Origin of the sequence: Leifsonia sp. Root4, from assembly GCF_001425085.1 — a bacterium.
GTDB lineage: Bacteria > Actinomycetota > Actinomycetes > Actinomycetales > Microbacteriaceae > Microterricola.
The window spans coordinates 1,080,931-1,195,527 of the sequence record NZ_LMDN01000001.1 but is presented as its reverse complement, the minus strand read 5'-3'; the positions used below and the strand labels follow the sequence as shown (position 1 = coordinate 1,195,527).

Here is a 114,597-nt window from a genome sequence, read left to right as displayed (position 1 = left end):
GGGCCGAATCCCGGCACAACGAAGGAGCACGATGGTTCACTCACACGCCGGTCTCGCACTCGCGGGGCGCCCGACCCGCACGCGCCGATCGGGGGCGCTGCTCGCCGCAGCACTGCTCGCCGTGGCCGCGCTGCTCGTGCTGAGCGGCTGCTCAAGCAAGCCGGCCGTCGTGGCCTCCGCCGAGGCGGCATCCGTGGATGTCGCGGCCACCGTCACCGTCAAGGACATGACGTTCACGCCGGCGTCGGTCACCGTGAAGCCCGGCCAGGCCGTGACGTGGATCTTCGATGACGGCGTCGTCGAGCACGACGTGGTTGCGGCCGACGGCAGCTTCGTGAGCGAGATGATGACGCAGGGCAGCTACACACACGTCTTCACCGAGGCCGGCACCTTCGACTACAGCTGCAGCCCGCACCCCCGCATGGGCGGGGTCGTGATCGTCGAGTAGCGCGACGCGCAGCGTCGCGAAAGTCGGCGGCCATCACCTAGGCAACCTCGACATCTGCGCACGGTGCTGGCTCTGGAAGGCCGCCGACTGCGCCGCGCCTACTCGACGTCCCCGGTGTCGACCGTGTGCGCGATGTGCGCCCGTTCGCCATCGTGGCTGAGAATCGCCAGGATCTCGACCGCTGCGCCGTGCGCGCCGATCGCGTGCGGGATCATCGTGGAGAACTCGGCCGCGCTTCCGGCCTCGACCAGGATCAGGCGCTCGCCGAGGCGCAGTTCTGCGGTACCGGAGAGCACCGTGAACCAGTCGCGGCCCGGGTGCACGGCGAGATCCCCCGTCGGCGGTGCCGGCTTCGTCATCCGCATCTTCGCGACCGTCATCTCGTGCGGACTGCGCTCGCGGGCGAGGGTCCACACGGTGGTGCCGCGCTGTTCGTGCACGTGCGGACGGATGACGACGTCGTCGTCGTTCGGCGATTCGACGAGCTGATCGAGCGTGGTGTCGAGGGCGCGGGCGATCGGCACGAGCTGGTCGAGGGCGATCCGGCGCTGCCCCGTCTCGATCCGGCTGAGGTTCGATGGGCTGAGGAAGCTGCGCTCGGCGAGGGTGTCGAGCGACCAGCCCTTGGCGAGGCGGAGCGCCCGGATCCGGCGGCGGATGAGCGCGTCGATGTCGACCTCGGCCCCAGTCGTGGGGTCGGAGTCGTGGTTGTGCGCATCTTGCTGCATAGGCAAGAGTCTATGTCGGAGCCGCAGGGCGCGCCTAGGCTGATTGCATGACCGCGCCCCACTCGCACACCCACGCCCACGACGATGCGTCCATCGCCGAGATCCTCGATCTGGACGCGGTCGTACTGACGAGCACCCTCGGCGACATCACCACGTGGGTGGGCGAGCGCGTGCGCTCGCCGCAGCGGATCCTCGACGTCGGAGCGGGCAGCGGCGCAGGCACGGTCGCCCTCGCCGAGCGGTTCCCGACCGCCCAGCTGCTCGCGGCCGACCGATCCGCCGGCATGCTCGATCGCGTGCGGGGTGCGGCGGCCGCTGCCGGAGTGGCAGGGCGGGTGTCGACCGTGCGGATGGACTTCGACGGCGCGTGGCCGGAGCTCGGTGCCGTCGACCTGGCCTGGGCGTCGGCCTCCCTACACGAGCTCGCCGATGCGGCGCGGGCGTTTGGGGTGCTCGCTGGGGTGCTGAGCCCGGGCGGCCTGCTCGTCGTCGTCGAGATGGACGGCCCCCCGCGCTTTCTCAGCGGTGGCGAGAGCACAAACGGGAGCACAAACGCGGGCACAAGCGCGGCGGAGAGCGGCGATGGTGCGGCGGAGCTCGAGGCTCACATCCACGAGCTGCTCGCCGAGAAGCGCTCGCCGGCTCACGACCACCCGGACTGGAGCGACGGCATCGAGCGGGCCGGTTTCACCCGCATCGAGAAGGCATCGTTCGTCGTCGACCTGCCGCTCGAGCCGGATGCCGTGGGCGGCCGCTACGCACAGGCTTATCTGCGCCGGCTGGCGCCCGTCGCGGTGCCGCGGATGACGGCATCCGAGCGCGCCCTGTTCGAGCAGCTCATCGCCGACGACGGTCCGCTGAGCCTGCGCCGCCGCGGCGATCTGCGGCTGCGCACCGGCCGCACGGTCTGGGCCGCGCGGAGGCCCTAGCGGCGCCGGCCTGCAGCCCGCCGCGAGCAACGCAATGGCCCGTGTTCGGCGCGGTGGCCCATGCGCGAACGCGGGCCACTGCGCCCAACATGGGCCATGGTCGAGCGGGCTGCTAGCTCCAGCCGCCGGGAGGGCCGGCGATGAGCAGCACGGTCATGATGCCGGCAATGCCGATGACGAAGATGCCGACGAGCGCGGCCGTGTGGTTGAGGAACCAGCGCATGGTGCTGTCGATCCAGTGCTTGTCGCGCGGGTCGTCGCTGGTCTCCTTGCGCCACGGGCCGTCGAGGCGCCCGGTGCGGTCGGCCCAGATGTCGAACGGCACGGTGGCGTACGGCACGATCGCCGTGATCACGCCGAGGATGATGAGCGGGATCGACCAGCGCTGGTTCACGCCGACGAGCACGGCGGTGAATGCGTAGGTCAGGAACACGAGGCCGTGCAGCGAGCCGGCAATCAGCACGGGCAGTCCGCCGGCATCGAAGCCGTACTTCAGGATCATCGCGGTGATCAGACCCGTCCAGGTGATCGCTTCGGCAATGGCGAGTGTGCGGTAGAACAGGCGTGGTGACACGGCGGATGGCTCCAAAGATCGGGGGATGCTCCCATCATCGCAGCCGCGGCTGGGCGATCGCATGCGTCGAAAGTTCGAATCGGGCTGTGTGAATGCTGTGCGGGCCACCGCCGTTGTCTTGACTGAATCAAAACAACTGCTACGGTGGAGTCATGACGTCGGATGCCGCAACCACGAGCCCAGAGGAGCGTCTGCGCTCCGCCGGGCTCAAGGTCACGGCCCCCCGCCTCGCGGTGCTCGACGTCGTGCAGCACCCTGGCCACCGCAGCGCCGAGGACATCTTCGGCGCCATCGGCACCGCGCTGCCGAACAGCTCGATGCAGGCCGTCTACGGCGTGCTCGCCGCGCTCGAAGGCGCTGGCCTCCTGCGCAAGATCGAGCCGGCAGGCTCGCCGGCGCTGTACGAGAACCGCATCGGCGACAACCACCACCACCTCGTCTGCACCGGCTGCCAGGCCGTGCAAGACGTGGACTGCGTCATCGGTGAGGCGCCGTGCCTCACCCCGCACAGCACGCACGGCTTCGAGATCCAGACGGCCGAGGTCACCTTCTGGGGCCTCTGCGCCGACTGCCAGGCCGCCCGCGCCGCAGCAGAAGCAGCAGAAGCGCGAACAGAGCCGCAGTAGCGCGGCATCCGCACCCGCAGCACCGCCCCGTCACCGGGGCAGTATTCGGCGCGCCAGCGCGCCCCACGAACGTATCCGCCCTACCGAACACCACACAGAACCGAAACAGAGTAAGGAAGCCATGTCGGAATTCACGACCACGCAAACCGGAACCCCCGTCGCCAGCGACGAGCACTCGCTCACCGCCGGCCCGAACGGCGCGACCGCGCTGCATGACCGTTACCTCGTCGAGAAGCTCGCCCAGTTCGCCCGGGAGCGCGTGCCGGAGCGTGTCGTCCACGCCAAGGGTGGCGGAGCATTCGGCACCTTCGAGGTGACGGAGGACGTCTCGGCGTTCACCCGTGCCGCCGTGTTCCAGCCGGGTGCGAGCACCGAGACGCTGCAGCGCTTCTCGAGCGTCGCCGGCGAACAGGGTTCGCCAGACACCTGGCGCGACGTGCGCGGCTTCTCGGTGAAGTTCTACACGACGGAGGGCAACTACGACATCGTCGGCAATAACACCCCCGTCTTCTTCATTCGCGACGGTATCAAGTTCCCCGACTTCATCCACTCGCAGAAGCGCATGCCGGGCTCCGGCCTCCGCAACTCCGACATGCAGTGGGACTTCTGGGGCCTCTCGCCCGAGTCCGCCCACCAGGTCACCTACCTCATGGGCGACCGCGGCCTCCCGCGCTCGTGGCGCGAGATGCCCGGCTTCGGCTCGCACACCTACCAGTGGATCAACGCAGCCGGCGAGCGCTTCTGGGTCAAGTACCACTTCACCTCGAACCAGGGCAACGTCGAGATCGACGCGGCTGAGGCCGAGCTCATCGCCGGCGCGGATGCCGACTACTACCGTCGCGACCTCTACGAGGCGATCGAGGCCGGCAACTTCCCGTCGTGGGATCTGCACGTGCAGGTCATGCCCTACGACGACGCGAAGCACTACCGCTTCAACCCCTTCGACCTCACCAAGGTCTGGCCGCACGCCGACTACCCGCTGATCAAGGTCGGCACGCACACGCTCAACCGCAACCCGCAGAACTTCTTCGCCGAGATCGAGCAGGCCGCCTTCTCGCCGGCGAACACGGTTCCCGGCATCGACATCAGCCCCGACAAGATGCTGATGGCCCGCGTCTTCAGCTACCCGGACGCCCAGCGTTACCGCGTCGGCACCAACTACAACCAGATCCCGGTGAACGCGCCGCACGCGGCCCCGGTCCACAACTACTCGCAGGACGGCGCGCAGCGTCACGGCTTCAACGCGCCGACCGTTCCCGTGTACGCGCCGAACAGCGTCGGTGGCCCGGCCGCGGACGCCGCAGCCGCCGGTGCCGGCAGCTGGGAGAGCGACGGCGAGCTCGTGCGCACCGCCGCCACCCTGCACTCGGAGGATGACGACTTCGGCCAGGCCGGAACGCTCTACCGCGAGGTCTTCGACGACGCCGCCAAGGCGCGTTTCGTCGACACCCTCACCGGTCAGGGCAGCTCGATCACGGTCGAGGACATCCGCGAGCGCTTCTTCCAGTACTGGACGAACGTCGACGCCGAGCTCGGCGCCACGCTGCGCGTGACCGTCGCCGCGGTCCTCGCCCTCTAAGCACCACCCCGCACCACCCAGCACCACCCCGTGTCACCGTCGTGGTGACGCATGGGGCATCCGGTCGTCTTCGCGACGGCCGGATGCCCCGCCACCCACGCCGTCCAATGGAGCTCTGCGTTCACTCGAAGCCACCAGCACCTCGCGGGTGGAAAGGAGCAGCACATGAACTCGAACATCACCGATCCCGGTACGCCCGCGGCATCCGACGGACTCGACATGCAGCAGCGCGCGATGGGCAGCGCCGGCCAGGTCGCCGCGCTCCTCGATGAGCCGTACCGCGGCGACGCCCAGCAGATCGCGATGGGCTCGGCCGGCCAGAGTCTGCTCGCCGCCGTGCGGCGCGACGTCGGCGGCTACGTGTCGGGCGCGACGGCGGGCGCCGCGCAGCCCGGCGGCTACGTCAGCTCAGACACCGCTCGCCTCGTCATCGCGAACAGCTACGTGAACGCCGCCCCCGCTGTGGTCGGCGCCTACGTCACCACCTCTGCCGTCTAGTCACGCCCCGCGCTACGCCGGCTTCCTGCACGTTGGGCTCGAGCGAGCGGCGTCTCTCTGCACGATGGCTTGAGCGAGCGGCGCAGCGACGAAGGAGCAGCGACGCCCGCGAAGCCCTGAGCGGATGCGTGAACCCTCGCTTCGCCATCCGTGTCTGGCGGTGTCAGGGCTTCGGGCGCGGCCTCGTTCCTCGGCTGCTCCCTCGAGCCAGCGTGCGGATGCCGGCCGCTCGACCTTCTTCGCGCCGATTCCGGCCGCTCGGCGTCTCTCTGCACGATGGCTTGAGCGAGCGGCGCAGCGACGAAGGAGCAGCGACGCCCGCGAAGCCCTGAGCGGATGCGTGAAACCGTCGCTCGGGCATCTGTTCCTGGCGGTGTCAGGGCTTCGGGGGCGGCCCCGTTCCTCGGCTGCTCCCTCGAGCCAGCGGGGTTGCCCTGCCCGGAAGCGCCAACACGATGCGCGCTCGGCCGGAGTTTCGGGTGGCGCGCCGCATCCATCGCCCGCAACTACGGAGTGTCGACCGAAACACCGGCCGAGCGCACACGCCGGCGGTGCCGACGGATGCCGGAGCTGGGCCGGAACGCAACAGCGCCCGACCCCTGAGGAGCCGGGCGCTGCGTGACGCTGGTGGTGCGAACGCCTAGGCGTTGACGAGAGCCTGCTTGATCACCGAGGTGAAGAAGCCGAGGCCGTCGATGCCGGAGCGCATGGCCACATCGGTGTCTGGACCGAAGCCGGCCTCGACCGCGTGCTCGGGGTGCGGCATCAGGCCGACCACGTTGCCGCGGGCGTTGCGCACGCCGGCGATGTCGTTCAGGGAACCGTTGGGGTTCACGTCGACGTAGCGGAACATGACCTGGCCCTCGCCCTCGAGGCGCGCGAGCGTCTCGGCGTCGGCGATGAATCCGCCCTCGCCGTTCTTCAGCGGGATGGTGATCTCCTGGCCGACCGCGAAGTCGCTGGTCCAGGCGGAGTCGGTGTTCTCGACGCGCAGCTTCTGGTCGCGGCAGATGAAGTTGCCGTGGTCGTTGCGGATCAGGCCGCCGTCGACGAGGTGCGCCTCTGCGAGCATCTGGAAGCCGTTGCAGATGCCGAGTACGGGCATGCCCTTGTTCGCGGCGTCGATGACCTCGGTCATGATCGGCGAGAGGCTGGCGATCGCGCCGCAGCGCAGGTAGTCGCCGTAGCTGAAGCCACCGGGAAGCACGAGGGCGTCGACGCCCTCGAGGCTGTGCGAACCGTGCCAGAGGGCGACGGGCTCCGCGCCGGCGAGACGCACGGCGCGCTGGGCGTCGCGGTCATCGAGCGAGCCCGGGAAGGTGACGACGCCGATCTTCATCAGTGCGTCTCTCCGGCCGGCGTCTCGTAGTGGATGCCGACGACGTCTTCGATCACCGAGTTCGAGAGGATGTCGTTGGCGATCGCCTCGACCTCCGCGCGCACGGCGTCGGTGACGGGGCCGTCAACGGTGATCTCGAAGCGCTTGCCGATGCGCACCGAGCTGAATCCGTCCTTGCCGATTCGGGCGAGGGCGCCGGCTACGGCCTTGCCCTGCGGGTCCAGCAGTTCGGCCTTCGGCATTACTTCGACGACGATCGTGGGCACCGTGATTCTCCATCCGGAGTCGAGAGGGGTGGGGTCAGGCCAATTCTAGCCGCTGCCGGCGCGACGCGAAGCGTCGCGAAAGGCGGCAGCCCTGTCCAAGGAAGCCCGCGAACCAGTGACCGATGCTTGTCGGTGTCGTACAGAAGCCCTTGATCACATCGCGGAGCACGACTACCGTACACAAGGTGAGTTTTATTCAGGCTAATGGGCTTGTGAAGATTTACACGCCCAAGGGCTCAGACCCCGTGCACGCACTCGATGGTGTCGACCTCTCCGTGCGGCAGGGCACCGTGCGCGCGCTGCTCGGCCCGAACGGCGCTGGCAAGACGACCATGGTCAAGGTGCTCACCACGCTGATCAAGCCGGATGCCGGCAACGCGAGCATCGACGGAATCGACGTCGTCCGCGACGCCCACCGCATCCGCCCCATCATCGGCGTCTCCGGCCAGTACGCGGCCGTCGACGAGAACCTCACCGGGCTGGAGAACCTCGACATGGTCGGCCGGCTCTACCATCTGGGCGCGAGGGCCACCAGGCGCCGGGCGAAGGAGCTGATCGAGTCCTTCGAGCTGACCGAGGCGCAGAACCGCCCGGTCAAGGGCTTCTCCGGCGGCATGCGGCGGCGCATCGACCTCGCCGGCGCCATCTTCTCCCGGCCACGGGTGCTCTTCCTCGACGAGCCGACGACGGGCCTCGACCCGCGCAGCCGGCTCGGCATGTGGGATGTCATCACCGGCCTGGTCGGCGAGGGCACGACCGTGTTCCTGACCACCCAGTACCTCGAGGAGGCCGACCGGCTGGCCGACGACATCTCGGTGATCGACGGCGGCAAGCTCATCGCAGAGGGAACGGCCGACGAGCTGAAGGCCCGCATCGGCGGGCAGCAGATCGAGCTGACCCTCGTCGACGCCGGTGACCGCGATTCCGCCGCCCGGGTGTTGCAGCACCACGGGGCCTCCGATGTGCGCGAGGACGGTGACGGCCGCAGCCTCTCCGTCGCCGTGCGCGAGGGGCCGCTCGCGCTCGAGCTCGTGCTGCGCGAGCTGAACGCCGCCGGCATCCGCCTGCACGATGCCGGCATGCGCAGGCCGACCCTCGACGACGTCTTCCTGAAGCTCACCGGACATATGGCGAGCACGGAGGCCGACGCCGACGGCGATGAAGTCGACGGCGGGAAGTCGAAGAAGACGCGGCAGGAGAAAGCCCAGAAGGAGAAGCCCCGGCAGGAGAAGTCGCAGAAGGCGGGTGTGCCGTGACAACCGCAGTGCGTGGGACAACGACCCTGCCGGATGCCTCTGGCATTCCGTCATCGATCGGAACGTGGTTCAACGACGGCTGGATCACCACGCGGCGCAACCTGATCAAGGTCAAGCGCGTGCCGGACATCCTCGTGTTCACGACGCTGCAGCCGATCATGTTCGTTCTGCTCTTCACCTACGTGTACGAGGGCGTCATCAACATTCCGGGAATCAGCTACACCGAATTCATCATGGCCGGGATCTTCGCCCAGACGGTGGTGTTCGGCTCCACCTGGTCGGGCTCGGCGATGGCGCAGGACCTGAAGGATGGCATCATCGACCGCTTCCGCACCCTGCCGATGAGCCCCAGTGCCGTGCTGGTCGGCCGCACCAACGGCGACCTCTTCATCAACGGCCTGTCGATGGCCGTGATGATGCTTACCGGGCTCATCGTGGGCTGGCGGATCAACTCGAGCTTCTGGGAGGGAGTCGCCGGCGTCGCCCTGCTGCTCCTGTTCGCCTACTCCTTCTCCTGGGTGATGGCGTTCGTGGGCATGAGCGTGCGAAGCCCAGAGGTGGTCAACAACGTCTCATTCCTGATCCTGTTCCCGCTGACTTTCATCTCGAATGCCTTCGTGCCGGCCGAGACCCTTCCGCCGGTTCTGCAGACGATCGCCCAATACAACCCGGTGTCGGCCCTGGTGCAGTCTGCGCGCGAGCTCTTCGGCAATGTGCCGCCAGGCACCCCGGTCGGCGACGCCTGGACCCAGCAGAACCCGATCGCGACCACCCTGATCGGCGTCTTCGTGATGCTCGTGGTCTTCGTGCCGCTCTGCATCCGCAAGTTCGTGAGCATCAGCTCGCGCTGACCCTGCTGAGGGCGCGTAAACCGCACCAGCATCGGTCGCGGTACCCGGGATTGCCTGATTGTGGGCTGCCGCCTTTCGCGAGTGAACGCAATGCTTCGCATCGCGTTCACTCGCGCGTAACCGATGAGCGACCGTGGGTTGGTTCTGGCTCCTTAGCGTGATCGATGTCCGCCGGCACCGTCACAGCATTCGCACCAGCCGGAATCCTGAAAGGTCACATCCGTGTCACTGCTTTCCAAGCCGACCAACGGCTCGTTCACCCTTCCGCGTCTGCTCGCCGTCGGTGCAGCACTCGCACTGACCGTCGGGCTGGCGGCCTGCGCTCCTGCTGCCGGAACCACCGACGACGCAGCCGGCGCCGCCGCGGGCGACGCGAACGCCGAGACCGTGAGCTTCGCCAAGGATGACGCCACGCTCGTCTTCGGCGTCGTGCCAGACACCGTCGACACGCAGACCAACTACCAGCCGCTGATGGACTACATCGCCGAGATCACCGGCAAGGAGGTCGAGTACCACGAGTCGACCGACTACGCCGCGCTCATCGAGGCCGCCGTCGCCGGCAAGATCGACGTCGCCAGCTTCTCCGGCTTCACCTACGTCACCGCCACCAACAACGGCGCCAAGATCACCCCGTTCGCCTCGATCATCACCCAAGAGGGCGAAGAGCCCGGCTACTACTCCGAGGCCATCGTGCCAGAGGGCAGCAGCATCACCTCGATCGACGGCTTCAAGGGCAAGAAGGTCTGCTTCGTCGACCCGAGCTCCACCTCCGGCTACCTGTTCCCGAGCTACAACCTGCTCGAGGCCGGCATCGACCCGGAGAAGGACGTCACCCCGGTCTTCGCGGGCAAGCACGACGTGTCTGCGCTCAAGACCTCCGAGGGTGTCGAGTGTGAGGCCGGCTTCGCCGAGGACTCCGTCGCCGAGAACCAGGCCGGCGTGAAGATCATCGCCAAGACCAAGGTCCCCGGCGCCCCGATGGTCGTCTCCGACAGCCTGCCGGCCGAGCTCAAGACCACGATCGTCGAGGGCCTGAGCAACATCACCATCACCGACATCCAGGATGCCGGCATCAAGAACGCCGACTCCGAGGGCTTCATCAACACCTTCTACGCTCTCGCCCCGGTCGACGACGAGTACTACGACCTGATCCGCGACATCTGCGAGGCGACCAACGCCAAGCAGTGCCAGTAGCCGGCACCGTCTGATCGGGTTCCGGATGCCGCGCGCCCGCGGCATCCGGAACCCGCTCGCACACCCGGCACCAGACCACCGAACCAGCACCGAAGGAACCCAGCCATGACCGAGCTCGTGCCCGCGCCGATGACTGCACACGCGGCGTCAGCGCCGACCGCCGCTGCAACACCGGCATCCGACACCGACACCGTTGTGCGCATGAGCGGGCTCGGCAAGCGCTTCGGCGATCTGGCCGCGCTCAACGACGTGAACCTCGAGGTCAAGCGCGGCGAGGTCGTTGTGCTGCTCGGGCTCTCCGGCTCCGGAAAGTCCACGCTGCTGCGCCACGTCGACGGCCTCGAGCAGCCGAGCTTCGGCGAGATCAGCGTGCTCGGCCAGGACCTGGCCCAGCTCACGGGCCGAGAGCTGCGCCGGCTGCGCAGCCGCATCGGCTTCGTGTTCCAGCAATTCGAGCTCGTCGGCTCGCTCAGCGTGCTCGAGAACGTGCTCACCGGGGCGCTCGCCGCCCTCCGCGGACCGCGCCTCGGGCTCATCAGCTACCCGCGGGATCTCAAGCGCGCGGCCCTCGGCCACCTCGACCGTGTCGGCCTGCTCTCCGCCGCGTACCAGCGGGCAGACACCCTCTCGGGCGGCCAGCAGCAGCGCGTCGCCATCGCCAGGGCGCTCATGCAGAACCCGGAGGTGCTGCTCGCCGACGAACCCGTCGCCTCGCTCGACCCCGAGTCGAGCGAACAGGTCATGAACCTCATCCGCGAGATCGCCGTCGACAACGGGCTCACCGTGCTGTGCAGCCTGCACCAGGTCGACCTCGCCCTCGGCTGGGGCGACCGCATCGTCGGGCTCCGCCACGGCCAGGTCGTGCTCGACACCCCTACCGCGGGTCTCAGCAAGTCCGAGGTGATGGAGATCTACGGTCGCGTCGCCACGACGACCAGCGAGTTCCGCGCCATCAGCGAACTCGAGTTGCAGTTCGCCGCTCCGGCCTCCGACGACGACTCGTCGACGGCGCCCGGCAGCAGCGGTCCGGCACCCCGATGAGCACAGCGACGCTCAGCCAGCCGCGGGGCCTCGTCGCCCCGGTTCGGCCGCGCACCTCGCCGGAGCGGATCGCGGCGATCGTCGCCATCCTGCTGGTGCTCGCCGCCGCCGCGTGGTCATTCGCCGCCGTCGGCATCTCGCTGCCGGACATCATCGCCAGCTGGGGCAACGCCGAGAACTTCCTCTCGCGCGCGCTGCCGCTCGAGTTCCCGCCGCTCGGCGAGCTGCTCTGGTCGACCGCACTCACCCTCGGCATCGTCATCATCGGAACGCTGCTCGCCGCGGTGCTCTCGCTCCCGGTGGCCTATCTGGCCGCCGGCAACACCACTCCGGGGCGCGGCTGGCGCGTTGCCGGCCGTTCCATCGGCGTCGTGACCAGGGCGATCCCCGACGTGGTGATCGCGATGATCCTCGCCGGCATGTTCACGCTCGGTGCGCTGCCCGGCATCATCGCCATTGGCATCCACTCGATCGGCATGATCTCCAAGCTCTTCGCCGACGCCATCGAGCAGATCGACGAGGGCCCCCGCCGGGCGATCCGTGCGGCGGGCGGCAGCACCGCTCAGCAGTTCTTCAGTGGGGTGATGCCCCAGGTCGCGCCGTCCTTCGTCGCCACCATCCTGCACCGCAACGACATCAACCTGCGCGGCTCCGTCATCCTCGGCTACGTCGGTGTCGTCGGCCTCGGCCACGACCTCGCCTTCGCGTTGCAGTCGCTCGACTACGCGCTGGCGATGGGTCTCGCTCTCGTGATCTTCCTGCTCTGCGTCGGCATGGAGATCGTCTCCTCTGCCGTGCGCACCTCGCTGCTCGGCGTCGCCCCCAGCGGGCGCGGCCTTGGGGACCGCACGGTGCGCGCCGCCGCCAGGGCCGGCCGCGGCGTGACGGGGCGCTTCGCCGCGCGCACCGAACAGACCCTGCTCGCGCCGCACGGCGTTGCCGGCTTCGCCGACGTCGACGCGGCCATGCGCCGCCCGTGGACGGCCAGCCGCCGCACGAACGCCGTGTGGTCGGCGATCGCCGCCGCGGTGGTCGTCGGTGCGCTCTGGGTCTGCGACATCCAGTGGGGCGATCTGCTCACCTTCTGGAAATACGTGCCTGCGATGCTCGCCAAGCTGTGGCCGCCGAGTTTCGGCAACTACTCGGCGGAGCAGATGTTCGGTGCGATGGCCGAGACGATCCAGATCGCGCTCGCCGCCACGCTGCTCAGCCTGCTGCTCTCGCTCGTGGTCGGCTCGCTCGCCGCCCGCAACATCGCCCCGAACCGGGCCACCAGAGTCGGAGCGCGGCTCTCGCTCGTCGTCGTGCGCGGCATCCCGGAGCTGATCCTCGCGATCGTGCTCATCGTGATCACCGGCTTCGGCCCGCAGGCCGGAGTCCTCGCCCTCGGCTTCTGCGGAATCGGGTTGCTCGGCAAGCTCTTCGCCGACAGCTTCGAGGAGGTTGCACCGGGGCCGGAACGCGCACTGCGCGCGGCGGGGGCGAGCCGCATGCAGGTGTACGCTGCCGCGACCGTTCCGCCGTCGAGCAAGGCCATCATCGGCCACAGCTTCTACATGCTCGACACCAATCTGCGCGCGGCCACCATCCTCGGCATTGTCGGCGGTGGCGGGATCGGCTTCTACCTCAACAACGCCGGACGTATCTCGGCCTACGACGAGGTGATGGCGATCGTCCTCATGATGACCGCGACGGTTCTCATCGTCGAGGGTCTCGCCAGCTGGATCAGAAAGGCACTGCACTGATGGTCTCCGCCCGTTCAAGCGCCCACCCCGCCGTTCGACAGACCGGCACATTCGAAGAGTTCGACGTCGCCATCGTCGGGGCCGGCGTCGTCGGACTCGGGCATGCGCTCGCCGCGATCGACCGCGGGCTCTCCGTCGTCGTCGTCGACAGGGCCGCCGACATCAGCGGAGCCTCGATCCGCAACTTCGGACACGCCTGCGTGAGCGCGCAGACCGGGCAGGCCCGCGCCTACGCGGAGCGCAGCCGAGAACTCTGGCTGAGGATCTCCGCCGAGACGGGAATGTGGCTGCGAACGAGCGGGGCATGGCTGGTCGCGCGAGCGGATGACGAGGCGGCCGTGCTGGCCGACTTCGCCTCCGCACAGAACACCCCGCAGAACACCGGGCGGAACGCTGCGCAGCGCTATGCCGAGCAGCCGCCCGCCGACGTGCCGCCCGTCGAACTGCTGAGCGCCGCCCAGATGCGCGCCGCCGTCCCCGCCCTCGGCCCCGACGTCGTCGGAGGCGCCTGGATGCGCGACGACCTACAGCTGAACCCGCGCGAGGCCGTTCCGGCGCTGGCCCGCTGGCTGGCCACCCGCGGTGTGCAGTTCCGCTGGCAGAGTGCCGTGCGGTCCGTGAAGTCCGGCGTGCTCTCCACCAGCCGCGGCCACATCGCCGCCGACACGATCATCGTGGCCGTCAACCACGACATCGATCAGCTCTTCGGCGAGGTCGCGCAGGCCGTCGGCATCCGTCGCTGCGGCCTCGACATGATGCGGGTACGCGTCGAGCTGCCCGGCGCCGGGCCAGAGACTCCGGCATTCGCCCTGCCCGGCCCGCTGCTCACCGGCTGGTCGATGCTGCGCTACTCCGCCTTCGCCGCGTCACCGGCGACGGCCGCCCTGCGCGAACGGCTGGAGCGGCGGCATCCGCAACTCATGGCGCTCGACCTCAACCAGATGTACACGCAGCTGCCCGACGGCAGCCTGATCGTCGGAGACACCCACTATCGCGGGCAGTCGGTGACGCCGTTCCAACAAGAGGGGGCGTTCGACGCCCTCGCCGCCATCACGAGTGAGCTGTTCGGCGGGGCGCGCCTGCAGGTGCTCGAACGCTGGCAGGGCGTCTACGCCTCTGGGCCGAACGAGTTCCTCGTCGAGTCGCCGCTGCCCGGCGTGCACATCGTGGCCGCGACCACCGGCATCGGCATGACGTGCGGCCTCGGCCTCGCCGACAGCGTGATCGCCGAGCTTTTCGAACCCGCCCGCGCCTAGCGGGCCCGCCCCGCACCGCCGCCCACTTCCTCCCACCGGCTCACCAGAAAGACAGGCTGATCATGACCGAGACCGCTCCAATCACCGCCACCGACATCACCGACGTCCCAGCCGCGGACGCCACCGACATCGACGCCATCGAGCTCGAACTCGACGACGCGCTCGATTCCTTCTACGACGACGAGGAGCTCGAGGAGTTCGAGCTTGAGGAGTTCGAGCTTGAGGAGTACGAGGTGGCGATCGAGCTCGTCGTGCTCGACATGGCCGGAACGACCGTCGCCGACGACGGCACCGTCGAGCGCGCCTTCGGCCGCGTCGCCGAGCGGCAGAACATCGGCGCGACGCCCGAGGAGCGCGAGGCGGCCCTCGAGTACGTGCGCGTCACGATGGGGCAGTCCAAGATCGAGGTGTTCCGCGCCATCACCGGCGACGAGGAGCGCGCCCAGGCCGCGAACGCCGCGTTCGAGGCGGCCTACGCCGAGATCGTCGCCGAGGAGGGTGTGACCGAGATCCCCGGCGCCCGCCTCGCCATCGAACAGCTGCAGGAGGCCGGCATCACCGTGGCGCTCACCACGGGTTTTGCCCGGCCGACCGTCAACGCGATCCTCGACGCGCTCGACTGGCGCGACCTCGCAGACATCGTGCTGACCCCGGCGGATGCCGGCCGGGGCCGCCCGCATCCCGACATGCCCCTCACAGCGCTGCTGCGCACCGAGACCAGCGCGGTGGAGGCCATGATCGTCGTCGGCGACACCGTCTCCGACATGCAGAGCGGAACCCGGGCCGGAGCCGGCCTCGTGATCGGCGTGCTGAGCGGTGCCCACGGCGAGGAGCAGCTGTTGGCCGCCGGCGCCGACGACGTGATCAGCTCCATCGCCGAACTGCCTGAGCTGCTCGGCCTGTTCGACGACGAGGACGCCGAATTCGACGAGAACGAGGACGACGCAGACGACGCTGACGATGTGGACGGCGAGGACGATGTGGACGGCGAGGACGATTCTGACGCCGGCGCCGACGCCGGCGCCGCGCCCGCTTCCGACGTTCAGGCGTAGGCCGGTCCATGCCCGGAACAGCGCTCGCATCGCCGCGAACCGAATCGCTTGACCTCGATCTGACCCCGGCCGCCCTCGCGATGGTGTGGCCGGGAGTCGGCCGCGCCCACGAGGCGCTCGCCGTTCCCGGCATCCGGCTGGCCCACGGCGACGCCCTGGTCTCGGTGGAGCTGGCGACCGTGTGCGGATCCGATGTGCACACCATCTCCGGCCACCGGCCGGGGCCGGTGCCATCGGTGCTCGGCCACGAACAGGTGGGCAGGGTGCTCGCGACCGCCGGCCCGGTGCGCGCCGTAGACGGCCGACGCCTCGAGGCGGGCATGCGGGTGATCTGGTCGGTCGTCGTGTCGTGCGGGCGCTGCGCGCGCTGCCGGCGCGGGCTCTCGAACAAGTGCAGCTCGGCGGCGAAGTACGGCCACGAGGCCGTGCACCACGAGTGGGAGCTGAGCGGCGGCTTTGCCTCTGCCGTGCACCTGAAGCGCGGCACCGGCATCGTGATCGTCGACGACGAGACCCCGGCCGGGGTTCTCGCGCCGGCGTCGTGCGCCACCGCCACGGTCGTCGCCGCGATCGAGGCGGCCGAGCAGATCACGCCGCTGACCGGCCGCACCGTGCTCGTGACGGGTGCCGGGATGCTTGGTCTCACGGCGACGGCGATGGCGACGGATGCCGGGGCGCGCGTGATCGTCAGTGACCCGAGCGCCGAGCGGCGTGCGGCCGCGCTGCGCTTCGGTGCGGCGGCCGTCGCCGATCCGTCGCTTCCGAGCGCAGCGACCGGAAGCCTCGCGAGGGTGCTCGCCGCGCAGACAAGGGGGCGCGGGCTCTGCGATGTTGCGCTGGAGCTCTCCGGGGCCGTGCCCGCTGTGGCATCCGCCATCGCCTCCCTCGACACCGGCGGCGTGCTCGTGCTCGTTGGCAGCGTCTCACCGAGTGCGCCGGTGCAGCTGGACCCGGAGCGCGTCGTGCGCCAGCTGCTGACCGTGCGCGGCGTGCACAACTACACGCCGGTCCAGCTGCAGCGGGCCGCCGACTACCTGGCGACGGCATGGCGGCGGCGCCCGTTCGAGCAGCTGCTCGGCGAGGTGTTCCCGCTCGAGCAGATCGACGCGGCCTTTGCCGCGGCGCGTGCGCTCGGCGGCCCGGCACCGGCTGCGTCCACGGCGCCGGCGACCGCCCCCGCGTCCTCGCCCTCCTCGCCAGCGGGGATCTCGCCCACCGCCCTGTTCCGCCCGCCCGCGCCGGACTCCGAGGCGGTGCGCCCGGCCGCCGTGGCGCCGGTCGCCGCCCGCATCGGCCTGGCGCCGAGCGCGGTTCCGCACGCCGTGCCGCACCCGTACCCGGACCGCGATCGCACCGGTCGCCGCATCCACCCCGCCGACTAGTCGCAGTTCCACTGAGAGCGGTCAAATGGCCGCTTCAGGGGGTCGAAAGTGGCCATTTGACCGCTCTCAACGGACTCGCGGATTGACGGGGTGCGGCATCCGGGGTCTAATAGTCCGGTTGGACTAATCGGAACGGAATACTGTGGTCGCGCTCACGCCCCTCGGCATCGCGGCACTCGCGCTGCTCGCGGAGCGACCCATGCACCCCTACGAGATGTACCAACTGCTGATCCAGCGCCGTGAGGACCGGGTCGTCAAGGTGCGCCGTGGCTCGCTCTACCACGCGGTCGATCGGCTGCTCGAACAGGGCCTCGCCGCCGTGCGCGGCACCGAACGGGCGGGCAATCGGCCGGAGCGGACGAGCTACGAGATCACGGATGCCGGGCGCGAGCGCCTGGGCGGCACGATCGCCGAACTCCTCGCCACCCCCGTCAACGAGTACCCACGCTTCCCGCTGGCACTCGGAGAGTCCCACAACCTCCCGCGGCACGAGGTGACCGAGCTCCTCGGCGCCCGCGTCGCGCTCCTCCAGGCCGAGCTCGCCGAGATCGAGCAGCTCATGGCCGGCGCAGCCGCCCGGGGCGTCCCGCGCCTGTACTGGGTCGACGTCGACTACCGGGCGACGCTGCTCCGCACCGAGATCAGCTGGCTCACCGCCACCGTCGCCGACATCGCGAGCGGCGACCTGCCGTGGCTCGAGACCGGCGCCGCCCCTTTCCCGCACTCCCCGAATTAAGGACAACGTCCATGGAAATCGTCACCCGGCCCTGGCCGGCCCTCTGGGCACTCGTGCTCGGATTCTTCATGATCCTGGTCGACTCCACGATCGTCTCGGTCGCGAACCCGTCGATCATGACCGGGCTCGACGCCGACATCAACAGCGTGATCTGGGTGACGAGCGCCTATCTGCTCGCCTACGCCGTGCCGCTGCTGATCACCGGCCGCCTCGGCGACCGCTTCGGCCCGAAGAGGCTCTACCTCATCGGCCTGGTCGTCTTCACCGCGGCATCCGCTTGGTGTGGCTTCTCCGGCGACATCAACTCGCTGATCATGGCCCGCGTCTTCCAAGGCTTCGGCGCGGCCATGATGACGCCGCAGACGATGGCCGTGATCACCCGCATCTTCCCGCCGGACCGGCGCGGCCAGGCCATGGGACTCTGGGGCGCCGTCGCCGGCGTCGCGACGCTCGTCGGCCCGATCCTCGGTGGCGTGTTGGTGGATGCCGCCGGCTGGGAGTGGATCTTCTTCGTCAACGTGCCCGTCGGCATCGTCGCCTTCATCCTGGCGTGGCGGCTCGTGCCGACGCTGGCCACGCACAAGCACCGCTTCGACATCCCCGGCGTCATCCTCAGCGCGCTCGGCCTGTTCCTGATCGTGTTCGGCATCCAGGAGGGCGAGAGCTACGACTGGGGCGTGATCTGGGGACCGATCACGGTGTGGGGCCTCATCATCACCGGCATCGTGATCTTCGCCGCGTTCATCGGCTGGCAGGCGATCAACAAGGGGGAGCCGCTGCTGCCGCTCGGCCTGTTCCGCGACCGCAACTTCGCGCTCTCCAACGTCGCCATCACGACCGTCGGATTCGCGATCACCGCGATGGCGCTGCCGCTGATGTTCTACACGCAGACGGTGCGCGGCCTCACGCCGACTCAGTCAGCGCTGCTGCTCATTCCGATGGCCCTGATCTCGGGTGGGCTCGCGCCCGTCGTCGGCAAGCTCGTCGACCGGGTGAACCCCAAGTACATCGCCGGCTTCGGCCTGCTCTGCCTCGCCGGTTCCCTCGCCTGGCTCGGCAGCATCCTCACGGCTGATGTGCCGCTCTGGCAGCTGCTGTTCCCGATCGCGCTGCTCGGCCTCGCCAACGCCGGCATCTGGGCGCCGCTGGCGACCTCGGCCACCCGCAACCTGCCGCCGCGCCTGGCCGGCGCCGGCTCCGGCGTCTACAACACGACGCGTCAGATGGGTGCCGTGCTCGGAAGCGCCGGCATCGCAGCCCTCATGCAGTCGCGCCTCGCGGCCGAGCTGCCCGGTTTCACCGAGGGCGGCGGGGCGGGCGAGGGCGCGGGCTCCGGCAACACCGTGCTGCCCGAGGCGTTGCAGGCCGGCTTCAGCACCGCGATGGGGCAGTCGCTGCTGCTGCCGGCGGTCGTCGCCGTGCTCGGGGCGCTCGCCGTGGCGTTCTTCGCCGCACCCAAGAAGGTGCACGGCTGGACCACGCCGCAGCAAGACGCGGATGCCGAGGCGGCCGAGACCGGCCCGACGCCGGTCGCCGCCGACTGACCGCCTCCGCAGCCCGTCGCGAAAACAGGCAGTGCCGGCGCAATTGCGCCGGCACCGCCTGTTTCCGCGTACACCGGAGCGCTGCTGCCTGTTTTCGCGACCGTGCGTGCGGGACGCGCAGCGTCGCGAAAGGCGGCAGCCTTCAGCCAGGCAAACTCAGGAACAGCGACCGCTGCTGGCTCGGTTTCGACAAGCTCAGCCGGCGGGGCCGGCGAGCACCGACGCGAGGGTGTCGCGGGCGGCACCCATGCCGCGGTAGACCTCGTCGAAGCTGGTCGAGAGCGGCGCGAGCCCGATCCGCAGTCCGCCCGGATCGCGGTAGTCGGGGATGACGTCCTGCTCCCACAGCCTGGCATTCACCTCGCGCATGGCCGGGTGGTGCACGGTCACGTGCCCGCCGCGCTCCTCCGGGTCACCCGGCGTTGCAAGCGTGACGCCGAGCGGGGCGAGCCACTCCTCGAACAGACGGATCGCGAAGGCGGTCAGTGCGCGGGACTTCTCCCGGATCGCGCCCATGCCCGCCTCCTCGATCATCTCGATCGTGTCCTGCATGGCGAGCATGCCGACGATGGAGGCCGTTCCGCTGACGAAGCGCTGCATGCCGGGGGCCGGCTCGTAGTTCGGGCCCATCGCGAACATGTCGCTCGTGCCCCACCAGCCCTGGATCGGCTGGGCGAGCTCGGCCTGCAGCCCCTCACGCACATAGGCGAAGGCCGGCGAGCCCGGCCCGCCATTGAGGTACTTGTAGGTGCAGCCGACGGCCAGGTCGAAGCCCCAGGCGTCGGCCTCGACGGGCACGGCGCCGGCGGAGTGGCAGAGGTCCCAGAGGATCAACGCCCCCGCATCGTGGGCGATGCGGGTGAGTTCCGGCGCATCGGCAAGGTGGGCCGACCGGTAGGCGACGTGCGAGATGACGACGAGCGCCGTCTGCGGCCCGACGACGCCTGCCAGTTGCTCCGGCGTGACGCCGGCGCTCGTGTCGACCTCGATCCAGCGCAGGGTCAGCCCGCGCTCCTTCGCAATGCCGTCGAGGATGTAGCGGTCGGTCGGGAAGTTGTCGGTGTCGACGACGATCTCGACGCGGGCCGGATCGCGGGCGATCTGCGCGTCGACGGCGGCGCGCGCCAGCTTGTACAGCAGCACCGTCGTGGAGTCGCCGATCACCGTCTGACCGGCGGCCGCGCCGATCACCGATGCGCCGATGCGATCGCCGATCTCATAGGGCAGGCGCAACCAGGACTCGTCCCAGCCGCGGATCAGCCGGCCGGCCCACTCCTCGCGAAGGAAGCGCTCGACCCGCTCGATCGCGGATAGCGGCGGCCGCCCGAGGGAGTTGCCGTCGAAGTACACGAGCTCGCTCTCCGCGCCGGCGAAACGTTCGCGGAAGTAGGCGAGCGGGTCTGCCGCATCGAGTCGCGCCGCCTCGGCGCGCAGCGAGTCAGCTGCGGAGTCAGCTGCGGAGGCGACCGCGTGGTCGAGCGCGGACTCGCGTGCGGGGCCGGCGGTTGCCGCCGCGGCATCCGAGATCGTGGTGCGGTCATCGCTCATGGCAGGGTCTCCTCGAGGTAGTCAAGCGTTGTTCCGCGGGCTCCGGCGAGCCAGCGGGCGGTCTGTTCGGCGATGTCGGTCGTGTCTGTCTCCTCGCCGGCTGCGAAGGCGATCTCGCTCGGCGGATCGCCGGGAACCCAGGCGACGCGCGGGCCGATGCGCAGATTCGAGCCGTCTCCGGCGATCGAGGTGACGAGTCCGTTCGCGCTCAGCCCGGCCTCGGCGAGGGCGAGGAGTTCGCGCTCGTTCACGCCGACCGGCAGCGGCCCGTTGCCGAGGTCGGTGCCGTAGAGCACCTTGCCACCGAGCTGCACGAAGTGGCGCACATTCTCGATGGCGATGGAACGGGCCGGTGTCTTCTCGCCCCAGCCGTGGATGTCGATCGTCGAGACCCACTGCATGCCCATGAGTGTCATCTCCTCGAGCAGTTGCCGGCTCAGCACCTCGCTGAACGGGGCGTGGGCGAGGAGGTCGGCGCCGACGTCGACGGCCAGCTGGGCGCTGCCGATGCCCTCGGCGTGGGCGATGAGCGGGATCTTCTTGCGTCTGGCCCGCTCGTAGACGCCGATCTGCGCGTGCAGCTCCGGCAGTGGGCCGGCGTCGCTGTTCAGCATGAGCTTGATCGCCCTGGCGCCGAGCTCCGCCTGGGCGTCGACGGCCGCCTGTGCCTCCTCGAAGGTGTTCAGCTCGATGATCGAGCCGGGTGGGGCCCACCCGCTCCGGCCGGGGTAGCCGCCCGGCGCGGTGAGGAAGGCACCGACGAAGTAGGTTTCCGGCAGCTCGGAGCCCATCTGCGCCGAGTCGATCGCCCAGAGCGCGATCTCCTCGGGAATCCAGCCGAGGTCGAGCGCGTGGGTGATGCCGCCGGGCAGCAGTGCCTCGCGATCGATCAGCCCCATGTGCACATGCCGGTCGAAGAGCACGGGGAAGAGGGTGCCGGGGATCTCCAGCTCCGCCGGGCGGGCGCGCGCCGCCCGCTGTGCGGCGGTGTCGGTCAGCGACGGCTCCGGGTCGGGGTGCAGGTGGCCGGAGTGGTAGGTGAAGACCGTCGGCCCCCGCCACTCGCCGGCCCACCAGTTGCGCACGCTGATCCGCGTGCCCTCGGTGATCACGGCGTTCTCACGGCGTGCGGCCGATCTCGGTGCGCACCGCGTACAGCTCGGGGAAGAAGGTGAGCTCGAGGGCCTTCTGCAGGAAGGACGCGCCGGTCGAGCCGCCGGTTCCCGTCTTCATGCCGATCGTGCGCTGCACGGTCTTCAAGTGCCGGAAGCGCCAGAGCTGGAAGTTCTCCTCGAGGTCGACGAACTCCTCGCAGGCCTCGTAGGCCGACCAGTTCTCGCTCGCGTTCTCGTAGATGTGCCGGAACACGGGCACCAACTCGGGGTCGAGCACCCACGCCTCGGTCACGTCGCGCTCCAGCACCGACTGCGGCACCGCGTGCCCGGCACGGTGCAGGTAGCGCAGGAACTCGTCGTAGATGCTCGGGGCCTCGAGCAGTTCGCCGAGCAGGGCGGATGCCGCGGCATCCGACTCGAAGACGCTCAGCATGCGGCGATTCTTGTTGCCGAGCACGAACTCGACGGCGCGGTACTGCCAGGACTGGAAGCCGCTGGAGTTGCCGAGGAAGCCGCGGAACTCGGCGTACTCGGTGGGGGTGAGCGTGGCGAGAACCGACCACTGCTCCGTCAGCGTGCGCTGGATGTGCTTGACCCTGGCGATGCGTTTGAGCGCGGGGGCGAGCTGGTCGGCGCGCAGCAGATCGCGGGCGCTCGCCAACTCGTGCAGCACGAGCTTGAGCCAGAGTTCCGTCGTCTGGTGCTGCACGATGAAGAGCAGCTCGTCGTGGTGCTCCGGCACGCTCACCGGCAGCTGGGCCGAGAGCAGCGTGTCGAGCTGCAGGTAGCCGCCGTAGCTCATCCGGTCAGTGAAATCCGTCACAATGTCCGGGTCGAACTCGCGGGTGTTCTTCTCGACCGACACTGGTGCTCCTCGCTTGATGCCATGCGCAACTCCATGGTTGCTCCAAGCATCATCGCTGCCAGCGGGGGCCGAGCGCAACGCGGCTCGGCGCGCCCCCGAGGCACTCTGCGCTCAGGTCAGCGCCGCAGCAGCGGGGCGTCGTAAAGCGGAGGCTGACCTCGGTATATTTTCCAGGCGAGGCGTACACTGGGAGCATGAGTTCTACGGGCGATTCGGCAGTCAGCGTCGGCTCCGGCGCCGAGCCGATCCGGCGTCGTAAAGACGCCCAACGCAACTACGATCGACTGCTCAGCGAGGCCCGCGCCGTCGTGGCCGAACGGGGCAGCGATGCGTCACTGGAGGAGATCGCGCGCCGTGCCGAGGTGGGGATCGCGACGCTCTACCGGCACTTCCCGAACCGCACAGAGTTGATCAGGGCGCTCTACGAGCAGTCGCTGGCGGCGCTCATGGCCTCGGCATCCGACATCTTCTCCGCGCCCAGCGCATGGGAGGGCGTCTCGCTCTACGTCGAACGCGTCGCGGAGTGGCTGATCGAGGACCCCGGCCTGCCATCGATCATCGTCTACATGGGCACCGCGGATGCCGACTACCGACCCGGTGCGGCGATCGAGGCGCCCCTCGCCGCCCTCATCGCACGCGCTCAGGCCGACGGCGAACTCCGCCCAGATGTCAACGGGGTCGACGTGTCGATCCTCGTCACGATGCTCGGCGTGCTCTCCACCTACAACCGACCGGGCCAGCCGGCCACGATCGACTGGCGCCGCCAGCTCGGCATCGTGCTCGACGGTCTGCGGGCAGAGAATGTGCGCACCGAACTGCCCGGCACGCCGCTCGACGCCGACGGCTTCCACCACGCGGTGCACAAGAACTGAGCCGCCGCGGCATCTGTGCGCCGGATTCGCGCAGCCGGTTCGCGGATGCGTTGGCCGAAACGGGCGGTTCCGCCCCGAACCAGCGGCGTGTCGCCTGCCGCATCCGCGGACCGGCTCCGCCGTGCGCCCGGCAGCGCTAGACGTCGGCGCGGTGCTGCCTACGCAGTGCGCACCTGGATGAGGTTCGCCCACGGGTCGTCGAAGCGCAGCGTGTGGCCGTCGTCGCGCACGCCGACGCCGTAGTGCGTCATCCGCTCCTGCAACGAGCCGAGCGCATCGGCATCCGGAACCAGGATGTCGACCTGCCCGAGCCCGAGGGCGAGGCGGCGCTGGCCGGCCCCGCGGCTGTTCCAGGTGTTCATCGCCATGTGGTGGTGGTAGCCGCCGGCCGAGACGAACAGCGCGCTGCCGCCCATCTCCGCGGTGGTCTCGAAGCCGAGCTTGTCGACGTAGAAATCGCGGGCGCTGGCGACGTCGCCGACCGAGAGGTGCACGTGGCCGACCACGGCGCCGCCGATCACGGGGTCGGCGATGCCGGCCTCGGTGAGGTGCGTCTGCAGGTAGTCATTGGGATCGAGGGCGAGAGTCGCCATGTCGATCGTGCCGTGGGTCCAGCTCCACTCGGTGCGGGTGCGGTCCCAGTAGAGCTCGATGCCGTTGCCCTCGGGGTCGGTGAAGTAGAAGGCCTCGCTCACGATGTGGTCGGCGCTGCCCGTGAAGGTTCCGGGGTGCTGCCTGGCCACCGAGTACACGGCGGCGGCGAGAGCTGCCTGTGTCTCGAACAGGATGGCCGTGTGGAAGAGCCCTGCGGCGCGAGGCTCCGGGCTGGCCAGCTCCGGCGCATGCTGCAGGATGACGATCGGGGTGGTGCCGCGGCCAAGCACGGCGGTTCCGCCCTCGTGACTCAGCAGCCGCAGTGTCACGGCGTCGCGGTAGTAGGCGATCATCGCGTCGAGGTTGCCGACGCGCAGCGTCACCGCGCCCATTCCGGTGTCGGGGGCCAGCAGTTCGCTGGCGCTACGCGTGGACGGTGGCTGCTCGGTCATGCTGAGTGCAACGGATGCCGCGGCGCCCGTATTCCGGCGCGGGGCCTTACAGCGCGGTGAGGCGGCCCAGCAGTTCGCGGTAGCGGGCTGCTGTCTGCTCGACGATCTCGGCCGGGAGCTCGGGCGGCGTGCCCTGCTGGTCCCAGTTGGCGGCCAGCCAGTCGCGCACGATCTGCTTGTCGAAGCTGGCCATGCGCGCCTCGGGCGTGCTGCCGGCGGCATAGGCTGCGGCATCCCAGTAGCGGCTGGAGTCGCTCGTGAGCACCTCGTCGCCGAGGCGGGTGACGCCGTTCTCGCGGTCCGCGCCGAACTCGAACTTGGTGTCGGCGAGGATCAGGCCGTGCGCCTCGGCGATGGCCGAGGCGTCGGCGAAGATCTGCAGCGAGAGTGCGCGGAGCTCGGCCGCGACATCCGCCCCGACCAGCTCGACGGTGCGCTCGTAGCTGATGTTCTCGTCGTGCTCGCCGAGCGGGGCCTTCCACGCGGGGGTGTAGATCGGCTCGGGCAGGCGGTCGCCGTTCTGCAGGCCGGCGGGCAGCGGGATGCCGCAAACGGTCTGTGACGCCTGGTATTCCTTCCAGCCACTGCCGGTGAGGTAGCCGCGCACGACGCACTCGACCGGGTACATGTCCAGGGTCCGCACGAGCATGCTGCGCCCGGCGACGGCGGCCGGGATGCGGCTGGCGCCGTCGAGACCGTGGTCGGCGATCAGGTGGTTGGGCACCTGCAGCTGGTCGAACCACCACAGGCTGAGGGTGGTGAGTAGCTCGCCCTTGCCCGGGATGCCGGGCTCGAGAACGTGGTCGAATGCGCTCACGCGGTCGCTGGCCACGACGAGAACCTCGGGGCTGGTGGCGAGCGGGTCGCCGGTCCAGCTGTCGTCGTCGGTCATCGTCGCGCTCGGCACGTAGAGGTCGCGCACCTTGCCCGAGTACACGTGGGTCCAGCCGGAGAGTTCTGCAGTCACCGCACCAGTCTACGGGCGCGGCGCGGCGCGCGCGGCCCCGCCAGTGGATGCCTGTCGACGGTGCCAGACGGCATCCGGCGTGCGCGCCCGCAAGAATGTTTACGCTAACTGTTTACGTTGACATTTTGGTGAGTGCGCGCCTAGCATGGCGGTGTCAGGCACCCGAACCGGCGTTGTCTTTCGACGCTCGGCGGTGCGCGAAAGTCAACAGAGAGGTTCGCAAATGCAACGTCGCACCGTGCGACTCATCGTCGCGATCACGACAGCTGCCCTGGCAGTGTCGATCGCGACTCCCGTGTATGCAGATACGAGCACCACGCCGCCACCGATTCCCGTTCTCACGGGGGCCGAGCTCTCCGCTTCCTGGGCGGCACCGCTCAGCACGCGGGGCCGCTACGTCGTCGACGCCAACGGCAACCGTTTCAAGCTGAAGTCGGCGAACTGGGATGGAGCCCAGGGCCACTGGAACGGCACGCAGCCGAAGAGCGATCCCGCCAACTACAACAGCGGCGTGAGCTATGACATCCCGATGGGGCTCGACCGTGTGCCGCTGAACACGCTCATGGCCGACTTCCACCAGGTTGGCATCAACAGCATCCGCCTGCCGTTCTCCAACGAGATGCTGAGCATGACGGCGCCTGTTCCGGATGCCGCCGTGCTGGCGAACCCGCAGCTCATGGGCAAGACGCCGCTGCAGATCTTCGACGCCGCGGTCGCCGCGCTCACTGCGGACGGTTTCGCCGTCATCCTGAACAACCACAGCACGACCTCGCGCTGGTGCTGTGGAGAGAACGACGGTAACTCCAAGCCGCACAGCAGCCAGACCCTCGACAAGTTCGTCAGCGACTGGGCGTTCCTCGCCGCGCGCTACGTGAACAACCCGCGCGTGGTGGGCATGGACCTGCGCAACGAGGTGCGTCGTGACATCACGGACGACCCGAACTGGGGCATGGGCGACGCCAATGACCTCTACAAGGCGTACCAGCTCGCGGCGGTCGCCATCCAGAAAGTGAACCCGAACACGCTGATCGTGATGGAGGGCATCAACTGGCAGGGCATTCCGATCGACGGCTTCTTCCACGAGCGGCCCAACCTTCGACCGGTCGCGACGACGTCGAACACTATCCTGTTCCCGGACAAGCTCGTCTACTCCTCACACGTCTACGGCTTCACCGGCCCGAACCACACCGGGGCAACGGGGCTCGGCGAGACCCACGACCCGCGCTACCGCGATATGACGGCCGCCGAGCTCTCCGCCGCGGTGACCGCCGAGTCGCTGTACGTGACGACGCCCGGCCAGCACTACACGGCCCCGGTCTGGCTGAGCGAGTTCGGCACCACCGGCGCCGGGCAGGACAACCCCAAGGAGATCGCCTGGTGGGGCAACTTCATCGACGTGCTCGTCGCAAACGACACCGACTTCGCGGTCTGGCCGCTGGTGACCCACGCCACCGAAGCGGGTGTGTTCAGCGACAAGTTCGCGTTGATCGGCTACTCGCCCACCGGCACCAAGTTCAGCATCGCGGATGACTGGCGCTACCCGGCCTGGTCGAAGCTCGTCACCGCGCCGGGCAAGAGCGGACCCGTCGCCGCCCCGCCGCGCTGGAACATGCTCGGCAGCGGCGCGACGTCACCCGACAACAACTCCTCGCTGCGTGCGCAGGGGACAGACTGGGATTCGGGCCAGTGGAAGGGCAACTGCGCTGACTCCGAGCGCCTGATCGGACTCTCCCGCAGCTCCAACCGTGCTCTGTGCACGAACAACGCGCAGCCGGCGACGAGCAGCACGCACACGATCGTGAGCACCGAGGCGACCGTGACTCACGACTGGGCGGGCGGCTATACCAAGCTGCAGTGCCCGGCCGGCCAGATCGCCACCGGGTACAGCGTCAACCCTGGCGTGACGAACAAGTGGGCGATGTCGAAGCTGTACTGCTCGCAGAGCACCGACACCCTGCCGAACAGCCAGGGACGCACCCTGTGGTTCGACCAGGGCGACAACCGCCCGGCCGGCGGCGGCTCGACCGGCAGCGACTGGGCGCCGGGCAAGTACAAGGGGCAGTGCAACAACAACGAGTACATCGCCGGTGTCGCGTACACCTACCGCTGGAACAACGGCGGCGTGCCGAGCGGTCTGCTCTGCAAGCCGCTGGCCTAGCGGGGTCGGGGCGCGGCGCTTCGGCGCCCTGCTCCGACTCAGCCCGAGTCCAGGCGCCGCTCGGGCCGAGCCCGGCATGAAACAGTGAGGGCCGGGTCACCGTATGGTGGCCCGGCCCTCACGCGCGGTGTGCGGCTCGCGCCGTGGTTACTCCGCCACGCGGGCGGCGATGTCGCTGCGGAACTGCGCGCCCTCGAGCTGAATGAGGCCGAGCGCCTCGTAGGCGCGGGCGCGAGCGCCGGCGAAGTCCGGCGCGGTCGCGACGACGTTGAGCACGCGGCCACCGGTCGAGACGAGGCCGCCGTCGCGGCTGGCGGTCGCGGCGTGGGCGATGTGCACGCCGTCGACGGCGGCTGCGGCATCCAGCCCGGTGATCGGGCGGCCGGTCACGGGCGTCTCCGGGTAGTTCTCGCTGGCGAGCACAACGGTGACGCAGGCGTCGGCCGAGAACTCGGGGTTCGCGCGCTCGCCGAGTGCGCCGGTGGCTGCGTCGAAGAGCAGGCTCGAGAGCGGGGTGACGAGGCGGGGGAGCACGACCTGCGTCTCCGGGTCGCCGAAGCGGGCGTTGAACTCGATCACGCGGATGCCGCGTGAGGTCAGGATCAGGCCGCAGTAGAGCAGGCCGATGAACGGCGTCTGCTCGGCGGCGAGCCGGCGCACGGTCGGCAGCGCGATCGTGCGCTGCACCTCGTCGACGAAGGCGGCCTCGCTGCCGAACTCGGCGTCGAGCCAGGGCAGCGGCGAGTACGCGCCCATGCCGCCGGTGTTGGGGCCCGCGTCGCCGTCGGAGAGACGCTTGTAGTCCTGGGCGGGGGAGAGCGGCAGCACATTGTGGCCGTCGCTGAGGAAGAAGAGGGAGACCTCCTGGCCGTCGAGGAACTCCTCGATCAGCACGCTGCCGTGCTGCAGCCAGTGGCTGGCGTGGCCGATGGCGGCGTCGCGCGACTCGGTGACGAGCACGCCCTTGCCCGCTGCGAGGCCGTCAGCCTTGACGACGTACGGCGCACCGAACTCGTCGATGGCGGCGGTCGCCTCGGCGAGGCTGCCTGCGCGCACGGCGCGGCCGGTGGGAACGCCGGCCTCGTCCATGATGCGCTTGGCGAAGGTCTTCGATCCCTCGAGCTGGGCTGCGGCCTGGGCCGGCCCGAACACGGGGATGCCGCGGGTGCGGAGCGCGTCGGCGACGCCGGCGACCAGTGGGGCCTCCGGGCCGATCACAACGAGCTGCACGTTGTTGTCCATGGCGTAGTCGGCCACGGCGACGGGGTCGTTGGCGTCGAGGGCGACGGTGCTGATCGAGCCGGCGCGTTCGGCGCCGGCATCCGCGGCGATGCCGGCATTGCCGGGCGCGGAGATGATCTCGTGGGCGTCGCCGCCACGCTGCTCCTCTGCCAGGAGGGCGGTGATGATGGCGTGCTCGCGGGCACCGGAACCGAGGACCAGAATTCTCACCGGTTCAGGCTACCGGATGCCGCGTGCTCCCGCCCGCGCGGCCGGTCCGCCCTGATTTCGACAGGCTCAATCAACGGGGGTCCCGGCCCCGGGCCCCGCCGGTTGAGCCCCGCTCCGCTGGTTGAGCCCCACCCCGCTGGTTGAGCCTGTCGAAACCCGGCCAGCATCGCTCTCCGCCACGAGGCTTCCTTGGTGGGGGCTGCCGCCTTTCGCGACGCTGCGCGCCGCGCTGGTTGAGCCTGTCGAAACCCGGCCAGCATCGCTCTCCGTCACGAGGTTTCCTTGGTGTGGGCTGCCGCCTTTCGCGACGCTGCGCGCCGCGCTGGTTGAGCCTGTCGAAACCGCGGGCGGGTAGCGTTGGGGGCATGGCACGGGCACGCATCGATGACGCACAGGGGCGGGCGGCCGTCGCCGCCTGGCGAACCGATCGGGCAGAGGCGAGCCGCGACGTCCGGGCCCTCGCCGTGCGCTACACCCTGCAGCTGCTCGCCGAGCTGGCTCCCGGCAACACCCTCGAGGTGCGCGTTCCGCCGTTCGGCGCCGTGCAGTGCATCGAGGGGCCGAGGCACACACGAGGCACCCCGCCGAACGTGATCGAGACGGATGCCGCCACCTGGCTGGAACTCGCCACGGGCGAGCTGCCCTGGGCAGAGGCGCTCGGCTCGGGCACGGTGCACGCCTCCGGGCAGCGCGCCGACCTCGCCGAGCAGCTCCCGCTGCTGTAGCAGCCGCCATTCCGCTGGTTGAGTAGCGCGAGGCGCAGCGTCGCGAAAGGCGGCAGCCCACTCCTTGGCAGCCTCAAGAACCGTCACCGATGCTGCTGCGATTTCGCGCGGGCCTCGGTCTCGATACGGCCGTGGACGGCCTACTCGACCAGCGGAGTCTCGAGCAAGCGGGGTCTCTCGAGCAAGCGGAGTGCGCGGCGTCAGCGCAGCGGCAGGATCAGCGGAGTTCCCGTGCGCGGGTGCTCGAGCACCTCGACCGCCTGGCCGTAGACGGCGGCGATGCGCTCGGCGGTCAGCACCGCGCGCGGCTCCCCGCTGGCGACGACGCGGCCGCGCTGCAGCAGCGTGACCCTGTCGGCGTACGCGGCGGCCACGTTGAGGTCGTGCAGCACGACGATCACGGTGTCGCCGGATGCCGCGCGCTCCCGCGCCAGACGCATCACGTCTTCTTGGTGTTTCAGGTCGAGGGCGGCGGTCGGCTCGTCGAGCATCAGCGTCGACGCCCCCTGCGCCAGCACCCGCGCGAGCGCGGCCCTGGCGCGCTCGCCGCCGGAGAGTGACGGAACAGACCGTGAGGCGAGCGCCGTGATGTCGGTCAGCGCCATCGCCTCGGCGATCATCCGCTCGTCGTCATCCTCAGCGGCGGTTCCCCGCCAGGGCGCCCGGCCCATCTCGACGACCTCGCGCACGGTGAAGGGGAAGAACACCTCGTGCTGCTGCAACAGCACCGCGCGCACGCGGGCGAGTTCGCGCAGCTTCCATGTGGCGAGCGGGCGTCCGTCGAGACTCGCGGTGCCGGCACTCGGTGTCACGTCGCCGGCGAGGGCGCCGAGGAGCGTTGACTTGCCTGCACCGTTTGGGCCGAGCAGGGCGTGCAACTCGCCCGGGCGCGCCTCGAAGTCGACGTCGTCGAGCAGCCGGGCGCCGTCGATGGTGACGCTCAGGCCGCGGGCGGCCAGGCTCGGGGCAGGAGTGCTCGGCGCGGCGGGCGCCGCGGCATCCGGAACCTCGGTCAGTGACTCGCGGATGCTCATCCCCAGCCTCCAGAGCGGCGGCGCGTGCGACGGAGCAGCCAGAAGAAGAACGGCCCGCCGACGAGCGAGGTGAGCATGCCGATGGGCAGATCGGCCATCGGCACGGCGGTGCGCGCGACGAGGTCGGCGCTGGCCATGAGCAGCGCGCCGCCGAGTACGCTCGCGATCAGCAGCGGGCGGTGGGCCGGGCCGAGCACCATGCGCATGAGGTGGGGAACGACGAGGCCGACGAAGGCGATGATGCCGGCGAAGGCGACGGCGGCGGAGACCAGAACGGCCACGACGACGATCACGACGATGCGCACGAGCTCGACGTTGACGCCGAGGTGGCGTGCCCCGCGCTCGCCGAGCGAGAACAGGTCGAGGGTGCGGGCGAGGCTGAACGCGACGATCAGACCGATCAGCACGAGTGGCGCGATGATCGCGACCTGCTGCCAGCGCGCACCGTTCAGGCTGCCGAGCTGCCAGAAGATGATCTGCTCCCGCGATGCGCTGTCGCCGAGGAAGGTGAGCAAGGCCAGTGCGGCGCCGGCGAAGGCGTTGATCGCGATGCCGGTGAGCACGAGGGTGACGACCTCGGTCTTGCCGCGTGTGCGGCTGGCGAAGTAGACGAAGAGCGTCGTCGCCAGGCCGGCGATGAAGGCGGCCAGGGCCACGCTCCACTCGCCGAGGAAGGTCCAGCCGAAGACGATGGCGGTGGCCGCGCCGAGTGCCGCGCCGGAGGAGACACCGACGACGCTCGGCTCGGCCAGTGGGTTCGAGAACACGGCCTGCATGAGGGTGCCGGATGCCGCCAGGGCAGCGCCGATCAGCAGTGCGAGCACGATGCGCGGGAAGCGGATCGTCCAGAGGGCGACATCGCCGGTGGGGTTGGCGGCCGGGCCGACGTCGAGGCCGAGCGCCCGGAGCACGGAGCCGACGACCTCGCTCGGCGGGATCGTGAGCTGGCCGCTGCCGGCCGAGACGAGACAGACGAGCACGAGCGCGACGCTGAGCGCGCCGAACAGCACAGCACGCCTGCGACGGAGCCGCTTGATTTCGACAGGCTCAATCAGCGGGAGCCCGCTGGTTGAGCTTGGCCTGCCCTGAGCCTGTCGAAGGGTCGAAACCCGGCCAGCATCGCTCTCGGTGGGCAGGTTTCCTTGGTTTGGGCTGCCGCCTTTCGCGACGCTGCGCGTCTCGCTGATCGTCATTTGGCTGTGGCCTCGGCCGCGACCGGGCCGGACTGCTCCGGCGCGTAGACGGCGCGCGCCAGCGCTTCAAGCACCTGCGGCGTGCGCGGGCCGAAGCTCAGAATCTCGGTGTCGCTCATGTCGACGATCCGGCGGTTCACCCCGGCCGGCGTGCTCGCCAGCGCGGGGATGCTCTCGAGGAGGCCCTCGACGCCGTCGACCGACTCCAGACCCTTGGTCATCACCAGCACGAGGTCGGGCGCGGCCTCGACGAGCGCCTCGGCCGTCACCGGGCGCATGCCCTGCCAGCCGATCTCGCCGGCGACGTCGACGCCACCGATGCTCGTGATCAGCGCGTCGGCCCCCGACTCCTCGCCGAAGAGGTAGTAGACGCCGGCGCTGCCACGCACGTAGAGGAAGAGCATGCGCGGCCGGTCTGCGGCGTCCGCCGGGGCGATGCCCTCGATCTCGGCCGTGACGGCGGCCAGCTCGGCGTGCACGCGCTCGGTGAGCTCCGTGCCGGCATCCGGAACTCCCAACGCCGCGGCGACCTGCTCGATCACGGTGCCGATGGTGTCGATGCTGCGCTCTGAGGTGGTGATGACGACGGGGATGCCGGCATCGCGCAGCTGGGCGAGTACGGCGGGCGGGCCGAGCGTGGTGTCGGTGAGGATGACGGTGGGGGCGAGCTCGAGGATCGGCTCGGCCGAGAGCTGGTGGCCGCCCATGGTCACGACGGGCAGCTCGGCCGCCTCGGCGAAGCCGGTGGAGCTGTCGCGGCCGACGACCTGCTCGCCGAGGCCGAGCCCGAACACGGTCGCGGCGAGGGAGCCGGAGACGTCGAGCGCAAGAATGCGCGAGGCATCGGTCACCGTCACCTCGGTGCCCTTGTCGTCGATGACGGTCACGGGCAGTTGCGGCTCCGACGCGCTGTCGACGGCCGTGATGCCGGCGTCGGCCAGGCAGGCCGTCGAGGGGCCGACCCAGTCGCGCGGCGCATCCAGCACCGTCAACTCGGCGAGGGGGATCTCGGATGCCACGCACTCGCGCGGCGATTCCGCCGCGACCGTTGTGCTCGCACACCCGGTCAGCGCAAGCAGGATGACGGCCAGAGCGAGGGGTGCCCCGCCCCGCAGCGCACGGCGCACGGGGGAGTGGGGAACGGAGGAGATCATGATAACTAAGGATAGCCTAAGCTAAGAATTGACAGTTCGCTGTGAATCTGCAACGGTTAGGTAAGCCTTAGCTAACCATGCTCCGGCGTTTGATCCCACATCCAGCCCACGTGAACGAAGACCGTTCCTGCGTGGGCTCCTTCTTGCCTGGAGAAGCCGCGTCGTGAAGACACTGCAGCAGCACCGTGCCCGCCCACAGAGATGGCTAGCCACTCTCACGATCGCGCTCCTGGCGCTTGGTGCTCCGCTCGCCACGGCCGCGCCCGCGTTCGCAACCGCCGCGGTGCCCGGGATCGAGCAGCCCGCAGAGCAGCCCGCAGAGCAGCTCGCGGAGCAGCCGGCTGAGCAGGCTCCGGCTGAGGAGACGGCCCCTGCCGACGCGACGCCGACAGAGAGCGTCACCGATGAGCCGGCCGCCGATGCGCCGCAGGACGCGGCCGCTCCGGCCCCCGAGGCGGCTCCGCCGGCCGAGGAGACGCCCGACGCAGCCCCGCTCGTCGCCGACGTCGCCGCGCTCGCCGTCACGGTGGACTCGGCATCCGAGGAGGCCGGGCTCACCGTCCGGGTCGTCGGATCCGGCTTCGGCGCCACGACCGGCGCGTATGGTGCGCTGATCGAGAAGGGCACGGAGGCTGCCGTCGGCGCCTCCGGCGGCTACACGGCCTTCGGCTACTGGATGACGCCCGGCGCCATCGTCGACGGCGCATTCGACAAGTCACTCGTCGCGGCGACCACCGCCCTCGACCGCACCAAGCTGTACGAGGTCATCGTCTGGCAGGGCCACTCGGCCCCCAACGCCGACACGATCTACGCCCGCGCCGACGTCGCTCCGACGACCGAGCAGTGGGACGCGCTGTTCCCGCCCGCCGTCGCGCCGACGCCGGTGTCGAAGACGGATGGCCTGAACGCGGCCGGTGAGACGGTCACGGTGACCGGTACTGGTTTCGTTGCCGGTGACGCCACCTCGGGCACTCGCCCGCCGCTGGCCGGCAAGTTCGCCGGTTCCTACGTCGTGTTCGGTCGTTTCGCGGATGTGTGGAAGCCGTCCGAGTCTGCGCCGTCGGCGTCGCGCGTGGTCGCTGATCAGAAGTGGGCCGTTCCGGCCGCTGACATGGCATCGATCGGCGGCACGAACGCCGGTGCGATCGAGCTGAAGGCCGATGGCACCTTCGAGGCGACCTTGTCGGTTTCTGAGGAGTTCACGAAGAACCCCGGCACGGGCTACGGCATTTACACCTACTCGGGCAGCGGCGCCAAGGCGGCCCAGTTCGAGACGTTCACCCCGATCACCTTCGCGCCGAAGGTCGTCACCCCGACGATCACGGCATCCGTCGACTCCGCCTCGGCGGAGTCCGGGCTGGGCGTGCGCGTCGTCGGTTCTGGATTCGGCGCGACCACATCGGCCTACGCCGCGATCATCGAGAAGGGCACCGAGTCGTCGGTGACCGCCGGTTCTGGCTTCATCGCCATGGAGTACCTGCGGGGCGGGATCGTTGCGGGCGCGTTGGACAAGACGCTCGTCGCCCCGACCGCCAAGCTGGACCGCAGCAAGCAGTACGAGGTCGTGATCTGGAAGGAGCACACGCTCCCGAACGCCGACACGATCTACGCCCGCGCGGCCGTCACCCCGAGCAACGCCCAGTGGAACGCCGTGTTCCCGCCCGTCGTGGTTCCGTCCCCGAGCGTTGCGGCGACTGTCGCTGCGGCCTCAGAAGCGACCGGCCTGTCGGTGCGTCTCGTCGGATCGAGCTTCGGCGCGACCACATCGGCCTACGCGGCGATCATCGAGAAGGGCACCGAGTCGTCGGTGACCGCCGGTTCCGGCTTCGTCGCGATGGAGTACTGGCCCGCATCGATCGCCGGGGGTGCGTTCGACAAGACGCTCGTCGCTCCGACCGCCAAGCTGGATCGCTCCAAGCAGTACGAGGTCCTGATCTGGAAGCAGCACTCCCTCCCGAACGCCGACACGATCTACGCGCGGGCCGATATCGCCCCGTCGTCCGGTCAGTGGGATGCGGTGTTCCCGTCGGTCGTGGCTCCGTCCCCGAGCATTGCGACGACGGTGTCATCGGCCACGGCGGATTCCGGCCTCACGGTCCGGGTCGTCGGTTCGAGCTTCGGCACGACCACCGGCGCCTACGCGGCGCTGATCGAGAAGGGCACGGAGGCGAACGTTGACGCATCGGGCGGCTATGCCGCATTCGGTTTCTGGATGACGCCTGGCGCCATCATCGGCGGATCCTTCGACAAGACGCTCGTCGCCCCGACCACGGCCCTTGACCGCGGCAAGCAGTACGAGGTCATTGTCTGGAAGGGCCACACGGCCCCGAACGCCGATACGATCTACGCCCGCGCCGCGCTCACCCCGAGCGATGCCCAGTGGAACGCGCTGTTCCCGACCACGCCGGAGCCCGGCGCCGCAGCGACCAGCACCACGCTGAGCGTCGACAAGACCGCCGTCGTCACCGGCAGCACCGTCACGGCGACCGCCGTCATCGCGCCGGTGTCGGCATCCGGAACGGTCAGCTTCTTCAACGGCGTCAGCGTCATCGCGAAGGATGTCGCCGTCAAGAACGGCACCGCGACAGCCACCGTGAAGCTCACCGCGGTCGGATCGGCCTCGCTCACGGCCGTCTTCACCCCGGCCAAGCCGGCGCTCTTCACCGGCAGCACCTCCGCGGCCGTCGTCGTCGCCGTCGCTGCCAAGCCGGTCACGCCGCCCGTCGTGCAGAAGGGCGAACTGGCCTGGGGCGTCTACGGAGCCTTCCGCGACTACGTCACGGGGCCCATCGCCTCCGGTGCGATCACCCCGGTCGATGGGGCGAGCGCGGCCGGGTCAGCGTTCCTCTTCGCCCAGGCCGGCGGCACCGTCGACCTGCAGGCAGGCAAGGGAACAGCAGAGTACGCCGGCGGTGTGCGCTTCACCGGCCACCACGGTGCACTGGACCTGACGCTCAGCGCTCCGAAGCTCCGACTCGACAGCGCCAGCCGCGCGACGCTGAGCGTCGCCGTCAACGGCGCACGCGTCGACTTCGCGACCGTCAATCTCGCCGCAGCCGGAACGAGCACGGACAAGGGCACGACACTCGTCGTCGACGCCCCCGTCACCCTCAGTGCCGCCGGCGCGACCGCCTTCCAGGACTTCTACCCGGCAGGCACCCTCCTCGACCCGATCACCGTCGCCTTCAGCACCGGAACGACGGAGCCGGCCGAGACGATCGGGACCCGCACCGGCCTCGTCGTCGACACGAGCGCCGTCACCGTCGGTGCCACGGTCACGTTGAACGCGACCGTCACCCCGGCCACCGCTCAGGGCAGCGTCATCTTCGCCGCCAACGGCGAGCAGATCGGTGCCCCCGTTCGGCTCGCCGACGGGGCGGCCTCGGCCACCGCAGTGCTCCGCACCGTCGGCGACGTCGCGCTGACCGCGCGCTTCGTTCCGGATGCCGGCTTCGCCGCGAGCAGCTCGGCCGCGAGCACCGTCACCGTCACGAGCGGTGTCGTGCCGCCGGTGACCCCACCGATCACGCCCCCGACCACCCCGATCGTTCCTCCGATCGTCGCGCCGACGGTGCAGGGCGGCTCGCTCAGCTGGGGCGTCTCGGCCAGCTTCCGCGACTACCTCAGCAAGCCGGCGACGGGCGGCAGCATCACCGTCGACGGTGGCGCCACCTCCTCTGGCGGAGCATTCCAGTTCGGCCAGAGCGGCGGCAGCTTCGACCAGGGCAGCGGCACAGGAACGGCCGACTACGCCGGCAACGTGCGCTTCACCGGCCATGGCGGCATCCTCGACCTGACGTTCTCGAACCCGAGCCTCTCGGTGGCGGGACCATCCAGCGCGATCCTCTCGCTCTCGGTCAACGGCAGCCGGGTGGACTTCGCCACGGTCGACCTCGGTGCGGCCTCGCGGTCGACGCTGAACGGTGCCACGGTGTTCAGCGGTGCCCCGGTCACGCTGACCGCCGCGGGTTCGAGCGCGTTCCAGGGTTACTACCCTGCTGGCCGTGCCCTGGACCCTCTCACTGTCACGATCGGAGCCGCCGCCGCGGCCCCGGCCGGTTCGACGGGAACGGTGTCGACGGCATCCGTTCGCACCCCGGCAGCGAGCGACATCCCGGCAACCCCGCCGGCCACGACGGGCATCACGCTCGCTCCGGCCGTGCTCGCGGGCCTTGTGGCAGGCGGCCAGATCTCCTTCGAGGTCGACGGCTTCCAGCCGAACGAGACGGGCATCCGCGTCGTGATCTACTCGACCCCCACCGTGCTGGCCGAGAATCTCACGGCCGACGCGAACGGTGTCGTGCGCTGGAGCGGAACGCTTCCGGCCACGCTCACCGGTGAGCACACGCTGACCGTGCAGGGCTCGATCAGCAAGGGCATCGTGCTCACTATCCCCGAGCGCACGGTCGCCGGCTCCTGCGCTGTCTCCGGCGCAACGCTCGACTGGGGCTTCAAGGCGAGCTTCCTCGCCTACATCAGCAGCGGCATCGCCAACGGCGGCTGGGAGCTCTCCGGCGGCACCACCGAGGCCGACGGCCTGTTCCACTGGGCAGACGGCTCCGGCAGCATCGACGCCGAGACCGGCTCCGGCCTCGTGAACTACAGCGGCGGCATCCGCTTCACCGGCCACGATGGCGCCCTCGACACCACGATCGCGAACCCGCGCATCGAGCTCGTCAGCGCCACGGAGGGCTACCTCGTGCTCGACGTGACCGGCACCACCCAGCAGGGTGAGCCGATCGCCGCCCAGGCCGTGCGCTTCGGCAGCCTCGCCCTCGGCGACGGCAGCCTGCAGGTGACCGAGAGCGGCATCACCGGCACCGACATCGCCGCAGAGCTGACGGATGCCGGGGCAGCAGCCTTCGGCACCTACCCGGCCGGCGACGCCCTCGACCCGGTCAGCTTCACGCTGCCGACCGCCGACTGCGCCGTCGTGGCGGAGGAGGCCGTCGCGGCCGAGACCGGGGCAGGCGACACGGAGGCGACCGCCACCAGCGCGGACACCGCCGAGCAGGGTGTCGACTGGATCGTCTGGATCCTGGCGGCGGCTCTCGCCGCCGCCGTGGCTGTCATCGTCGTGCTGCTCGTCAAGCGGCGTCGAGCGGGGGCTGGCGCCTCGGCCGAGTAGCACGGCGATGCCACGAAGCAGGGCCCTCACCGAATACGGTGGGGGCCCTGCTCTTTTCGCGATGCGCGCCATGAACTCAGGATGGTGCGCGAGAATGGAGGGGTGAGTGAAACCGCAGCACCAGACCCCGCACCGCACACCCCCGGAGAGCCGGTGGAGACCGTCGTTGCACACGAGACGCTGACGGTGCGCCGTTCGCCGCGCTACATGCGCTTCCTCGCCCTCGGCGCCGGTGTCGGCATCGTCGCGGCCCTGGTGCTCACCCTCATCTTCCCCGAGAACGAAGACTACGACCGCGGTCAGGTCTTCGGCTTCCTGCTGCTGTTCCTGGGTGCGATCGGCCTCGCGCTCGGCGCGCTCGTGGCACTGATCCTCGACCGTCGCGCCGCGCGTCGAGCCGTCACCGTTGTGGCGGATAGAATTGACGCGCATTCGAGCGACAACTCACAGTAAGGGGTCTCGGCTTGGCCAGAGGCGACGGACTTCTCAATCACGATCTTCTTCAGGGCGAGAAGGGGCCGCAGGATGCCTGTGGCGTCTTCGGGGTCTGGGCGCCGGGCGAGGAAGTCGCCAAGCTCAGCTACTTCGGCCTCTACGCGCTGCAGCACCGCGGCCAGGAGTCTGCCGGCATCGCGACGAGCGATGGCGACAAGATCCTCATCTACAAGGACATGGGCCTTGTGTCGCAGGTCTTCAACGAGACCGCGCTCAACACGCTGACCGGCCACATCGCCGTCGGACACACGCGCTACTCGACCACGGGCGCCTCCAGCTGGCAGAACGCGCAGCCGACTCTCGGGCGCACCGCCACCGGCACCGTGGCCCTCGGCCACAACGGCAACCTCACCAACACGGCCGAGCTGCTCGAGCTCGTGCACGAGCGATACCCGGAGACCGACGGCGAGCTGCGTCGTGGCAACACCACAGACACCGCCGTCGTCACGGCGCTGCTGACGGGTGACCGCGAGCACACGCTCGAGCAGACCGCCCTCGAGGTGCTGCCCCGCCTCCGCGGCGCATACTGCCTCGTCTTCATGGACGAGCACACCCTCTACGCCGCCCGTGACCCGCAGGGCGTCCGCCCGCTGGTGCTCGGTCGCCTCGACCGTGGCTGGGTCGTGGCATCCGAAACCGCGGCACTCGACATCGTCGGCGCCGCCTTCGTGCGCGAGGTCGAGCCCGGCGAGCTCATCACGATCGACGAGGACGGCCTGCGCACCCAGCGTTTCGCCGAGTCCAAGCCGGCCGGCTGCGTCTTCGAGTACGTCTACCTGGCCCGCCCGGACACCACGATCGCCGGTCGCGGTGTGCACGAGGCGCGGGTCGAGATGGGCCGCCGCCTCGCGGCGGAACACCCCGTCGAGGCCGACCTCGTCATCCCGACCCCCGAGTCCGGAACGCCGGCCGCCATCGGCTACGCCCAGGCCAGCGGCATCCCCTTCGGTCAGGGGCTCGTCAAGAACTCCTACGTCGGCCGCACATTCATCCAGCCGTCGCAGACCATCCGCCAGCGCGGCATCAAGCTCAAGTTGAACCCGCTCAAGGCGGTCATCAAGGGCAAGCGTCTGATCGTCGTTGACGACTCGATCGTGCGCGGCAACACGCAGCGCGCCCTCGTGTCGATGCTGCGGGAGGCCGGCGCCGCCGAGGTGCACGTGCGCATCTCGAGCCCGCCCATCACGTGGCCCTGCTTCTACGGCATCGACTTCGCCACCAGGGCAGAGCTCGTCGCCACAGGCCTGGCCATCGACGAGGTCCGTCAGTCGATCGGTGCCGACTCGCTCGGCTACCTCTCGGAAGACGGCATGATCGAGGCAACGGAGCAGCCGCGCGAGCGCCTCTGCACGGCCTGCTTCACCGGCAAGTACCCGATCCCGCTGCCAGAGTCGCAGCACCTCGGCAAGAACCTGCTGGAGCGCCCCGCAGCATCCAACGGCTGCGACCCGGGGCCGGATGCCGAGTTCGAGAGCGTGCTCGAGACGAACATGCCCGTCGTGATCGGCGACCCGGGGCGGCAGGAATAACGCGCCAGCGTTATTGAAGGCGGCAGCCAGTCGCACGGAAACCTTGAGAACCGCAAGCGATGCTGGTGCGGTTCCGCGGGCCACAAGGGATCCGGCGAATCACCCCCGCTGGTTGAGCTTGTCGAAACCACGCCGCACGAGCTCGATTAACGGGACAGTCCCCGCTGGTTGAGCTTGTCGAAACCACGCCGCACGACAGATTTCGACAGGCTCAGCCGGCTTGGGAGGGCCTCAGGCGAGCTCGGCGATGATCGGGCGCAACGCCTCGGCGAAACCGGCGGGATCGCTCCGCAGTGTGTCGGTCATCGCGATCGTCGTCTGCCCGATCCACCACGCGCCGGATGCCGCGAGCGGCAGCAACTGCACGGTGAGCTCGAACACACGCGCCCGTCGGCCGTGCTCCCGTTCGTTCTCGGCGATCAGGCCGGCATAGGCGAGTTTCAGTGAGCCGCGCGGCTCGTGCTGATACTCGCTGAAACGGCGGGCGGCGGCATCCGACCAGGCGATCGCCGGATCGGCGAACGGCGTGATCATCTCGATCAACAGCTCGGCGCCGCTCTCGGGCAGGGCGATCAGATCGCCGAACGCCGGCACGAGGTCCAGCGGAACGGGCGAGGTGTTGCGCTCCGGCTCCACTGCGCTCCGCCACCAGGCCAGCCACTGGGTTTCGAGCATGCTCCGCTGTGGTTCCGGCATCAGCTCGAACGGCAACGGCTCGTTGGCCGGCTCGGGAACGGCGTCGCCCTGCCGGTGTTGGCCGGAGTGCCTCGGGAGGAGGTGGTGTTGCGGGTGCCGCAGTTCACGCAGCGCGGTGGCATCCGGAACGCCCTTCACACCGAGCAGCCGCGGCAGCTCGACCGGGGCCTCGAGGCCGAGTCGATCGCGCAGGTAGAGGGCGAGCAGCACCTGTCGATTCGCCTCTTCGCGAACCGACCACCATGCCGCGCCGGAGCCCCACATAGCGCCAGTGTATCCCTCGGCCAGCTGGCGCGGACCGGGTGATTCCGAGAAATATTCGCTCTCCGGGCGGTGCTCGCCGCCGCGGCGCCTGACGGCGGTTCGCGGCCCGGTACCCTAGAGGGGTGACCGAGAATTCTTACGCCGCTGCAGGCGTCGACACAGTAGCCGGTGACCTCGCGGTCGAACTCATGAAGGCGGCTGTCTCCAAGACGCACGGACCAAACGTCTTGGGCGGCGTCGGCGGCTTCGCCGGCCTCTTCGACGTGTCATTCCTGACGGCGTACAAGCGCCCGCTGCTGGCCACCTCGACCGACGGCGTCGGCACCAAGGTCGCCATCGCGCAGGCTCTCGACAAGCACGACACCATCGGTCAGGACCTCGTCGGCATGGTCGTCGACGACATCATCGTCGTGGGCGCGAAGCCGATCTTCATGACCGACTACATCGCATGCGGCAAGGTCGTCCCCGCGCGCATCGCCTCCATCGTCGAGGGCATCGCCAAGGCCTGCTCCGAGACGGGCACCGCCCTCGTCGGCGGCGAGACCGCAGAGCACCCCGGCCTGCTCGGCGCCGATGACTACGACGTGGCAGGCGCCGCCGTCGGCGTCGTCGAGGGTGACGCCGTGCTCGGTGCCGAGCGCGTGCAGCACGGTGACGTCGTCGTGGCGATGGCCTCCTCCGGCATCCACTCCAACGGCTTCTCTCTGGTTCGTCACATCCTCGCCAGCAACAACATCGGCTACACCGATCACTCCAACGAGTTCGGCGGCGTCGTCGGCGAGGTGCTGCTCGAACCGACCCGCCTCTACACGGGCCCGCTCGTTCGCCTGCTCGAAGACCCGGCCGTCGGCCCCAGCGTTCACTCGCTCAGCCACGTCACCGGCGGCGGCATCGCGGCGAACCTCGCGCGCGTGCTGCCCGTCGGCTCCTGGGTCGAGCTCGACCGTGCCAGCTGGTCGCCGAGCAGCGTGTTCCGCGTGCTCAGCGACCTCGCCGGCACCAGCCTCGAGAGCTCGGAGGGCACCTGGAACCTCGGTATCGGCATGTTCGCCGTCGTGTCCGCGGATGCCGCCTCGAGCGTCGTCGCCAAGCTCGAGGCCGAGGGCATCCACTCCTGGGTCGCCGGCCGCGTCTCGACCGCTCCCCGCGACTTCACCGGTTTCGAGCAGGGCGCAAAGGGCGTCGACGGCGGTGCCGTGCGCCTCGTCGGCAGCTACGCGGCGTAGCCCTTGTTCGAGGGCTCAGTCAGCACTTCCGCTGGCTGAGCCTGTCGAAACCGCACCACCGCTGGTTGAGCTTGTCGAAACCGCACCACCGCTGGTTGAGCTTGTCGAAACCGCACCACCGCTGGTTGAGCTTGTCGAAACCGCACCGCTGGTTGAGCTTGTCGAAACCGCACCAGCATCGCTTGCGGTGGTGGAGGTTGCCTTGGAATGGGCTGCCGCCTTTCGCGGCGCTGCGCGCCGCCCGCGCGGGTACACGAAAAGCCGTGAGCTCAGCGTCGAAACGCTGAGCTCACGGCATCCGGAATCGAAAGTGAACGCTAGGCGCGCTTCTGCTCGTCCTCGGTGGCGTAGGTGTCCTCGTACTGCGTGGCCTCATACTCAGGCCACTTGGCGAGGTCCTCGTCGAGACGATCCTCACCCGCGCGAACATCGCCGCTGTGGGTGAGTTCACGTTCGAGTGCACCATAGTTGGTGTCGGGGCTGAAATACTTCAGCTCACGGGCAACCTTGGTGTGCTTTGCTTTTTGACGGCCGCGCCCCATGCGAGACCCCCTTACGATGACAGGCCGGGTACCGATGTTGCACCCGGGATTTACCGATAAAAAGTATGAAAACTAACCGCCAGTTTAGCATGTAGGGTGCGCTGTGCCGGTGGCTGCTTCACAGGCCCAGATCTGAGATGAGGAGTGATGGATTCCGACCGTTCTGTACCGGTCGTCGTCATTGGCGCCGGACAGGCTGGACTCGCCGTCGCCTACTATCTGAGGCGCTTCGAACTGGTCGCAGGCCAGGACTTCGTCGTGCTCGACCGAGGTCCGGATGCCGGCGGCGCCTGGCAGCACCGCTGGCAGAGCCTGCGGCTCGGCTCCGCCCACCGCGTGCACGATCTGCCCGGCATGGCCGAGCTCGGCCTGAGCTTCGACACCGCGGAACGCGACGTGCCGGCGCGCGATGTCGTCGGCGACTACTACCGCCGCTACGAGCAGCACTTCCAGCTCGGCGTCGAGCGCCCGGTCACGGTCCGCTCCGTCGCCAACCACGGGGCCGACCTGCTCGTGCAGACCGACCGCGGCGCGATCGCGACACGATTCGTCGTGAACGCGACGGGCACATGGGGTGCCCCGTTCATCCCGCACTACCCGGGTACGCCGGGCTTCGCCGGGCGCCACCTGCACACCTCCGACTTCGTCTCGGCCGAGGAGTTCCGCGACAAGAACGTGATCGTGGTCGGCGGAGGCACCTCGGCGATCGGCTTCATGCTCGAGCTGGAGGGCGTCGCATCCGGCCTCACCTGGGTGTCGCGCCGCCCGATCGACTGGCTCGATAGCGAGCAGCTCGACATCGAGGATGCCGCCGCCGCGGTTGCCCAGCAAGACAAGGCCGCCAGGGCCGGGCGGGCCCTGCCCAGCATCGTCAGCGGGACCGGCGTTCCGAAGACACGCCGCATCGCCGCCGGCATCAATCGCGGGCTCCTCGTGGCCCGGCCGATGTTCGCGCGGCTCGAGACCGACGGCGCGCGCTGGGCCGACGGCAGCTTCGCCCCCGCTGATGCAATCATCTGGGCGACCGGATTCCGGCCGGAGCTGCGCCACCTCGCCCCGCTGAAGCTCCGCGAGCAGGCCGGCGGTGTCACGGTGGCCGCCGGTGCGTCCTGGACAGACCCGCGCATCTTCCTCGCCGGTTATGGGCCGCAGGCCTCGACCGTCGGGGCGAGCAGGGCCGGGCGCACAATCGCCCGCCAGATCATGGCGCTGCTCTAGCTCGTGCTCCGTGGCGCAGTCGAAACCCCCGCTGGTTGAGCCTGTCGAAACCCCGTCGGTTGAGCTTGTCGAAACCTTGATTTCGACAGGCTCAATCAGCGGATGGGGCGCCGCGTTCCGGCGGGCTTGGCTTCGGTCGCGGCCTCGTTCCTCGGCTGCTCCCTCGAGCCAGCGGGAGAATGCACGTTGGCTCGAGCGAGCGGCGCCCATCTGCACGTTGGCTCGAGCGAGCGGCGCCGCGACGAAGGAGCAGCGACGCACGCGAAGCCCTGAGCGTGTCCGCGGAGACGGTCGCCCCGCTGGTTGAGCCTGTCGAAACCCTGATTTCGACAGGCTCAATCGACGGGGTGTCGAAACCTTGATTTCGACAGGCTCAATCAGCGGATGCGGCTACTTGCGCTTCTTGCGGCGCGACGCCGAGGGGCGGGACGTCGTCGGAGCCGCACCCGGGTGCACGGCGGTGGCCGTCGAGCCGGTGCGCGGCTGCGGACGCCCATCGGCGACCGTCGCCGGTGCGATCGGCTTGCGCGGGACGGGGCGCACTGGCTCGCCGCGGCGGTCCTGGCCGGGGACGGGGCGCGAGCGGCGTCCGTAGATCAGCTCGCTGGAGTCCAGCAGCCAGGGCACGAGGGCGATCGTCACGCCGTGCACCATCATGAGCTTCTGGCGCACGCGGCGGGCCTTGTGGTTGTGCAGCAGCCCCTCCCACCAGTGCCCGACGATGTACTGCGGCATGTAAATGGTCGTCACCTCGGAGCCGTGCTCCTCGCGGCGGGACTTCACGTGCTGGATCAGTGGGAGGCTGAGGTCGCGGTACGGCGAGCTCAGCACGCGCAGCGGCACCTGGATGTTCATGCGCACCCAGTCCTTCTTCAGCTGCTTCGTCTGCGCGTCGTCGAGCGAGACGTGCACGGCCTCCAGCGATTCGTGGCGGGCCGCGATGGCGTAGTCGAGTGCCTTGAGCACGGGCTTCTGCATGTTGCCGACGAGCACGATGGCGTGGTCGCCCTGCGAGCCGAAGGTCGTGACCGGATCGACCTCGATCTCCGTCGCGACGTCGCGGTAGTAGCGGTTCACACCGAGCATCAGCAGGAACAGGATCGGCATCATCAGGAAGACCAGCCAGGCGCCGTGCGTGAACTTGGTGATGGTGACGACCAGCAGCACCACGGCCGTCATGGCCGCGCCGACGGCATTGATGCTGAGGCCCCGCCAGATGGCACCGCGGTCGGAGCCCGGCTTCTTCAGCTCGCGCAGCCAGTGCACGACCATGCCGGTCTGGCCGAGCGTGAAGGAGACGAAGACGCCGATGATGTAGAGCTGGATCAGCACGGTGAGGTTCGCCTGGAACACCGCGAGGATCACGACGGCGGCCAGGGCCAGCAGCAGCACGCCGTTCGAGTAGATCAGCCGGTCGCCGCGGGTGCTGAGCGACTTCGGCGCGTAGCCGTCCTTCGCGAGCACCGAGCCGAGCAGCGGGAAGCCGTTGAACGCGGTGTTGGCGGCGAGCAGCAGCACGAGCGCCGTCGCCGCCTGGATCACGAAGAACAGGATCGAGTTGTTGCCGAAGGTGGCGGCGGCGACCTGGGCGATGAGGCTGCGTTGCGGCTGGGTCTCGCAGTCGGCGAAGCCGATCAGGTGACAGGCGTCCTCCGCGTAGTGCACCTGCGAGATCAGCGCGAGCGCGGTGAGGCCGGCGAACAGCACGATGGCGATGCCGCCCATCAGCACCAGGGTGCGCTGGGCGTTCTTGACCTTGGGCATGCGGAACGCCGGCACGCCGTTGGAGATCGCCTCAACGCCGGTGAGCGCGCTGCATCCGCTGGCGAAGGAGCGCAGCAGCAGCAGGATGACGGCGGCCTGCGTCAGCTGTTCGGCCTGTACCCCGTGCGCGGCGGACTCGGCCACCGGGGCATCGCCGAAGACGGTGCGCACGAGGCCGGTGACGATCATGAGCGCGACGCTGCTGATGAACAGGTACGTCGGGATCGCGAAGGCCTTGCTCGACTCGCTGACCCCGCGGAGGTTGATCGCGGCGAGGATGATGACGAAGACGATCGCGAGTTCCACCCGGAAGGGGTTGAGCTCTGGGATGGCCGAGATGATGTTGTCAACGCCGGATGCCACAGAGACGACGACGGTCATCACGTAGTCCACGAGCAGGGCGGATGCCACGACGAGGCCGGCCTTCTCGCCGAGGTTACGGTGCGCCACCTCGTAGTCGCCGCCGCCGGAGGGGTAGGCCTTGATCAGTTGCCGATAGCTCGCGACGACCGTGACGAGGAGCACGATCACGGCAACGGCGACCCACGGGGCGAAGCTCAGGAAGGCGAGCCCGCCGATCATCAGGATCATCAGCAGTTCCTGCGGCGCGTACGCCACGGAGGAGAGGGGGTCGCTCGCGAAGATCGGGAGGGCGAGGTGCTTGGGCAGCAGCTGCCCCTCGAGCTTCTCGCTGGGAAGAGGTTCCCCGATGATCCAGTGTTTTGCCGAGCGCAGCTCTGCCGGTGCCTCAGGTGTGTCGTTCGTCACGGCTGGAGAGCCTACGCCCGAGAATGCCGAGCAGGGCGCGCCCTAACGGATTCCTAACGGCGCACATTCTCAGTGTGCGTTCAGGGCCCTCGCGGCGATGATCCGGCGGTACTCGTGGCCGCTCTCTTTGATGGTGCGTTGCTGGCTGTCGTAGTCGACGCGGACGATCCCGAAGCGCTTCTCGTAGCCCCAGGCCCACTCGAAGTTGTCGAGCAGCGACCAGTAGAAGTAGCCCTTCACGTCGACGCCCTCGTCGATGGCGTCGAGCACGGCGCCGAGGTGCTCGCGCAGGAACTCGGTGCGCCCCGGGTCGGGCACCGTGCCGTCATCCGCCACCACATCGTCGTAGGCCGCGCCGTTCTCGGTGACGTAGAGCTTGACGCGGGCCGGGCCGCTGTACTCGGCCTCCACCTCGACCAGGAGTTCGCGCAGGCCGTCGGGCTGCACCTCCCACTCCATGGCGGTCAGCGGTAGCCCCTGCGGGTGGTTGAAGACGCCGTCGGCGGCGGGGAACGGCGAGCGGGTCTGCCTTGTCGTCGGGGCGTCGCCGACGAGGGGGTGCGCGGCCGGCCGGTCGCTGACGAACTCGCCGTGGTAGTAGTTGACGCCGAGCGAGTCGATCGGCTGCGCGATCTGGGCGAGATCGCCCTCCTTGACGTACGTCTCCAGGCCGAGCCCGGTGACGTCCTCGAGGAAGTCCTCTGGGTAGCTGCCGCGGAAGATGGGGTCGAGGAAGACCCGGTTGAACTGGGCATCGATGCGGCGGGCGGCATCGAGATCGCCGGCGCTCGCCGGATCGACCGGCTTGGCCACGGTGAGGTTGAGGGTGATGCCGAGCTCGAGGGAGGCATCGCGCTCCCGCAGTGCCTCGATCGCGAGGCCGTGGGCGAGCAGGAGGTGGTGGGCGGCGGCGAGGCCCTGCTCCGGGCTCTGCCGGCCGGGGGCATGGGCGCCGGCGGTGTAGCTGAGGAAGCTCGAGCACCACGGCTCGTTGAGCGTCGTCCACACCGGCACGCGGTCGCCGAGGGCGTCGTGCATGCTGAGCGCGTAGTCGCGGAAGCGGTAGGCGGTGTCGCGGTTCGTCCAGCCGCCGTCCTCCTCGATGGCCTGCGGCAGATCCCAGTGGTAGAGCGTGAGCCAGGGGCGGATGCCGGCGCCGAGCAGTTCGTCGGTCAGCCGCGAGTAGAAGTCGACGCCCAGGGGGTTCACGGCGCCGCCGTCTGGACGCACCCGTGACCACGAGCTGGAGAAGCGGTAGGTCTGCAGGCCGAGCTCCTTCATCACGGCCACGTCCTCGCGATAGCGGTCGTAGTGCTCGCACGCGTCCTCGCCGGAGTCGCCGTTGATCACCGCGCCGGGCACGCGGCAGAATGCGTCCCAGATGGAGTCGGTGCGGCCGTCCCGGTGGGCGGCGCCCTCGATCTGGTAGGCCGCCGTCGCCGCACCGAAGAGGAACCCGGGCGGGAAGGGGCGGACGGTTCCCGCGGCGCGCGCGGTGTTGGCACTTGGGGCAGCCGTCCGTGCCGCTCGTGGTGCAGCCGGTGCGGCCTGTGCCGCCGCCGCGTCCGCACGGCGCTCGTCGCCAGAGTTCGTGCTCATGAGCCCATTGTTCGCCAGTCGGCGCGTTTCGTACACCGTCATCCTCCGATTGGCCCGGAATTCGTGCGGGGCCCCGAGTGCCCCGCCGCTCACCGAGAGTGCAGAAATTGCGCACATATCGTGCCGAAGAGCGCGATTTCTGCACTCTGGAACGATTCAGGCGGCGGACGCGGACGCGGCGCGGGCGCAGGCAGAGTCGCCTGGGCGCATCGGGTGATGCGCCTACTCGGCGCCGACCGCCTCGATCACGCGCGCCAGCGTCGCGCGCAGGGTCGCGAGCTCGTCGAGGCTCATGCCGAGACGCTTGATCACCTGCGGGGGGATCCCGAGCGCCTGCTCGCGCAGTGCGCGGCCGGCATCCGTGAGCGTGATGTCGAGGGCGCGCTCATCGTTGGCGTTGCGGGCCCGCGTGATGTACCCGGCCGCCTCGAGTCGCTTGAGCAGGGGGGAGAGGGTGGCTGGCTCCAGCTGCAGCGCCTCTCCGAGGTCGCGGACGGTGCGGGGGCTCGCCTGCCAGAGCGCGAGCATCACGAGGTACTGCGGGTGCGTGAGCCCGAGCGGTTCGAGGATCGGCCGGTAGGCGCCGATCACGCCGCGGGCGGCGACGGCGAGCCCGAAGCAGACCTGGCTCTCGAGTGCGAGCAGGTCGACGGTTCCCGCCTCGAGCGATGCCGGGTCGACGGATGCCGCGGCGCCCGCACCAGCGGGCCCACTCGTGGTGCCGTTCACCGTCTCGTTGATCATGTGGTTCATTGTGCCGTTCATTTGGAGCATGTGCCGTTCATCTGGAGCCGCCTCTGCCTCACCGCCGCCCTGGTTTGAGGGACGGCGACTTACTTAGTACACTAATCATTATGGCACGAAGCAAAGATGAAGGTACGGGCGGCAAGCTCGCGGGTCTCTTCGACAAACTGAACCGCAAGCTCGTGCCCTACATCGGCCCGCCCCCGCTGGGTCCGTACAACGAGACGCCGCCGGCCGTGCCGGCGCCGAAGCTCTGCCCGCTCTGCGGAGTGCCGATGTCCGAGCACGAGATCGACCGGTCCGGCGAGCGCACGCAGCTGTACTGCCCGCGCCCCAGCTGATCCTCTGCGCGAAGCCCAGCACGGCTTGATCGCGCCGGCCGTTTCCGGCCGTTTCCGGCCCTGTCCGGGCTTCGGGGGCTGCCTCGCTCCTCGGCTGCTCCCTCGAGCCAGCGTGAGAACCGGCGCCACCGCTTCGGGCGCGCGGCCCTACGCTGTGGGCGCCGCCGCGACGCTGCGCGTCACGGTGTTGAACGCAGCAGGCTGAGCATTTCGGCCTGCACTGCCTCGAGCCGCTGGCGCAGCAGAATCGCCGCCTCCGGCGATACCCGCGAGCGGGCCGCTTGGGTGCGGAGCTCCGTGCGGAGCACCTGGCGGAACTGCGTGATCGCCATCTCGGCATCGTGCACCGCGCGGTTCGAGTCGATGTGCTGCTGCTGGCTCGATCCGGCTGTGAACGCGCTCTTCGCCGACTCGGTCTTGCCTCCGCGCTTGGCGTCACGCGCGGCGCTCGCCAGGTCGGCGCGCAGGCTGCGCATGGCGTCATTGACGCCGGCGCGCACCTCGTCGGCGATGCGCCGCACCGAGTCGGTCATCGCGTCTTCGATCGAATCGAGCTCGCCGCGCCGTGCCTCAAGCTCGGCCCGGCCGGCATCCGTGATCGAGTACGTGGTCTTGCGGCCGTCGCTCTCCTTGGTCACCAGCCCCTCCTCCTCGAGCTTGGACAAGCGCGGGTAGATCGTGCCGGCGCTCGGGATGTAGCTGCCGCCGAAGCGGTCGCTCAATGCCTGGATCAGCTCGTAGCCGTGCCGCGGCTGCTCTGCCAGGAGCGAGAGCAGGTACAGGCGCAGGTTGCCGTGGGCGAAAACCGGCGGGGTCATGCCGATGCCTCGCCTTCGCTCGAGACCGTGAAGTCGACGGGGGCCGTGGCGCCGCGCCGCACGATCGAGATGTTGCCGGAGACCGAGTTGGCCTGCAGATCGAGCCAACTGCCGGAGAGTTCGCCGATCACGCGCTCGAAGCCCTTGCCGAGGGTTCCCTTGAATGTCGTGTCGTCGAGGAACACGGTTCCCGCGACGGTGTTGACGCGGTAGCGCTCGCCGGGGCCGGCGTCCAGGCGCACCGTGAGGTCGCCCGAGACGGTGTTCGTGTTGATCTCCGACGGCGTTCCAACGACGTCGAGGATCATGTTGCCCGAGACCCCGTCGGCGCTGAAGCGCGTGATGGACCCGCTGGCGACGACGTCACCCGAGACCGTGTTGACGTTGATGCGACCGGTGTGGTTGCCGACCGAGACCTCACCGTTGACCGTGTTCACGTCGAGGTCGCCGATCACGTGGTCGACGACGACGTCGCCGGTCACGGTGCTGAGCTTGGCGTCGCTCGCGAATCCAGAGACGAGGGCCTCCGCCGAGACGACACCGAGCTTGATCGCGACATCGCGCGGCACGAGCACGCTCACCTCGGCCTTTGCGCTACCGGTGAAGCCCTTGAACACGTCGAGGAAGTTGTCCCAGCGCAGCTGGGGGTGGTCGATCTCGAGGCGGTCGCCGTCGATCTCCACCTTGAGTTCCTTGCCGGTGACCGAGTGCACCTCGACGCGCGCGCTCGACTCGTCGTGTGCGATGACGTCGATCTTGCCGCCGATCATGCCCACCTTGAGGCTGCGCACGAACTCCAGGTCGATGACCTTGCTCTCGCCTGGCTGAATGAGCCATTTCTCGATTGCCATTAGTTGTCTCCTTGTATGTGGCGGATGCCGAAACCGATGCATACGCGATATATCGCGTTGTGCTGAGATTCACGATATATCGCGTCCCGCCGTTCGTCAAGGTTCCCCGCTGCAAAAAGCCTGAGCCCAGAATGCGCCGTGCACTTGACATTGACGCAACGTCAACTTCTACGGTTGTCAGTGGCGGCACACAGCGCGCAGGCGCACGGGCCGGAGAGGGAGACATGCACTGGTCGATTCAGGAGATCGCGAAGCTCGCCGGAACGACGAGCCGCACACTGCGCCACTACGACGAGACGGGCCTACTGCGGCCGAGCAGCATCGGCTCCAACGGCTATCGGCACTACGACGAGGCCGCGCTCGTGCGATTGCAGCGCATCTTGCTGCTGCGTCAACTCGGGTTGGGGTTGCCAGCGATCGCCGACGTGCTCGACAACGAGCGTGACGAGAGGCACGCCCTGCACGGCCACCTCGACTGGCTGCGGCAGGAGCAAGACCGACTGGCGCGGCAGATCGCGTCGGTGGAACTGACGATAGAGACCTTGGAGGGAGGTGAACAACTGATGGCAGAGAACATGTTCGATGGATTCGACCACACCCAGTACAAAGAGGAGGTCGAGCAGCGCTGGGGCGCGGATGCCTACGCGAAGAGTGACGCGTGGTGGCGCTCGATGACAGCAGAGCAGAAGGCCGGGTGGCAGGAGCGGCAACGGCAGCTCGCCGCCGACTGGAGCGCGGCCGCGACTAGCGGCGTCGCTGCGGACAGCGCGGAGGCGCAGGCCCTGGCGCGCCGCCACGTCGAGTGGCTGCGCGGCATTCCGGGCACCCCGGGCGGCGGAACGACCGGCGGCGCAAGCGGACCGCCCAAGGCCTATCTGCTCGGCCTGGCCGAGATGTATGTGGCCGACGAGCGCTTCGGCGCCAACTACGGCGGGCAATCCGGAGCCGAGTTCGTGCGCGACGCGCTGACCGTATTCGCGGAGCGCGAGCTCTAGGCAGAGCAGCGCCGGGCGAGAACGCTCGGGTTCCGGATGCCGCACGCCGCGGCATCCGGAACCCGAGCGCCTGTGTGTGGGGCAGCCCCAACCGTGCTTCGGGGGGAAGCCCCCGTGACAGCTGCCGCCCGGGTTACTACCGTCGTGAGTGTAGAACTTCGGCGCTCGATCGGGCGGCCACGACAGGGAGAACACTCATGCGCACCACCATCCGAACCGCAACTCGCATCAGTGGGGCCGTTGCCGGCCTCGCGATCGGCGCGACGATCCTGAGCGGATGCGCGCTGCTGCCGGCCCACGGCATGGGCGACGAGACGACCCTCAGCGACACCACCGTCACCAGCGTGCGCATCGACGATCCCACCGGGAGCGTCAGCATCAGCGGGGAGATGGCCGCAACCGGCATCCACATCGAGCGCGAGATCAAGTACTGGGGCGCCAAGCGCGATATCGGGACCACCTACGAGGTCAACGGCGATGAGCTGGTGCTCAGTGGATGCGGCCGCCGATGCACGGTCGAGTACTCGATCGAGCTCCCGGCAGGCGTGGATGTGAGCGGCCAAACCGAGAACGGCTCGATCGAACTCAGCGAGGTGAACAACGTCGAGGTGAGCACGAGCAATGGCCGCATCGAGTTGGAGGACGTGACCGGACGCGTGGAGGTCGGCACGAGCAATGGCCGCATCGAGGGCAGCGGCCTGAGCGGAGACGGCATCATCGCCAAGACGTCGAACGGCGCCATCGACCTGGAGCTCGCGACCCCTCAGGACGTGCGGGCCAACACCTCCAACGGAGCGATCATCCTGCGCGTTCCGGCCGGCGACTACGAGGTCGTCGCCGAGACGTCGAACGGCGGCAAGAACATCGACATCGCGAGCGATCCGAACGGCGAGTTCCTGCTCGACCTTGGCACGTCGAACGGGTCCATCACGGTCCGGGATCGCGCCAGCAGCAGCGACGACGACTAGCCCCGCGGGCCGTTCGAGCGATCGGGCGTTGCGCGGTATCCGTCGCGACGCGCGACGAGCACGGTGGCGAGGATTGCCCACGCGGCGAGAAGCGCGATGAGGCCGAGGAAGACGATCATGGGGTGGCTCCTTTCACATGCGGATGACGTCGGCTCGGTGCTCGGGCCGGCGCCGGTTTCAGTTCGCGGGTGAGTCCAGCTGCGGACTCGACGGGGTGGCGCTACCCTCGAGCTCGGCCTCCAGCACGGCCTCGACGTCACGCTCCCGCTCGGTCTCGGCGTCGGGGCCGGGCGGGACCGCTGCGGCATCCGTCGCCCGCGGTTTCACGGCGAAGAACGGAATCGCCCACTGGCAGAGCGGGCCGACGAGCAGCGCGAATGCCGCGGTGCCGAGGCCGACGTTGCCGCCGAGGATCCAGCCGAGGGTGACGACGGTGAGCTCGATGCCGGTGCGCACCTTCCAGATCGCCCAGCCGGTGCGGGCATTCAGGCCCGTCATCAGGCCGTCGCGGGGGCCGGGGCCGAAGTGCGCGCCGATGTAGAGGCCCGTGGCGATGGCGAGCACGAGCAGCCCGGCGACGAAGAGCAGGATGCGCGCCCAGAGGTCGAGTCCGCTGGGGATCAGCGCGAGGCCGATGTCGGCCGACGGCCCGACGAGCAGTGCGTTCAGCACGGTGCCGATGCCGGGCTTCTGTCGCAGCGGGATCCAGAGCAGCAACACCACGGCGCTGGTGAGCACCGTGATGAGGCCGAAGCTGAGCCCGGTGTGGATGCCGATGCCCTGCGTCAACACGTCCCAGGGGGCGGCGCCGATCTCGCCGCGCACGATCAGCGCGATGCCGATGCCATAGAGGAAGAGTCCGACGAAGAGCTGCACGAAGCGCCGGGGGAGACGCCCGGTCACGGGCACGAGGGGAGTAGTTGAAGGAGCCACTCTTATATCCAATTGCACAATTGGCCTTCCATCCAATAGCCAATTCGCCTAAAGTGGCCTCATGGTTGATGCTCAACTCAGCGCCCGCACCCTCACAGCCCTCCTCGGCGAGTGGCGCGAGGGCGGCTCCGCCTACACGGCGCTCGCCGATCGGATCCGTCTCCTCACCATCGACGGACGCATCCCCGTGGACACCCGCCTGCCCGCCGAGCGCGAGCTCGCCGAGCACCTCGGCCTCAGTCGCACCACCGTCACCGCGGCCTATCGGCAGCTGCGCGAGCTCGGCTTCCTGCAGAGCGTGCGCGGCTCGGGCAGTGTCGCCCGGCTGCAGGGCAGCCCGGCCATGCTGTCGGTGCCGGGAGACCGCGGCTACCTCGACCTCAGCAAAGCGGCGATGCCCGCCCTGCCGTGGCTCGTCGACGCGAGCCGACGCGGCGTCGAAGAACTGCCCCGCCACCTCGGCGGCGCCGGCTTCGACCCGATCGGCACGCCGGAGCTGCGCGCGGCCATCGCCGAGCGCTACACGGCCCGCGGCCTGCCGACCGCGCCGGAGCAGATCATGGTCACGATCGGTGCCCAGCACGCGATCGCGCTGCTCTCCCGCGCCCTCATCGGCCGCGGGGATCGCGCGCTGATCGAGCAGCCGACCTACCCGCACGCCTACGAGGCGCTACGCGCGGCCGGTGCCCGGCTCGTCCCTGTGAGCTCGATCCCCGAATCGAGGGGCCCGGATACCGCCTCGCCCGCGGCCGAGACCGCGGCCTTCGAGCAGGCGATCCGGCAGGCCAATCCGGCGATGGGCTACATCATGCCCGACTTCCACAATCCGACCGGGCGCTCGCTCGGCGCGGAGCAGCGCGAGCGCATTCTCGCCGCCGCAGCCAGGCAGGGCACCGTGATCGTGGCCGACGAGACGACGGCGGAGCTCGACATCGATCGGCTCGGCAGCCCGCTGCCGATGGCGGCGTACGGCGACGCGGTGCTCGTCGGCTCCGTCGGCAAGACGGTGTGGGGTGGGCTCCGCGTCGGTTGGATCCGTGCCGAGCGCCCCCTGATCCGCAAGCTCGTCGGGCTGCGCGCTCCCGGCGACCTCGGCACCCCGATCCTCGAGCAGCTCATCGTGACCGAGCTGCTGCCCGACATGCCGCGCATCCTCGAGCTCCGCAGGGAGCAGCTGCGCGCCGGGCGCGACCACATCGAGCAGCTGCTGGCCGGCCGCTTCCCCGAGTGGGAGGTGCCGCACGTGCACGGCGGCCTCGCGACCTGGGTCAACCTCGGCTCGCCCGTCAGCTCACAGCTCGCGCTCGCCGCCCGCAACCACGGCCTGCTCATCGCGGCCGGGCCGCGTTTCGGCATCGACGGTGCCTTCGAGCGCTTCCTGCGCCTGCCGATCAGCTACTCGGCCGAGGAGACGACGCGTGCCGTCGACGCCCTCGCCCTCGCCTGGGGCTCGCTGCTGCGGCATCCGGTGCCAGACACCGGCTACCTCGCCGACGTGGTGTAGTCGCACCCATCGTTCGAGTGCTGGGCTCAGGAGCGCGGCTGCGTCGGCAGAGTGAGTATCTCGGCTCCGTCATCGGTGATGGCGATTGTGTGCTCGCTGTGTGCGGTGCGGCAGCCTGTCGCGCTTCGGAGCGTCCACCCGTCGGGGTCGGTGATGAGCGTCGCGGTGTCTGTCATGACCCACGGCTCCAGGGCCAGGAGCAATCCCGGGCGCAGCGTGTAGCCACGGCCGCGCCGGCCGGTGTTCGACACGTGCGGATCCTGATGCATCGTCGACCCGATGCCGTGGCCGCCGAACTCCGTGTTGATCGGGTAGCCGGCGTCGCCCAGCACGGAGCCGATGGCGTGAGAGATGTCGCCGATGCGGGCGCCGGGTGTCGCTGCGGCGATCCCTGCGCTCAGCGCGCGCTCGGTCGCGGCGATCAGCGCGACCGATTCCGGGGGCTGCGCGTCACCCACGATGAAACTGATGGCGGAATCTGCGGCCACTCCGCCCAGGGAGACCGCGAGGTCGAGCGTCAGCAGATCGCCATCGGCGAGTGCGTAGTCATGCGGAAGACCGTGCAGCACGGCGTCGTTGACCGCCGTGCAGATGTAGTGGCCGAATGGTCCGCGCCCGAAGGACGGTGCGTAGTCGACGTAGCAGGACGCCGCACCGGCCTCGGCGATCATTGTCTGCGCCCAGCTGTCGATGTCGAGGAGGTTCGTGCCGACAGTGCTGCGGCTCTTCACCAGCTGCAGGATGTCGGCGACCACGGCGCCCGTCTCCCGTGCTCTGGCCAGTTGGGTGGGGCTCAAGATCTCGATCATGCGTTGCCTTTCGGAGGTGGTGGTCACGGTGGCCAATAACAATACCGGTAATGTTATCCCGGTACTACAATCGATGTCATGGTCCGATTGCCGCTCTCGCCCGCAGAGGTCGCGCGTGGAGTGCGCTTGGGCGCCCTCTTGCGTCGTGCCAGGGGGCAGCGTTCGATGCTCGAGACCGCGCTCGATGCCCGAGTCTCGCCCGAGACCCTGCGGAAGATTGAATCCGGTCGCGTCGCGACCCCCGCATTCCCGACCATTGCTGCGATCGCCGCGGTGCTCGGCCTCTCCCTCGATGAGGTGTGGGCAGAGATCAACAAGCCGGAATGCGATGTCGAGCCGTCCGGTTCTCGTCGCGCCACCCGTGAACGCTTGGCGTCGTAGGCCAGAGTCAGTGGAGTCCGACGGGTTGGGGTTTCGACAAGCTCAACCAGCGGGGCTCGACACGCTCGACCAGCGGGGCTCAACCCGCGGGGTCGCTGGCATCCGTGAGCAGATTCAGAGCTCGGTGAAACGCAACGCCTCGTAGCACTGAGAGAATGGCGCAATGCACCTTCTTGCTGCGCTCTCCATGAAGAACCGCGCGCTCATCGCCCTCGTCACCGTCGTCGTGATGATCTTCGGCGGTATCGCACTCACCAGCCTCAAGCAGGAGCTCGCGCCGTCGATCGCCTTCCCGCAGCTGGCGATCATGACGCAGTACCCCGGTGCATCGCCCGACGTGGTCAATGACGACGTCTCGACCCCGATCGAAACGGCCATCCAGGGCGTCACGGGCCTCGAGTCGACGTCGACGTCGAGCTCGACCGGCGTCTCGGTCGTCAGTGCGTCCTTCACCTACGGCACCGACATGGCCTTCGCCGAGCAGAAGCTGCTGAGCGCGGTCAATCGCATCTCGAGCACCCTGCCGAGTGACGTCGACCCGCAGGTGCTCGCACTCAGCCTCGACGACTTCCCCGTCATCCAGGTGGCCGTCACCGGCGTCGACGATGTCAGCGCGCTGTCCGACGAGATCTCGCGGACCACGCTCGGCGAGCTGCAAGACATCGACGGCGTGCGCGAAGCGACCATTGTCGGCAAGGTCGGCCAGCGCGTCACCATCACACCGAACGCAGACGAGCTCGCCGCCCGCGGCATCAGCGTGAGCGCCATCACCGATGCGCTGCAGCAGAACGGCGTGCTGCTGCCGGCCGGCACCATCACCGAGGAGGACAAGACCTTCTCGGTGCAGACCGGTTCGCGCATCACCACGCTCGATGAGCTCACCGCGCTGCCGGTGCTGGGTGCCACAGAGGCGGCCCCGGTCGACCCCGAAGCGCTGGCGGATGCCGCAGCGCAGGGCTTCGGCGCAGCCGGAGTCGGAGCCGCGGCCGCGGCACCCCGGGTGCCGCTGCCGACCACGATCGCCGATGTGGCAACCGTCGCGCTCGAGGACAACCCGGCCGCCAGCATCTCCCGCGTCGACGGCGAGCCGGCGCTCACCATCGCGATCACCAAGCTCCCGGCCGCCAACACCGTCGACGTGTCCAACGCCGTGCGCGACATGCTGCCGTCCCTGCAGAGCTCGCTCGATTCCACGAACCCGGGCGCCACCTTCACCGTCGTCTTCGACCAGGCGCCGTTCATCGAGCAGTCGATCGAGTCGCTCGCCGTCGAGGGCATGCTCGGCCTGTTCTTCGCGATCATGGTCATCCTGCTGTTCCTGCTCTCTGTGCGCGCCACCCTCGTCACCGCGATCTCGATCCCGACCTCGGTGATGATCACGTTCATCGGACTGCAGGCCGCCGACTACACCCTCAACATCCTGACCCTCGGCGCGCTCACCATCTCGATCGGTCGCGTCGTCGATGACTCCATCGTCGTGATCGAGAACATCAAGAGACACCTCGTCGCCGGGCAGGACAAGGCGGCGACGATCGTCAAGGCCGTCAAGGAGGTGGCCGGAGCGATCACCGCCTCGACCATCACAACGGTGGCCGTGTTCGTGCCGATCGCCATGGTCGAGGGGGTGACGGGCGAGCTGTTCCGGCCGTTCTCGCTCACCGTCACGATCGCGCTGCTCGCCTCGCTGCTCGTCTCGCTGACGATCGTCCCCGTGCTCGCCTACTGGTTCCTCAAGCCGTCGCAGGCGCACAAGCACGCCGACCTCTCGACCGAGGCGCTGGCGGATGAGACCGGAATCGATGAGCTCGAGCACCCGTCCCGCCTGCAGCAGGGCTACCTGCCGGTGATCCGCTGGACGCTGAACCACGGTGTCGCGACCCTGCTCGTCGCCGTGCTCGTGCTCGGCGCGACGATCGCCATGGTGCCGCTGATGAAGACGAACTTCCTCGGATCCTCCGGCCAGAACACCTTCCAGGTGAGCCAGGAGCTGCCGATCGGCACCAGCCTGGCCGCGCTCGACACCGCATCCACCGATGTCGAGCAGGTGTTGCGCGAGACCGAGGGCATCGAGATCGTGCAGACCTCGATCGGCGGCGGCAGCGGGCTCTCCGCGGCCTTCGGCGGTGGCGGCGGCTCGACGATCACCTACTCGATCACCACCGAGGACGGCGCAGACAACGAGGCCATCCAGGCCGAGGTGCGCACGGAGCTCGACGAGCTCTCGGATGTCGGCGAGATCACGATCGCCGCCTCAAGCGGCTTCGGCGCCTCCAGCGACATCGAGGTCGACATCACCGCGTCGAACGCCGCCGATCTGCAGCAGGCGACCGACGACATCAAGGGCGCTCTGGACGAGCTGGATTCGATCTCGCAGACCAGCACGAACCTCTCCGAGTCGCGGGCGTACATCGGCGTCGAGGTGAACCGTGACGAGGCCGCGGCCGCGGGCTACAGCGAGGTCGCACTCGGCAGCGTCGTCTCCCAGGCGATGCAGCCCCGGCAGTCCGGCTCGATCGTGATCGACGAGACGACGCTCACGATCTACATCGCCTCGGCCAACCCGCCGACGACCATCGAGGCGCTGTCCGCGCTCGAGATCCCGACGGTCACCGGACCGGTGCGCCTCGACACGCTGGCGACCGTGGCCGAGCTTGAGGGCCCGGCATCCATCACCACGGTGCAGGGGCTTCGCAGCGCGACGGTCACCGCAACCCCGAACGGCGACGACCTCGGCACGGCCAACAGTGAGGTCACCGCGGCGATCGCGACGGCCGACATCCCGGACGGAACGACGGCGACGCTCGGCGGCGTCACGGCCGACCAGAGCGACGCGTTCTCGCAGCTCGGGCTCGCGCTGCTCGTCGCGATCCTGATCGTCTACATCGTGATGGTGGCGACGTTCCGCTCGCTGCTGCAGCCGCTGCTACTGCTCGTCTCGGTGCCGTTCGCGGCGACCGGCGCCATCGCGCTGCAGGTGATCACCGGCATCCCGCTCGGCGTCGCATCGCTCATCGGTGTGCTCATGCTCATCGGAATCGTGGTGACGAACGCGATCGTGCTCGTCGACCTCGTGAACCAGTACCGCGATCGCGGCATGAAGGTGCGCGACGCCCTCGTGCACGGCTCGTCGAGGCGTCTGCGCCCGATCCTCATGACGGCACTCGCGACGATCTTCGCCTTGCTGCCGATGGCGCTCGGCATCACTGGCCACGGCGGCTTCATCTCGCAGCCGCTCGCGGTTGTCGTGATCGGCGGACTCGTGTCCTCGACCGTGCTCACCCTGATCGTGCTGCCGGTGCTGTACTCGCTCGTCGAGGGCGGCCGGGAGAAGCGCAAGCTCCGCAGGGCCGCTGCTGCCGAAGCGCAGCAGGAGCCCGAGGCCCCGGATGCCGTGGCTGCCGGCGCCCCGCTGACCGAGTAGCGTGCGTCCGCGGAACGCGGCGACCGGCGATCTGCGCCGGTTGCCGCGTTGCGCGCCGGACCTCCGGCGCACAGCGGGTCCCCGCTGGTTGAGCCGCCCCCGCTGGTTGAGCCGCCCCCGCTGGTTGAGCCTGTCGAAACCCGGAGCTGATTCCCGCCGAGTGACGTCCGAACCGCGCCAGCATCGCTTGTGGGTCCTGAGATTGCGTGGCTAGGGGCTGCCGCCTTTCGCGGCGCTGCGCGCCGCGCTTTCGGCAATACTGAGGGTATGACGCTCGCTCGCAGCACCAAGCTCACCATCGTCGGGGCCGGAAGTGTCGGCTCATCCCTCGCCTATGCCGCCCTGATCCGCGGTTCGGCCAGGGAGGTCGTGCTCTACGACATCGACACCGCGAAGGCCGAGGCGGAGGTGCTCGACCTCGCCCACGGCACCCCATTCACCGGGGCCTCGCGCATCACCGGCGGCAGCGACATCGAGCTGGTCGCCGATTCGGATGTCGTCGTCATCACCGCCGGCGCGAAGCAAGAACCCGGCCAGACCCGCCTCGAGCTGGCGGGCGTCAACGTGCGTATCCTCGAGGCGATGCTGCCGCAGCTCGTCGCGCTGGCGCCGAACGCCGTGTTCATCCTCGTGACGAACCCCTGTGACGTGCTCACCGCCGTCGCCGAACGCATCACCGAACTGCCGCCGGGGCGCATCTTCAGCTCCGGCACCGTGCTCGACTCCGCGCGGCTGCGCTGGCTCGTGGCCGAGGCCGCACAGATCGCCCCGCAGAGCGTGCACGCGCTCATCGTCGGCGAGCACGGCGACAGCGAGTTCCCGCTCTGGTCCTCGGCGACGATCGGGCAGACGCCGCTGGGTGCGTGGACCGATGACGCCGGCCGCGTGCTCTTCCCGCGCGAGCGCCTCGAGACGCTCACCCACGACGTCGTCAACGCGGCGTACAAGATCATCGCGGGCAAGGGTGCGACCAACTACGCGATCGGGCTCTCCGGTGCGCGGATCGTCGAGGCGGTGCTGCGCGATGAGCGCAGCATCCTGCCGGTCTCCAGCGTGCTGCACGGCTACCGCGGCATCGACGGCGTCGCGCTCAGCGTGCCGTCGATCGTCGGGGCCGGTGGCGTGCAGCGGGTGCTCGACATCTCGTTGGACGCGCGCGAGGAGGAGCTGTTGCAGGGCTCCGCCGACGCGCTCCGCTCCTCAATCGCGCTGTTCTCCTAGGCGCGGGCATGGCGACCCCGGACTTCGTGCTCACCCTGCGCGAGAAGATCGGCACCGCTCCGCTCTGGTTGAGCGGTGTGACCGCGGTCGTGCTGCGTGAACCAGCGCGGGCGACCGCCGAAGCGGGGCAGGACGCGGCATCCGGCACGGAGGTGCTGCTCGTCCGGCGAGCCGACACCGGCGCGTGGACGCCGGTGACCGGCATCATCGACCCCGGCGAAGAGCCCGCGGATGCCGCGGCACGCGAGGTGCTCGAGGAGGCCGACATCGTGGCCGCGGTCGAGCGGCTCGCCTGGGTGCAGACGCTGCCGGAGCGCGCATACGCGAACGGCGACAGGGCCGCCTACCTCGACCTCGTCTTCCGCTGCCGCTGGGTGAGCGGCGAACCGCACCCGGCCGACGGCGAGAACACGGCCGCCGGGTGGTTCGCGCTCGACGCGCTGCCGCCGATGTCAGCGAACATGCTCGAGCGGGTGCGCGCCGCGCTCAGCCCCGCCGGTGAGACCCGCTTCCAGCGCGGAAGCTGAGCGACCCGCCAGCGGTCCATCTCATACGGCCAATCCGTCGGCCAATTCACCGGCCGGCCCACCGGCCAGTCCGTGGCCCGTCGGCCGGCCCCGTACCGCCGGCCGGTGTTTCGGGCGACACGCTGCGAGTGCGGGCAGCGGCGCCGGAGTGTCACCCGAAAGTCCGGCCGGGCGCACGCTCGCAGAGAACAGGGCTGCCGAACAGCGAACGCCTCTGCTGAGATGGGCGCATGCAGATTCTGATTCTGGGTGGAACGGCCTGGCTCGGCCGAGAGATCGCCCGCGAGGCCCTGGCCCGTGGGCATGGGGTCACCGCCCTGGCGAGAGGGGAGTCCGGGCCGGTTCCGGATGCCGCGACGCTCGTCGTCGCCGACCGTACGCGCCCCGACGCCTACGCGGCCGTCGCCGACCGTGACTGGGACGCCGTGGTGGAGATCTCGTGGCAGCCGGCCTTCGTGCGGGAGGCGCTGGCGGCGCTCGGCGACCGGGCCGCGCACTGGACGCTGATCTCCTCGACCAGCGTCTACGCCTCGGCTGCCGACGTCGGCGCCGACGAGTCGGCCGCCACCTACCAACCGCTGCAGGCCAACCGGGCGGAGAAGTCGGAGTACGGCGAGGCCAAGGCGGCGGTCGAGCTGGCCTCCCGTGCCGCGCTCGTTGAGAAGCTGCTCATCCTGCGACCGGGAGTGATCGGCGGCCCCGGCGACCACACCGGGCGCAGCGGGGCCTGGGTCGCGCGCGCCGCGCGTGCGCCGGATGCCCCGCTCCTGGTGCCGGACGAGCCGGCCCTGCCGACCCAGGTCATCGACGTGCGTGATCTCGTCGCCTTCATCGTCGACTCCGCCGAACGCCGGCTGCACGGCACCGTCAACACCGTCGGACCGGTGGTGCCGCTGGGCGAGTGGATCGAGGAGAGCCGCCGGATCGGCGGCCATCGCGGCGATGCTGTTCTCGCGTCATCCGCCTGGCTCCTGGCCAACGGCGTCGAGGAGTTCATGGGGGAGGAGTCGCTGGCCTTGTGGCTCCCCGACCCGGACTTCGCCGGGTTCTCGGCCCGATCGGGGCGGGCCGCGGAGGCCGCAGGGCTCACGCACCGGCCGCGCGCCGAGCTGCTCAGCGATGTGCTCGAGTGGGAACGAAGCCGGGGCCTCGCCCGTGCGCGGCGAGCGGGCCTGAGCGCCGAGCGCGAAGCCGAGCTGCTGCGGCGTCTCGCCGCGGCACGCTGAGACCCGTCCTCCGGTGAGTTGGCGCAATCGGCCCCGTGGGCGCGCGCGAAGGGGCGGATTGCGCCAACTCGCGATTGCGGCATCAGGCGGGCGTGGGCGTCTGGGGGCGCAGACACGCGGCGACGCGGATGCCTGTCGCTGCGGCATCCGCATTGCTAACGTCGAGCTGTGACGACGCAGACACCCCACTCGCCCGCCCTCCCGCACGACCCGCTCTGGCCGCGAACCGGCGGCTGGCCGGCGCCGGACGCCCTCATGCCGGGCGCGCACGTCGACCTGGCCATGATCGGACTGCCGGCCTGGCGCACCTCGCTCTCCACCACCAACGCCGGCGAGACGCCCGACGCCATCCGCGCGGTGCTGCCCCGCTACTCTGACGCAATCATCGCCGACCGCGGCGTGCGCGAGGGCATCCGCTCGATCGCCGACCTCACCATCGTCGACTGTGGCAACGTGCACGAACCGGACGGGCCGGAGGGCGAGAAGCGCGCGCTGGCCGCGGTGGCGCGGGCCGCCGCCCTTGCCGACGTGGTCATAGCGCTTGGTGGTGACAACTCGGTGACCGTCGCCTCGGCTCTCGGAACCTGGGGCGACGCCTTGCCGAGCGCCGGCCTGGTGACACTCGACGCGCACTACGACCTGCGCGACGGGGTCAACAACGGCTCGCCCGTTCGCCGTCTCGTCGAGGCCGGCCTCGCCGGAACCCGGATCGTGCAGATCGGCATCGCCGACTTCGCGAACTCCCGTCGCTACGCCGAGCGCGCCCGCGACTTGGGCATCACCGTCGTGCACCGCGATGAGTTGCACCGCCGACCGATGAGCGACGTGATGGCCGAGGCGCTCGACATCGCCGGTGCCGGCGGCGGTCCGGTGCACGTCGACCTCGATGTCGACGTCTGCGACCGCTCCGTCGCCCCCGGCTGCCCCGCATCGGTTCCCGGCGGCATCTCCGCCTACGAGCTGCGCCTGGCCGCCCGCGCCGCCGGTGCCGACCGGCGCGTGCGCTCTGTCGACATCGCCGAGGTCGATTCCACCGCGGATGCCGAGGACGGCCGCACCGTTCGCCTCGCCGCGCTCTGCGTACTTGAGGTGGCGGCCGGGCTCGCGCTGCGCTGAGGCCAGGCCCCGGCTACACCTTTCCGACAGTCGGACGGCGGCGTAGCCTTGCCCTGTCGCGTCGACGCCGCGTCGACGGGCCCCGGTGCGGGGGCGGACACGATCGATGGGAGACGACTCATGCCCGATCACGTGAACACGGTGCCGGGAGCCCCCTGCTGGGTGGAGCTCGCCAGCTCGGACGTCGAACAGTCGCTCGCGTTCTACGTCGAGGTCTTCGACTGGGAAGCCGTCGCGGGAGACCACAGCGATGCCGACGGCTACATCACCTTCTACCGCTCGAACAAGAAACTCGCCGGGCTCATGAAGAACTCCGCCGGGGCGGCGGGCACGGACAACTGGATGACCTACATGTTGGCTCCGGATGCCGTGGCAGCGGCATCCGCAGTCGAGACGGCCGGTGGCAGCCTCGTGGCCCCGCCGATGGTGGTGCCGGAGATGGGCACGAGCGCAATCGCGGTCGATCCCGGCGGCGCAGCGTTCGGCCTCTGGCAGCCCGGCGAGCATGAGGGATTTGGGATGTTCGGGCGGCCCGGATCCGCGGTCTGGCACGAGCTGCACACACGCGAATACACGGAGTCCGTCGCCTTCTACGAGCGCGCGCTCGGCTGGACGATGGAATCAATGGGCGACAGCGACGACTTCCGGTACAGCCGCTTCGTGGCCGACGGCGTGCCGCGCGCCGGGATCATGGATGCGTCGCGGCATCTCCGCGATGGCGTCGCATCGAACTGGCAGGTGTACTTCGGAGTGCTGGACGTCGACGCCACCCTCGGCCGCATTCTGGCGCACGGCGGCGAGGTGATCGAGGCGCCGGAGGACACGCCATTCGGGCGGCTGGCCGGGGTCACCGACTCGACCGGCGCCTACTTCAAGCTGACCAGCGTCACGGACTGAACCGCTGTCGCGGATTCACCGCCTGACCAGGTCTCGATGCTCCTGCACCGCGATTGAGACGGTGGCCGATGCATCCTCGGGTGCCTCCTCGAGTCTCGGCGGCATGGCGAGATCGGTGACACGACGCTTCGCACGACCGATTGCGGCCAGCGACACGAGCCACTGCAGGCCGTAGCCGATCGCGAACACCAGCAGGGTGAATATCAGCGCCATCGCGGCGCCCTTGTCCGGGGCATAGATCTGCGCCGAGCGCGGGTTGATCATCGCGTACATGTACACCGAAATCGGCCGGGACTCCGGCGTCGCCATGAACGCCGGCAGTGTGAACTCGTTCGTTCCGAGGATGAACATCTGAATCCACACGGCGAAGACGGTCGGCATCAGCAGCGGGCCGACGATCCGCCGGAACCCCTCGAACCGGGTGGCGCCGCTCGTCATCGCGGCCTCCTCCAGCTCCATCTTGATCTGCATCGTGGCGCTGTACCCGCCGCGGTAGGCGATGGACACTCGATAGGAGTATGCGATGACCAGCGCGGCGACTGTGCCCGCCAGCGGGATCCATGGATTGATGACCATGAAGGTGAGGAACATGGCGAAGCCGGCGATCGTCGCCGGGATCGCCACCGAGGACGAGGCGAACAAGTCCATGGCCTTCGAGCGGAACGTCTTCTTGCCCCGTGCGATTCCGTAGGCGAGAACCGTCGCCGCGATGCACGCGATGGTCGCACTGCCACCGGCGATGATCAGTGTGCGGCCGAGTGATGCCCAGAACTCCGGGTCGCTGAACACCGCCCCGAATGAGGTGAACTGCGTCAGCTCGAACAGGGCAGAGAACGAGAAGCCGATCGGGTACGGGGTGATCGCGGCCCAGAGCAGGGCGAACAGCGGGATCACCGCGGTCAGCAGAATGAAGATGAAGATCGCCGTGAGCACGGGGGCGCGCCAGGCCCCGAGCTTCATCACCGTCGGCTTGAAGCCCTTGCCGGTCACGGATGCACGGCGCTCGGCGTTCCTGGTCGCCCTCAGATAGATCACGAAAGCGATCGTCGTGATCACCAGGAAGATGACACCCCAGGCGGCCGCGAGGCCATACTGCGGCAGCTGGCCTGCCCGTGAGCCGATGAGCGTCCACAGCTTGAGCGCGAAGATGTCCTTGCCCGATTCCTGTCCGAACAAGAGCGGGACTTCGAGGCTTCCGATCCCCAGGATGAAGGTCAGGACCATGACGCCGAGCAGGCCGGGCCACAGCATCGGCAGGGTGACTCGCCGGAGTGTCTGGGCCCAGGACGCACCGGACACCCGGGCGGATTCCTCGAGGGATCCATCCATGTTGGTCAGCAGGGGGACGATCATCAGGTACGGGAACGTCACGTTCGTGAGCGACTGGATGACGATCATCGTGGAGAAGGCATAGGGGTCGATCGGCACATCGCCGGTGAACGGCAGCAGGCGGAGCAGCTGATTGAGGATGCCGGTCTCCGGCGAGAGCATCAGCAGATACGCCTGGGCCTTGACGATGGGCGGGATGATGAACGGCACGATGACGAACACCGAGATGATCCGGCGCGCCGGAGCATCCGTGCGCACAGTGACCCAGGCAAGCCCGAAGGCCATGAGCAGTGAGAGCACCGTCGAGCCGCCCACGAAAGCCGCAGTGGAGCCCAGTACCGCCCAGAAGTCTTCGCGCAGGCTCCACAGGGTGACGAAGTTCTCCGTCGTCCACTCTGCGGAGGGCACTCCGAACGGTAGGAACGGACCACGGAACGCCGTGATGATCTGCACGATCAGCGGGATCGCGAGAACCAGGAAGATCACCGTTCCGGCAATGATCATCGCAACCGTCATCGTGGTCGGCCGAGAACGCGCGGCCTTCGTGGTCCGTCCTACCTGAAACATCTACTATCCGTTCAGTGCTTCGTCGGCTGCGCCGACCATGGCGATCCAGGCGTCTCGCTCGGCCTGCGTCTCTGTCCCTGCGCCCGTCTCGAGGCCCAGTAGCAGCGCCTCGGCGTTCGTCTTCATGAGTCCCGTGGACTGGTCGAAGAGCGACTGCGGGAGGCCCGCGTACGGCACCTGGGTGGTGGCGAATCGCTCGTCCGTCATGCGCAGCTCGAGCCAATCCGGGTCGTAGGAGTTCCAGAGAATCCACAGCATGGCTGCAGCCTTGTTCTTGGCATCGACATTCACGCCAGAGAACTGCGCCCAGACGCCGGCGTGTTCAAACGGAGCAACCTTCAGCGAGGGGTTCGGGTTGAACAGGGTCTGGTTCAGCGAGATCGGCACATCACCGCTGGAGAGCGGTGTGTTCTGATCCTCCATCAGCTGCATCGTGCCGGACGACTTCAGCTCGGTGATCAGGTCGACCATGGCCTCCTCGCCCTCGGCCATCCCATAGGCCTCGAAGACGACGGGGTTGTAGCCGGCGATGGAGACCTTGCCCTCGTACTTCGGATCGAGCAGGCCGTCCAGCGAGTCAGGCACCTCGATCTTGTCCGAGTTGTACTGCATGAGGGAGCCGTTGATGCTGTCGGGCACCATCTCGGGGGCACCGATGGTCAGGAACTCTTCCGGTACGCCGAACTCCGTCCAGTCGACCTTCTCCCAGTAGCCTTCGTCGTACATCGGGGCGGTCGTGACGATGGAGCCGGACACGATGTCGGTGTTGCGCTCTCCGGTCGCCTTCGCCGAGATGATCGCCGACGACAGGTTGTAGGTGAGCCCGCGGGACTCGATCGTGATGTCGGGGAAGCGCTTGTTGAACTCGGCAACCACCTCGGGAGACTGTTCGTACCAGTCCCAGATCACCAGGCGTCCGCCATCAGTGGCCTTCGCCGTTTCGTAGATGGTGTCCAACTGGGAGTCGATTCCCGGCCAGAAGTCCTCATAGAAGTTCTCGCACCGGGTGATGGCACCCAGCTGGGAGGCGTCGCAGGTGGCGTCCGATGCTCCGGCTCCGGTCGGGAGCGCCTCCGGAGTCGCTTCGGATGTTCCCGCGCAGGCGCTGAGGAACAGCAGCCCTACCGCCGCTGTCGCGACGAGTGTGTTGCGTTTGACCATGATCGAAAGTCCTCTCTGACTTGATCTGTTGCGTGTTGTGGGGTGGTGCGATCAGGCGGCCAGCACACGACAACTGTGTGGCGCGAGTTCGATGTAGATTTCGCTGCCCGTGGAGGGCGAGTTCAACGGAGCTCCGCGCGCGACGAGGCTGCCCACCACGGTCTGTCCGCTCAGGATCTCTACCTCGAACTCCACGATCTCGCCCAGGAACTCCACGCGCACCACTCGGGCCGGAACCACGTTCGGGAGATCGGGTGCGACGTCGTGCCAACGCACGCTCTCCGGCCTGAAGGTGATGGTCACCTCGCGGCCGGTCCCGACCTCGCTCGGGCAGGGCGTGATCAGCCGTGTGCCGAACGCCTCGACGAGTGCGTCTCCGTTCGCGCTCCGGCCGCGAACCACGGCCGAGATCATGTTCACCCGGCCGACGAAGTCGGCAACGAAGCGGTCAGCGGGCTTGAAATACAGATCCCGAGGCGTTGCCTCCTGCACGATGCGACCCTGATTCATCACCGCGACGCGGTCAGACATCGACAAGGCCTCGGATTGGTCGTGCGTGACGTAGAGCGCGGTGATCCCGAGGCGCTGTTGCAGGCTGCGGAGCTCGTTGCGCATGGTGTCGCGGAGCTTCGCATCAAGGTTGCTGAGCGGTTCGTCGAGCAGCAGCAGTCGGGGCCGGTGCACCAGCGCACGGGCGAGTGCGAGGCGCTGCTGCTGGCCGCCGGAGAGCGCTGTCGCCGGCCGCTGAGCGAACTCGTCGAGCTGCACGATCTCCAGCGCCTCCATCGCGCGCTTCGTGGCCTCCTTCTTCGGCAGCCTGCCCCGAGACACCTGGAGCGGGAAGACCGCGTTGGCGAGGACACTCATGTGCGGCCAGATCGCATAGTTTTGGAACACCATTCCCACGTCACGCTTGTCCGGCGACACGTGCTCGGTGCCGGTGGAGAGCACCCTGCCATCCAGCGAGATGCGTCCGCCATTGCTGTTCTCCAGGCCCGCAACGCAGCGCAGGGTGGTCGTCTTCCCGCATCCGGAGGGGCCGAGCAGGGAGTAGAACGTCCCGGGCTCGATGGTGAAGGTGACGCCCTTGACGACCGGGATCGCAGTGCCGTCGAGTTCGTACTGCTTCTCGAGACCTTCGACGACGAGACGACCGCCTCCATCACGCGTTGGCTTGGCCGCGCTCGCCACTCGCCGCTCGGTGACGGCGTGGACGGGGGCGCTCACGCCCGCGGTCTGCGGGCGTTCCTGGTGCGACGTCGACACTGACGGACTCCTCTAATTTTTGTATTCTGGATCCAGTTCGATCCGGGATGGGGGAAAGCAAAACACGGATCTCGGTTCAGGGCAATGGCCCACAGGCCCGCTGAGCGAATCGGCATCGGTCCGATCAGAAAAGCTATGGCTCAGCCCTCTGACCGCTCGTCGCTATCGCTCGGAACCGGCGGGAATCGACACGGGCGCAGCCGTCGCATCTTTCGGTGCATCGCCCCAGGCGACGGTGACCTTGGGCTTCGCGAAGAACAACACCACGAGCGCACAGAGTCCGAACGTGACCGCCGAGAGCAGGAGCGACTGCGACATCGCCGCCGAGTACCCCTCGGCGATCGAGGGGGGAAGCGTGCCTCCCGCAGCCGTGTCAACGTCGGGGAGTTCGGCCGCGAGGCGCGCATTCAGCAGCGATGCGATCGCCGCCGAACCGAGCACAGAGCCGAGCTGGCGGGTCATGGTGTAGACGCCGGATCCGGCGCCGGCCTGAGACCGTGGAAGGTTGCGGGTGGCGGTCGAGGCGAGCGGGGCGAAGATGCCCGAGATGCCGACGCCGAGCAGCGCGGAGGGCAGCAAGAGCACCCAGAGCGCGACATCCGGCGTGATGAGCACGACGTACAGGCCGAGAGCGAGCGTGACGATCGAGAAGCCGGAGAACGCGATCCACTTCGGATCCAGGCGATCGCTGAACCTGCCGACCAGCGGGGCCAGCACGCCCGAGATGAGGGCCATCGGAACGAGCATGAGCGCGGCCTGCGTCGGCTCGAGGCCGCGGGCGATCTGGAAGTAGAACGCGAGGGGCAGCGGCATCGCCGTGATGGCGAAACCCACAAGGGAGATCGCCACGTTCGAGAGCGAGAAGTTGCGGTCGGCGAACAGGCTGAGTGGCAGCAGCGGTTCGGCCGTGTTGAATCGCTGCCACAGCACGAAGGCCAGGAGAACGACGAGTCCCGAGATGATGAGGCCCCAGACGGTGATCGGGCCGACTATCGTGCCCCAGTCGTACCGTGCGCCCTCCTGGATGCCGAAGACGAGGAGGAACATACCGATGGCGCTGAGTGCGACGCCCAGCCAGTCGAAGCGGTGGGAGTGGGTCGGGAGGTTTGGCACGAGGCGCAAGGCCGCGATGAACGCGATGATTCCGACGGGCAGGTTGACGAAGAAGATCCATTCCCAGCCGAGGGAATCGACGAGCAGGCCGCCGAGGATCGGTCCGAGCAGTGTCGCGACACCGGCGACCGCTCCCCAGAGGCCCATGGCCGCACCGCGCTGAGTGGGCGGGAAGATCCGCGTGATGACCGCCATCGTCTGCGGAGTCATGAGCGCGGCTCCGAAACCCTGCATCGCGCGCGCCGCGATGAGCATGCCGATGTCGCCGGAGAGGCCGCACCAGAGCGAGGCGAGGGTGAAGACCACGAGGCCGACGAGATAGACGCGTTTGGGCCCGAATCGGTCGCCGAGACGGCCGGTGATGAGCAGCGGCACGGCGTAGGCGAGGAGGTACGCACTCGTCGCCCAGATGACCGCGGTGAGGTCGGCGTCGAGGTCGCGCATGATCGCGGGGTTCGCGATGGACACGATGGTCGAGTCGAGGAGGATCATGAAGAAGCCGATGACGAGCGCCCAGAGGGCGGGCCACGGTTTGGCGATCTGGTTCATAGACGGCTTTCTTGCTTGGGAGGCGCGAGTGCGCTCAACCGCGGCTGTGCGGCTCAGGCGACGCTTCTGAATGGGTGGATGCCGCGGCGGGTGCCTCGGCCACAGCCGGATCGTCGGGCCAGCTCAGTTCGCCGGAATCGAGCTCGCCGATCGTCTGCGCAATCCAGTGCGACTCGGCCTCGAGCATGGCGCGGGTGTAGTGCACATCGAGCACGAAGTAGCGGTCGAGCGCCTTCTCGGCGATGCGTTCAAGGGCGGCGTCCATGAATCGGATCGCCTCCCGGATCTCCGCAAGCCGGCCACGGAGTAGCCGCGCCACATCGGGTGCAGGCAGATTGCGCACCTCGCGGATGGCGACCGGGAACTGGGGGTACTCGTTGACGTGCGTGCTCAGCATCTCGGCGAGCGTTTCGCGCAGGGCCTCGCGGCCGGCATCCGTGATCGCGTAGACGGTTCGCTCGGGGCGGTGGCCTGCGCGTTCAATCCCATTGGCGGCGATGAGTCGGTCGGATGCGAGCCGCTCAACAGCCCGGTAGAGCGAGCCGGCGCTCACCTTGATCACGCGGTCCTCGCGGCGGCGGATCATCAGTTGGTACATCTCGTACGGATGCATCTCGCGCTCGGCGAGCAGCGCCAGGGTGGAGACTGCGAGCGGTGTGAGTCGCGCCATCGGCCATTCCTCGTCTCTTCGGCGGAAATTAATATTCCGCTCGGAATAATACGCATGGAACAACCGTGTGGCAAGGGTTGATTCTTCCGGCCGCTTCGGGGGTCCTTGAGCGGCGCCGCCGCGAAATCATCGCTGCGGCGGCACCGGTCGAGGGGCGTGGCGGGCTAGCCCGCGGCGGAGGAGCTGGCGGCAGGCAATCCGACGACCGGCTCGCCCAACAGGGGCGTCGAGACGGCGTAGATGCCGTGGTTGGCGAACACCCAGATCAGGTTTCGATCCCACTCCACGAAGATGCCGTGGACCGGCGCGGCGAGATCGTCATCGTCCTTCAGACCCATCGGTGGGACGAAGTATGCCCCGACCTTCGGGTCTTCTGGATCGCGCACATCGAAGATCTGGAGGCCAGCGGCATAGAACGCGTAGGGGATGACGCCGCCGTGCGGGGTGCCGGTGTTGATGAAATAGCCCGAGCGCTTCGGCCCGAAGGAGCCGCGGCGCTGCGCCCAGTCGGTGAATGGCGCTTCGGCCGGCGGCATGGGGCGGGGCAGGGTCCGGACCAATGTCGGCCGGGTCGGGTCGCTGACGTCGATCTGATAGATCTCCTTGGCGGGCTCGTAGCAGTCGGTGTTCATGGGGTACCCGGAGACGTAGACGTAGCCGGTCTCCTCCACCTGGGTCGTGTCGACGTTGTCGCCCTCCGTGCCAGCCACACTCGCCGGGAGGTCACACCATCCGACGTGCTGCATGTTCGCGGGATCGGACACGTCGAGGACGAAGAAGCCCTGGCCACCCTGCGCGGCGTAGCCGTAGTTCCACCCCGATTCGACCGACCGCGGCATGAAGATGCCCATCCTGGAGCCGAACCAGGACGTCTTGTTGTTCCAGCGCTCATTGTTCGCCAGATACGGCGAATCCGCCTCCTCCCCGGCGCGGCTGCCCGGCACCCACCAGGTGGAGAGGTGCACCGGGTTGGCCGGGTCTGAGACGTCGTATGCGGCGTGGCCGGCGGCCCACAGAGTGGTCTTGTACGGCTGGTTGGTGAAGGTGTTGTCCGGTGCGGTGGCCACGAACAGGTACTTGTCGCCGTAGTACACCGGCAGGTCCAAGACGCCGTTGCCTTCTTGGATCTCGTCCGGCCCGTGGTTCGGGTCGGTCGAGACCTCGGTGAGGAGCGTCCAGTCGCGCGGGGTCGGGCCGTTGACCTCGAACACTCGGAATCCGCGCAGGCCCTCCCAGTCGTGGAGCTGGCCCTCGACTGTTGGGTCGGTCCACTTGTTGGCGACGCGGCCGTTGAGGAAGTACCTCGGGGTCTCGTTGGCCTGGATGGCGATGTGCTTGCCGAGCTGTTCGTTCCACTGGATCGTCACCGCGCCGAAGCTCGGACCGGTCCACGGCAGAGTCTCCTCGTCGACGATGGTCAGCGCCCGCGGGTCGGTGATGTCGTAGACGTTCCAGCGATTTCCGCCGCCGTAGTGCAGCATGTAGCGACGGTCGTCCCAGTCGTAGATCGCCTGCCACGAATGGCTCGTGTTGACGACGATGGGGTAGAACGCTTCGGCGGTCGCGTTCAGCGCGTAGGTGGCTGGATCGCGGTAGGGGAGCTGCCCTGGCCAGTCGACGAAGACGTCGCGCGGCACAGAGGGCGTATGCGCCGGAGGCAGGAATGACCCGTCCGGCTGCATGCCCCAACTCGCGGGATCGGGATCGGCTGGCTCGCCAGCGACACGCTCGAAGTCCTTGGGGTCGTATTTCTTCGCGTCGGGCACGTACGGAGAGCCGGCCATGTCGCCTCCAGGTTTGGCTTGAAGTGAGAGTGCAATTGAGAGAAACTGTATCCAAAATCCAAAATCTGTCAACAGGGTGCCGTCAGATGCGCTGGCCGGATCAGCCCCGATGGGGGTCGAACGGAAGAGAATTGGGGACGATCGTGAAAATCGGCGTTATTGGGTTTGGGGCCATCGGGAAGCATGTGGTGGACCACATTTCGGCCACCGACGGCCTTGAGCTGTCATTCGTACTCACTCGCACGCCGATCCCCGACGCGCCGTGGCCGGACGGCGCAGCGATAGCGGCGCTCACGCCCGCTCACTTGAGAGCCACCGATCTCGTGATTGAGGCAGCCCATCCCGAGATCATCGCGAACCACGGCGCGCAGATTCTGGAGCACGCGGACCTCATGGTCGTGTCAGCCGGAGCTCTGGTCGATGACCGCCAGCGCGAGAATCTCATTGCCACCGCCCGGCGGCACGGAAGGCGTATCGTCGTCCCGTACGGCGCTCTCGCCGGCCTCGAGGCGCTCGCCGGCCGGCCGTCGACCTGGCGGAGCGCATCCATCACTTTCGTGAAGCCGCCGCATGCCTTCGAACCGCCCCCCGCCGATTCCACGGCGGTCTCGGTTCTCTACGACGGCGCGGTGCGCGGCATCGCTGCGCGGTATCCGCGCAATGTCAACGCGATGGTGACGTTCGCCCTGGCCACGGCCGGGCTCGATGCCAGCAGAGCCGTGCTCATCAGCGATCCGTCTCAGACATTCGCCACCCTCGAGTTCGAGGCGATCGGCGAGGACGGCGGCACGCTGCGAGTGACCAAGAGCCAGCCCATGCTTGGGGTGTCAGGCTCCGAGATGCCGGATGCGATCGTTCATTCGCTGATGATGCACGTGGGCGGCCGCCCTGGGCTCTGCTTCGGCTGACCGCGGCCGGTCGTCAGCGCTGAGCAGTCGCGGCCGCGAGCTCGGACTGCGCGATCTCGCGTTCGAGCTCGGCGAGCCGCGCTCCCTCTTCGCGTAGGTGCCCCAGCAGCGCCGCCGCCGCCGGTGATGGCGCGCGATCCTTGGGCAGCGTGACACCCACGGCGCGTCGAATGGAACTCAGCGGGGTCGGGAGGATGCCCAGCTCCCGGTCGTCGACCGCGATGAACATCGGCAATGCGGCGATGACGTCGGTTGACACCAGAAGATTGCGCAGGGTCAGCATCGAGGTGCACTCGACCCGGTCCGCAGGCAGGGGGAGCCCTTCGTGGAAGAACACGGCTTCGAGCTCGGCACGCAGGGCGGTCTGTGCGACCGGGAAGATCCACGGGAAGTCGACGAGATCGGCGAGGGAGATCTTCGAGCGACCGTGCACGGGATGCCCGACGCGCGCGACGAGCCGGATCGGCTCGTGGTGGAGTCGTTCCTGCACGAGCCGCACCGGCACGGTCGACGAGAGTCGGCCGACCGTGAGATCGAGGTCGCCGGCGAGCAGCAGCTGTTGGAGTGTGTCTGGCGTGCCCTCGCGCACGACCACGGTCAGCCGGGGGTGCTCGGCCTTGAGTCCGGCGATGGCGCGCGGCAGCAGCAGATTCGAGCCGGCGAGGTGGGTGCCGACGGTGACGGTGCCGAGCCGGCCAGACTGCAGCAGGCGCACCTCCTCGTCCGCAATGCGCAGTTCGGCGAGCACGGAGCGGGCGCGTGCGATGAACGAGTGCCCATACTGGGTCGGCGCGACGCCGCGTGGAAGTCGGTCGAAGAGCGGCACCCCGAGCAGCTCCTCGACTTCGCGCAAGCCGCGGGTGACGACCGGCTGGGTGATGTGAAGCGAGGCAGCCGCACGCACGAGCGTGCCCTCGTCGGCGATGGCGATGACGAGGACGAGGTGTCGGATCTTCAAGCGTCCGTCAAGGAGGCGGTCAGTGCTCACAGAATCGGACTATAGCCGAATAGGCATGGCAGCGCCAAGAGAGGGCATTTGTTGGCATGGACCCGGACTCCTAGCCTGAAGTCATGTCTCCCTCAGCGTCGACGCAGCCGCGCCAGATCCGCAACTTCATCGGCGGTGAGTTCGTTGACGGCGTGCGCACCTTCGACAAGTTCAACCCCATCGACGGCTCGCTCATCGGCGAGGTGCACGAAGCCGGCCCCGAGGAGGTCGCGCGTGCTGTCGCCGCGGCCCGCGCAGCGCTCGAAGGCCCGTGGGGGCGGATGTCGGTCGGGGAGCGCGCGCAGATCATGCGCCGGATCGCCGACACGATCGATCGCCGTTCCGCCGAACTCGTCGCGGCTGAGGTCGGTGACACCGGCAAGCCGGAGGCGCTCGCTCGCGACCTCGATGTCGCCAGGGCCGCTGCGAACTTCCGCTCCTTCGCCGACACCGTCTCGGCGGCGGGCCTCGACTCGTACCTGACCGAGCTTCCCGATGGGCGAAGCGCACTGAACTATGCCATTCGCAAGCCGCTCGGCGTGGTCGCGGTGATCGTCCCGTGGAACCTGCCGCTCCTGCTCCTCACCTGGAAGCTCGCCCCGGCGCTGGCCTCCGGCAACACCGTGGTGGTCAAACCGTCTGAGGAAACTCCGTCATCCGCGACGCTCCTCGCTGAGATTCTCAGCGAGGCCGGCGTCCCGCCCGGCGTGGTCAACGTCGTGCACGGCTTCGGCGAGGGCTCGGCCGGTGGGTACCTCACTGCGCATCCCGGAATCGACGGCGTCACCTTCACCGGCGAATCCTCGACCGGCTCCGCCATCATGCGGGCCGTGGCCCCGCGCGTGCGCCCCGTCTCGTTCGAGCTCGGCGGCAAGAACGCGGCCGTCGTCTTCGCCGATGCCAATCTCGACGCCGCCATCGCAGGGCTTGCCCGCTCGACGTTCCTGAACACCGGACAGGTGTGTCTGTGCACCGAGCGGATCTACGTCGAGCGGGCGGTCTTCGACGACGTGGCCGCCGGCCTTGCCGAACACGCCGGTCGCTTGCGCCTCGGCCGTCCAGGCGATCCGGCGACGACGACGGGTCCGCTGATCTCGCAGGCTCATCGCGAGAAGGTGCTCTCGTACTTCGAGCTCGCCAGGGCCGAGGGCGCCACGGTGCTCGCCGGTGGCGGCATCCCGACGCTCGGCGACGGCCTCGACTCCGGCTCCTGGATTCAGCCGACGCTGTGGACAGGGCTCGACAACTCGCACCGCGCGGTGCGTGAAGAGGTCTTCGGGCCGGTCGCCGCGCTGATCCCCTTTGACACTGAGGACGAGGCGATCGCGCTGGCCAACGACACCGAGTATGGTCTGGCCGCCGTGACCTGGACCAGCGATCTGGCCAGGGGCCACCGGGTCGCGCAGCGCATGCGGGTCGGGATGTCGTGGGTGAACACCTGGTACCTGCGTGACCTCCGCAGTCCCTTCGGCGGAACCGGTCTTTCTGGCATCGGGCGCGAAGGCGGTCAGCACTCGATCGAGTTCTACACCGAACCCACGAATGTGTGCGTGCAGCTGTGAACGCCGCAGCCAGCGAGCAGGCGGTGCAGCGCGCCGACGCTCGGCTGCGCGCCGTCCACGAGACCGGCGTGCCGTGCGCACCGGTGCGCGACCTCATCGGCGATGACCAAGACGCGGCCTACGCCGTGCAGTCGCTCGGTACTGCTCGCCGCCTGGCCGCTGGGCATCGCCTCGTCGGCCGCAAGATCGGCCTCACCTCGCCGGCGGTGCAAGCCCAGTTCGGGGTCTACACCCCGGACTACGGCGCGCTGTTCGATGACATGATCGCCGCAGATCGCGAGCTACTGGATCTCGGCCGCTTCCTCCAGCCCCGCGTCGAAGCCGAGGTCGCCTTCGTCCTCGGGCACGACCTCGATTCCCCCAGCTCGAACGTCGCCGATGTGTTGCGTGCGACCGAGTTCGTCCTCCCCGCGATCGAGGTCGTCGACTCGAGGATCGCCGGGTGGGACATCCGCATCGCCGACACGATCGCCGACAACGCCTCAAGCGGAGCGGTCGTACTCGGCACGACCCCGCGCACACTCGACGGATTCGATCTCACCGACATCGGCATGAGCCTCGACCACGCCGGCGAGGTGCTCTCGACGGGGTCGGGCGCGGCATGCCTCGGCAGCCCCGTCACCGCCGTGGCCTGGCTCGCTCGCACCGCAGCCAGACACGGCAGCCCGTTGCGTGCCGGCGAGGTCGTCCTCTCCGGTGCCCTCGGTCCCATGGTCGCCGTGAGCAAGCCGGGCGTGTTCCGCGCGCGGATCGATGGCCTCGGTGAGGTGCGCGCCGTGTTCGGCGCCGACACCGCCACGAAGCCCCGAAGCAAAGGAACGACAGCATGAGCACCGGAGTCGCCATCATCGGATCGGGCAACATCGGCACCGACCTCATGATCAAGGTCATTCGCCTCTCAGAGACGCTGCACGTCGCCGCGATGATCGGCATCGACGCCGAGTCCGACGGCCTCGCCCGTGCGCGCAGGCTCGGGATCGCAACCAGCCATCAGGGCGTTGAGGGGCTCGTGCTCATGCCCGAGTTCGCCGACATCGAGCTCGTATTCGACGCGACCTCGGCGGGCGCGCACGTGCACAATGACGCCGTCGTGCGATCGCACGGCCGAGTCATGGTCGACCTCACGCCGGCGGCGATCGGTCCCTACGTCATCCCTCCGGTCAATCTCGACGCACACCTCGACTCCGACAACGTCAACATGGTGACGTGCGGAGGCCAGGCAACGGTGCCGATGATTGCCGCGGTCTCGCGTGTCTGCCCCGTCGCCTACGGCGAGATCGTCGCATCGATCGCGTCGCGGTCGGCTGGGCCGGGCACGCGGGCGAACATCGATGAGTTCACCGAGACGACGGCGCGGGCGATCGAGGCCGTCGGGGGAGCAGAGCGCGGCAAGGCGATCATCGTCCTGAATCCCGCCGAGCCTCCGATCGTCATGCGTGACACCGTCGTCTGCCTGGTCGAGGGTGCGGTCGACGAGGCCGCCATCCGCGAATCGGTCGAGGCGATGGCGGCTGATGTCCGTGGCTACGTCGGGGGGTACCTCCTCAAACAGGAGGTGCAGTTCGACGCGGTCGATGAAGCATATGTGCCGGCGCTCGATCGGCCATTCCGTGGCACGAAGGTCTCGATCTTCCTCGAGGTCAAGGGGTCGGGCCACTACCTGCCCGAGTACGCCGGAAACCTCGACATCATGACGTCTGCCGCTCTGCGCACCGCCGAGCGGCTCGTCGCGCGGCGCCGAACCGTCGAGCGAACGGGAGCCTCCGCATGAGCAGCACAGATCGGTTCGCCGAGCAGTCCGCGACCCCGGCCGTGTACGTCCAGGACGTCACCCTCCGCGACGGCATGCACGCCGTCGGGCATCAGTACACCCTGGAGCAGGTGAGCGAGATCGCGGCCGCGCTCGATGCGGCGGGCGTCGATGCGATCGAGGTCTCCCATGGCGACGGACTCGGCGGTTCGAGCATCACCTACGGGCACGGAGCGAACACAGACGAGCGGTGGATCGAGGCGGCCGCTGCCGTCATCACCCGCGCCAAGCTCACCACGCTCATCCTTCCCGGCATCGGCACGATCGAACAGCTCCGACGCGCCCGCGACCTCGGCGTGCAGAGCGTCAGGGTTGCGACGCACTGCACTGAAGCTGATGTCGCGGCCCAGCACATCGCGTGGGCCCGCGACAATGGCATGGATGTCTCGGGGTTCCTCATGATGAGCCACCTCAATGATCCGCGCGCTCTGGCACAGCAGGCGAAGCTGATGGAATCCTTCGGTGCGCACTGTGTGTACGTGACCGATTCCGGAGGGCGACTCACGATGCAGGGCGTCGCCGACCGAGTCGACGCCTACCGCGAGGTGCTCGAGCCCGACACCCAGATCGGCATCCACGCGCACGAGAACCTCTCGCTCAGCAACGCGAACAGCATCACGGCGGTCGAGCACGGCGCCTACCGTGTGGACGCCTCGCTCGCCGGGCAGGGTGCCGGTGCGGGCAACACTCCGATCGAAGCGTTCGTGGCGGTTGCCAATCTGATGGGGTGGCAACACGGCTGCGAGCTGTTCGCCCTCCAGGATGCAGCGGAGGAGCTCATCCGCCCGCTGCAAAAACGCCCGGTGCGGGTCGACCGTGAGACCCTCACCCTCGGCTACGCCGGTGTGTACTCGAGCTTCCTGCTGCACGCCGAGCGTGCGGCTCTGCGTCACGGGCTCGATGCCCGCGACATCCTGATCGAACTCGGCCGCCGCAAGATGGTCGGAGGGCAGGAGGACATGATCGTCGATGTCGCCCTCGACCTCGTCGCCGCGCGCCTCGCTGCGTCCGGAGGCGCCGCGTGAGCGGGCTGGCCGCGGCGTCGACCCTCGCTGCATTCGCAGATGTTCTCGACGACGCGCAGCGCTCGGCGACGCCCGTCGAGCAGCTCTCGGCCCGAGGAGAACTCGGCTTGGCCAACGCCTATGCCGTGCAGCACGCGATCCTCGCACGCCGCCAGGGCCGCGGTGAGCGCATCGCCGGCGTGAAGCTCGGTTTCACGAGTCTCGCGAAGGCTCGGCAGATGGGGGTCGATGACGTCATCATCGGCACCATCACCGACGCGATGCGGGTCGATGACGGCGGCCGGTTCGACCGGCGCGCCTGCATCCATCCCCGCATCGAGCCCGAGGTGGCATATCTGCTCGGGGCAGATCTCGACGACACAGATCTCGACGACCCACATCTCGACGACACGAACCTCTCCGACGAACGCGCGCTCGCCGCTGTGATCGCGGGCGTCGCCCCGGCCCTGGAGATCATCGATTCGCGCTACCTGGACTTCCGCTTCTCGCTTGATGACGTGGTCGCCGACAACACCTCGGCCGCTGCCTTCGTGATCGGGCCCTGGGTCGACCCGGCACTCGCCGCCGACCTCGGCAATCGCGGGGTGGGCCTCGAGGTCAACGGTCACCTCGTCGAGACCGGCTCGACCGCGGCGGTGCTCGGCCATCCGCACCGGGCCATCGCTGCAGCCCGCCGCCTGGCATCCGCCCATGGCTTCGCCCTCCGCGCCGGGATGATCCTGCTCGCGGGCGCCGCGACCGCCGCCGTCCCTCTGCCGCGCCGCGGATTCGTCGAGGCGAGTATCGCCGGACTCGGCCGGGTCGCCGTGCACGTGGACGGCGGCAACGATCAGGAGGACGAGAGAGATGTCTGAACCCCGTGCCATCACCGTTGCCGGACGTGCGACCCCCCGCGGGCGGTTCCCACACGCACAGATCTCGGGCGATCTGGTATTCGTGTCCGGCACATCCAGCCGCCGCGCCGACAACAGCTTCGAGGGGGTCATCGTCGACGAATTCGGCACCACCCACCTCGACATCGAGGCGCAAACCCGTGCCGTGTTGGAGAACATCCGCGCGGTGCTCGCCGCGGCGGGCTGCAGACTCGAAGACCTCGTGCAGGTCACGAGCTATCTCGTCGACATGAACGACTTCGCCGGCTACAACGCCGTGTGGGCGGAATACTTTGACGAGACCGGCCCCGCCCGCACAACCGTCGCGGTACACGCCCTGCCCCACCCGCATCTGCGCATCGAGATCCAGGCAATCGCTCGGCTCGGCGTCCCGGGGGCCCAGACCACCCACCCCATCAGCACGACAATTCTCGAGGAGGAGAAATGAGCACCATCCCACCCGTCATCGACTTCCCTGCCTGGATCCGCGAGCACGAGCATCTGCTCAAGCCGCCCGTCAACAACAAGGCGGCCTGGGCGCCGATGGGCGACTTCATCGTGCAGGTCGTCGGCGGCCCGAACCAGCGTACCGACTACCACTTCGATCCCTACGAGGAGTGGTTCTACCAGTACCGCGGCAACATGCACGTCAACATCATGACCGAGGACGGTCCACAGCGGATCGACATCCGCGAGGGCGAGATGTGGCTGTTGCCCGGCAACGTCTACCACTCTCCGCAGCGCCCGGAGGCCGGCTCGATCGGCATCGTCATTGAGCGCATCCGCGAGGAGGGCACCTTCGAGAAGTTCGCCTGGTTCTGCCCGAACTGCACCACGAAAGTGCACGAGGTGGAGCTGCAGGTGCGCGACATCGTCGAAGACTTGCCGCCCGTGTTCCGCGCGTTCTACGAGAGTGAAGAGGGGCGCACCTGCCCCGAGTGCGGCAGCGTCCACCCCGGCAAAGGCTGACCCCAGTGGGCACCATCGACATCCACACGCACTATGTGCCGAGCGCCTGGCCTGACCTGTCTGCACGGGTCGGGCCGGGGCTTTGGCCGTCGTTGCGGGTCGACTCCGAGCGCGACGCGATGATCATGCTCGGTGAGACCGAGTTCCGTCCGATCGGTGCCGACTGCTGGGACGCCGAGGTGCGTCTGGCCGACATGGATGCCGACGGCGTCGAGCGTCAGGTCGTCTCGCCGACGCCACTCTTCTTCTCCTACGACAAGTCCGGAGACGAGGCCGTCAAGGTCGCGCGCATCTTCAATGACCTCGCCCTCGACATCTGCGCCCCGGCGCCGCACCGCCTGCTCCCGTTCGCGCAGGTTCCCCTCCAAGATCCCGACGCCGCCTGTGCGGAGGTCGATCGATGCATCGCCAACGGCCATCGCGGAGTGGAGATCGGCAACCATGTCGGCGACCGCGACCTCGACGACGAGGGGATCGTCGTCTTCCTGCAACACTGCGCCGAGCGCGGGATCCCTGTGTTCGTGCACCCCTGGGACATGCCGACCTCGCCGCGACTCGAGCGGTGGATGGCGAGATGGCTGACGGGGATGCCGGCTGAGACCCACCTGTCGATCATCTCGATGATCCTTGGCGGGACATTCGACCGGGTTCCCGAGTCACTCCGGATCGCGTTCGCCCACGGCGGCGGATCATTCGCATTCTGGCTCGGCCGACTCGAGAACGCGTGGCACCAACGTCCCGATCTCGTCGCAACGAGTGCGCTCCCGCCCTCCCACTACACGAAGCGCTTCAGTGTGGACTCGGTCGTGTTCGACCCGAACGCGCTGCGGCTCCTGGTCGAAACCCTCGGCGCCGATCAGGTCATGGTGGGAAGCGACTACCCGTATCCTCTCGGCGAGCGGCCCGTCGGCTCCGCCCTCGAGAGCGCCGACTTCCTGACCAGCGCCGAGAGGACCGCCATCCGGCGGGGCAATGCGCTGCGATTCCTCGCCCTCGATGCACCGTCTGTCAACGCCACGACCACCACCCTGGAGGAGACGTACCTCTCATGACCATCGACACGACCGACACGCTGACGACACGCCTCGCCTGCGAAACCCTCGACGCCGCCGACCCGCTCGCCGCGTTCCGCGACCGCTTCGAGCTGCCCGAGGGTGTGATCTACCTCGACGGCAACTCCCTGGGTGCGCTCCCGAAGGCGACGGCCGAACGCGTCCACGACGTCGTGACGCGGGAGTGGGGGGTTGGGCTCATCCGCAGTTGGAACGACGCCGGCTGGTTCGACAAGCCGCGCACTCTCGGCGAGCGGATCGCACCTCTCATCGGTGCCGGCCCGGGCGAAGTCGTCATAGGGGACTCGACATCGGCGAGCCTCTTCCAGGTCGCGATCGCCGCAGCCCGGCTGCGCCCGGGGCGCCGGGTCATCGTCTCCGAGCGCGACAACTTTCCAACAGACCTGTACATGCTGGAGAGCGTGCAGGAGCTGCTCGGCGACGCGAATGGTGCGCTCGAGCGCCGACTGATCCACGCCGACGGCCCCTCCCTCGACGAGGTGCTCGACCAGGACGTCGCCGTTGTCGTGCTGACCCACGTCAATTACCGCACGGGCCGCATGTACGACATGGCGGAGGTGACGCGCAAGGTCCACGAGGCCGGGGCGCTCATGGTCTGGGATCTCTGCCACAGCGTCGGTGCCGTCCCCGTCGACCTCAACGGCGCGCACGCCGACTTCGCGATCGGATGCACGTACAAATATCTCAACGGGGGCCCCGGCTCGCCGTCGTTCATCTGGGTCGCCGAGCGGCACCACGCCGCCGCGCACCCACCCCTCAGCGGTTGGCACGGGCACGCTCGCCCCTTCGACTTCGGCGTCGACTACGCGCCGTCCGCCGGCATCACGAGGTTTCGGGTCGGCACGCCCCAGCTGTTGTCGATGGCGGGCCTGGAGGCGAGCCTCGAGCTGTGGGACGAGGTCGACATGACACAGGTGCGGGCCAAGAGCCTCCGGCTCACCGATCTCTTCATCTCGCTCGTCGACAGCCGCCTGGCGCCCTGGGGCGTCGAGGTCGTGACTCCGCGCGAGCACGCCGTGCGCGGCAGCCAGGTCGCCCTGCGGGTCGACGACGGCTATCCGGTGATGCAGGCGCTGATCGAGCGTGGCGTCATCGGCGATTTCCGGGCGCCGGATCTCATGCGCTTCGGCTTCACGCCCCTCTACGTGTCGCACGCCGACGTGTGGGACGCGGTGGCCATCCTTGAGGACATCCTCGCAACTGAGAGCTGGCGTGCCGAGCGGTTCAGCCGCCGCGGCGCGGTCACCTGAGCTCGGGCGCACTCGAGCACCTCGCCCTGGGGTTTGGGTTGGGTTGGGGGTGACGGCGGGCGGCGTCATGTGTAGTCTCGGCGGTGAAAGCGGGGTCATCATGAAGACGCTCCTCCTCATCCGGCATGCGAAATCCAGCTGGGACGTGCCCGGCCTCGTCGACGAGGCCCGCCCACTGAACGAGCGCGGGAAACACGACGCGCCGAAAATGGGGAGGCGCCTGGCGCGGCGGGGCATCAAGCCCGACGTCCTCCTGAGCAGTCCGGCCGTACGGGCCCGCACAACGGCGGAGCTCATCGCGCGTGAACTCGACGCGGACGAGGCACTCGTCGTCGACCACCGGCTGTACGCGACGAGCGCAGACGGGCTGCTCGACGTGATCCGTGCACAGGATGACACCGTCGACTGCCTTGTCGTGGTCGGCCACAACCCCGAGATGGACACCCTGGCCAGGCGGTTCTCGCCATTGACACCGCCGATGTCCACCTGCGCGGTGCTCGAGCTGCACTTCGACGGGGACTCCTGGGAGGCCATCCAGTCCGGCGCGCTGCTCAACAAACGCTACGACGCCCCCAAACTCGCCGAGGTCTGAGCGGGTCGCTCACAGAAAAACAGGAGCAGAGGTCAGCCGGGGCTCCTGAAAGACCCCGCGACGCCGTGCTCCTCCTTTTTCTGCGGCTCTCAGCCGACGACGAGCGTGCCGTCCTTCCAGACTCGCTGCACCAGCGGGACACCGGGCCGGTAGGCCAGGTGCACGTAGCCGGGGGTCTTCAGCTGCACGAGGTCGGCGCGTGTGCCGGGCATGAGCCGGCCGACATCCGCGCGCTCAAGCGCGACGGCGCCACCGGCGGTCGCCGCCCACAGCGCCTCGGCGGGCGTCATCCCCATGTCGCGCACGGCGACGGCGATGCAGAACGGCATCGACGAGGTGAAGCTCGAGCCGGGGTTCGTGTCGCAGGCGATCGCCACCGTCACGCCGGCGTCGAGCAGGCGCCGCCCGCTCGGATACGGCTGCCTGGTCGAGAATTCGACGCCCGGCAGCAGGGTGGCGACGGTGCTCGAGGCGGCGAGGGCCGCCACATCCTCGTCGCTCAGGTAGGTGCAGTGGTCCACGGATGCCGCACCCAGCTCGATCGCGAGCCGCACCCCGTCGCCCGGGCCCAGCTGGCTCGCGTGCACCCGCGGCTTGAGGCCGGCCGCGATGCCGGCCTGCAGCACGCGTCGGCTCTGCTCCACGCTGAATGCACCCGTCTCGCAGAACACGTCGATCCACTTGGCGTGCGGGGCACAGGCCTCGAGCATCGGACCGGTGACGAGCTCGACGTACTCGTCTGCGCCGCCATCGCGCGGGGCGTACTCGGCCGGCACGACGTGGGCGCCGAGGAAGGTGACCTCGTCGGTGACCTCGGAGGCGAGCCGAACCAGGCGCTCCTCGCTCTCGACCGAGAGGCCGTAGCCGCTCTTGATCTCGAGCGTGGTCGTTCCCTGGGCGAGCATCTCGTCGACGAAACCGTAGAGCCGCGCCCGCAGCTCCGCGTCGCTCGCCGCGCGGGTGGCCGCGACCGTCGATCGGATGCCGCCGGCCTCGTACTTGCGCCCGGCCATGCGCGCCTCGAATTCGGCGGCGCGATCGCCGCCGAACACGACGTGGCTGTGGCTGTCGACGAAGCCGGGGATGACGCAGGCGCCGCCGGCGCTCTGCTTGTCGATCCCGGCGAGCGGGCCGAGGCCGAGCTCGGCGATGGCGGTCGCGGCGTCGACGGCCGCGCCGATCCACGCCACGCGGCCGCCGTCGATGATGACGGCGGCATCCGTCAGCTCACCGGTCGGGCCGGTTCCCAGCGTCGGGTCGTTCGTGACCAGTAGGCCGATGTCGGTGAGCAGCGTCGTCATCGTGCAATCCTCTCGTGATTTCTCTCCCCGCTGACTGAGGGAGGAACGACTGAAGCCCTGAGCGGTGTCGGGGCTTCAGTCGCTGGCGCTCCTTCAATCGACGTCGGGGAGCATCGGCACGCGGAGCCCGCGCTCCCGGGCGACCTCGACGGCGCGCGGGTAGCCGGCATCCACGTGGCGCATGACGCCGGTTCCCGGGTCGTTCACCAGCACGCGGGCGATCTTCTCCGCCGCGAGCCGGGTGCCGTCGGCCACGATCACCTGACCGGCGTGGATGGAGCGGCCGATGCCGACGCCGCCGCCGTGGTGGATCGAGACCCAGGTGGCCCCCGATGCCGTGTTGAGCAGCGCGTTCAGCAGCGGCCAGTCGGCGATCGCGTCGGAACCGTCGGCCATGGCCTCGGTCTCGCGGTACGGCGACGCAACGGAGCCGGAGTCGAGGTGGTCGCGCCCGATCGCGAGCGGCGCGCTGAGCTCGCCCGATGCGACCATCTCGTTGAACTTGAGCCCGGCGAGGTGGCGCTCCTTGTAGCCGAGCCAGCAGATGCGGGCGGGCAGCCCCTCGAAGTGCACCTTCTCGCCGGCCGCGGTGATCCAGCGGCGCAGGTGCTCGTCCTCGGGGAACAGCTCGAGGATCGCCTTGTCGGTCGCGGCGATGTCCGCCGGGTCGCCGGAGAGCGCCGCCCAGCGGAACGGGCCCTTGCCCTCTGCGAACAGCGGGCGGATGTAGGCGGGCACGAATCCGGGGAACTCGAATGCGCGCTCGTAGCCGCCGAGCTGCGCCTCGGCCCGGATGGAGTTGCCGTAGTCGAAGACCTCGGCCCCGGCATCCTGGAACTCGACCATGGCCTGCACCTGCTTGGCCATCGAGGCGCGGGCGCGCTCGGTGAAGCCCTCCGGGTCGGATGCCGCGAGCTCCCGCCACTGCTCGACGGAGACACCCTCCGGCAGGTACGCGAGCGGGTCGTGGGCGCTGGTCTGATCGGTGACGATGTCGATCGGCACCCGGCGGGCCAGCAGCTCGGGGAAGACCGTTGCCGCATTGCCGACGAGGCCGACGGAGAGCGCCCGGCCCTCGGCCTTGGCCGCGAGCACGCGGGCGATCGCGTCGTCGATGTCCTCGGTCATCTCGTCGAGGTAGCCCTTGGAGACGCGGCGGGCCAGGCGGGTGGCGTCGACGTCGACGATGAGCACGACGCCCTCATTCATGGTGACGGCCAGCGGCTGCGCGCCGCCCATGCCGCCGCAACCGCCGGTGAGGGTGAGGGTGCCGGCGAGGCTGGCGTTGGCGGCATCCGCTGCGCTCAGCCCGCTGGCCTCGGCCAGTTTGACGCCGATCGCGGCGAAGGTCTCGTAGGTGCCCTGCAGGATGCCCTGGGTGCCGATGTAGATCCAGCTTCCGGCCGTCATCTGGCCGTACATGGTGAGGCCGAGCGCCTCGAGCCGGCGGAACTCCGGCCAGTTCGCCCAGTCGCCGACGAGGTTCGAGTTGGCGATGAGCACGCGCGGAGCCCACTCGTGGGTGCGGAACACGCCGACCGGCTTGCCCGACTGCACGAGCAGGGTCTCGTCGCTCTCGAGGGTCTCCAGGGTGCGCACGATCGCGTCGTAGGCCTCCCAACTGCGGGCGGCCTTGCCGGTTCCGCCGTAGACGACGAGCTCGTCCGGGTGCTCAGCGACCTCGGGATCGAGGTTGTTCATGAGCATGCGCAGCGGTCCCTCTGTCTGCCAGCTCTTGGCGCTGAGGGTCGTTCCGCGGGCGGCGCGCACCGGGCGGGGGCCCGCGGCGGTGTCGGCGGTGTCTGGCTGTGACTGTGCTGGCGTCATCATGACTTCCTTGTGCTGGAGATGCGGTGTGCGGCGTCTGGTTCGCGGCACGGGGCGCGTGATTCGTCGCTGCTTCGATTTCAGCGTGAACGGATGCCGCGGGCAACGCGCGTCCCGTATCCTTTGTCTGGAATCACAGACGTGGCCGCCCGGTCGCGAGGACTGGCCGGGCGAATCGCTCACAGGGATCGGAGAGATGATGGCGTCCAACGGTGACGTGGGTCCAGGGCCGGCGGTGTCGAGCAAGGTGCCGGCCGCCGAGCACACGCTCCGGATCCTCTCGTTCCTCTCGACCCAGCGCGGCCCGGTGCCGGCCGCGACCATCGCGAGCGCCCTCGGCATCCCGCGCTCGACGGTCTACCACCTGCTCGTCGTGCTCGCCCAGCACGGCTTCGTGCTGCACCTGCCGGAGGCCAAGCGCTACGGGCTCGGCCCGGCCGCCTTCGAGCTGAGCGGTGGCTTCTCGCGGCAGGAGCCGCTCAGCCGCATCGGCCAACCGCTGCTCGCCGGGCTCGTCGACCGGGTCGGCGAGAGCGGCCACCTCGTCGTGCTGCACGGCCGCGATGTGCTCTACATCGCCGAGGAGCGTGCCCCGCGGCGGCCGCGCCTGGTCACCGACGTCGGCATCCGGCTGCCTGCCCACCTCACCGCGAGCGGCCGGGCGATGCTCGCGACGCTGCCCCCGGCCCAGCTCCGCGCGCTCTACCCGGACGCCGCGGCCTTCGTCGACCGCAACGGGCAGCCGCCGCACAACTACGCTCAGCTGAAGGCAGTCTTGCAGACAGTGCGCGAGCGCGGCTACGCCACGGAGGACAGCGCCGTGACGGCCGACTTCGCGTCGCTCGCCGTCGCGGTGCGCGACCACGTCGGCTGGCCGGCCGCCGGCATCGCGCTCACCTTCCCGCGGGACTCGGTCGCGCCGGAACGCTGGCCAGAGCTCGCCGCGCAGATCGGCGAGGTGGCCGCCGAGCTCGCCCGCCGCATTCGCGGTTCCGCGCTCTGACCGCGCCCGGCAACGTCCACTGAGAGCGGTCAAATGGCCGCTTTCCGGGCGCTGAAGCGGCCATATGACCGCTCTCAATGGAACCGGACGCGGGGGGCGGCGGGGTGGGGTCAGCCGATGGCGACGCCGCGGGCCGCGAGGAACGGCAGCGGGTCGGTGCGCACGCCGTCGAGTGCGACCTCGAAGTGCAGGTGGCATCCGGTGGAAACGCCCGTGCTGCCGGAGAGGGCGATCGCCTCGCCGGCCGCGACCACCTGACCGGGCGTCACGGCCAAACCGCCGTCGGCGATGTGGGCGTATGTCGTGGTGATTCCGGCACCGTGGTCGATGACGACGCGGTTGCCGAGGCCGCCGTACGGCCCACTCGCGCTGACCGTTCCGGCTGCAGCCGCCACGATCCAGGCATTGCAGCCGGTGCCGACGTCGAGGGCGTAGTGGAAGGGCCCTGCCCCGGCAGGCCGGTCGGGGCGCAGTCCGAATCCGTCGGTGATCGGTCCGGTTCCCGGTGCCGTCCAGGCCTGATCGCCGAGGCGGCCGTCATCCGTCGGCACCAGGGGAAGTGCCACGATCGACGTTGCTGCGGCGCCGGCCACTCGAAGCGAATCGAGCACAGCGGATGCCGCACTCACGGCCTGCTGGGCCGCGTCGAGTTCCGCCCGCGACTCGTCGAGGGGCAGATCCGTCGCGGCCGCCAACGCCTGCTCGGCATGGATGCGGGCGGCATCGGCCCGGAGGTTGTCGCGGTCGGCGCGATCGGCGAGGGTGTCGAGATCGGAGTTGAGGTTGTTCAGGCGGTCAACGGTGGAGAGTTCGTCGAGGAATGCTCCGTCGGAGCCTTCGCCGAAGAAGACGTCGATCGGGCTCACCCCCTGGCTCGGTGAACCGCTCGGTCGCATCGCCTGCACGAGCAGCCGTGTGGATGCCGCCGCCTGGACGTCCGCCGCGGTCGCGACGTCGGCCAGGGCGGATGCCGTCAGCATCTCGTCGTCGTACTGCGTCTTCACGAAGGTGTAGCGGTCTTCCGCCGTGCGGAGGGCCGCTCTGCTGTCACGCAGTGATGCCGCGGCCTTCGACAGGGCTGCACTCCGGCCGGTCGCTTCCAGGCGGGCGGCGGAGAGCGAGGAGTAGTCGAAGGTGCGCACCGTCAACCGTGGGGGCACTCCGGTGGTGCGCGGGCCGCTCGGCTGAGGCGCGGCGGGCGTGACCGTTGGTGGTGCGGGCGTGGGGCTCGCGCTGGGCGTCGGCGTCGCTGTCGGGGTGGGTGTCGCCGTCGGCGTGGGCGTAGCGGTCGGGGTGGGTGTGGGGGTGGGTGTGGGGGTGGCAGTCGGTGTCGGCGTGGGTATGGGCGTCAGCGTGTGACTCGGCGTCGGTTCCGGCGTCGGTTCCGGCGACGGTGTCGGGGTCGACGAGGGGACCGGTGTCGGTGAGGGCGTCGGCGTCGGTGTTGGTGTTGGTGTTGGAGTTGGCGTCGGCGTGGTCGTGGGCTCGAGTGGCGGCACCGGTTCCGGCGTCGGCGTTGGCGTAGCCCCCACCCCATCCACCGGCGTCGTCGCGTCGGGAGTCGTCTCGGGGGTAGCGTCGGTCGATTCCTCGGTGGGTCCGAGCAGCTCGGGCTCGAGCAGCTCGGGCGCGACAGGGCCCGGCGTCGAATCCGCGGTGGGCGCGGCATCCGTGGTGGCATCGCCGGCGGTGGCCGCAGAGGGGATGCCGGCGAAGGCGAGAGTGGCCGTGACCGCGATGGAGAGCGCCAGAGGGGGTCGGTGCCACCGCAGGGGGCGGCGCCGATCCAATCCAGGGTCGTTCGAGAATCGCAGGGTCATGACGAGTAACCATCCACATTCGGGTTATGGATAGCCGGCCAGTGGGTCAGCCCCGCCAGTCTGTCACTCTGCCCGGGCGCGCACAATGCTTTGCGCGGGGAATCCCACAGGGCACTGGCGCGCGGACGCGCCGCGAAATCAGGCCAGCTGGCCCGTTTCGGCGCTCGCCGCGGCCAACACGCGACCGCCCTGTACCAACTCGACGACGGCCTCGATCTCGGGGGAGAGGTAGCGGTCCTGGCCAGGGCCGCCCGATGCCTCGTTCACGATCCGCATCACGGCGCCCGTCGCGGCGCCCGGCTGCAGCGGTGCGCGCAGGGCGAGCCCGCGTGCCGCCGTGAGCAGCTCGATCGCCAGCACCCGGCTCAGCCCGTCGATGGAGCGACGCAGTTTCCTGGCCGCGGCCCAACCCATCGACACGTGGTCCTCCTGCATGGCCGAGCTCGGGATCGAGTCGACGGATGCCGGAGCCGCCAGCCGCTTCATCTCGCTCACGATTCCCGCGGCGGTGTACTGGGCGATCATCAGCCCGGAGTCGACGCCGACCTCGTGTGCCAGGAACGGCGGCAGGCCCTGGTTGCGCGAGCGGTCGAGGAAGCGGTCCGTGCGGCGCTCACTCATGCTCGCGACATCCGCCGCCGCGATGGCGAGGAAGTCGAGCACGTAACCGACCGGAGCGCCGTGGAAGTTGCCGTTGGACTCGACCCGACCGTCGAGGGTGAGAACCGGGTTGTCGACGGCGCTGGCCAGCTCGGCGAGCGCGACGGTCGTGGCGTGGGCGACGGTGTCGCGGGCGGCACCGTGCACGATCGGGGCGCAGCGCAGCGAGTAGGCGTCCTGCACGCGCTGGTCCTCCGGCCCGGCGTGGCTGGCCACGATGGGCGAGCCGGCGAGGATCGCGCGGAAGTTCGCGGCGGCCAGGGCCTGCCCGGCCTGCGGGCGGAGCTTGTGCAGATCGGCGGCGAAGACGGCATCCGTGCCCATCAGGCCCTCGACGCTCATCGATGCGGCGATGTCGGCGGTCTGCAGCAGGGCGGTGAGGTCGTGGATGGCGAGCGAGAGCATGCCGAGCATGCCGTCGGTGCCGTTGATGAGGGCGAGGCCCTCCTTCTCGCCCAGCTGCAGCGGGGTGATGCCGGCCGCGGCCAGCGCGGACGCCGCCGGCATCAGTTCGCCGGAAACCCGCACCTCGCCTTCGCCCATTGCCACCAGCGCGCAGTGCGCCAGCGGGGCGAGGTCGCCGGAGCAGCCGAGCGACCCGTACTCGCGCACGACCGGGGTGATGCCGGCGTTGAGGATGGCGGCGTACGTCTCTGCGGTCGCGCGGCGCACGCCGGTTCGGCCGGTCATCAGCGTGCTGAGGCGCAGCAGCATGAGGGAGCGCACGACCTCGCGCTCGACCTCGGCTCCGGAGCCTGCGGCGTGGGAGCGAACGAGGCTGGCCTGCAGCTGGGCCCGGCGGTCCGACTCGATGTAGGTGGTGGCGAGTGCACCGAAGCCCGTGGAGATTCCGTAGTGCGCGGCCGGGTCGGCGGCGAGGCCGTCGATGATGGTGCGGCTGGCGGCGACGGCGTCCAGCGCGGCCGGGTCGAGCACGACGCGCGCGTCATGGCGGGCGACCGCCACGACCTCCGCGATGCTGAGCGGCCCCTGGCCGACGGTGACTGAGGTGGTGGTCGTGCCGACTGTCGCGGGTGGCGCTGAAATGCTCATGATTCCAGTGCACAGCACGCGGCGGCGTTCGGCAATCCACGCCGCGCGCTTGCCGTCTGGCATGCCAGACGGCTGGGCGGCTATCTCTCGCCGGCGTGCACCTCGAGTTCGAGTTCGACGAATGCGGTGATCATGGCGCGGTATGCGGCCTCGACCACCGCCGGCGATGCCCCGGCGGCAATGGCCTCCTCGCGCACCCGTGCGATCACGGTCTCGACCCTGGCCGGCGCGCGCACGGCGTCGCTGCCCTGCCCCGCCTTGGCGATCCCGGCGCCCTCGACGAAACGCTGCCGCGCCGCGATCAGCGCGATGATCTCGCGGTCGAGCGCATCGATGGCCGAACGGATGTCGGAGAGATCAGGCGACGGGTTGTTCACACGATGCAGCGTACTGCTCGGAGGCCGCTTCCCGCCTGCGGGCGACAGCCGTGCTCACTCGGTCGATGACCAGGCCGAGGACGAGGGCGATCACGACGCCGATGGCGGCTCCGAGCAGTGGCTGGTCCTTCACCCAGTGCCCGGCGAGCACCCCGATCAGCACGGAGTAGACCGCCCAGCATGCCCCGGCCAGCACGGTCAGCGGCCAGAATCGCCGGTGCGAGAAGCCGGTCGCGCCCGCCGTCATGTTCACCGCGATGCGACCGACCGGAATGTAGCGGGCGACGAGGAGCATGCTGGCGGCACTGCGGCTGAGTCCACGGGCGGCCCAGTCGAGGGCGGCAACGGCGCGGGCATGCCGCATCCACCTGAACCGCGTCGTGCCGACGGTGCGGCCGAGCCAATAGGCGATGTTGTCGCCGGCCGCCGCTCCGATGGCCGCGAGGATCACGATGGCGATCGGATTCGGGGCGCCGGTGCTCACGCCGACCGCGGCGGCGACGACCACGATGCTCTCGCTGGGCACCGGCGGGAAGAAACCGTCGATCACGACGATCGCGAAGACCACGACGTAGACCCACGGCGAGTTCACCGCCGCGATCAAGAAGTCTGTGAGCAATTCCATGGGTGACATCGATTCGAGTCAGAGGACGAGGAGGGAAATCGGGGCATTCTCAGGCTAGGAAGCGGCCACCGCTGCGGCATCGCCCGCAGGTCGCGCACCCGTCATCCGTGTGGATGAGGTTGTCGTCGTCCGAACGGACGGGACGGCCCGGCGGAGCGCCGCGCCGACGCGGCCGCTGCCGAGCAGTGCGACGAGCAGCATCGTCAGCGCCGCGGATGCCGGCAGCGGTCCGAATCCGGCGATCAACACGACGGCGACGCCGCCGGCCCCGAGCACCGTGTCGAGCGCGACGGAGCGCGGGGTCGGTAGAGCGGCGCCGGACACCGGGCGCCGACCGCGCTCGAAGCGGGCGAACAGCGAGACGACCGGTGTCACCGCGAGGCCGACGATGAGCAGCCACAGCGCTCGACTGCTCCACCACTCGGCGCTGAGCGGCTCCGGCAGGGCGAGCCCGGTCGTCGCGTTGAGAATGAGCAGCGCCGCGGCCAGAATGATCAGCACCGGCATATGCCAGATGTAGACCGTCATGCCCCGCTTGCCGAGTTCGTCGATCGCGCGCCGCGCGCGCGGGCGCTCGGCCAGGGCGGAGATGCGGCCGCGGAGGAGCGAGAACAGCATCAGCTGGGCGGCGCCGAGCAACACCAGGCACAGCGTCGGCGGGTTGAGGTTCACGAACATGTCTGCCGGGTAGGGGCCGGCGGTGAGCGCGATCAGCGCGGCGAGTGCGGTGATGATGACGCCGACCCTGGCGCGAGGCGCGATCGCATCGACGTGGCCGTCGGCGAGCCAGAAGCCGAGCTGCTGCACGAGCAGCCAGACGAACAGCAAGTTGAGGAAGCCGATGGCCCCGATGCCGCTGCTCAAGCGGGCGACGTCCACGGCCACGACGGCGGCCAGCAGCAGCACGGGCGTGGCGACCTTGGCGCGTTCGTGTGCGGCAACCATGAGCGGCACGAGCGCGGAGCAGAGGATGTAGACGCCGAGGAACCAGAGCGGCTGACCGATGCGGAATCCGGCCGTCGCCACGAGCTCGGCCGGCATGCCGAGCGCGGCAAGCGCGAGCAGGGCCCCGCCGACGACCACGACGAGCGCGAGTGCCGGCCGCACCAGGCGGTCGATCCTGCCTCGCACATACGATGCGGGGGATACGCCCCGGGCGCGCAGGCCCCGCCACTGGCTGATGCTCGCGAAGCCGCCGATGACGAAGAAGAGCGGCATGACCTGCACGATCCAGCTGACCGGGGCGAACCAGGCCTGCTGCTCGAGCGCGTTCGCCAGAACGGGGCCGCCGGCGCCGACGCTGACGCCGACCATCATCGCGTGCAGGGCGACGACGGCCACGAGCAGCATCGCCCGCACCGCGTCGATGCTCACGTCACGGCCGCTCACCGAACGGCCGGCTACGTCTCGGCCGGTTCGCGCGGCATCGGCGATGTGCTCGGATGCCAGAGCGGCCCTGCTCCGCGGCTGCGGTGTCGAGCCGCTCAGTCGTTCTGGCGCGATCGTCACGGTTGGTCCCCTTGCCCGGGCGGCGCTTCCGCCCGTGACGGCAGGCTAAGGAGACGGTGAATGCGTGGACATCACCCCGGGGAGCCGTTCGTGGCCCGTACGGCGGTAGGGGTCTGGCGGCAGGCTACGCGCCGGGAGCAGCGGGGGAGCCGCCGCCCGGCTGCACCAGCGCGACGTCATAGGCGAAGACGACGGCCTGAACCCGGTCGCGCAGACTCAGCTTGCCGAGCACCTTGCTGACGTGGGTCTTGACGGTCTGCTCGGCGATGAACAGCGCCGCCGCAATCTCGGTGTTCGAGAGCCCGCGCCCAACGAGCGTCAGCACCTCGACCTCGCGCTCGGTGAGCCCGGAGAGCAGAGCGGTGTCGGTGCGCGGCGGCGGGCCGGAACGGGCGAAGTCTTCGATCAACCGCCTGGTCACGCTCGGCGCAAGCAGGGCGTCGCCGCCCGCAACGATGCGCACCGCGGCGACGAGATCCTCGGGGAGTGCGTCCTTCAGCAGGAAGCCGCTCGCACCGGCCCGCAGGGCCTCGTAGACGTAATCGTCAATGTCGAACGTCGTCAGCATGAGCACATGGGGAACATAGTCGCTGCTGCGGGGCGGCTTCTGCAGGGCGCGGGTCGCCTCGAGACCGTTCATGACCGGCATCCGCACGTCCATCACGATCACGTCGGGGCGCAGCTGATGGGCGAGCTCCACCGCCTCCTGCCCATTCGCGGCCTGACCGAGCACGGTGATGTCGGGCTGGGCACCGAGCACGGCGGCGAAGCCGGCGCGCACCATGGCCTGGTCGTCGACGACGAGCACTGAGATTGTCACGGCTGAATACGGCCCTTCGTGTCGTCGTTCGGCAGATCGGTTCCGGTGTCGGCGGATGCCGAGATCGGCAGCGTCGCGAGCACCCGGTAGCCGCCGTCCGCGGTCGGGCCAGCGTGCAGCCCGCCACCCAGCATGCTGCACCGTTCACGCATGCCGATCAAGCCGTGACCGCCCGTGGAGGGCCGACCACCGTCGCCCGCCCGAACGGCGCCTGCTTCCAGCGGTGCCTCATTCTCGACACAGAGCACGATGGCGCCGTCGATCAGTTCCGCGCGCACCGAGGCGATTGCGCCGGGGGCGTGCCGCACGACATTGCTGAGCGACTCCTGCGCGATGCGGTAGGCCGCGGTGCTGGCGAGGCCGTCGACCGGCAGATCCGGCGCGACGTCGACGGTGACCACGACGCCCGCGCGCTCGATCGACGGCACGAGGTCGATGATTTGCGCGACACCCGGCTGCGGCATCTCCTCGCCGTGCGAGTCTTCGCTGCGCAATACGCCCAACAGCCGCCGCATCTCCTGCATCGCCGCCCGCGCGGAGGCGGCGATGTCGCTGAACTCTGTGCGAGTCGCTTCATCGAGCTGCGGCAGTCGGTACGGGGCACTGGACGCCTGCACCTGAATGACCGACATGCTGTGTGCCACGACATCGTGAAGTTCGCGCGCGATGCGGTTGCGTTCCTCGACGAGCACACGGCGCTGTTGCTCCGAAGCGCTTTGCCGGCGCTCGGTGACGAGTTCGCCGCGCATCCGCACGCTCTGGGCGAGCAGGCGGGCCAACAGCAGGGCGAAGGCGCTGATCGCGGTCGTGGTGACCACATTGGCCACGATCCCTTCGACCGTGGCGATCTTGCTCTCGCCGGCGCCCGCGTAGAGCAGGATCTGCAGAGAAGTCGCGGCGCCGATCGCCCAGGCGGCGACGCCGACCACGATCGGGCGGAGCAGCCCGAGCACCACGAGCATGCCGCAGAACGTGAGCAGACCGGGCACGGCGAGGGGCCACGGCGCGCCTGGGGCGACTGTGCCGAACGCAATGAACAGTGACGTGCCGGCGACCCAGCTGGCGATCGACCACTGCGGCGCGATGATGGCCAGCGGGATGCTGCCGCTCTGCAGGATGCCGACGGCGAAGGCGGCGAGCACCGGGAGCTGGTAGATCGTGGCCGAGAGCGGTACGCCGATGCAGAACAGCACGATCGCGAGCGCACAGGAGGCCACCCAGAGCAGGAATCGTTCTTGCTCGGGGGTGCGCGGCATCCGCGGCGTTCTCGGCGCTCGCGGTGCCCGCGGTGCCGGCTGTCGTCGTTCTCGTGCCATCATCGTGCTGCCACTCTGACACGAGGGGCCGGCCGGCGCATCACTCCCCGGAGGGGTTCCGCCCCCTACCGGGGTAGCGTGCTGCCCCCGGTCAGCATGCGACGTCGCCCGCCAGTTGGCGCAATCGGCCCCTTTCCGCGGGCTGATGGGGCCGATTGCGCCAACTCGCGGCTAGCTAGCGGGCGGGCGCCAGCCAGCGGCGCAGCAGCCGTGTCACCGTCGGCAGCATCACATAGGTCATGATCGGCGTCAGGCAGAGCGTCGTGATGAGCACGCGGAGCGCGGTCGGCAGGCCGTCCCAGCCGGGAGCCAGCCAGCCGACGAGATAGGCGAAGGCCACGTTGAGGGGGAAGAACCCGAGCCAGATGGTGATCGCCTGCTTCCAGCGGGGCGGTACCGCGGAGGCCGCACCGGCGTGCTCGACGGTGATCGCCGTCGGCTCATCGAACCAGCCCTCGATTCCGGTGCGACGCTCGGTCTTCTGCTCGTGCACGAAGCCGCTGCCGGTCTCGAGCCACCAGGCGCGCTCCGGTGATTGTTCCCAGTGCAGGAGGGCGGCGGCATCCGCGAATCGGTAGAGGATGTGCCAGCGCGTGCGGTCGGAGCCGGAGCGCACCCAGCCGGATCCGAGGAAGCCGGGGTAGTTCGTGGCCAGGTTGATGCCGGTCTGCATCCAGGCCGTCGCCTCCGTGATGCGCGCCGGGTCGACGGTGCGCTCAATCGAGACGGTGATGGGGGAGTTGTCCATGTTCTCAGCCAAGCGCACCGACATTTCGGTGATGTGTCGTGGTGGGTGTGATGATGTGCGCGGCGGATGCCGAGAGCTCAGGCAGAGACGGACTCCGCCGTGCGATCGAGTGCGGGATCAACCGCGGGATCAACCGCGGGATCGACCGCGGGGTAGAGCGCGTCGAGGGCGTCGACGAGCGGAGCCAGCTCCGGCACCTGCTTCGCCTGCTCGACGGCCTCATGGAGCGTCGCGTCGTGGGTGGGGCGTGCCTGCTCGAGCAGGGCGTCGCCCGCTGTGGTGAGCTCCGTGTAGATGCCACGCCGGTCGTCGACGCAGAGGATGCGGGTGAGCAGGCCGCGGTCTTCGAGCCGGGTGACGAGCCGGGTGGTCGCGCTGCTGGAGAGCGCGGTCGCGCGTGCGAGCTGCTGCATGCGCATGTGCCAGCCGTGCTGACGGCTGAGCGCGTCGAGCACGGTGTACTCGACGACCGACAGCCCGTGTTCGCTCTGCAGCGCCTTCTCGAGCGCTGACTCGATGATTCCGTGCACGGCCGCGAGCGCACGCCAGCCCTGGGCGCGGATCTCCACTGCGTCGTCGGCGATTCCCATGTGCGTGCTCCTCTCGTGCTGCCTGCGGCAACTATAGCAGCTTGCGCCGATAGAACGCGTGTGCAAGTATTTATGCAGCGCGTGCAACTACTGCGCACGCTGCTAATTGCACGCGTCATCCGATTGATGCCGCGGCACCTCGACGCGTCATTCGACGCGCGCTTCGTCCTGTCCGCGCTTCGCTATCTCTGGGAGAAACCGCATGCCCATCGCCCTCTACGCCCTGGCCATCGGTGGCTTCGGCATCGGCCTCACCGAATTCGTCATCATGGGGCTGTTGCCGGAGGTGGCCGCCGATTTCGCCGTCTCGGAGACCACAGCCGGCTACCTCATCTCCGGCTACGCGCTGAGCGTGGCCGTCGGCGCCATCGCGCTCACCGCCGCCCTCACCCGGGTCGACCGCAAGAAGGCACTGCTCGGCCTGATGGTGCTCTTCATCCTCGGTAACCTCGTCTCGGCGCTCGCACCCGACTACTCCACGATGATGATCGGCCGCGTCATCGCCGCTCTGTGCCACGGCGCATTCTTCGGCATCGGCGCGGTCGTCGCCGCACAGCTCGTCGCCCCGAACAAGCGGGCAGCCGCGATCTCGGTCATGTTCGCCGGGCTCACCATCTCCAACGTGCTCGGGGTTCCCCTCGGCACCCTGCTCGGCCAGGCCGCGGGGTGGCGCTCCACCTTCTGGGCGATCACCGTCATCGGCGTTTTCGCGCTCATCGGCATCGCCGCGCTCGTTCCCGCCCGCACCGGCACGGATGCCACGGGCAGCCCCGGATCCCTGCTGCAGGAGTTCCGCGTCTTCGGCACCCCTCAGGTGTGGCTCTCCATCGCCGTCACCGTGCTCGGTTACGGCGGCATGTTCGGCGGCTTCACGTACATCGCCTTCACCCTCACCGAGGTCAGCGGCTTCTCCTCCTCCGCGGTGCCGTGGCTGCTCATCCTCTTCGGCGCGGGGCTCTTCGTCGGCAACATCCTCGGCGGCCGCGCCGCCGACAAGAACCTCGGCCTCACCCTCGTCGTGCTCCTCATCGTGCTGACCGCCGTGCTCGCCATCTTCGCTCTCACCGCAGGCAACCCGGTCATGGCGATGGTCAGCCTCGTGCTGATGGGCGGCTTTGGATTCGCGACCGTGCCGGGGCTGCAGATGCGGGTGATGGCGCACGCCGAGGCGGCACCGACGCTGGCATCCGGGGCCAACATCGCCGCGTTCAACGTCGGCAACGCGTTCGGCGCCTGGATCGGCGGGCTGACGCTCGCCGCCGGGCTCGGCTACACCTCGCCACTCTGGGCCGGCGCGGCCGTCACCGCCGGTGGCCTGCTCGTGTTGCTCGTCGCCGTCTTCGCCCCCGGCGGCGAGTTCGCCAGGCGGGCCCGCCCGGCCCCCGCCGCGGCCGCCGCGGCTGCGGGCGCCAGCCCCACCTCGCCGACGGCCGTCGTCGCCGCCCAATCCTGACCCCACTCCCACCACCCCAACACAACAAGGATCCCCATGTCGCTCACCCACACCATCCCGACCATCACGCTGAACAACGGCGTCGCCATTCCGCAGATCGGCTTCGGCGTCTTCCAGGTGCCGGATGCCGAGACCGAGGCCGCCGTGAGCGCCGCGCTCGAAGCCGGCTACCGCAGCATCGACACCGCGGCCGTCTACGGCAACGAGCGGGGCGTCGGGCGGGCGCTCGCGGCGTCCGGCATCCCCCGCGAGGAGCTCTTCGTCACCAGCAAGCTCTGGAACAGCGACCAGGGGGCTGGCACTCGCGAGGCGGCAGAGGCCAGCCTCGACAAGCTCGGACTCGACGCCCTCGACCTCTACCTGATCCACTGGCCGGCCCCGGCGAACGAGCTTTACCTGCAGAGCTGGACGGCGCTCGAGGAGTTGGCGGCAGCCGGCCGCAGCCGGGCGATCGGTGTCTCGAACTTCCTGCCGGAGCATCTCGAGCGTGTGATCGCACTCGGCGGAACAATTCCGGCCGTCAACCAGATCGAGCTGCACCCCGCACTGCGTCAGGCCGAGACCGTGGCGTTCAACGCCGCGCACGGCATCGCCACCGAGGCGTGGAGCCCACTCGCGCAGGGCGCGATGCTGAGCAACCCGGTGATCGTCCAGCTGGCCGAGGCCATCGGGCGCACACCGGCGCAGGTGATTCTGCGCTGGCACCTGCAGCAGGGCCGCATCGTCATCCCCAAGTCGGTCACGCCCGCGCGCATCGCAGAGAACCTGGCCGTGTTCGATTTCGAACTGGATGCCGTGGCCCTCGCCGCCATCGATGCGCTCGAGCCGGCCGCCGGTGCCGGCCGCGTCGGACCGCACCCCGCCGAGTTCAGCGGCTGACCCGGCCGCCCGCCGCCCGCGATTCGTTCGTGACATGGCGCAACCTGCCCCTTGCGGCGGTCTGAAGGGGCAGATTGCGCCAACTCGCGGCGCGACCGCTAGCCGAGCTGTGCGTGCAGGAAGCCGGCGACACGGGCGCGCATCGCCTCGTCCAGGATGCCGATGGAGTGGTCGTCGCCGGGCACGACGACGTACTCGACGCCGATGCCGGCGGCATCCAGCACCCCGGCGAAGGTCTGGGCCTGTGCCAGCGGGATGAACTCGCTCGCCGCATGTCCGATGAAGAAGGGCGGGTCGCTCCGGTCGACGAAGGTCGACGGCGAGGCGTCCTCCGCCTGCGGGCAGAGCGTCCACTCCTCGCAGCCGAGATAACGCGTGATGATCGTCTGCAGCAGCTCGTTGCCACCGTCGCGGAGCACCGCTTCCCGGCGCAGGTCCGTCGGCGCCGAGAGCTCGGCGACGGCGGCAACCCGGCTGCCCTCATCCAGCGGCCCGGTTCCGCGCGTGCCGAGCAGCGCAGCCAGATTGCCGCCGGCCGAGCCGCCGAACGCGCCGATCCGCGCCGGGTCGATGCCGAAGCGTGAGGCGTTCGCCGGGGTGCGCATCCACTCGACGGCCAAGGCCACGTCGTCGATCGCGGCAGGGAAGAGGGCCTCGGGTACGAGGCGGTAATTCAGCGAGTAGGCCACGAAGCCCTCGCTGGCCAGCCAGCTGCAGACGTTGCGCCAGTCATCGTTGGCCTTGTCGCCGCGGGCCCAACTCCCGCCGTGGATCGACACGATCGCAGGCAGCCCCGCCTGCGGCACATCCCCAGGTGCGTCCTCCGCGCCCGGCAGAGTCGCGTCCGGCAACGGCGTATCCGGCAGCGTCGCGCCAGGCAGCATCGCGTCCGCCGCGACCGCGTCCGCTTCGACCGCGTCCGCTTCGACCGCGTCCGTCTGCACCGCATCGGCCCGCACCGCATTCGCCGCGGTCGCTTCGGTTGCGGCCGTGTCGGCCGGGCGGCAGACATCCAGGGTCAGCAGCGTTCCATCGTCGCGGGTGCCGTACGTCACGTCTTCGATCACCCGGATCCCGCTCGGGGCGGTGAAGGTGCGGATGCCGATCACCTCGGGCGTGGTGAGCTCAGAGACCGCGATGTCACCGGCATCGCCGAGCTCGCGCACCCCGATGTGGAAGCCGCTGAGCAGCAGCGTCGCGACCAGTCCCGCGCTGAGCGCCGCGAGCACGGTGAAGACCCGAGTGCGGCGCGAGCGGCCGAGCACGGCGGGCTTCGAATTCACTTGTTCTCCGAGTTCGGGTCAGAGCGAGTGAACTGAGCGTAGGCCATGGGTGCAGCGCCGAACGAATCGCCCGGCGAAACGGCCGGCGAGCGGCGTCATTCAACGACCGATCGTGCCATCGCCATGGCGTCCAGCGGCTTCGCCATGCAGACGCTGAACTGCTCGCCGATGTACTGCCCGAACTGCGCGATCTCGGTGTACCCGTGCCTGGTGTAGAGAGCGAGCGCCGGCGCGTGCAGCGGGCCGGTCTCCAACACGAGTCGGCGGATGCCGCTGGCCCTGGCATCGATCTCGAGCCGTCGCAGCAGCGCTCCGGCCACTCCGCGCCCGCGCGCCGCGTCGCTCACGAACATGCGCTTCAGCTCGGCGTCTCCCGGCCGGCTGCCGTCGCGCTGCGGATCGAGCACCACGAGCGCGGCGATGCCCAGCGGTGCACCGGATGCGTCCCTGGCGACATAGACGTCGACGTTCGGCTGCTCGAGGGCATCGACGTCGAGCAGGAAGTTGCTCTCCGGCGGGTAGCCGAGGCTGCGGGCGTAAGCGCTGCTCTGTTCGAGCAGCGCGATCAACTGCGGCTGGCGGGGCGCTTCGATGCCGATGATCGGCGCGGCAGGGCTCATGCGGCGAGCCTAGGGCGCGCAGGTTTCGGTGCGGTTACGAGCGCTGCCGCCGCGCGGGCACTAGTGTGTTTTCTATGGCTATAGGATCCACTATTCGGGGCGCGTCGGCACGGCAGGTGCTGGCAGACCACGTCTACGACGATCTCATGCTCGCGCTGGTGGATGGGCGCCTGGCGGCCGATTCCCCGCTCAACATCGACGCCCTCGCGCGCGAGATGGAGATCTCGCAGACGCCCATTCGCGAGGCTCTCGCCCGGCTCGAGGCGACGGGCCTCGTCGTGCGTGCCGCGTTGCGCGGTTACCGGGTAGCACCGCTGTTCACCGTGGACGAGCTCACCGAGCTGATGGAGGCGCGGGAGGTGTTGGAGCCCGACAGCGCATTCCGCGCCTGCGGGCGGGCGACGACCGAGCTGCTCGATCAACTTGAGCAATCGATCAGCGACCTGCGCAACGCCCCCGTCGATGGCGCCGGTGAATCGATCCGGCCGTATTGGGAGGCCGACGAGCGCTTCCACCGGCTGATCGCCGAGAACGCCGGCAACCGATTCCTGCTCGCCGCCTACACCGCGCTCGGCGGCCATGTGCAGCGCTTCCGCCTGTTCGGAGGGCTCGGCGTCAGTGACGCAAGCTACGCCATCGCCGAACACAGCGTCATCCTCGAGGCGATGCGTGCCGGTGATGCCGAGCTCGCCCGCAAGACCATGCACGACCACATCTGCGGCGTGCGGATGCGCTCGATCGCGGACTCGCAGCAGAACTAGACGGCAGCGTTCGCGGTCGCGCCGGGCGGCAGAGTGCCGCGCCGGTGGCACGCGCGGCGGTGGCAACGCGCGGGGGACCGCGCCAGGGGTTGAGCCCGCGCCTCCGGCGCGCCATCGCGGCGCCGCTGTGCGGCGGCGGACGCGGCACACTGCGGGTTGTGTGACAGTGCGCGGTTTGACGGACGCCCATCGACATGTAATCCTATAGGAAACAGGATCTAGCCGATAGGAAAACCCGTCGGCGCACAACGAGGTGTCGAATGCCCTATACCCGCGAGACGTGGCCCATCGCCGCCGCGCTCCACCAGCTCGCCCGCCCAGAGGTGCAGCACGCCGATGCTTCACGCTGGGCCGCAGACCTCGAGCAGGTGGCATCCGTTGGCTTCGATGCCATCGACCTCACCGACAGCTGGCTGCAGATTGGTGATCTCGGGCGCAGCCGCCTCGACGAGTTCCGCTCGGTCACCCAGCAGCTCGGATTGGCTGTGCCCGCCCTCTCGATCACACGCCGCAGCGTGATCGATCCGGTGAACGGCGACGACAACCTCGCCTACACGCAGCGCACCCTCGAAGCCGCGGCCGAACTCGGCATCGGAGTGCTCTCGATCGGCCTGCACCGCCCGCTCACCGCCGCCCAGCGTGAGGCACTCTGGTTCTGGACCGCCGACGGCGCAAAAGATCCCGAGGGCGACGCCGACACCTGGAACCTCGCGGTCACGCGCTTTCGCGAGATTGGCAAGCAGGCGGCAGCCTACGGAATGCTCGTGTCGCTCGAGCTCTACGAAGACACGTACCTGGGCACGTCATCGAGCGCCGTGCGCCTCATCGAAGACATCGGTCTGAGCAACGTGGGCCTCGACCCCGACCTCGGCAACATCGTGCGCCTGCACCGCCCCATCGAAGACTGGCGCGAGATGCTCGCGACCATGCTGCCGTACACGAACTACTGGCAGGTCAAGAACTACACCCGGGTCGAGGCGGCCGGAGGCGTCATCAGCACGCACCCCGCACCACTCGAACTCGGTGTCATCAACTACCGCGACGCCATCCGCGACGCCATCTCGGCCGGCTTCAACGGCGTTCTGTGCTGCGAGCACTATGGCGGCGACGGCCTCGGGGTGAGCGCGATGAACATGCGCTACCTGCGCACACTGCTGCCGGCGGCATCCGTCTCCGAGCGAGGCATTCCCAACGACATCAGCGAGATCAGCACCACCCAGCCGGTAAAGGAGACCGTCGCATGAGCCATTTGATTACGGATGCGGCCACATTCGCCGCCGATGCCATCGACGGTTTCGTGGCGGCCAACAAGCGCTACGCTCGTCGCGTTGACGGCGGCGTCGTGCGTTCCACCGTGATGCCGGAGGGTCAGGTTGCTCTCGTCGTCGGCGGCGGATCGGGCCACTATCCGGCGTTCGCCGGCGTCGTTGGCCCCGGCCTCGCCGCTGGCGCGGTGTGTGGCAACATCTTCGCCTCGCCCGCCACCGGCCAGGTGTACCGCGTGGCCAAGGCGGTTGAGCGGGGCGCGGGCATCCTGTTGAGCTACGGTAACTACGCCGGCGACCGCCTGCAGTTCGGCCAGGCCGAAGAGCGCCTGCGCGGCGAAGGCTACGACGTGCGCACTGTTGCCGTCACCGACGACATCGCGAGCGCACCGGCGGCCGAACGCGAGCGTCGTCGCGGCATCGCGGGCGACCTCACCGTCTTCAAGGTGGCCGGCGCGGCAGCCGAAGCCGGCATGAACCTCGACGAGGTCGAGCGCCTCGCCATTCTCGCCAACGACCGCACCCGCTCGATCGGTGTCGCCTTCAGCGGCTGCACCATCCCCGGCGCAGAGAGCCCCCTCTTCACCGTCGAGCCCGGAACCATGGCCATCGGCCTCGGCATTCACGGCGAGCCCGGCCTTGAAGATGTTCCGGCTCCGACGGCCCGTGGCCTCGCCGAGATCCTGGCGAGCCGCCTGCTCGCTGAGCTTCCCGACGGCGTCGAGCAGGCAGCGGGCAGCCGGGCCGTGGTGCTGCTGAATGGCCTCGGCACCTTCAAGTACGAAGAGCTCTTCACTGTGTTCGGCGCCGTCTCCGCCGAGCTCGAGGCAGCGGGCGTCGACATCCTCGACAGCGAGTGCGGCGAGCTCGTGACCAGCCTCGACATGTCGGGCGTCTCGCTCACCCTGCTCTGGGTCACCGACGAACTCGCCGAGCTGTGGGCGGCACCGGCCGACTCTGCAGCGTTCCGCAAGGGTGCCATCACCGCGATGATCGACGAGAACATTTCGAGCGTCGCGGATGCCACGGCCACCCGCGTACTCGAGAGTGCGACGCCTGCGCAGCAGGCTGCGGCCACCGCTGCGCTCCGGCTGTTGCGTGTGACCCACGACACGATCATCGATAACGCCGAGGAGTTCGGCCGCATCGACGCGATCGCCGGCGACGGCGACCACGGCATCGGCATGAGCCGCGGAGTCGTCGGAGCACTCGCGGCCGGCGAGCGCGTCGTTTCAGAGGGCGGCGGTGTTGTGCGCCTGCTCGCCGAGAGCGGCGAGGCGTGGTCCGAGCATGGTGGCGGCACCAGCGGTGCGTTGTGGGGCATGGCCCTCGCCAGTGCGGGCACGAGCCTCGCTGCGAGCGGCGCTGCCGATGAGAACAGCGACGACACCATCGCAGCGGCATCCGGAGCGGCGGCAATCGCCGCAGCCGTGGCCGCGGGCCTGGTGGGCATGCAGCGTTTGGGCAAGGCCGAGGTGGGCGACAAGACCCTCATCGATGCCTACGCACCCTTCGCCGCAAAACTCACCAGCGGCGTCGCCGCAGGCAACACGCTCGCCGATGCCTGGGTCGCGGCCGCCGCAGTCTCGCAGGCCGCAGCCAGTGCAACCGCCGAGCTCAAGCCTGGCCTCGGCCGTGCCCGCACCCACGTCGCCCGCAGCCTCGGCCACCCCGATGCGGGCGCGATCAGCTTCGCCCGCATCGTGATGGCCGTCGGCGACGCGCTGCAGGCCCACTAGGCCACGCAGCGCTCCACCCCACTTCGCAGAGAATAGAGAGAGTAATGACCGAACCACTCCGCATCGTCATCGGCTCTGATGACGCCGGCTACGAATACAAAGAGGCCTTCAGGGCTCTGCTCGAGGCAGACCCCCGCGTCGCCTCTGTCACCGACGTCGGCGTTGACGCCGCCGGCCACACCGCTTACCCGCACATTGCCGTGAGCGCAGCCCGCCAGGTGAAGGCCGGCGACGCCGACCGTGCGCTGCTCGTGTGCGGCACCGGGCTGGGCGTCGCGATCGCCGCCAACAAGGTGCCAGGCATCCGTGCCGTCACGGCCCACGACTCCTTCTCGGTCGAGCGGAGCGTGCTCAGCAACAACGCCCAGGTGCTTACCATGGGCCAGCGCGTGATCGGCATCGAGCTCGCCAAGCGCCTCGTCGGCGAATGGCTGGACTACCGCTTTGACCCCACCTCCGCCTCTGCCGACAAGGTCGAGGTCATCGAGAGCTACGAAAGGCCAGCATCATGACCGCAACTCCCCGCCCCCGCATCGCGCTGACCCTCGGTGACCCAGCAGGCATCGGCCCCGAGCTTGCGGCCAAGCTGCTCGCCCGCCCCGAGACCACGGCCACCGCCGACGTCTTCGTGCTGGCGGATGCCGCAGAGCTCGCCGCCGCCGCAGCCATCGCCGGTGTCGAGGTGCCCCTCGCCGATGCACCGTCCGTCGGCTTCGCTGTGCTGCTCGACGACAACTCCTGCCCCACAGAGGCCATCCCGGCTCAACAGGTGAGCGTTGAGGCCGGCGCGCGCGCCATCCACCAGCTCACCCGTGCACTCGCCATGGCCAACGCCGGCGAGATCGACGCCATCGTGTTCACTCCGCTCAACAAGACCAGCCTCAAGCTGGCCGGCATGAACCACGAAGACGAGTTGCGCTGGTTCGCACACGAGCTCGGCTACACCGGTGTCACCAGCGAGCTCAACGTGCTCGAAGGCCTCACCACTGCTCGCGTCACCTCGCACATTCCGCTGTCTGAGGTTGCCAAGAACATCACCGCGCCGCGTGTGACCGCGGCGATCGAACTGCTCAACCTCACACTCAAGGGTTCTGGCCTGGATGCACCGCGCATCGGTGTCGCGGCGCTCAACCCGCACGGCGGCGAGAACGGCAACTTCGGCCGCGAAGAGATCGATGAGATCGCCCCGGGTGTCGAGGCAGCTCAGGCTCAGGGCATCAACGTGCAGGGCCCATTCCCGTCTGACACCATCTTCGCCGCCAAGCGCAACGAGTTCGACGGCATCGTCACGATGTACCACGACCAGGGACAGATCGCCATGAAGCTCATCGGCTTCGACAAGGGCGTCACCATCCAGGGCGGCCTGCCGGTCGTCATCTCGACGCCCGCGCACGGCACCGCCTTCGACATTGTCGGCAAGGGCATCGCCGGCACCGGTGCAACCGAGCACGCCTTCGACCTCGCCGTCGGCGTCGTCAATCAGAAGCTGCAGAGCGCTTAGGCGCTCCGCTCCAGGCTTTCGGGGTCGGCCGTCGTTGGCTCGTGGCTGGCCCCGAATCCTCTACCGCAGTAAATTTCTATCGGGCCTCACAACCCGTTCAATCCGCAAGGACGCGTTTTCATGTCATCCCTCCGCCCCAAGCGCACCTGGGTGCGCGTTCAGATCTTCTCGATCCTCTGGATCTTGGTGCTTCTGAACTTCATTGATCGTGCAACCCTTTCCGTGGCAATGCCCTTCATCGCCGAAGAGTTCCAGATGAGCCCCGAAATGCAGGGCGTTCTGCTCGGCTCCTTCTTCTGGACCTATCTCATCTTCCAGATTCCCGGCGGCTGGCTGCTCGACCGATTCGGCCCCCGCAAGATCGTCGGTGGCGCTGGCGTGATCTGGGGTTTCTTCCAGCTCATCGCCGGCTTCGCCTCGAGCGGACTGTTCCTCACCTTCACCCGCCTGGGCCTCGGCGCCTCAGAAGCCCCCGTCTTCCCCGCCGGAGCCAAGCTCAACGCCAACTGGTTGCCCGCAAAGGAACGCGCACGTGGCGCCACCTTCGTCGACGCAGCCGGCCCATTCGGCTCGGCGGTCGGTGGTCTCATCGTGACGCTGCTCATCGGTGTGTTCGGCGGATGGCGCATGGCGTTCATCATCACCGGTGCCGTCACCATGCTCGTGGCCGCGCTCTATTTCTTCTACCTGCGCGACAGCCCTGCACAGCACAAGGGCGTCAATGCGGCAGAGCTGGCCCACATCCAGAGCGATGACGCATCCGTCGACACCGCCAGCGGCCCGCTGCCCAAGGCATCGGACTATGCACGCTCGACCTCGTTCTGGGGCCTCATGCTGGGCCGTCTCGGCTGGGCCACCGTGTGGTGGGGCATCATCTCGTGGACTCCCTCCTACCTCTCGAGCGCCCTCGGTTTCGACCTCGCCGGCCTCGGCTGGGGAACCTTCCTCGTCTACGGGATGGGCGTCCTCGGCCAGCTCGTCGCGGGCATGACCGCAGACAAGTGGCGCCAGTCCACCCCGCGCTTCAACGTCGTGATGAAGACCATCTTCGGCATCTCGGGGCTCGGCACCGCGATCGCGATCTTCGCCCTCCCCGGCGTGACAGATGGCCCGACTGCGCTGGCACTGCTCAGCACCGCTGTGTTCTTCATCAACTTCGGTGGGCTCTACTGGGCGATTCCCGCGTGGCTCGCTCCCAAGAAGCAGGTGGGCACCGTTGGTGGTGTGATGAACGTCGCCTCCTCCGGTGGTGGAGCACTCGCCCCGATCGTCATGGGTTTCGCCATCGGCGCCAGCGGCGGAAGCTATGCCGGTTCGTTCGTTTTCTTGGGCGTCTGCGCCACGGTCTACCTGCTCGGCTCGCTGCTCATCAACTTTGAGAAGCCCCTCGCCGCCGCACGCCGCGGGGCTCTCACGGCCGAGAAGCCGGTTCCGGCTGAAGAGGACTCGGTCGCACGATGACGCGCTACGCCGGCGGGATCGTCGATGCCCACCACCACTTCTGGGAGCCATCGCTCGGCCGCAACCCCTGGCTGCTCCCCGAGGCGGCCATCCCGTTCCGCTACGGCTCGTACGAGTCGATCAAGCGAGACTATCTTCCGAGTGATCTGCTGTCGGATGCCGCCGGCTACCGCATCGTCGGCACCGTCACCATGGAGACGGAGTGGGACAGCACCGACCCCGTCGGCGAGATGCGCCATATGAGCGGCATCGCGGAGCGGTTCGGCCTGCCGAACGCCGCGGTGGCCGCCGCGACGCTCAACGATCCCGCGGTCGACGAGACGCTGGAGCAGCTGGCCGGCATTGCGCTGGTGCGCGGCGTTCGCCACAAGCCGGGGCAGGCGGCATCCGCGGCTCTGGCATCGCAGACCGCGACCCTGCTCACTGACCCGCGCTGGCAGGCCGGTTACGCGCTGCTCGCCAAGCACGGTCTCGACTTCGAGCTGCAGACCGCCTGGTGGCACCTCGGCGACGCACTCCTGCTTGCGCAGCGCCACCCCGAGACGCCCATGATCATCAACCACACGGCACTGCCGAGCGACCGCTCACGTGAGGGCATCCAAGGCTGGGCGGCAGCGCTCACCGCCATCGCCGCCGCGCCCAACGTGTCCATCAAGATCTCGGGCATCGGCCTCGCGGGCGTGCCCTGGTCGGCGGAGAACAATCGCGAGATCGTGGAGCGCACCGCCGAGATCTTCGGCCCTGAGCGCATCATGTTCGCGAGCAACTTTCCGGTCGACGGCCTCACGGGAAGCTACGACGACATCATGGGCGGCTTCGTGACCATCGCCGACGGCTGGAGCCCCGCCGAGCAGCGCGCGGCGTTCCTCTCCAATGCCGTGCGCATCTACCGCCTCGATGACGGGCTGCTCAGTGCCTGACGGAGTTGATGCACCCGGCTTCGTCGGTGCGAGCACCAAGGCATACATGGGTCAGGCACAGACCCTGGCATGGCTCGACGGCATCGCCACGGCGATCGACGAGCGCCCCGAGCTGACGGCTGGGGGAGTGAGGACGTTTGTGATTCCCGCATTCCCGCTGATTCCGGCAGCGCTCGAGCGCCTCGGTTCGCGCGGGGTCATGGTCGGCGCGCAAACCGTGAGCTGGGGCGACGGCGCTCTCACGGGCGAAGTCTCCGCGGCCCTGCTCGCAGAGATGGGCGTCGGAATCGTCGAGATCGGTCACGCCGAACGCCGCGAGCACTTCGGTGAAAGCGACGAGGTCATTGCGCAGAAGGTGCGCGTGAGCCTCGATGCCGGCCTCACCCCCCTGCTCTGCATCGGCGAGCCGGAGCGGGCCTCGATTGCCGAGGCGGCAGAGTTCTGCCGCAGGCAGGTGTTCAGCGCGCTCGGCGGCTCGCTCGTCGAACTGCCCGCACTCGTGCTCGCCTACGAGCCCATCTGGGCCATCGGTGCGAGCGAACCGGCCGCCGCTGACTACGTCAGCGGGGTGGTCACGGCCGTGCGGGACACCCTGCGCGCCGAGCGTGCGCAGTCGATTCCGGATGCCGCCGAGCACCCCGTTTCGGTGATCTACGGTGGCAGCGCTGGTCCAGGGCTGCTGCAGACGCTGCACGGTGTCGACGGGCTCTTCCTCGGTCGATTCGCACATGACCCCGCCAACTTTGTGAAGGTCGTCGACGAGGCGCTCGCGCTGCGCGCCTAATCCGCGCATTCCGCTCCTCGTCGCCAGAGAACATCGTTGGGGTGCCTGGCGAGCGCACAATCCGGAATCTGATCACCGAACGGTAACGAAGTCGGCGGGTTCACCCCGACGGCTGAAAACGTTGCACACGACTGTCGTAGATCCGATAGGATCTTTGATTGAAGTACCCCTAGCGCCAGGCACTCGACACAGCACGAGGGCGGCTTGGACTTATCAAAGGAGATAGACATGGTGTCAACCACGGCCAGAATCGCCGCGATCGGCGCGGTAGCCCTGCTCGCCCTCACCGGCTGCAGCAGCGCAGCCGAGAATCCATCCGTCGGCGCAGGCGCAGAAGGCGGTTTCACGCCCTCGGGCGACGCCCGCATGATCGTTCCGTTCAGCGCGGGCGGCGGCAGCGACCTGAGCGGTCGCGCAATCGCTGCAGGCCTCGAGTCGGTCACCGGCGTGAACGTCGCCGTGGAAAACCGCGAAGGCGGCTCCGGCGCGGTCGGCTACTCGCACTTCCTGGCGCAAGAGGGCAAGGACAACTACCTGCTCGCGGCCGAGACCGCACTGCTCGCGCTTCCCCTCACCCAGGACGTGCAGTTCGACTACACGAGCTTCACGCCCATCATGAAGCTCGGCGACGACTTCACGCTCCTTGTCGTCGCCCCCGACTCGCCCTTCGAGACCTGCGCCGATGTCGTCGACGCCGCAAAGAAGGACCGCGTCGTCGCTGCGGTCTCGGGTGCAACCAGCCTCGACGAAATCGTGTTCACCCTCGTCGAAGACGCCACCGGCGTCGAGTTCGACCGCGTGCCGTTCGAATCGGGCTCGGAGGTGCTCGCCTCGCTGCTCGGCGGCCAGATCGACATCGCCTCACTCAACCCGGGTGAGGTTCTCGGCCAGCTCGAGAGCGGCGACCTCAAAGCTCTCTGCGCGTTCTCAGACGAGCGCTACGACTACGAGCAGCTCGCAGACATCCCCACCGCCAAGGAGCAGGGCGTCGACGTGGCCTTCGCGCAGTTCCGCGGCTTCATCGCGCCCGGCGGCATCACCGACGAGGCGAAGCAGTTCTGGATCGACGCCGCCAAGGAGTTTGAGAAGTCCGACGCATACGCCGAGTACATCGAGAGCAATGTCATGCAGGCCAACGCCGTCTACGGTGACGACTTCGTCAGCTACCTCGAGGGCAACAACGCCGACCTCACGAAGGTCTTGAAGTAGTGGAATCCTCGCGTCTGAAGGTCGCCGGCATCGCGTTCAGCGCGGTGCTGGCGGCCGTCGGCGCGGCCGCCGTCGTCGCGGGCATCGGGTACGGTGCCTTCGACGAAGATGGTCGTGTTGGCCCCGGTTTTATGCCCGTCTTCGCCGGCGGGCTCATGATGCTCTTCGCCCTCACCGACATCTTCCAGCGCTGGCGTCAATCGGTTGTCGCCCACCGCGACGCCGAACTCACACTCGACACCACGGCCTTCCAGGCCATCGAGAGCGAACTCGACAGCGAGGGCAACCCCGACATCGACATCTTCGGGCGTTCGCAGAAGCAGCGTAATCGCCAGCTCGTCGCCGTCATCGGCATCCTGATCGCCACCCTGTTCATGGTGAACATCGTCGGCTTCATCATCGCGTTCGGCCTGATGCTCATGGCCATCGCGGTCTTCGTGGAGCGCCGTGCCTGGCTGTCTTCTCTCCTTGTCTCGGTTGTCGCGCTCGGCGTGGCCTATTTGATCTTCGGGGTCTTCCTGCGCGTGCCGCTGCCCCAAGGTCTGCTTGGAGTCTTCTAAACCATGCTCGACAATCTCATCCTCGGTTTTCAGACCGCGCTCACGCCCGAGAACGTTCTCTGGTGCTTCATCGGTGTGCTCGCCGGCACCATCATTGGCCTCATGCCCGGTCTGGGATCTACGACCGGTGTGGCCATCCTCATTCCTCTGACGCTCACTCTCGAGCCCGTCACCGCACTCATCATGCTCGCCGGCATCTACTACGGCGCCCAATACGGCGGAACGATCACCTCGGTGCTCATTTCCACACCCGGTGAAGCGGCCAGCGTCGTCACAACGCTTGACGGCTATCAGATGGCTCGCAAGGGCAGAGCCGGCGCCGCGCTGGCGATCAGCGCGATCGGCTCGTTCGTGGCCGCGATCATCTCGCTCGCGTTGCTCATGGCGCTCGCACCGCCGCTCGCAGACCTCGCCCTCAATTTCGGGCCCGTCGAGAACCTCTCCATCATGATTCTCGGACTCGTGATCGTGGTGAGCTTTGCCGGCGGATCGATGGCCCGCGGGCTCATGATGGCCGCAGCCGGTCTGCTCATCTCCACCGTTGGAGTCGCAACCGGCTTCAGCGATGCCCGCTTCACCTTCGGCAACATCGATCTGCTCGGCGGCATCCCGTTCGTCGAGGTCATGATCGGCATCTTCGCCGTCGGCGAGGTGCTGCACCAGATTCGCATCGGCGCAGCGGCCCCCATCAAGGCGCGCTTCAAAGACATGGTCATCACCAGGAATGAGCTCAAGCGCAGCGTCGGTCCGATCTTCCGCGGCAGCGGGATCGGTTTCGTGCTCGGTATCCTCCCCGGCGCCGGCTCGACCCTCGCCTCATTCATGTCCTACGGCATCGAGAAGAAGGTCTCGCCGAACAAGAAGGTGTTCGGCAAGGGCGCCATCGAAGGTGTCGCGGCACCCGAGGCGGCCAACAACGCGGCAGCCAACGCAAACTTCGTGCCGACGCTCGCGCTCGGCATTCCCGGCGGTGGAACCACGGCAGTGTTGCTCGGAGCCTTCACGATGTACGGCCTTCAGCCGGGCCCGCTGCTCTTCGAGACCCAGCCAACGCTGGTGTGGGGACTGCTCGTCTCGTTCTTCATCGGCAATGTTCTGCTGCTGATCTTGAACCTGCCGCTCGCGCCCGTATTCGCGCAGATGCTCCGTATTCCCTACGGCTTCCTCTACCCGATCATCCTGCTGACGAGCTTCATCGGCGCATACTCGGTCAGCAACAACATGTTCAGTGTTGTGCTCGTGCTGATCTTCGGTCTGCTCGGCTATGTCATGAAGGAGATCGACCTCCCCGTCGCGCCGCTCGTGCTCGGCCTCGTGCTCGGCCCGCTGTTCGAAAAGGCACTCGTGCAGACCTCGGCTCTCGGCCAGGGCAACTTCGGCATCATGCTCGAGAGCCCCATCTCGATCGGCATTCTGCTGTTCGCCCTGCTCATGGCGGTGGGCCCGATGATCCTCACCAAGCTGCGCGCACCCGGCAAGGCGCGCCGCGCGGCGGCTGCTTCGTCTGAGCGGGCTGAGGACAAGGTCGACGCCTAAGCCCCGTGCTCGTCAACCCCGTGCTCGTCGAATGACGGATGCCGCCTCACTCGTGTGGGGCGGCATCCGTCATTCAGGGCGTCTTCTCAGGCGGCGTACTGTAACGTAGACAAGTCGGCTCTAGACACCGCATGTGTAATGCGGATGGGTTTGTAAGTCTGGTGGGCCGGTTTCGCAACAATTCTGTTGGCGAAAAATCACAATGTATGTGAACGGCCCCGGTCACGACTTCCCCGGGTTCTCAGTTGCGATGCGCTCATCCGGCGCAGCGTCGTTCTGCCATGTACTCGAACACAACCCAGGAACATCTTCGATGCCCAAGAACCACAATTCTG

The 114,597-nt window shown here is 68.9% G+C and carries 102 protein-coding genes; 59 read left to right on the top strand and 43 right to left on the bottom strand.

Going from position 1 to position 114,597, the window contains the following annotated elements; translation table 11 throughout:
* Positions 1-31: 31 nt before the first annotated feature.
* Positions 32-448 (top strand): plastocyanin/azurin family copper-binding protein, encoded by a 417-nt coding sequence (locus ASC66_RS05465; RefSeq protein ID WP_082492032.1) that lies wholly within the window; start codon positions 32-34, stop codon positions 446-448.
* Positions 449-546: 98 nt separating this feature from the next.
* On the opposite strand, the gene ASC66_RS05460 is transcribed toward ASC66_RS05465, so the two are convergent.
* Positions 547-1,176 (bottom strand): helix-turn-helix domain-containing protein, encoded by a 630-nt coding sequence (locus tag ASC66_RS05460; protein WP_055835659.1) that lies wholly within the window; start codon positions 1,174-1,176, stop codon positions 547-549.
* Positions 1,177-1,223: 47 nt separating this feature from the next.
* On the opposite strand from ASC66_RS05460, the gene ASC66_RS05455 reads away from it, so the two are divergent.
* Complete coding sequence (locus ASC66_RS05455) at positions 1,224-2,105, top strand: class I SAM-dependent methyltransferase (protein ID WP_055835656.1); 882 nt, start codon at positions 1,224-1,226, stop codon at positions 2,103-2,105.
* A 112-nt stretch (positions 2,106-2,217) separates the two neighbouring features.
* Here the strand turns inward: ASC66_RS05455 and ASC66_RS05450 are convergent, their stop codons facing one another.
* On the bottom strand, positions 2,218-2,679 hold the full coding sequence (locus tag ASC66_RS05450) for a DUF3817 domain-containing protein (RefSeq protein WP_055835653.1): 462 nt from the start codon (positions 2,677-2,679) through the stop codon (positions 2,218-2,220).
* 152 nt (positions 2,680-2,831) lie between these two features.
* Here ASC66_RS05450 and ASC66_RS05445 point away from each other — a divergent pair, with 152 nt between their 5' ends.
* From ASC66_RS05445 to ASC66_RS05435, 3 genes are all read left to right on the top strand, one after another.
* The gene (locus tag ASC66_RS05445) at positions 2,832-3,305 is read left to right on the top strand and encodes a Fur family transcriptional regulator (RefSeq protein WP_055835651.1); all 474 of its coding nucleotides are present in this window, start codon (positions 2,832-2,834) and stop codon (positions 3,303-3,305) included.
* 121 nt (positions 3,306-3,426) lie between these two features.
* Complete coding sequence (locus ASC66_RS05440; protein WP_055835648.1) at positions 3,427-4,884, top strand: catalase; 1,458 nt, start codon at positions 3,427-3,429, stop codon at positions 4,882-4,884.
* A gap of 165 nt (positions 4,885-5,049) precedes the next feature.
* Positions 5,050-5,382 carry a hypothetical protein gene (locus ASC66_RS05435; RefSeq protein ID WP_055835646.1) on the top strand — a complete coding sequence of 111 codons (333 nt, stop codon included), beginning with the start codon at positions 5,050-5,052 and terminating at the stop codon, positions 5,380-5,382.
* 640 nt (positions 5,383-6,022) lie between these two features.
* On the opposite strand, the gene purQ is transcribed toward ASC66_RS05435, so the two are convergent.
* Positions 6,023-6,721: a phosphoribosylformylglycinamidine synthase subunit PurQ gene (gene purQ / locus ASC66_RS05430; RefSeq protein ID WP_055835643.1), complete on the bottom strand. Its 699-nt coding sequence runs from the start codon at positions 6,719-6,721 to the stop codon at positions 6,023-6,025.
* Entirely contained in the window at positions 6,721-6,987 is a 267-nt protein-coding gene (purS, locus tag ASC66_RS05425) for a phosphoribosylformylglycinamidine synthase subunit PurS (RefSeq protein ID WP_055835640.1), read from the bottom strand. Before purS ends, purQ begins: the two co-directional genes overlap by 1 nt.
* Before the next feature lie 212 nt (positions 6,988-7,199).
* Here purS and ASC66_RS05420 point away from each other — a divergent pair, with 212 nt between their 5' ends.
* The 10 genes from ASC66_RS05420 to ASC66_RS05375 all read left to right on the top strand — a co-directional run bounded on the left by ASC66_RS05420 (position 7,200) and on the right by ASC66_RS05375 (position 19,044).
* The gene (locus tag ASC66_RS05420; RefSeq protein WP_353612511.1) at positions 7,200-8,243 is read left to right on the top strand and encodes an ATP-binding cassette domain-containing protein; all 1,044 of its coding nucleotides are present in this window, start codon (positions 7,200-7,202) and stop codon (positions 8,241-8,243) included.
* The gene (locus tag ASC66_RS05415) at positions 8,240-9,094 is read left to right on the top strand and encodes an ABC transporter permease (RefSeq protein ID WP_055835637.1); all 855 of its coding nucleotides are present in this window, start codon (positions 8,240-8,242) and stop codon (positions 9,092-9,094) included. Before ASC66_RS05420 ends, ASC66_RS05415 begins: the two co-directional genes overlap by 4 nt.
* A 222-nt stretch (positions 9,095-9,316) precedes the next feature.
* Complete coding sequence (locus ASC66_RS05410) at positions 9,317-10,288, top strand: phosphate/phosphite/phosphonate ABC transporter substrate-binding protein (RefSeq protein WP_082492029.1); 972 nt, start codon at positions 9,317-9,319, stop codon at positions 10,286-10,288.
* A 201-nt stretch (positions 10,289-10,489) separates the two neighbouring features.
* Entirely contained in the window at positions 10,490-11,329 is an 840-nt protein-coding gene (gene phnC, locus ASC66_RS05405) for a phosphonate ABC transporter ATP-binding protein (RefSeq protein ID WP_055836401.1), read from the top strand.
* Positions 11,326-13,074 carry a phosphonate ABC transporter, permease protein PhnE gene (gene phnE, locus ASC66_RS05400; protein WP_055835634.1) on the top strand — a complete coding sequence of 583 codons (1,749 nt, stop codon included), beginning with the start codon at positions 11,326-11,328 and terminating at the stop codon, positions 13,072-13,074. The genes phnC and phnE overlap by 4 nt, the downstream gene beginning before the upstream one ends.
* Positions 13,074-14,330, top strand: a complete 1,257-nt coding sequence (locus ASC66_RS05395) for a TIGR03364 family FAD-dependent oxidoreductase (RefSeq protein ID WP_055835631.1) — start codon at positions 13,074-13,076, stop codon at positions 14,328-14,330. Before phnE ends, ASC66_RS05395 begins: the two co-directional genes overlap by 1 nt.
* Before the next feature lie 62 nt (positions 14,331-14,392).
* Positions 14,393-15,382 carry a phosphonatase-like hydrolase gene (locus ASC66_RS17770; protein WP_082492028.1) on the top strand — a complete coding sequence of 330 codons (990 nt, stop codon included), beginning with the start codon at positions 14,393-14,395 and terminating at the stop codon, positions 15,380-15,382.
* Positions 15,383-15,390: 8 nt separating this feature from the next.
* The gene (locus ASC66_RS05385) at positions 15,391-16,764 is read left to right on the top strand and encodes a zinc-binding dehydrogenase (RefSeq protein ID WP_082492027.1); all 1,374 of its coding nucleotides are present in this window, start codon (positions 15,391-15,393) and stop codon (positions 16,762-16,764) included.
* 142 nt (positions 16,765-16,906) lie between these two features.
* Positions 16,907-17,500, top strand: coding sequence for a PadR family transcriptional regulator (locus ASC66_RS05380; RefSeq protein WP_055835628.1), 594 nt, complete (start codon positions 16,907-16,909; stop codon positions 17,498-17,500).
* A gap of 11 nt (positions 17,501-17,511) precedes the next feature.
* The gene (locus ASC66_RS05375) at positions 17,512-19,044 is read left to right on the top strand and encodes a DHA2 family efflux MFS transporter permease subunit (protein ID WP_055835626.1); all 1,533 of its coding nucleotides are present in this window, start codon (positions 17,512-17,514) and stop codon (positions 19,042-19,044) included.
* A gap of 195 nt (positions 19,045-19,239) precedes the next feature.
* Here the strand turns inward: ASC66_RS05375 and ASC66_RS05370 are convergent, their stop codons facing one another.
* The 3 genes from ASC66_RS05370 to ASC66_RS05360 are packed head-to-tail and all read right to left on the bottom strand — an operon-like array spanning position 19,240 to position 22,572.
* Positions 19,240-20,592 (bottom strand): kynureninase, encoded by a 1,353-nt coding sequence (locus tag ASC66_RS05370; protein ID WP_082492026.1) that lies wholly within the window; start codon positions 20,590-20,592, stop codon positions 19,240-19,242.
* On the bottom strand, positions 20,589-21,704 hold the full coding sequence (locus ASC66_RS05365; protein ID WP_055835623.1) for an amidohydrolase family protein: 1,116 nt from the start codon (positions 21,702-21,704) through the stop codon (positions 20,589-20,591). The genes ASC66_RS05370 and ASC66_RS05365 overlap by 4 nt, the downstream gene beginning before the upstream one ends.
* A 7-nt stretch (positions 21,705-21,711) precedes the next feature.
* Positions 21,712-22,572 (bottom strand): tryptophan 2,3-dioxygenase, encoded by an 861-nt coding sequence (locus tag ASC66_RS05360; RefSeq protein WP_055835619.1) that lies wholly within the window; start codon positions 22,570-22,572, stop codon positions 21,712-21,714.
* Between the two features lie 194 nt (positions 22,573-22,766).
* On the opposite strand from ASC66_RS05360, the gene ASC66_RS05355 reads away from it, so the two are divergent.
* Positions 22,767-23,444: a TetR/AcrR family transcriptional regulator gene (locus ASC66_RS05355; protein ID WP_055835616.1), complete on the top strand. Its 678-nt coding sequence runs from the start codon at positions 22,767-22,769 to the stop codon at positions 23,442-23,444.
* Between the two features lie 158 nt (positions 23,445-23,602).
* Here ASC66_RS05355 and ASC66_RS05350 read toward each other — a convergent pair whose 3' ends face one another.
* Positions 23,603-24,490: a VOC family protein gene (locus ASC66_RS05350; protein WP_055835613.1), complete on the bottom strand. Its 888-nt coding sequence runs from the start codon at positions 24,488-24,490 to the stop codon at positions 23,603-23,605.
* Positions 24,491-24,536: 46 nt separating this feature from the next.
* A complete protein-coding gene (locus ASC66_RS05345; protein ID WP_055835611.1) occupies positions 24,537-25,457 on the bottom strand; it encodes a phosphoribosylaminoimidazolesuccinocarboxamide synthase in 921 nt (306 codons plus the stop codon).
* Between the two features lie 223 nt (positions 25,458-25,680).
* Between ASC66_RS05345 and ASC66_RS05340 the strand changes: the two genes are divergently transcribed.
* Positions 25,681-27,615, top strand: coding sequence for a glycoside hydrolase family 5 protein (locus ASC66_RS05340; protein ID WP_055835608.1), 1,935 nt, complete (start codon positions 25,681-25,683; stop codon positions 27,613-27,615).
* 147 nt (positions 27,616-27,762) lie between these two features.
* On the opposite strand, the gene purD is transcribed toward ASC66_RS05340, so the two are convergent.
* Positions 27,763-29,067: a phosphoribosylamine--glycine ligase gene (gene purD, locus ASC66_RS05335; RefSeq protein WP_055835605.1), complete on the bottom strand. Its 1,305-nt coding sequence runs from the start codon at positions 29,065-29,067 to the stop codon at positions 27,763-27,765.
* Positions 29,068-29,432: 365 nt separating this feature from the next.
* Here purD and ASC66_RS05330 point away from each other — a divergent pair, with 365 nt between their 5' ends.
* A complete protein-coding gene (locus ASC66_RS05330) occupies positions 29,433-29,792 on the top strand; it encodes a sterol carrier family protein (RefSeq protein ID WP_055835602.1) in 360 nt (119 codons plus the stop codon).
* Positions 29,793-29,992: 200 nt separating this feature from the next.
* Here the strand turns inward: ASC66_RS05330 and ASC66_RS05325 are convergent, their stop codons facing one another.
* The 3 genes from ASC66_RS05325 to ASC66_RS05315 form a co-directional block, all read right to left on the bottom strand.
* On the bottom strand, positions 29,993-30,826 hold the full coding sequence (locus ASC66_RS05325) for a heme ABC transporter ATP-binding protein (RefSeq protein ID WP_055835599.1): 834 nt from the start codon (positions 30,824-30,826) through the stop codon (positions 29,993-29,995).
* Positions 30,823-31,836 (bottom strand): FecCD family ABC transporter permease, encoded by a 1,014-nt coding sequence (locus tag ASC66_RS05320; protein ID WP_235496680.1) that lies wholly within the window; start codon positions 31,834-31,836, stop codon positions 30,823-30,825. The genes ASC66_RS05325 and ASC66_RS05320 overlap by 4 nt, the downstream gene beginning before the upstream one ends.
* Positions 31,837-32,015: 179 nt before the next feature.
* Positions 32,016-33,173, bottom strand: coding sequence for a heme/hemin ABC transporter substrate-binding protein (locus ASC66_RS05315; protein ID WP_055835596.1), 1,158 nt, complete (start codon positions 33,171-33,173; stop codon positions 32,016-32,018).
* 163 nt (positions 33,174-33,336) lie between these two features.
* Between ASC66_RS05315 and ASC66_RS05310 the strand changes: the two genes are divergently transcribed.
* The 3 genes from ASC66_RS05310 (at position 33,337) to purF (ending at position 40,325) form a co-directional block, all read left to right on the top strand.
* Complete coding sequence (locus ASC66_RS05310; RefSeq protein ID WP_055835593.1) at positions 33,337-38,301, top strand: HtaA domain-containing protein; 4,965 nt, start codon at positions 33,337-33,339, stop codon at positions 38,299-38,301.
* Between the two features lie 102 nt (positions 38,302-38,403).
* The gene (locus tag ASC66_RS05305; RefSeq protein WP_235496679.1) at positions 38,404-38,754 is read left to right on the top strand and encodes a hypothetical protein; all 351 of its coding nucleotides are present in this window, start codon (positions 38,404-38,406) and stop codon (positions 38,752-38,754) included.
* Positions 38,755-38,765: 11 nt separating this feature from the next.
* Positions 38,766-40,325, top strand: coding sequence for an amidophosphoribosyltransferase (gene purF / locus ASC66_RS05300; RefSeq protein ID WP_055835590.1), 1,560 nt, complete (start codon positions 38,766-38,768; stop codon positions 40,323-40,325).
* Between the two features lie 231 nt (positions 40,326-40,556).
* On the opposite strand, the gene ASC66_RS05295 is transcribed toward purF, so the two are convergent.
* Entirely contained in the window at positions 40,557-41,285 is a 729-nt protein-coding gene (locus ASC66_RS05295) for a DEAD/DEAH box helicase (RefSeq protein ID WP_055835587.1), read from the bottom strand.
* Positions 41,286-41,407: 122 nt separating this feature from the next.
* On the opposite strand from ASC66_RS05295, the gene purM reads away from it, so the two are divergent.
* A complete protein-coding gene (gene purM / locus ASC66_RS05290) occupies positions 41,408-42,511 on the top strand; it encodes a phosphoribosylformylglycinamidine cyclo-ligase (RefSeq protein WP_055835583.1) in 1,104 nt (367 codons plus the stop codon).
* Between the two features lie 317 nt (positions 42,512-42,828).
* Here purM and ASC66_RS05285 read toward each other — a convergent pair whose 3' ends face one another.
* A complete protein-coding gene (locus ASC66_RS05285) occupies positions 42,829-43,053 on the bottom strand; it encodes a DUF3073 domain-containing protein (protein ID WP_055835580.1) in 225 nt (74 codons plus the stop codon).
* A 147-nt stretch (positions 43,054-43,200) separates the two neighbouring features.
* Between ASC66_RS05285 and ASC66_RS05280 the strand changes: the two genes are divergently transcribed.
* On the top strand, positions 43,201-44,271 hold the full coding sequence (locus ASC66_RS05280; protein WP_055835577.1) for an NAD(P)-binding domain-containing protein: 1,071 nt from the start codon (positions 43,201-43,203) through the stop codon (positions 44,269-44,271).
* A 390-nt stretch (positions 44,272-44,661) separates the two neighbouring features.
* Here ASC66_RS05280 and ASC66_RS05275 read toward each other — a convergent pair whose 3' ends face one another.
* From ASC66_RS05275 to ASC66_RS05265, 3 genes are all read right to left on the bottom strand, one after another.
* Positions 44,662-46,803, bottom strand: a complete 2,142-nt coding sequence (locus tag ASC66_RS05275; RefSeq protein WP_055835574.1) for an APC family permease — start codon at positions 46,801-46,803, stop codon at positions 44,662-44,664.
* Positions 46,804-46,872: 69 nt separating this feature from the next.
* The gene (locus ASC66_RS05270; RefSeq protein WP_082492078.1) at positions 46,873-48,402 is read right to left on the bottom strand and encodes a GH1 family beta-glucosidase; all 1,530 of its coding nucleotides are present in this window, start codon (positions 48,400-48,402) and stop codon (positions 46,873-46,875) included.
* 222 nt (positions 48,403-48,624) lie between these two features.
* Positions 48,625-49,146, bottom strand: coding sequence for a MarR family winged helix-turn-helix transcriptional regulator (locus ASC66_RS05265; protein ID WP_082492077.1), 522 nt, complete (start codon positions 49,144-49,146; stop codon positions 48,625-48,627).
* Positions 49,147-49,256: 110 nt separating this feature from the next.
* Here ASC66_RS05265 and ASC66_RS05260 point away from each other — a divergent pair, with 110 nt between their 5' ends.
* Positions 49,257-49,487: a hypothetical protein gene (locus ASC66_RS05260; RefSeq protein WP_055835571.1), complete on the top strand. Its 231-nt coding sequence runs from the start codon at positions 49,257-49,259 to the stop codon at positions 49,485-49,487.
* Between the two features lie 179 nt (positions 49,488-49,666).
* Here ASC66_RS05260 and ASC66_RS05255 read toward each other — a convergent pair whose 3' ends face one another.
* Complete coding sequence (locus ASC66_RS05255; protein ID WP_055835568.1) at positions 49,667-50,305, bottom strand: PadR family transcriptional regulator; 639 nt, start codon at positions 50,303-50,305, stop codon at positions 49,667-49,669.
* The gene (locus ASC66_RS05250) at positions 50,302-51,156 is read right to left on the bottom strand and encodes a DUF4097 family beta strand repeat-containing protein (RefSeq protein WP_055835564.1); all 855 of its coding nucleotides are present in this window, start codon (positions 51,154-51,156) and stop codon (positions 50,302-50,304) included. The genes ASC66_RS05255 and ASC66_RS05250 overlap by 4 nt, the downstream gene beginning before the upstream one ends.
* Before the next feature lie 224 nt (positions 51,157-51,380).
* On the opposite strand from ASC66_RS05250, the gene ASC66_RS05245 reads away from it, so the two are divergent.
* Entirely contained in the window at positions 51,381-52,151 is a 771-nt protein-coding gene (locus tag ASC66_RS05245) for a MerR family transcriptional regulator (RefSeq protein ID WP_055835561.1), read from the top strand.
* Positions 52,152-52,348: 197 nt separating this feature from the next.
* Entirely contained in the window at positions 52,349-53,119 is a 771-nt protein-coding gene (locus ASC66_RS17765; protein WP_082492024.1) for a DUF4097 family beta strand repeat-containing protein, read from the top strand.
* Here the strand turns inward: ASC66_RS17765 and ASC66_RS18545 are convergent.
* Positions 53,116-53,238, bottom strand: a complete 123-nt coding sequence (locus tag ASC66_RS18545; RefSeq protein ID WP_286145575.1) for a hypothetical protein — start codon at positions 53,236-53,238, stop codon at positions 53,116-53,118. The genes ASC66_RS17765 and ASC66_RS18545 overlap by 4 nt on opposite strands.
* Positions 53,239-53,296: 58 nt before the next feature.
* A complete protein-coding gene (gene yczE, locus ASC66_RS05240) occupies positions 53,297-54,052 on the bottom strand; it encodes a membrane protein YczE (protein WP_235496678.1) in 756 nt (251 codons plus the stop codon).
* Positions 54,053-54,113: 61 nt separating this feature from the next.
* On the opposite strand from yczE, the gene yczR reads away from it, so the two are divergent.
* Entirely contained in the window at positions 54,114-55,556 is a 1,443-nt protein-coding gene (gene yczR, locus ASC66_RS05235) for a MocR-like transcription factor YczR (RefSeq protein ID WP_055835560.1), read from the top strand.
* A gap of 26 nt (positions 55,557-55,582) precedes the next feature.
* Here yczR and map read toward each other — a convergent pair whose 3' ends face one another.
* A complete protein-coding gene (gene map / locus ASC66_RS05230; protein ID WP_055835557.1) occupies positions 55,583-56,365 on the bottom strand; it encodes a type I methionyl aminopeptidase in 783 nt (260 codons plus the stop codon).
* A gap of 78 nt (positions 56,366-56,443) precedes the next feature.
* Between map and ASC66_RS05225 the strand changes: the two genes are divergently transcribed.
* The 7 genes from ASC66_RS05225 to ASC66_RS05195 all read left to right on the top strand — a co-directional run bounded on the left by ASC66_RS05225 (position 56,444) and on the right by ASC66_RS05195 (position 65,154).
* Positions 56,444-56,746, top strand: a complete 303-nt coding sequence (locus ASC66_RS05225; protein WP_055835554.1) for a helix-turn-helix domain-containing protein — start codon at positions 56,444-56,446, stop codon at positions 56,744-56,746.
* 163 nt (positions 56,747-56,909) lie between these two features.
* Positions 56,910-60,167, top strand: a complete 3,258-nt coding sequence (locus tag ASC66_RS05220; protein ID WP_055835551.1) for an efflux RND transporter permease subunit — start codon at positions 56,910-56,912, stop codon at positions 60,165-60,167.
* A gap of 267 nt (positions 60,168-60,434) precedes the next feature.
* Positions 60,435-61,388: an L-lactate dehydrogenase gene (locus ASC66_RS05215; RefSeq protein ID WP_055835548.1), complete on the top strand. Its 954-nt coding sequence runs from the start codon at positions 60,435-60,437 to the stop codon at positions 61,386-61,388.
* 8 nt (positions 61,389-61,396) lie between these two features.
* Positions 61,397-61,915 carry an NUDIX hydrolase gene (locus tag ASC66_RS05210; RefSeq protein ID WP_055835545.1) on the top strand — a complete coding sequence of 173 codons (519 nt, stop codon included), beginning with the start codon at positions 61,397-61,399 and terminating at the stop codon, positions 61,913-61,915.
* A 230-nt stretch (positions 61,916-62,145) separates the two neighbouring features.
* Positions 62,146-63,141, top strand: coding sequence for an NAD-dependent epimerase/dehydratase family protein (locus ASC66_RS05205; RefSeq protein WP_055835543.1), 996 nt, complete (start codon positions 62,146-62,148; stop codon positions 63,139-63,141).
* Positions 63,142-63,396: 255 nt separating this feature from the next.
* Positions 63,397-64,257, top strand: a complete 861-nt coding sequence (locus ASC66_RS05200) for an arginase family protein (protein ID WP_082492076.1) — start codon at positions 63,397-63,399, stop codon at positions 64,255-64,257.
* Positions 64,258-64,377: 120 nt separating this feature from the next.
* Entirely contained in the window at positions 64,378-65,154 is a 777-nt protein-coding gene (locus tag ASC66_RS05195; RefSeq protein ID WP_055835537.1) for a VOC family protein, read from the top strand.
* Between the two features lie 15 nt (positions 65,155-65,169).
* Here ASC66_RS05195 and ASC66_RS05190 read toward each other — a convergent pair whose 3' ends face one another.
* From ASC66_RS05190 to ASC66_RS05165, 6 genes are all read right to left on the bottom strand, one after another.
* A complete protein-coding gene (locus tag ASC66_RS05190; protein ID WP_082492023.1) occupies positions 65,170-67,050 on the bottom strand; it encodes an ABC transporter permease in 1,881 nt (626 codons plus the stop codon).
* A gap of 3 nt (positions 67,051-67,053) precedes the next feature.
* A complete protein-coding gene (locus ASC66_RS05185; protein ID WP_055835529.1) occupies positions 67,054-68,211 on the bottom strand; it encodes an ABC transporter substrate-binding protein in 1,158 nt (385 codons plus the stop codon).
* Positions 68,212-68,262: 51 nt separating this feature from the next.
* On the bottom strand, positions 68,263-69,477 hold the full coding sequence (locus ASC66_RS05180; protein ID WP_162243475.1) for an ABC transporter ATP-binding protein: 1,215 nt from the start codon (positions 69,475-69,477) through the stop codon (positions 68,263-68,265).
* A gap of 162 nt (positions 69,478-69,639) precedes the next feature.
* Positions 69,640-71,139, bottom strand: a complete 1,500-nt coding sequence (locus tag ASC66_RS05175; RefSeq protein ID WP_055835526.1) for a DHA2 family efflux MFS transporter permease subunit — start codon at positions 71,137-71,139, stop codon at positions 69,640-69,642.
* Between the two features lie 34 nt (positions 71,140-71,173).
* A complete protein-coding gene (locus tag ASC66_RS05170) occupies positions 71,174-71,809 on the bottom strand; it encodes a PadR family transcriptional regulator (RefSeq protein ID WP_055835522.1) in 636 nt (211 codons plus the stop codon).
* Positions 71,810-71,973: 164 nt separating this feature from the next.
* Positions 71,974-73,593 carry an LVIVD repeat-containing protein gene (locus ASC66_RS05165; protein ID WP_055835519.1) on the bottom strand — a complete coding sequence of 540 codons (1,620 nt, stop codon included), beginning with the start codon at positions 73,591-73,593 and terminating at the stop codon, positions 71,974-71,976.
* A gap of 143 nt (positions 73,594-73,736) precedes the next feature.
* Here ASC66_RS05165 and ASC66_RS05160 point away from each other — a divergent pair, with 143 nt between their 5' ends.
* Entirely contained in the window at positions 73,737-74,501 is a 765-nt protein-coding gene (locus ASC66_RS05160) for an aspartate dehydrogenase domain-containing protein (protein WP_162243474.1), read from the top strand.
* A 13-nt stretch (positions 74,502-74,514) separates the two neighbouring features.
* Here ASC66_RS05160 and ASC66_RS05155 read toward each other — a convergent pair whose 3' ends face one another.
* Positions 74,515-75,489 carry a LysR substrate-binding domain-containing protein gene (locus ASC66_RS05155; protein ID WP_055835513.1) on the bottom strand — a complete coding sequence of 325 codons (975 nt, stop codon included), beginning with the start codon at positions 75,487-75,489 and terminating at the stop codon, positions 74,515-74,517.
* A gap of 83 nt (positions 75,490-75,572) precedes the next feature.
* Between ASC66_RS05155 and ASC66_RS05150 the strand changes: the two genes are divergently transcribed.
* The 10 genes from ASC66_RS05150 (at position 75,573) to ASC66_RS05105 (ending at position 84,642) form a co-directional block, all read left to right on the top strand.
* Positions 75,573-77,051: a 2-hydroxymuconic semialdehyde dehydrogenase gene (locus tag ASC66_RS05150; protein ID WP_055835510.1), complete on the top strand. Its 1,479-nt coding sequence runs from the start codon at positions 75,573-75,575 to the stop codon at positions 77,049-77,051.
* Positions 77,048-77,881, top strand: a complete 834-nt coding sequence (locus tag ASC66_RS05145) for a 2-keto-4-pentenoate hydratase (RefSeq protein ID WP_200944726.1) — start codon at positions 77,048-77,050, stop codon at positions 77,879-77,881. The genes ASC66_RS05150 and ASC66_RS05145 overlap by 4 nt, the downstream gene beginning before the upstream one ends.
* Positions 77,878-78,822 (top strand): acetaldehyde dehydrogenase (acetylating), encoded by a 945-nt coding sequence (locus ASC66_RS05140; RefSeq protein WP_055835508.1) that lies wholly within the window; start codon positions 77,878-77,880, stop codon positions 78,820-78,822. Before ASC66_RS05145 ends, ASC66_RS05140 begins: the two co-directional genes overlap by 4 nt.
* Positions 78,819-79,886 (top strand): 4-hydroxy-2-oxovalerate aldolase, encoded by a 1,068-nt coding sequence (gene dmpG / locus ASC66_RS05135; protein ID WP_055835504.1) that lies wholly within the window; start codon positions 78,819-78,821, stop codon positions 79,884-79,886. Before ASC66_RS05140 ends, dmpG begins: the two co-directional genes overlap by 4 nt.
* Positions 79,883-80,740, top strand: a complete 858-nt coding sequence (locus ASC66_RS05130; protein ID WP_200944718.1) for a 2-keto-4-pentenoate hydratase — start codon at positions 79,883-79,885, stop codon at positions 80,738-80,740. Before dmpG ends, ASC66_RS05130 begins: the two co-directional genes overlap by 4 nt.
* Positions 80,733-81,206 (top strand): RidA family protein, encoded by a 474-nt coding sequence (locus tag ASC66_RS05125; RefSeq protein WP_055835501.1) that lies wholly within the window; start codon positions 80,733-80,735, stop codon positions 81,204-81,206. The genes ASC66_RS05130 and ASC66_RS05125 overlap by 8 nt, the downstream gene beginning before the upstream one ends.
* The gene (locus ASC66_RS05120) at positions 81,203-81,727 is read left to right on the top strand and encodes a 3-hydroxyanthranilate 3,4-dioxygenase (protein ID WP_055835498.1); all 525 of its coding nucleotides are present in this window, start codon (positions 81,203-81,205) and stop codon (positions 81,725-81,727) included. Before ASC66_RS05125 ends, ASC66_RS05120 begins: the two co-directional genes overlap by 4 nt.
* Positions 81,728-81,732: 5 nt before the next feature.
* Entirely contained in the window at positions 81,733-82,779 is a 1,047-nt protein-coding gene (locus ASC66_RS05115; protein ID WP_055835495.1) for an amidohydrolase family protein, read from the top strand.
* Positions 82,776-84,050, top strand: a complete 1,275-nt coding sequence (kynU, locus tag ASC66_RS05110; protein WP_055835492.1) for a kynureninase — start codon at positions 82,776-82,778, stop codon at positions 84,048-84,050. Before ASC66_RS05115 ends, kynU begins: the two co-directional genes overlap by 4 nt.
* A 100-nt stretch (positions 84,051-84,150) precedes the next feature.
* The gene (locus ASC66_RS05105) at positions 84,151-84,642 is read left to right on the top strand and encodes a SixA phosphatase family protein (protein ID WP_055835490.1); all 492 of its coding nucleotides are present in this window, start codon (positions 84,151-84,153) and stop codon (positions 84,640-84,642) included.
* Between the two features lie 89 nt (positions 84,643-84,731).
* Here ASC66_RS05105 and hutI read toward each other — a convergent pair whose 3' ends face one another.
* Complete coding sequence (hutI, locus tag ASC66_RS05100; RefSeq protein ID WP_055835487.1) at positions 84,732-85,943, bottom strand: imidazolonepropionase; 1,212 nt, start codon at positions 85,941-85,943, stop codon at positions 84,732-84,734.
* A gap of 93 nt (positions 85,944-86,036) precedes the next feature.
* Entirely contained in the window at positions 86,037-87,770 is a 1,734-nt protein-coding gene (hutU, locus tag ASC66_RS05095) for a urocanate hydratase (protein WP_055836376.1), read from the bottom strand.
* Positions 87,771-87,966: 196 nt separating this feature from the next.
* Between hutU and ASC66_RS05090 the strand changes: the two genes are divergently transcribed.
* Positions 87,967-88,773 carry an IclR family transcriptional regulator gene (locus ASC66_RS05090; protein WP_235496677.1) on the top strand — a complete coding sequence of 269 codons (807 nt, stop codon included), beginning with the start codon at positions 87,967-87,969 and terminating at the stop codon, positions 88,771-88,773.
* Between the two features lie 110 nt (positions 88,774-88,883).
* On the opposite strand, the gene ASC66_RS17760 is transcribed toward ASC66_RS05090, so the two are convergent.
* The 9 genes from ASC66_RS17760 to ASC66_RS05045 all read right to left on the bottom strand — a co-directional run bounded on the left by ASC66_RS17760 (position 88,884) and on the right by ASC66_RS05045 (position 98,291).
* Positions 88,884-90,593: a M23 family metallopeptidase gene (locus ASC66_RS17760; RefSeq protein WP_082492019.1), complete on the bottom strand. Its 1,710-nt coding sequence runs from the start codon at positions 90,591-90,593 to the stop codon at positions 88,884-88,886.
* 138 nt (positions 90,594-90,731) lie between these two features.
* The gene (gene hutH, locus ASC66_RS05080; protein ID WP_055836370.1) at positions 90,732-92,306 is read right to left on the bottom strand and encodes a histidine ammonia-lyase; all 1,575 of its coding nucleotides are present in this window, start codon (positions 92,304-92,306) and stop codon (positions 90,732-90,734) included.
* Positions 92,307-92,386: 80 nt separating this feature from the next.
* A complete protein-coding gene (locus ASC66_RS05075; protein ID WP_055835479.1) occupies positions 92,387-92,683 on the bottom strand; it encodes a chorismate mutase in 297 nt (98 codons plus the stop codon).
* Positions 92,664-93,308, bottom strand: coding sequence for a DedA family protein (locus ASC66_RS05070; RefSeq protein ID WP_055835477.1), 645 nt, complete (start codon positions 93,306-93,308; stop codon positions 92,664-92,666). Before ASC66_RS05070 ends, ASC66_RS05075 begins: the two co-directional genes overlap by 20 nt.
* Positions 93,309-93,362: 54 nt before the next feature.
* On the bottom strand, positions 93,363-94,817 hold the full coding sequence (locus tag ASC66_RS05065; RefSeq protein ID WP_055835474.1) for an acyltransferase family protein: 1,455 nt from the start codon (positions 94,815-94,817) through the stop codon (positions 93,363-93,365).
* A gap of 124 nt (positions 94,818-94,941) precedes the next feature.
* Positions 94,942-95,637, bottom strand: coding sequence for a response regulator (locus ASC66_RS05060; RefSeq protein ID WP_055835470.1), 696 nt, complete (start codon positions 95,635-95,637; stop codon positions 94,942-94,944).
* Entirely contained in the window at positions 95,634-96,893 is a 1,260-nt protein-coding gene (locus ASC66_RS05055) for a sensor histidine kinase (RefSeq protein WP_055835467.1), read from the bottom strand. The genes ASC66_RS05060 and ASC66_RS05055 overlap by 4 nt, the downstream gene beginning before the upstream one ends.
* A gap of 235 nt (positions 96,894-97,128) precedes the next feature.
* Positions 97,129-97,701 (bottom strand): antibiotic biosynthesis monooxygenase, encoded by a 573-nt coding sequence (locus ASC66_RS05050; protein ID WP_055836367.1) that lies wholly within the window; start codon positions 97,699-97,701, stop codon positions 97,129-97,131.
* A 77-nt stretch (positions 97,702-97,778) separates the two neighbouring features.
* Positions 97,779-98,291: a MarR family winged helix-turn-helix transcriptional regulator gene (locus ASC66_RS05045; RefSeq protein ID WP_055835464.1), complete on the bottom strand. Its 513-nt coding sequence runs from the start codon at positions 98,289-98,291 to the stop codon at positions 97,779-97,781.
* 202 nt (positions 98,292-98,493) lie between these two features.
* Here ASC66_RS05045 and ASC66_RS05040 point away from each other — a divergent pair, with 202 nt between their 5' ends.
* Together ASC66_RS05040 and ASC66_RS05035 are read left to right on the top strand one after the other, a co-directional pair.
* Complete coding sequence (locus tag ASC66_RS05040; protein WP_055835460.1) at positions 98,494-99,744, top strand: MFS transporter; 1,251 nt, start codon at positions 98,494-98,496, stop codon at positions 99,742-99,744.
* Positions 99,745-99,780: 36 nt separating this feature from the next.
* Positions 99,781-100,623, top strand: coding sequence for an aldo/keto reductase (locus ASC66_RS05035; protein WP_055835459.1), 843 nt, complete (start codon positions 99,781-99,783; stop codon positions 100,621-100,623).
* Between the two features lie 98 nt (positions 100,624-100,721).
* Here ASC66_RS05035 and ASC66_RS05030 read toward each other — a convergent pair whose 3' ends face one another.
* Both ASC66_RS05030 and ASC66_RS05025 read right to left on the bottom strand, forming a co-directional pair.
* On the bottom strand, positions 100,722-101,906 hold the full coding sequence (locus tag ASC66_RS05030; protein WP_055835455.1) for an alpha/beta hydrolase: 1,185 nt from the start codon (positions 101,904-101,906) through the stop codon (positions 100,722-100,724).
* A 95-nt stretch (positions 101,907-102,001) separates the two neighbouring features.
* Positions 102,002-102,526, bottom strand: a complete 525-nt coding sequence (locus ASC66_RS05025) for a GNAT family N-acetyltransferase (protein WP_055835452.1) — start codon at positions 102,524-102,526, stop codon at positions 102,002-102,004.
* Between the two features lie 74 nt (positions 102,527-102,600).
* Between ASC66_RS05025 and ASC66_RS05020 the strand changes: the two genes are divergently transcribed.
* The 11 genes from ASC66_RS05020 (at position 102,601) to ASC66_RS04970 (ending at position 114,262) form a co-directional block, all read left to right on the top strand.
* Positions 102,601-103,287: a GntR family transcriptional regulator gene (locus tag ASC66_RS05020; protein WP_055835450.1), complete on the top strand. Its 687-nt coding sequence runs from the start codon at positions 102,601-102,603 to the stop codon at positions 103,285-103,287.
* A 260-nt stretch (positions 103,288-103,547) separates the two neighbouring features.
* The gene (locus ASC66_RS05015; protein WP_082492017.1) at positions 103,548-104,531 is read left to right on the top strand and encodes a sugar phosphate isomerase/epimerase family protein; all 984 of its coding nucleotides are present in this window, start codon (positions 103,548-103,550) and stop codon (positions 104,529-104,531) included.
* Positions 104,528-106,291 carry a dihydroxyacetone kinase family protein gene (locus ASC66_RS05010; protein WP_055835447.1) on the top strand — a complete coding sequence of 588 codons (1,764 nt, stop codon included), beginning with the start codon at positions 104,528-104,530 and terminating at the stop codon, positions 106,289-106,291. Before ASC66_RS05015 ends, ASC66_RS05010 begins: the two co-directional genes overlap by 4 nt.
* 44 nt (positions 106,292-106,335) lie before the next feature.
* Positions 106,336-106,803: a ribose-5-phosphate isomerase gene (locus ASC66_RS05005; RefSeq protein ID WP_055835444.1), complete on the top strand. Its 468-nt coding sequence runs from the start codon at positions 106,336-106,338 to the stop codon at positions 106,801-106,803.
* Positions 106,800-107,792 carry a 4-hydroxythreonine-4-phosphate dehydrogenase PdxA gene (locus ASC66_RS05000; protein WP_055835441.1) on the top strand — a complete coding sequence of 331 codons (993 nt, stop codon included), beginning with the start codon at positions 106,800-106,802 and terminating at the stop codon, positions 107,790-107,792. Before ASC66_RS05005 ends, ASC66_RS05000 begins: the two co-directional genes overlap by 4 nt.
* Before the next feature lie 120 nt (positions 107,793-107,912).
* A complete protein-coding gene (locus ASC66_RS04995; protein ID WP_055835438.1) occupies positions 107,913-109,253 on the top strand; it encodes an MFS transporter in 1,341 nt (446 codons plus the stop codon).
* Complete coding sequence (locus ASC66_RS04990) at positions 109,250-110,173, top strand: amidohydrolase family protein (protein ID WP_055835435.1); 924 nt, start codon at positions 109,250-109,252, stop codon at positions 110,171-110,173. Before ASC66_RS04995 ends, ASC66_RS04990 begins: the two co-directional genes overlap by 4 nt.
* The gene (locus tag ASC66_RS04985) at positions 110,166-110,957 is read left to right on the top strand and encodes a triose-phosphate isomerase family protein (RefSeq protein WP_235496676.1); all 792 of its coding nucleotides are present in this window, start codon (positions 110,166-110,168) and stop codon (positions 110,955-110,957) included. Before ASC66_RS04990 ends, ASC66_RS04985 begins: the two co-directional genes overlap by 8 nt.
* A 228-nt stretch (positions 110,958-111,185) precedes the next feature.
* Positions 111,186-112,166, top strand: a complete 981-nt coding sequence (locus ASC66_RS04980; RefSeq protein WP_055835429.1) for a tripartite tricarboxylate transporter substrate binding protein — start codon at positions 111,186-111,188, stop codon at positions 112,164-112,166.
* Positions 112,166-112,726: a tripartite tricarboxylate transporter TctB family protein gene (locus ASC66_RS04975; protein ID WP_055835426.1), complete on the top strand. Its 561-nt coding sequence runs from the start codon at positions 112,166-112,168 to the stop codon at positions 112,724-112,726. Before ASC66_RS04980 ends, ASC66_RS04975 begins: the two co-directional genes overlap by 1 nt.
* 3 nt (positions 112,727-112,729) lie before the next feature.
* Positions 112,730-114,262: a tripartite tricarboxylate transporter permease gene (locus tag ASC66_RS04970; protein ID WP_055835423.1), complete on the top strand. Its 1,533-nt coding sequence runs from the start codon at positions 112,730-112,732 to the stop codon at positions 114,260-114,262.
* Positions 114,263-114,597 lie beyond the last annotated feature (335 nt).

Excerpts from the sequence above, each read along its gene's own strand:
- ASC66_RS05200 (WP_082492076.1), top strand. The coding sequence starts at position 63,397 with ATGCCGGGCGCGCACGTCGACCTGGCCATGATCGGACTGCCGGCCTGG.
- ASC66_RS05330 (WP_055835602.1), top strand. The coding sequence starts at position 29,433 with ATGGCACGGGCACGCATCGATGACGCACAGGGGCGGGCGGCCGTCGCC.
- ASC66_RS05270 (WP_082492078.1), bottom strand. The coding sequence starts at position 48,402 with ATGAGCACGAACTCTGGCGACGAGCGCCGTGCGGACGCGGCGGCGGCA.
- ASC66_RS05225 (WP_055835554.1), top strand. The coding sequence starts at position 56,444 with ATGGTCCGATTGCCGCTCTCGCCCGCAGAGGTCGCGCGTGGAGTGCGC.
- ASC66_RS05000 (WP_055835441.1), top strand. The coding sequence starts at position 106,800 with ATGACCGCAACTCCCCGCCCCCGCATCGCGCTGACCCTCGGTGACCCA.
- ASC66_RS05260 (WP_055835571.1), top strand. The coding sequence starts at position 49,257 with ATGGCACGAAGCAAAGATGAAGGTACGGGCGGCAAGCTCGCGGGTCTC.
- ASC66_RS05190 (WP_082492023.1), bottom strand. The coding sequence starts at position 67,050 with ATGTTTCAGGTAGGACGGACCACGAAGGCCGCGCGTTCTCGGCCGACC.
- ASC66_RS05445 (WP_055835651.1), top strand. The coding sequence starts at position 2,832 with ATGACGTCGGATGCCGCAACCACGAGCCCAGAGGAGCGTCTGCGCTCC.
- ASC66_RS05120 (WP_055835498.1), top strand. The coding sequence starts at position 81,203 with ATGAGCACCATCCCACCCGTCATCGACTTCCCTGCCTGGATCCGCGAG.
- ASC66_RS17765 (WP_082492024.1), top strand. The coding sequence starts at position 52,349 with ATGCGCACCACCATCCGAACCGCAACTCGCATCAGTGGGGCCGTTGCC.
- ASC66_RS05255 (WP_055835568.1), bottom strand. The coding sequence starts at position 50,305 with ATGACCCCGCCGGTTTTCGCCCACGGCAACCTGCGCCTGTACCTGCTC.
- ASC66_RS05460 (WP_055835659.1), bottom strand. The coding sequence starts at position 1,176 with ATGCAGCAAGATGCGCACAACCACGACTCCGACCCCACGACTGGGGCC.
- ASC66_RS17770 (WP_082492028.1), top strand. The coding sequence starts at position 14,393 with ATGACCGAGACCGCTCCAATCACCGCCACCGACATCACCGACGTCCCA.
- yczR (WP_055835560.1), top strand. The coding sequence starts at position 54,114 with ATGGTTGATGCTCAACTCAGCGCCCGCACCCTCACAGCCCTCCTCGGC.
- ASC66_RS04995 (WP_055835438.1), top strand. The coding sequence starts at position 107,913 with ATGTCATCCCTCCGCCCCAAGCGCACCTGGGTGCGCGTTCAGATCTTC.
- ASC66_RS05005 (WP_055835444.1), top strand. The coding sequence starts at position 106,336 with ATGACCGAACCACTCCGCATCGTCATCGGCTCTGATGACGCCGGCTAC.
- phnC (WP_055836401.1), top strand. The coding sequence starts at position 10,490 with ATGAGCGGGCTCGGCAAGCGCTTCGGCGATCTGGCCGCGCTCAACGAC.
- ASC66_RS05295 (WP_055835587.1), bottom strand. The coding sequence starts at position 41,285 with ATGTGGGGCTCCGGCGCGGCATGGTGGTCGGTTCGCGAAGAGGCGAAT.
- ASC66_RS18545 (WP_286145575.1), bottom strand. The coding sequence starts at position 53,238 with ATGATCGTCTTCCTCGGCCTCATCGCGCTTCTCGCCGCGTGGGCAATC.
- map (WP_055835557.1), bottom strand. The coding sequence starts at position 56,365 with ATGATCGAGATCTTGAGCCCCACCCAACTGGCCAGAGCACGGGAGACG.
- ASC66_RS05375 (WP_055835626.1), top strand. The coding sequence starts at position 17,512 with ATGGAAATCGTCACCCGGCCCTGGCCGGCCCTCTGGGCACTCGTGCTC.
- hutU (WP_055836376.1), bottom strand. The coding sequence starts at position 87,770 with ATGACGCCAGCACAGTCACAGCCAGACACCGCCGACACCGCCGCGGGC.
- ASC66_RS05045 (WP_055835464.1), bottom strand. The coding sequence starts at position 98,291 with ATGGGAATCGCCGACGACGCAGTGGAGATCCGCGCCCAGGGCTGGCGT.
- ASC66_RS05395 (WP_055835631.1), top strand. The coding sequence starts at position 13,074 with ATGGTCTCCGCCCGTTCAAGCGCCCACCCCGCCGTTCGACAGACCGGC.
- ASC66_RS05175 (WP_055835526.1), bottom strand. The coding sequence starts at position 71,139 with ATGAACCAGATCGCCAAACCGTGGCCCGCCCTCTGGGCGCTCGTCATC.
- ASC66_RS05385 (WP_082492027.1), top strand. The coding sequence starts at position 15,391 with ATGCCCGGAACAGCGCTCGCATCGCCGCGAACCGAATCGCTTGACCTC.
- purQ (WP_055835643.1), bottom strand. The coding sequence starts at position 6,721 with ATGAAGATCGGCGTCGTCACCTTCCCGGGCTCGCTCGATGACCGCGAC.
- ASC66_RS05285 (WP_055835580.1), bottom strand. The coding sequence starts at position 43,053 with ATGGGGCGCGGCCGTCAAAAAGCAAAGCACACCAAGGTTGCCCGTGAG.
- ASC66_RS05210 (WP_055835545.1), top strand. The coding sequence starts at position 61,397 with ATGGCGACCCCGGACTTCGTGCTCACCCTGCGCGAGAAGATCGGCACC.
- ASC66_RS04980 (WP_055835429.1), top strand. The coding sequence starts at position 111,186 with ATGGTGTCAACCACGGCCAGAATCGCCGCGATCGGCGCGGTAGCCCTG.
- ASC66_RS05325 (WP_055835599.1), bottom strand. The coding sequence starts at position 30,826 with ATGAGCATCCGCGAGTCACTGACCGAGGTTCCGGATGCCGCGGCGCCC.
- ASC66_RS05105 (WP_055835490.1), top strand. The coding sequence starts at position 84,151 with ATGAAGACGCTCCTCCTCATCCGGCATGCGAAATCCAGCTGGGACGTG.
- ASC66_RS05165 (WP_055835519.1), bottom strand. The coding sequence starts at position 73,593 with ATGGCCGGCTCTCCGTACGTGCCCGACGCGAAGAAATACGACCCCAAG.
- ASC66_RS05265 (WP_082492077.1), bottom strand. The coding sequence starts at position 49,146 with ATGATCAACGAGACGGTGAACGGCACCACGAGTGGGCCCGCTGGTGCG.
- ASC66_RS05015 (WP_082492017.1), top strand. The coding sequence starts at position 103,548 with ATGCCCTATACCCGCGAGACGTGGCCCATCGCCGCCGCGCTCCACCAG.
- ASC66_RS05440 (WP_055835648.1), top strand. The coding sequence starts at position 3,427 with ATGTCGGAATTCACGACCACGCAAACCGGAACCCCCGTCGCCAGCGAC.
- ASC66_RS05220 (WP_055835551.1), top strand. The coding sequence starts at position 56,910 with ATGCACCTTCTTGCTGCGCTCTCCATGAAGAACCGCGCGCTCATCGCC.
- ASC66_RS17760 (WP_082492019.1), bottom strand. The coding sequence starts at position 90,593 with ATGACCCTGCGATTCTCGAACGACCCTGGATTGGATCGGCGCCGCCCC.
- ASC66_RS05355 (WP_055835616.1), top strand. The coding sequence starts at position 22,767 with ATGAGTTCTACGGGCGATTCGGCAGTCAGCGTCGGCTCCGGCGCCGAG.
- dmpG (WP_055835504.1), top strand. The coding sequence starts at position 78,819 with ATGAGCAGCACAGATCGGTTCGCCGAGCAGTCCGCGACCCCGGCCGTG.
- ASC66_RS05245 (WP_055835561.1), top strand. The coding sequence starts at position 51,381 with ATGCACTGGTCGATTCAGGAGATCGCGAAGCTCGCCGGAACGACGAGC.
- ASC66_RS05340 (WP_055835608.1), top strand. The coding sequence starts at position 25,681 with ATGCAACGTCGCACCGTGCGACTCATCGTCGCGATCACGACAGCTGCC.
- ASC66_RS05250 (WP_055835564.1), bottom strand. The coding sequence starts at position 51,156 with ATGGCAATCGAGAAATGGCTCATTCAGCCAGGCGAGAGCAAGGTCATC.
- ASC66_RS04990 (WP_055835435.1), top strand. The coding sequence starts at position 109,250 with ATGACGCGCTACGCCGGCGGGATCGTCGATGCCCACCACCACTTCTGG.
- ASC66_RS05455 (WP_055835656.1), top strand. The coding sequence starts at position 1,224 with ATGACCGCGCCCCACTCGCACACCCACGCCCACGACGATGCGTCCATC.
- ASC66_RS04970 (WP_055835423.1), top strand. The coding sequence starts at position 112,730 with ATGCTCGACAATCTCATCCTCGGTTTTCAGACCGCGCTCACGCCCGAG.
- hutH (WP_055836370.1), bottom strand. The coding sequence starts at position 92,306 with ATGAGCATTTCAGCGCCACCCGCGACAGTCGGCACGACCACCACCTCA.
- ASC66_RS05040 (WP_055835460.1), top strand. The coding sequence starts at position 98,494 with ATGCCCATCGCCCTCTACGCCCTGGCCATCGGTGGCTTCGGCATCGGC.
- phnE (WP_055835634.1), top strand. The coding sequence starts at position 11,326 with ATGAGCACAGCGACGCTCAGCCAGCCGCGGGGCCTCGTCGCCCCGGTT.
- ASC66_RS05315 (WP_055835596.1), bottom strand. The coding sequence starts at position 33,173 with ATGATCTCCTCCGTTCCCCACTCCCCCGTGCGCCGTGCGCTGCGGGGC.
- ASC66_RS05050 (WP_055836367.1), bottom strand. The coding sequence starts at position 97,701 with ATGGACAACTCCCCCATCACCGTCTCGATTGAGCGCACCGTCGACCCG.
- ASC66_RS05025 (WP_055835452.1), bottom strand. The coding sequence starts at position 102,526 with ATGAGCCCTGCCGCGCCGATCATCGGCATCGAAGCGCCCCGCCAGCCG.
- ASC66_RS05125 (WP_055835501.1), top strand. The coding sequence starts at position 80,733 with ATGTCTGAACCCCGTGCCATCACCGTTGCCGGACGTGCGACCCCCCGC.
- ASC66_RS05205 (WP_055835543.1), top strand. The coding sequence starts at position 62,146 with ATGCAGATTCTGATTCTGGGTGGAACGGCCTGGCTCGGCCGAGAGATC.
- ASC66_RS05280 (WP_055835577.1), top strand. The coding sequence starts at position 43,201 with ATGGATTCCGACCGTTCTGTACCGGTCGTCGTCATTGGCGCCGGACAG.
- ASC66_RS05090 (WP_235496677.1), top strand. The coding sequence starts at position 87,967 with ATGATGGCGTCCAACGGTGACGTGGGTCCAGGGCCGGCGGTGTCGAGC.
- hutI (WP_055835487.1), bottom strand. The coding sequence starts at position 85,943 with ATGACGACGCTGCTCACCGACATCGGCCTACTGGTCACGAACGACCCG.
- ASC66_RS05035 (WP_055835459.1), top strand. The coding sequence starts at position 99,781 with ATGTCGCTCACCCACACCATCCCGACCATCACGCTGAACAACGGCGTC.
- ASC66_RS05185 (WP_055835529.1), bottom strand. The coding sequence starts at position 68,211 with ATGGTCAAACGCAACACACTCGTCGCGACAGCGGCGGTAGGGCTGCTG.
- ASC66_RS05150 (WP_055835510.1), top strand. The coding sequence starts at position 75,573 with ATGTCTCCCTCAGCGTCGACGCAGCCGCGCCAGATCCGCAACTTCATC.
- ASC66_RS05010 (WP_055835447.1), top strand. The coding sequence starts at position 104,528 with ATGAGCCATTTGATTACGGATGCGGCCACATTCGCCGCCGATGCCATC.
- ASC66_RS05070 (WP_055835477.1), bottom strand. The coding sequence starts at position 93,308 with ATGGAATTGCTCACAGACTTCTTGATCGCGGCGGTGAACTCGCCGTGG.
- ASC66_RS05055 (WP_055835467.1), bottom strand. The coding sequence starts at position 96,893 with ATGCCGCGCACCCCCGAGCAAGAACGATTCCTGCTCTGGGTGGCCTCC.
- ASC66_RS05195 (WP_055835537.1), top strand. The coding sequence starts at position 64,378 with ATGCCCGATCACGTGAACACGGTGCCGGGAGCCCCCTGCTGGGTGGAG.
- ASC66_RS05215 (WP_055835548.1), top strand. The coding sequence starts at position 60,435 with ATGACGCTCGCTCGCAGCACCAAGCTCACCATCGTCGGGGCCGGAAGT.
- ASC66_RS05370 (WP_082492026.1), bottom strand. The coding sequence starts at position 20,592 with ATGAGCGATGACCGCACCACGATCTCGGATGCCGCGGCGGCAACCGCC.
- ASC66_RS05170 (WP_055835522.1), bottom strand. The coding sequence starts at position 71,809 with ATGGCGCGACTCACACCGCTCGCAGTCTCCACCCTGGCGCTGCTCGCC.
- ASC66_RS05465 (WP_082492032.1), top strand. The coding sequence starts at position 32 with ATGGTTCACTCACACGCCGGTCTCGCACTCGCGGGGCGCCCGACCCGC.
- ASC66_RS05140 (WP_055835508.1), top strand. The coding sequence starts at position 77,878 with ATGAGCACCGGAGTCGCCATCATCGGATCGGGCAACATCGGCACCGAC.
- ASC66_RS05020 (WP_055835450.1), top strand. The coding sequence starts at position 102,601 with ATGGCTATAGGATCCACTATTCGGGGCGCGTCGGCACGGCAGGTGCTG.
- kynU (WP_055835492.1), top strand. The coding sequence starts at position 82,776 with ATGACCATCGACACGACCGACACGCTGACGACACGCCTCGCCTGCGAA.
- ASC66_RS05435 (WP_055835646.1), top strand. The coding sequence starts at position 5,050 with ATGAACTCGAACATCACCGATCCCGGTACGCCCGCGGCATCCGACGGA.
- ASC66_RS05350 (WP_055835613.1), bottom strand. The coding sequence starts at position 24,490 with ATGACCGAGCAGCCACCGTCCACGCGTAGCGCCAGCGAACTGCTGGCC.